Source organism: Microbacterium sp. 2FI, from assembly GCF_005502885.1.
Classification (GTDB): domain Bacteria; phylum Actinomycetota; class Actinomycetes; order Actinomycetales; family Microbacteriaceae; genus Microbacterium.
In genome coordinates, this window is sequence record NZ_SCMR01000020.1 from 1 (window position 1) to 84,563 (window position 84,563).

The window sequence follows — 84,563 nt, forward strand, 5'->3', positions numbered from 1 at the left end:
GGCGGAGGCGGCGCGGTGGTCGGCTCAGGATGGGCGCGGCCCTCGTCGGGCTGGCGCAGCTCGGGCTACGGCCCCCGCAGCCAGGTGTGCGGACAGAACGGCTGCTCGAGCTCCTTCCACTACGGCGTCGACCTCGCCGCAGGCTGCGGCGCGGGAATCTACGCCGCGCACGCGGGCACCGTGGTCTACGCCGGCTACAACGGCGGCTACGGCAACTACATCAAGATCGACCACGGCAACAACATCGGCACCGGCTACGCCCACATCCGCCCGGGCGGCATCTTCGTCCGCCACGGTCAGCGGGTGAGCGCCGGTCAGCTCATCGCCAGCGAAGGCAACACCGGAAACTCGTACGGCTGCCACCTGCACTTCGAGACCTACGTCAGCGGATACCCCGTGAACCCGATCTACTTCATGGGCGACCGCGGCGTCTCGGTCTGACCTCCGCCGCGGAGCCCTCGAACGACGAGGAGCGGATGCCGTCGGCATCCGCTCTTCGTGTGAAACGCGTCAGAGGATGCTGGGCGCGACGCCCTCACCCTGCGTCTTGGTCTGACCCTCGTGCTCGGCGAAGCGCGCGAAGGCCTCGTCGACCAGGCGCTCGGCCTCGGCCGCGCTCGCCCACTCGTCGACCTTGACCCACTTGTTGGGCTCGAGGTCCTTGTAGTGCTCGAAGAAGTGCTCGATCTCCTTGCGGGTGTACTCCGGGATGTCGTTGACGTCCTGGATGTGCGCCCAGCGCGGGTCCTTGGCGAGCACAGCGACGACCTTGTCGTCGCCGCCCGCCTCGTCGCTCATCTTCAGCACGCCGACCGGGCGCACGCTGGCCAGGACGCCCGGAGCGAGGTCGAAGTCGAGCAGTACCAGCACGTCGAGCGGGTCGCCGTCTTCGCCGAGGGTGTTCTCGAAGAAGCCGTAGTTGGTGGGGTATCCGAACGCGGTGTACAGGATGCGGTCGAGGAAGACGCGGCCGGTGCCGTGGTCGACCTCGTACTTGACGCGGCTGCCGCGGGGGATCTCGATGACGGCGTCGTACGCGCCCATGGTGTGCTCCTTGGAAAAAACGGGTGGGGTGCGGCGACAAGCCTAGTCGCGGCGGGGACGGGGATACCGTGGGTGCGTGGAACGCCGCCCCAGCTTGGACCCTGCCGTCGCCGAGGTGCGCCGCGCGGTGCGGGCCGCCCTCGCCGCCCTCCCTGCCTCGTCGGCGATCGTCGTCGGACTCTCGGGCGGCGCCGACTCGCTCGCGCTGGCCGCGGCGGCGGCCTTCGAGGCGCGAGGATCGGGGCACCGGATCGTCGCGGTGACGGTGGACCACGGCCTTCAAACGGGATCGGCGGATGCTGCAGCCTCAGCCGCAGCGAAGGCTCGCGCACTCGGTCTCGAGGCCGTCGTGGCGCGGGTCGAGGTCGGCGAGGGCGCCGGTCCCGAGGCTGCGGCACGCGACGCGCGATACCGGGCACTGCATGACGCCGCCCAGGACGCCGGCGCGGCCGCGGTGCTCGTCGGCCACACCCTCGACGATCAGGCCGAGACGGTGCTGCTCGGCCTCGCTCGCGGATCGGGGGGCGCGAGTCTGCAGGGGATGGCCGCGGCATCCGATCTCGACGGCATCCCGCTGCTGCGTCCGCTTCTGGGCGTCCGACGCATCACGACCCGGGCCGCGTGCGCGGCCGAGGGTCTCGAACCGTGGGACGACCCCCACAACCTCGACCCCCGCTTCGCGCGGGTGCGCGTGCGCGAGAGCGTGCTGCCCGTCCTCGAGGCCGAGCTCGGTCCGGGCATCGCCGAAGCCCTCGCGCGCACCGCGGCGCAGCTGCGCGAAGACGCCGAGGCCTTCGACGAGATGATCGACGAGACGATCGAAGACATCGTCGAGCACGCCGAGGCCGGCATCTCGGTGTCGGCTGCCGCGCTTGCGGCGAACCCGCCGGCGCTCCGCCACCGCATCATCCGCCACGTCGTGGACGCCGAGTTCGGTGCGAGCCTCACGCGAACGCAGACGCTCGAGGTCGCGCGCCTGGTCACGGATTGGTCGGGCCAGGGCCCGATCGACCTGCCCGGATGCCGCGCCCGCCGCGTCGGCGGCCGGATCGAGTTCCGGGCGGGAGCTGTGGAAAGCGACGAGACCGCGGGCGGAGCATCGGCTTAGGGTGGATCGGGTCAGGGGGTGCGGATGCCGGATCTGAAGATCACCGACGTCGAGATCGAGCAGACCGTCGCGCGCCTGCGTGAGGCGTCGGTCGCCGCGTCTGCCGGATTCGCCCTCGACCCGACGGTCACGGGGTCGGACGCCGTCGCGGCGGCTCTCGGCGACGCCGACGCCCTGATCGAGCAGCTGGCCGTCGGGCTCGCCGGCGTTGCGGAAGAGGCCTCCGCCGACGCGCGGCTGATCGGGGTCGCCCTCACCGACATCGACACACGGCTCGCGGGGTCGCGATGACCCTGCCCGGCATCGATGTCGATCCCGCGCGCGGAGACCGCTCCGCGGTACGGTCGGCCGCCGCTCAGTTCCGCAGCCGCTCGAGCGTCCTCACCGACCGTGCGGGATCGGCGCGGGGCGCGCTCGGAGCGATGACCGGACTCGTCGGCGAGGCGCCCGATGCGCTGCGCCCGAGAATTGCAGCCCTTGTCGAGCGGATCGACCGCACCGCGGCCGCTGCGGGCACGGTCGCCTGCATCCTGGACGACTACGCCACCTCGCTCGACGCGATCGCGCTGCGCTCGGTCTCGGCGCTGAGTCACGCCCACTTCGCCTACGACCAGATCTGGATCCGCCGCGGCGAGGCGCTCAACGCCGCCTCGGAGCTCATCACCGGGTGGGCCCTGGGATGGGACGACGTGATCCCGTCGTGGCTGTACCTCGACGACCACGCCCACCTCGCGCGCTGGAGCGCGGCCATCGACGACTTCCGCGACGCGCGGGCTGCTGTGCTCGCCCTCCAGCTCGAGCGCGACGAGCTCGACCGCTTCACCGCGGAGCAGTTGCGTGCGGTGCCGCTGCTCGCCGAGCTTGCGGCATCCGCCCCCGCATCTTTGACCGCGCGTCTCGCCGTCGCGTCGCTGTGGGCCGGCGACGTCGACGGCGTCTCAGCCACGGGACTGGCCTCTCTCGGCGACTCCGACGTCATCCGCCAGGTGTGGGGGGCGATGTCGAGCGACCAGCGCGACGCGATGATCGCGGCATCCCCTCTCGTCATCGGCAATCTCGACGGTGTGCCCATTCGCGATCGGGTGGCCGCGAACCGCCGCAGCATCGGCGACGAGATCGATCATCGTGAGGCGCAGATCGCCGCGCTCGAGGCGAAGCGCGACGCCGAGATCGCGAACCCGTCGTCGTACCCGGGGCAGACGCCGAGCGCGATCCGCGCAGCCTACGACGCCCGGATCGCCGATCACCGCGCAGTGATCGTCATCTATCAGGGCCTCTTGACGCAGCGCGTCACGTGGATCGACGAGAACCGCCACGCCCACGTCGACACGGGTGCCCGCGTCGTGGTCTTCGATCCGCGATCCCAGGCGATCGGCACCTATCACGGTCCCATCGATGCGGCCACGGGCGATATCCCTGCCTGGGTCAGGCACGTGGCGATATCGGTGCCGGGGACGGCAGCCACGATGACGTCGTTCTCGGACGACCTCGGAGCCGACCTCTATGCCCTGTCCGGTCGGGAGTCCGCGGTCTTCCAATGGGCCGGCGGCGAGTTCCCCGGAGACCTGCTCGAGGCCACGAGCGCCGACTACTCGGCGGCGCTCGCTCCCAAGCTCCGCGACTTCGCGGCCGGCGTCGCGATGCCCGATTCGGCCACGCTCACCGTGCTCGGCCACAGCTACGGCGGCGCGACCGTGGGCCTCGCCGAGCAGGCGGGCCTGCGAGCAGATCGGGTGCTCTACGTCGCGTCGGCCGGTATGGGGCACGGCGTCTCGGGTCTCGCGGACTTCCCGTACACCGCGGGCGTCCCCCACTACTCGCTCATGGTGCGCAACGACCTCGTCGTCGGCTTCGTGCAGGGCGGGGATGCCGGGGCCCTGCACGGCCAGTCGGCGCTCACCGCCGAGGGGGTCGTACGGCTCGAGACCGGCAGGCTCGTCGACGGCGACCCGACGAGCCCCGACCTCGAGGACTACAGCGAGCCCGGCAACGGCTTCATCCGCCAGGTCGACGTGCACACGACGCTCTTCACTCCGCACTCGACGGCGATGAACGGCATCGTCGCCGTGATCACGGGCGGCCGGGCCGAGGTCTTCGCGCCGAGCGAGTACGTCTTCGCAGCTGGTCGATCGGTGACCGTCGACGGCATCGACAGCGCGGACTACGAGCCGCACTACACCCGGATCGAGTGACGGATGCTCCGACTCCTGGCCGTCACGGCGGTCGCCCTGCTCGCCCTGCTCCTCGGAGGCTGCGCCATGACACCCGAAAGCCGCCTCGATGAATACCGCATCGAGTCCGAGCGCCTGACCGCCGAGGTGCTCGCCCTCGTGCCGGAGGCTCTGCTCACCGACGACCTCATCACCCAGTCCGAGCCGCGCTACGGCGAGGCCGTCACGGTGCAGGAGCGCCCGAGCGACCCCGCGTGGTGGCAGGTGCGCGCGTATCAGACTCTGGTCACACAGACGGATGCCTCGGCAGATGCCGCCGCGGCGATCGAAGCGGGGCTCACCGCCGATGGGTGGAGCCATCGGCGCGTGCGCGAGACCGACGGCGGCACCCGATTCGCCGAGGGGTACTCCCGCGACTCCGACGACGGCGAGACCTGGTACATCGAGGTCACGTGGGTGCTCACCGCGCCCGAGAAGGCGGAGCTGCTCGAGGTGCTCGTGGTGAGTCCCCCCACTGTCCGTGGCGACACGTCGTTCTAGACTCTCCCCATGCGCGCCGCCGACGTCTCCAGTGACATCACCCGGGTTCTCGTCACCGAGGAGGAGATCCGGACGAAGCTCGACGACATCGCAGCCCAGGTGGCCTCCGACTACGACGGCAAGGATCTGCTGCTCGTCGGCGTGCTCAAGGGCGCCGTCATGGTCATGGCCGACTTCTCGCGTGCGCTTCCGACCCTCGTTCCGATGGACTGGATGGCGGTGTCGTCGTACGGCGCGGGCACGAAGTCCAGCGGTGTCGTCCAGATCCGCAAGGACCTCGACACCGACCTGCACGGCAAGCACGTGCTGATCGTCGAGGACATCATCGACTCGGGCCTCACGCTGTCGTGGCTGCTCGAGAACTTCGCCTCGCGCGGTGCCGCGTCGGTCGAGGTCTTCGCGCTCCTGCGCAAGCCCGAGGCGGCCAAGGTCGTGGTGCACTGCAAGTACGTCGGCTTCGACATCCCCACCGAATTCGTCGTCGGATACGGGCTCGACTACGCCGAGAAGTACCGCAATCTGCGGGACGTCGCGATCCTTGCGCCGCACGTCTACGCCTGACCCGCGGGGTCGAAGCGCGCGATTACGCCCTCGGTGAATCCGCAGGAGACCCACAAGAACCCCGCGATACCCTGATTTCCACTGCTGCCGCGGCATCCTGTCCTCGTGTCGGCGGTTCGTCGAAGAAGGGACACGGGCGCACGCCCGCACCATGTTCAAGAAGATCACCCGCAATCCGCTCTTCTACGTGCTGCTCATCGGGGTGTTCCTGATCGTGGGCTTCTCGCTCATCTCGAGCCTCGGCGGTGCGAAGCAGATCTCGACGCAGGAGGGTCTCGAACTCCTCGCAGGCTCCACCGTCACCGAGGTCGTCACGACCGACGGCGACCAGCGTGTCGACATGAAGCTGTCGGAGGAGTACGACGGCGCGAGTGACGTGCAGTTCTACTACGTCTCGGCGCGTGCCGACGAGGTCGTCGAGGCGATCACCGCCGCCGACCCCGCCGACGGGTTCAATGACAGCGTGCCGCGCCCGTCGTTCTTCGACGGCTTCATCTCGCTCCTGCTGCCGATCCTGCTGCTGGGCCTCTTGTTCTGGTGGCTGCTCTCGTCGGCTCAGGGCGGCGGCAGCAAGGTCATGCAGTTCGGGAAGTCGCGCGCGAAGCTGGTCACGAAGGAGATGCCGCAGGTCACCTTCGCCGACGTCGCGGGGTCGGACGAGGCGATCGAAGAGCTCGAGGAGATCAAAGACTTCCTCAAGGATCCGACCCGCTTCCAGAACGTCGGCGCCCGCATCCCCAAGGGCGTGCTGCTGTACGGCCCTCCCGGAACCGGCAAGACCCTGCTCGCCCGCGCCGTCGCGGGTGAGGCCGGCGTGCCGTTCTATTCGATCTCGGGCTCGGACTTCGTCGAGATGTTCGTCGGCGTCGGCGCGAGCCGCGTGCGCGACCTGTTCAACCAGGCGAAGGAGACTTCGCCCGCGATCATCTTCATCGACGAGATCGACGCCGTCGGCCGCCACCGCGGCGCCGGCATGGGCGGCGGCCACGACGAGCGCGAGCAGACGCTCAACCAGATGCTCGTCGAGATGGACGGATTCGACCCGAAGGTCAACGTCATCGTCATCGCGGCGACCAACCGCCCCGATATCCTCGACCCGGCGCTGCTGCGCCCGGGCCGCTTCGACCGCCAGATCGGCGTCGACGCGCCCGACCTCAAGGGACGCCAGAAGATCCTCGAGGTGCACGGCCGCGGCAAGCCCCTCGCCGACGGCGTCGACCTCGAGGTCGTCGCCCGCAAGACCCCCGGCTTCACCGGCGCCGACCTCGCGAACGTCCTGAACGAGGCGGCCCTGCTGACCGCCCGCTCGAACGCGCAGCTGATCGACAACCGTGCACTCGACGAGGCGATCGACCGCGTGCTCGCCGGCCCGCAGCGCCGCACCCGCGTGATGAAGGACAAGGAGAAGCTCATCACGGCGTACCACGAGGGCGGTCACGCGCTCGCAGCAGCCGCGATGAACCACACCGACCCGGTCACGAAGGTCACGATCCTCCCGCGCGGCAAGGCTCTCGGCTACACGATGGTGCTGCCACTCGACGACAAGTACTCCGTCACCCGCAACGAGCTGCAGGACCAGCTCGCGTACGCGATGGGCGGCCGTGTCGCCGAGGAGATCGTCTTCCACGACCCCACCACCGGCGCGTCGAACGACATCGAGAAGGCGACGAACATCGCCCGCAAGATGGTCACCGAGTACGGAATGACCGGCGACATCGGGCCGGTCAAGCTCGGCCAGTCCTCGGGCGAGGTCTTCATGGGCCGCGACATGGGTCACGGTCGCGAGTTCTCCGAGCGCGTCGCCGAACGCGTCGACGCCCAGGTGCGCGCGCTCATCGAGCAGGCGCACAACGAGGCGTACGAGGTCATCAACGCCAACCGCGACATCCTCGACAAGCTCGCCCTCGAACTGCTCGAGAAGGAGACGCTCGACCACCTCGAGCTCGCCGAGCTGTTCACCGACATCAAGCGCCTGCCTCCGCGCCCGCAGTGGCTCTCGAGCGAGCAGCGTCCGGTTTCGCAGCTGCCCCCGGTCAACGTTCCGGCCCGGCCCGAGCCCGCCGCGGTCGCGGCGAGCGTCGAGGCCGAGCAGACGGCGGCCGAGCCCGTCGCGAAGCGCCGCCCCACCGGTCAGGCCCGACCCGCGACCGCGTAGGCTCGGCCTGTGTCCGTAGACCGACAGCGCATCGCCGCGCTCGTGCGCGAGCTGCTCGAGGCTATCGGCGAGGATGCCGATCGCCCGGGCCTGCGACAGACTCCCGAGCGCGTCGCCGACGCGTACGCCGAGTTCTTCGCGGGCGTGGGAGAGGATGCCGCGGCACCTCTCGCGCACACGATCTCGATCGCGCGCGGACCCGCCCCTGAGACTCTTCCCTCGGGTGCGGTGATGCTCCGCGACATCCGCTTCCGCTCGATGTGCGAGCACCACCTCCTGCCGTTCCGCGGACTCGCTCACATCGCCTACCTCCCCGGCGAACAGGTGGTGGGCCTCGGCGCGCTGCCGCGTGTCGTCGACATCCTCTCGGCGCGCCCGCAGGTGCAGGAGCGGCTCGGCGAGCAGATCGCCGACGTCATCGCGGCATCCCTCGACGCCCGCGGTGTGCTGGTCGTGCTCGATGCGACGCACGAGTGCGTGACGATGCGAGGCGGACGCCAACCCGACGCGTCGACCGTCACGATCGCGGCGCGCGGCGAGCTCGCCGACCCCGCGGCGCGGGCCGAGCTCGTCGCCCTCATCGGCGCCCACCGCCCATGACCGCGCTCATCATGGGGATCCTCAACGTCACCCCCGACTCGTTCAGCGACGGCGGTCGTCACGCCGATCCCGAAGCGGCCATCGCGCACGGACTGCGACTGCGCGCCGAGGGCGCCGACATCCTCGACGTCGGCGGCGAATCGACGCGACCCGGGGCCGAGCGCGTGCCGGCGGCGCTCGAGCAGGAGCGCGTCATCCCCGTCATCCGAGCGCTTGCCGCAGCCGGCGCCGTCGTGAGCATCGACACCATGAACGCGTCGACGGCGCGCGCGGCGATCGGGGCGGGTGCCCGCATCGTCAACGACGTGTCGGGCGGCCTCGCCGATCCCGAGCTTCTCGCCGCGGTCGCCGAGACCAACGCCGACATCGCCCTCGGCCACTGGCGGGGGCCGTCGGCAGACATGTACGCACGGGCGCAGTACGGCTCGGTGGTCGCCGACGTCCGTGCCGAGCTCGCCGAGCGCATGGCGGCCGCGGCAGCAGCCGGCATCCCTCCCGCTCGCGTCATCGTCGACCCCGGTTTCGGCTTCGGCAAGCAGGGCGCGCAGAACTGGGAGCTGCTCCACGGCCTGCCGCGCATCGTCGGAATGGGCCCGCGGGTGCTCGTCGGCACGAGCCGCAAGCGCTTCCTCGCCGACGCCCTCGAAGACCGCGACGCCGGCGAGGCGACCGAGGTGCGCCGCGATCTCGCAACCGCGGTGACGAGCGTGCTCGCCGACGAGGCCGGCGTCTGGGCGGTGCGCGTGCACGACGTCGCCGCGACGCGCGACGCGCTGCGGATCGCCGGACTCGGAAAGGGGACCGACCCATGGTCGCCGACCAGATCACGCTGACCGGGCTCCGGGTCTTCGGGCACCACGGCGTCTACGACGACGAGCGCCGCGTCGGCCAGTACTTCGTGGTCGACGTGACGCTCCACCTCGACACGCGCCCCGCCGCCACGAGCGACGACGTCGCCGATACCGTGCACTACGGCGAGCTGGCCGAACGCCTGGCCGCGATCGTCGCGGGCGAGCCGGTCGATCTGCTCGAGACGCTCGCGCAGCGCCTCGCCGACGCGGTGCTCGCCGACAGACGCGTCGAACGCACGCGTGTGACGGTCCACAAGCCCGACGCCCCCATCCCGCTGACCTTCGCCGACGTCGCCGTGAGCATCGAGCGCTCGATGGAGCGATCGTGAGCCGCCGCCTCGCCGAGGGATTCTCGGGCGACGGGGAGCGGCCGCCTCGCACGACGGTCGAGGCGGTCGTGGCCCTCGGCGCGAACCTCGGGGATCGCCGAGCGGCGCTCGCGGAAGCCGTCGAGGAGCTGCGCCTGCTGCCGCTCGTCGACGAGGTCCGCGCGTCGGCGGCCGTCGAGTCGGTCGCGATCAAGCCATCGGGAGCCGACCCCGACGCGCCCGCCTACCTCAACGCCGTGGCCCTCGTGACGACCCGCCTCGCCCCCACCGTGCTGCTGTCGTACCTGCACGCGATCGAGGCACGGCACGGCCGCGAGCGGCGCGAGCGCTGGGGTGATCGCACACTCGACCTGGATCTCATCGCGTACGGCGACGTGCGCACCGACACCGCCACGCTCACCCTCCCGCACCCGCGTGCCGCCGAGCGGGACTTCGTCCTCGCGCCGTGGCTGAGCATCGACGCCGACGCATTCCTCCCCGGCATCGGCCGCGTCGACGACGCCCTCGCGCGGCTGGGCGGCGATCGATGAAGCGCACCGGCGTCGGCATCCTCACGATCGCCGCGGTTCTCGGCATCGGTGCCGGGTTCCTCCTCGACCAGCTGCTGACGGTGTCCGGGCGATCGACCTTCACGCCGGCCGTCACGCTCCCGATCCTGCTCGCCCTCCTCGGCGCCGTGGTCATCGTGCTCGCGCTACCGGTCCGCCGAGCGACCCGGGGGACGGCGACGACGGCCCTCAACCCGTTCCGCGCCCTCCGCATCGCGATGCTCGCGAAGGCATCGAGCATCGTGGGCGCGGCCCTCGGCGGAGTCGGCGTGGGACTGCTGCTCTTCCTCGCGACCCGCCCCGTCACGCCGTCGCTAGGCTCGATGGGCACCATCATCGCGACGATCGTGTGCGGCGGGCTGCTCGTGGCGGCAGGGCTGATCGCCGAGCACCTGTGCACCATCCGGAAGGACGACGATGACGAACAGCCCGGCGGAGACCCCGGACTCACCCCGCGACTCCACGATCACTGACGCGCTCGTGGTCGCGGACGAGACCGCGGACGAGACCGCGGAAGAGACCGCGGATTCGGGCACGTTCGATCGCCTCGTCGAGCCGCGCTCCGAGAACCGGCTCGCGCTCGAGGAGGGGGTCTGGCACCAGATCTCGCCGAAGTACGTGTGGGTGCAGCTCATCTCGTCGGGCTCGTTCCTCGCGATCGTGATCGCGGCGACGCTCGTGCTGACCCTCGGGCTGAACCAGATGTGGGCGTGGATCCCGGGCGGCATCATGACCGTGCTCCTCGGCTGGACCCTCGCGATCATGCCGCGCCAGGCGCGAGCGATCGGGTATCAGCTGCGCGCGGATGATCTGGTGTTCCGTCGCGGCATCCTGTGGCAGCGCTTCGTCGCCGTGCCCTACGGGCGCATGCAGCTCGTCGACATCACCCACGGCCCCCTCGACCGCGGCTTCGGCATCGCGCAGCTGAAGTTCGTCACGGCCGCCGCGGCGACCGGTGTCGTAATCCCCGGACTCGAACAGGCGACCGCCGAGACCCTGCGCGATCACCTCATCGCCGTCGCCGAGAGCCGCCGCACCGGCCTATGAGCGACCTCGGCCCCACCCCCGACGCGACGCCGCCGAACGCGCCGCCGCCGCACGCGCCGCCGCGCGAACTCGTGCGCTCGCCGCTCAGCGACGGCGAGTGGCACCGCCTGCACCCGCTGACGCCGCTGCTGCGCGGCGGTCTGGTGCTCCTGATCGTGATCGGCCTCGTCGTCGCCAACCTCCGCGATCGGCTGATCGCGATCTTCGTCCCGACGTTCGGCGACGACTTCGAGGAATACGAGGAGTGGGAGAGCACGGGCGACCCGATCGACTTCGTCATCGCCAACAACCTGTACCTCGTCGCGATCCTCGCGGTGCTCGGCGTGCTGATCGTCGTCGTCGCGTTCTTCTATCTGTCGTGGCGGTTCCACACCTTCCGCATCACCGACGACGACGTCGAGGTGCGCAGCGGCATCCTCTTCCGCACGCAGCGCCGCGCGCCCCTCGACCGCGTGCAGGGCGTGAACCTGACACGGCCGATGATCGCCCGCCTGCTCGGCACGGCGAAGCTCGAGGTCGTCGGCGCCGGCACCGACTCGAACGTCAAGCTCGAATACCTGTCGACCTCCAACGCCGAGGCGGTGCGGGCCGACATCCTGCGCCTCGCCTCGGGTCGTCGGCTCGCGGAAGCGGCGGCGCGAACGGATGCCGCATCCGCAGCCGGTGCGACCTCGCGCACCGCAGCCCTCGGCCAGACGGTCAGCCGCGGGCTCACCGGCCTCATCGAAGGCGACGAGGCGCCGGTTCTGGTGCCCGACTCGGTCGTGCACATCCCGGTCGGCCGGCTCATCGCCTCGCACATCATCAGCTTCTCGACGCTCGGCCTGATCGTTGCCGCCGTGGCCGTGATCATCGGAGTCTCGCAGGGCGTCACATGGCTGATCTTCGGCATGGTGCCCGCGATCATCGGCTTCGCCGCGTACTGGGTGCGCTCGATCATGCGGTCGCTGCGCTACTCCATCGCGCCGACCCCCGACGGCGTGCGCATCACCTTCGGCCTGCTCACGACGATCACCGAGATCGTGCCGCCGGGCCGCGTGCACGCGGTCGAGGTGACGCAGCCGATCCTGTGGCGGCCGTTCGGGTGGTGGGTCGTTCGCATCAACCGGCTCACCGGCCGCAGCGCCGCCGACTCGTCGACCGACCAGTTCACCACCGTGCTGCCCGTCGGCACCGTCGCCGACGTCGAGCGGGTGCTCCGCCTCGCACTGCCGACCGTCGCCGAGGCGGAGTGGCCGCTGATCGTGCGCGAGGGGATGCTCGGACCCGATGCCGACGACACCCTCACGACCACACCGCGGCGCGCCTGGTTCGTGCGGCCGTTCTCGTGGAAGCGCAACGGCTTCCGCTTGACGTCCGACGTGCTGCTGCTGCGGCGCGGCATCGTGTGGCGCAAGCTCGCGATCCTGCCGCTGGCCCGCCTGCAGAGCTTCGCGCTGCACCAGGGTCCGGTGGATCGCATGGCACGTATCGCGGGGCTCCGCGCGCACGTCGTCAGCGGACCCGTGTACGCGAACCTCGCCGCGATCGACCGCGCCGTCGCGCTCGCACTGTTCGAGGATGTGTCGCGCGCGACGGTGCTCGCCGCCTCCGACGATCGCACGCATCGCTGGGCTTCGGATGCCGCGGTGAGCGCGACGGACGAAGCGGATGCAGCACCGGAGGCAGCCGAGATGCCTGCCGTGGCTGAGGCGCCTGCCGTGGCCGCGCCGGAGGGGTTCGCATGACCCGCGACGGCCGGCTCGGTGTCGGGATCATCGGCGCGGGCCGAGTAGGCCCCGTGATCGGCGCCGCCCTCGCGGGCGCCGGCCACGCGCTCGTCGGCATCACGCCCGGATCCGATCCCGAGCGCGTCGAGGCGATCCTCCCCGGCGTGCCGACGCTCGACGCGACCGAGGTCGCGCGACGCAGCGAGCTCGTCATCGTCGCGGTGCCGCACGACCAGCTCGAAGGGCTCGTCACCGGGCTCGCCGAGGTCGGCGCGTGGCAGCCGGGGCAGCTCGTGCTGCACACCGATCCCGCGTACGGCACCGGCATCCTCGCCCCTGTGCTCACGCGGGGCGCGATCCCGCTCGCCGTCCATCCGGCCATCGCCTTCACCGGCACCTCGATGGATCTGCGCCAGCTGCCCCACGCCTACGCGGCGGTGACGGCACCGGGCCCGGTGCTGCCGATCGCGCAGGCGCTGGCTGTCGAGCTCGGCTGCGAGCCGATCGTCGTCAGCGAGGAAGGACGGGCGGCGTATGCCGAGGCGATCTCGACGGCGACCGACTTCTCGCGCTCGATCGTGCGGCAGGCCGCGGCGCTCCTCGCCACCGCCGGCGTGCCGAACCCCGGACCTTTCCTGTCGGTGCTCGTCCACTCCACGATCGATCACGCGCTCGCCGAATCGGGCGCGGCCACCGATCCGCCCACCGCTACGATCGACGGATGAGCCTGCGCGTCACCCGGATCGGCGGCCCGACGGTGCTCATCGAATGGGCCGGATGGCGGATCCTCACCGACCCCACCTTCGACCCGCCCGGCCGTACTTACTCGTTCGCGTTCGGCACGAGTTCGCGCAAGACGACCGGGCCGGCCATCGGCCTCGATGAGATCGGACCCGTCGACGTCGCCCTCGTGAGCCACCACCACCACGCAGACAACCTCGATGACTCCGGTCGAGCCGGTCTCGGACAGGCGCGGACCCTCGTGACCACCGTCGCCGGAGCTCGGGCGATCGCCCACCCCGACGCGCGGGGGCTCGCTGCCGGCGCGACGACGGTGCTGACGGCTCCCGGCCGCGCGCCGCTGCGGATCACCGCGACGCCGTGCCGTCACGGTCCGCCGTTCACGCTGCCGCTCGTGGGCCCGGTCATCGGCTTCGCGCTGAGCCTCGGCGACGCCGAGCGCCCCGGCGTCTGGATCACCGGCGACACCGTGCTGCACCCCGCGCTCCGCGAAGCGGCGACCGGACTCCGTCCCGATGTCGCGATCGTGCACATCGGGCTGGTGAAGTTTCCGCTCACCGGTCCCATCACCTACACGATGGATGCCGCCGACGCCGTCGAGCTCATCGGCCTCGCCGACCCCGGCACCGTCGTGCCTGTGCACGTCGAGGGCTGGAGCCACTTCAGCCAGCAGGAGGACGACGCCGAGCGCGTGTTCTCGGCATCCGATCCCGACATCCGCGATCGCATCCGCTGGGCGCCGCTCGGCGAAGCCCTCGAGCTCGGCTGAGGTTCGCCGCACGAGGCGCGCGCCCTGCTCAGAAAGCACGGAGGCGCCCGCCGATAGACTGGGCGGCGACTTTGCAAGGAGCCTCCCGCGATGACCGATACGACTGCGCCAACGAGCGACGCCCCCGAGCCGACCGAAGAAGAGGTCTTCGAGCAGAAGGCGGTGCGCCTGGCCAAGCGCGAGCGACTCATCGCGGAGCGAGCGGATGCCGCCGGCGGCGCGTACCCGGTCGGAGTCCCCGTCACCGACACGATCCCCGCGCTGCGCGCGCGCTTCGGCGACCTCGAGGCCGGTGCCGAGACGGGCGAGACGGCCGCCGTCGCCGGACGCATCGTCTTCAGTCGCAACACCGGCAAGCTCTGCTTCGCCACCCTGCAGGCCGGCGACGGCAGCCGCATCCAGGCGATGGTGTCGCTCGCGTCCGTCGGCGACGAGTCGCTGCAGGCGTGGAAGGAGCTCGTCGACCTCGGCGACCACGTGTTCGTGACCGGCGAGGTGATCTCGAGCCGCCGCGGCGAGCTGTCGATCATGGTCGCCGACTGGCAGATCGCGGCGAAGGCGATCATGCCCCTGCCGAACATGTACACCGAGCTCAGCGAGGAGAGCCGTGTGCGCAGCCGCTTCCTCGATCTCATCGTGCGCGACCGCGCGCGCGAGACGGTCGTCGCGCGCGCCAAGGTCAATGCGAGCCTGCGTCAGACCTTCACCGCCCACGAGTTCATCGAGGTCGAGACCCCGATGCTGCAGGTGCAGCACGGCGGTGCGTCGGCGCGCCCCTTCATCACCAACTCCAACGCGTTCGACGCCGACCTGTACCTGCGCATCGCGCCCGAGCTCTTCCTCAAGCGGGCTGTCGTCGGCGGCATCGACCGGGTGTACGAGATCAACCGCAACTTCCGCAACGAAGGCGCCGACTCGACCCACAGTCCCGAGTTCGCGATGCTCGAGGCCTACCAGGCGTACAGCGACTACAACGGCATCGCCGATCTCACGCAGGAGCTCATCCAGAACGCCGCCGTCGCGGTGGCCGGTTCGACCACGGTGACGTGGGCCGACGGCACCGAGTACGACCTCGGCGGTCAGTGGGATCGCCTCTCGATGTACGCGTCGCTCTCCGAGGCATCCGGTCGCGAGGTCACCCCGCAGACCTCGCTCGACGAGCTCCTCGCCTTCGCCGCAGACGCCGGCGTCGATGTGCCCCCTCACGCGACCCACGGCAAGCTCGTCGAGGAGCTGTGGGAGCACTTCGTGAAGACAGGACTCACGCGGCCCACGTTCGTCATGGACTTCCCGCTCGACACCAGCCCGCTCGTGCGCGAGCATCGCTCGATCCCGGGCGTCGTCGAGAAGTGGGATCTGTACGTACGCGGCTTCGAACTCGCGACGGGGTACTCCGAACTCGTCGACCCGGTGATCCAGCGCGAGCGCTTCGTCGAGCAGGCCAAGCTCGCAGCCCGCGGCGACCTGGAGGCGATGCGCATCGACGAGGAGTTCCTGCGTGCCCTCGAGCACGGCATGCCGCCGACCGGCGGCATGGGCATGGGCATCGACCGCCTGCTCATGGCGATCACGGGGCTCGGGATCCGCGAAACGATCTTGTTCCCGCTCGTCAAGTAGCGGTTCCCGCTGGTCACGTAGCGGTTCCCCCGCGCTGGAACGCCCACTCGGGCAGATGCCCGACGTGCACGAACGAGCGCACGATCTCGGCCAGGCCGTGCTCGGGCTCGATCTCGCACGCCTGCCGGGCGTAGACGTCGGCGTGGGTCGAGCGGCCGAGCGCCCACGCCATCCATGCGCACGTCGCGAGCGGGCCCGGCCGCCCCTCGCGCGGGACTGCTGCGGCGACGTGGCGGACCAGCTCGAGCGCGGTGTGCAGCCGCGCCGGGTCGGGCTGCTCGCCCTCGCCCCACATGTGCATCGCGAGGTGGGCGGGATACTCTTCGCCGGCCTCCCAGCGCAGCTGCGCATCGAAGGCCTCGTCGCCGGCATCCATGCCCCCGACCCACTGAACCAGGGCGATGTCGCGCAGCGCGGGGCGGCTCAGGCACCAGCCGAGCGCGGCGGTCTGGTACGGCTCGAGTGCGTCGGGGCGCCACGCGAGCGCAGCCTCGAACAGGGTCGGCAGGTCGTCGAGCGTGCACATCGCCGCGAGCGCCAGCGGGTCGATGCGCGGCTCGTCGGCGTTCGGGTGGGCCGGCTCGTCGGCCTGCGACCCGCACACGAGGCCGACGGCTTCGCGCAGTGCCGCGATCGCGCGGCCGACGCGCTCCTTCTCGGCGAGATCGACCTCGGGCAGCTCCGCCCCCGACGCCTGATCGCCGGCGGGCTCGGTCTCAGGCGGGAGATTCTCGAGTGCGTCCCGCGCGTCGATCGCGTCGAGTTCGCTGAGCGGGTGCCCGAGCGCCGGCCCGTCCGCGTCGAGGTAGCGGCGCCAGGCGTCCGCGGCCACGCACAGCGCATCGGTCACGTGCAGGCCGCACGCGTCGGCACGGCGCTCGAGGGCAGACATCAGGTCGGCGTGCGGCACGCCTCCGCCCGCGTCGAATCGCGCATCGGTGTACACGACGAAGGCGACGGCATCGGCGTCCGCGATTCTGCATGCCATGCCGATGACGGTCGACGCGACGCGATCGAGGGCGTCGGGCTCGTCGTCGGGCAGGTCCACGCGCATCGCGCCGAGGCTGCGCGACCGCGCGAACGGGATGAGGACGAGGCTCTGCGTCGGGTGGAATCCGAGCATGCGGGGGACGAGGGTGAGGAACGCGGCCGCATTCGCGGCCTTCACGATGGTGGTCATGGCATGAGCGTGCGGCGTCGGCATCCGTGATCGGATGCCCGGGGCCCAGGTGTGGACAAGGCCGCGCGCCGCCCCGGCTGGGGAGGAGTCGGCGCCCCGCGTATCCTGGAACTCATGGAGAACTACTGGGTCGCTGTGCTGTGGTCGCTGCTGCCGACCGTCGTCGTGAGCGCCCTGTTCTTCTTCGTGCTGCGCAGCGTCATCCGCGCCGACCGCAACGAGCGCCGCGAGTACGCGCGCATCGAGGCGCAGGAGCGCGCGAAGCGGGGGCTCCCGCCGGCGAAGGCACCCGTTGCGGGCGAGGTCGCAGACGCCGCCGCGGCAGCATCCGCCGACCGCTGACCCCGGCCCCCACTACGCTTGCCTCACGCCGTCCGACGATTCCGTCCGGCGGACGCCTAGGGGGCACGGTGATCAGCATCACGTTCGACGCGACGTGGTGGCTCGTGCTGGTCTTCATCACCGACCTCGCCATCCGCATCGCCGCGATCATCATCGTGCCGCGAAACCGGCGCCCCACCGCCGCGATGGCGTGGCTGCTGGCGATCTACTTCATCCCGATCGTCGGCGTGTTCCTGTTCCTCCTGATCGGCAACCCGCGGCTGCCGCGCGTGCGCCGCCGCAAGCAGGAGCGGATCAACGAGTACATCCACGACACCAGCGAGTCGCTCGACTTCGGCACTCTCCGCCCCAACGCCCCGGCATGGTTCACGTCGCTCGTGACCCTCAACCGAAACCTCGGCGCCATGCCGCTCGCGGGCGACAACGCGGCCCACCTCATCTCGGACTACCAGCACAGCCTCGACACGATGGCAGACGCGATCCGCGTGGCCCAGAAGTACGTGCACATCGAGTTCTACATCCTGCAGTCCGACGCCGCGACCGACAACCTCTTCCGGGCTCTGGAAGAGGTGTGCGAACGCGGGATCACCGTTCGGGTGCTGCTGGATCATTGGGCGAACCGCGGCAAGCCCTTCTACAAGGCAACCCTCAAGCGGCTCGACGCGATGGGCGCGCAGTGGCACCTCATGCTTCCGGTGCAGCCGTTGAAGGGCAAATACCAGCGACCCGACCTGCGCAACCACCGCAAGCTGCTCGTCGTCGACGGCCGCGTGGCGTTCACCGGGTCGCAGAATGTGACCGACTCGACGTACAACCTGCCCAAGAACATCAAGCGGGGCCTCCACTGGGTCGACCTCATGGCGCGCATCGAGGGACCGGTCGTCGCCTCGGTCAACGCGGTGTTCCTCTCGGACTGGTACAGCGAGACCGACGAGGTGCTGAGCGACGAGATCGACCTCTTCGACGTGAAGTCCGGCCCCGGTGACCTCGACTGCCAGATCATCCCCTCGGGGCCGGGGTTCGAGTTCCAGAACAACCTCAAGCTGTTCGCGGGGCTGCTGTACGCCGCCCAGCGCAAGATCATCGTCGTCAGCCCCTACTTCGTGCCCGACGAGGCGCTGCTGCTCGCGATCACGACGGCGTGCCAGCGCGGCATCCACGTCGAGCTGTTCGTGTCGGAAGAGGGCGACCAGGCGCTCGTCTACCATGCCCAGCGCAGCTACTACGAGGCGCTGCTTCGTGCCGGCGTCAAGATCTGGATGTACCAGAAGCCGTACATCCTGCACTCGAAGTCGATGACGATCGACGACGAGGTCGCCATCATCGGCTCGAGCAACATGGACATGCGCTCGTTCGGTCTGAACATGGAGATCTCGATGCTCGTGCGCGGCGAGGAGTTCATCCGCGAGATGCGCGAGGTCGAAGACATGTACCGGTCGCTCTCGCGCGAGCTCACGCTCGAGGAGTGGGAGCAGCAGCCCCTCCGCTCGACGGTGCTCGACAACCTCGCGCGGCTCACATCCGCTTTGCAGTAGCGACTGATCGTGCGATCGTGACCGTCGCGTTATGCGAAGGCTGAGATTCTCGGCCTCGTTGCGACACCATGGGGGAGACGGATGCTGCGGCCGCAGCATCCGCCGTCCTCGACGAAAGGCCCTCGCGATGACTCGACGCCCTCTCACTCTGCTCGCCGCGCTCGGTCTGACTGCTCTGGTCGCCGGCGTCCTGGCGGGATGCGCCACCGGCGCCCCCGACTCCGGCTCCACCTCGCCCGGTGGGAACGGCGGCACCGGCGACACCGCGACCGAGATCGAGGTCGACGCCGCCTGGCTCAATTCGGGCAGCATGATCGGGCTCGTCACGCAGGGGTCGTCGACGTGCGTGCCGACCGCCGGCGACGTCGCACTCGAGGGCGCGGTGCTGAAGGTCGCGCTGGTCGAACCGCCGGCCGACACGGCGTGCACGCGAGACCTCGTGCCGCGCGCGACCCTCGTCGCGCTGCCCGAGGGCGTCGACCCGACGCAGGACCTCGAGATCGAGGTGACCGGCGCGGGGTACTACGGCGACACTGATCTCGACGGGGTGCCGGGGCTCGCTCCCGCGACCGGCGACGAGTTCTTGCCGAGCGCCGGGTGGACCGACGAGGACGGCCAGTTCGTGATCCTGACGTGGGGATCCTCGTCGTGCGTGCCGGTCGTCGAGAGCGCGACAGCCAGCGGTCCGGCCGAGGTCACGGTGACCTTCGCCACCCCGCCGGCCGACCAGGTCTGCACGATGGACATGGCCCCGCGCGGCTCGGTCGCCTGGGTCGACGGCCTCGACGACGACACCGACGTCTTCGCGGTGCTCACCGGCGCCGAGTTCGACAACGTGCGGATCCCGATCATCGGCAGCGACTGAGGCCTCAGGTGCCGCGGCCCGTAGGGCCGCGGCATCCTGCCCCTCTGGATGCTCGTCGGGCTGCGGCATCCGTTCTCCCCGGGTTTGGGGCGTCTCGCGTGCGCGACGCGCCGGGGGCGTCGGCGAGTCGTACGCGCAGGACGCCCCAAACCGGGAGGGGCGGATGCCGATGCCGGCGTGTCGCGCACGCAGCGCGCCCCGAACCCGGCGACCCAACCCCCGCCCGCCTCAACCCCAAACCCCGACCCGGCCGGGCCAGCCCGTCGTCAGTCGGCCCGCACCAGCAGGTCGCCGATCTCGCACTCGAGTGCGCGGCAGATCGCCGACAGCGTCGAGTAGCGGATCGCTCGGGCGCGGTCGTTCTTGAGCACCGACAGGTTCACGACCGACACGCCGACGAGCTCCGACAGGCGCGTCAACGTCATCCCCCGTTCTTCGAGCAGCTCGTCGAGGCGGCAGTGCACCCCGGAGGGGCCCTCGTCGTCGGCCGGAGTCATACGAGCAGGTCCGTCTCGCGCTGCAGGCGAACTCCGATCTGGAACGCCGCCGCGACGAGCGCCAGGCTCAGCGCCCACCCGATCGGCGAGGCATCCAGGTTGAGGGCGAGGTACGCGAACCCGCCCGGCGGGTTCACTCCGTCGTGGCCGGTCAACTGCTGGACGCCGAGGTACTCCACCACCGACGTCCGAGCGAACGCGCCGGCGAGCTGTGAACCCATGCCGCCGACCATGATCGAGATCGCGGCGATGCCGAGCAGGTTCGGCAGTGCGCGGGTGAACGGGCGCTCGCGCAGAAGTGCGAGCGCGAGCCACCACACCGCCGCGGAGATGGCGAAGGTTGCGAGTGACGGCAAGGCGAGTTCGATGTAGAACAGCCAGCGCGACGACATCGGGAGCCCGGCGACCTCGATCCAGGCCGAGCTGAAGCCGCTCGCGATGACGACATCGCTGCCATCGAGCACCGGCGGTGCGAGTTCGCCCGAGGTGTACGGCATGTCGGTGACGATCGACGGGTCGTAGGTGAAGGTGACGACCGCGTTGCTGACGAGCGACACAGCGCTCAGCAGCGCCGCGAGCATCGCGCCGGCGCCGACGAGCGAGGTCGCGAACGACTCGAACCGCGTCAGTCGGCCGGCCGGTGCACGTCGGCGAGAGGCCAGCGTCGCGACGATGACCGCCACGATCACGATCGGCAGTGCGACGAACAGCAGCAGATACTCCCAGCTCACAAGGCGACCCCATATCGATATTCGTTGTTATCGAAAAACGATAGGGCCATGGGATGCTGCGCCGCAACCCCGCGGATCACATCAGCCTCGGCATCCACCCCCGCTATGCCCCTGGCGAACACGGGCATGCCGCCCGCGGCCGCTCGTTACCCTCGTTGTAAGGCGCCGTGGGCTTCAACGACCCCAGCCGCCCCGAAGGAGTTGAACGATGTTCGAGAGATTCACCGACCGTGCCCGTCGTGTGGTCGTCCTCGCCCAAGAAGAGGCGAAGATGCTCAACCACAACTACATCGGCACCGAGCACATCCTCCTGGGTCTCATCCACGAGGGCGAGGGTGTCGCCGCGAAGGCACTGGAGTCGCTCGGCATCTCGCTCGACGCCGTGCGCGAGCAGGTGCAGGACATCATCGGCCAGGGTCAGCAGCAGCCGACCGGGCACATCCCCTTCACGCCGCGCGCGAAGAAGGTCCTCGAGCTTTCGCTGCGCGAAGCGCTGCAGCTCGGCCACAACTACATCGGCACCGAGCACATCCTGCTCGGGCTCATCCGCGAGGGCGAGGGCGTCGCAGCCCAGGTGCTCGTCAAGCTCGGCGCAGACCTCAACAAGGTGCGCCAGCAGGTCATCCAGCTGCTCTCCGGCTACCAGGGCAAGGAGCCCGCAGGCGTCGCGAGCGGCGCCGGCGAGCAGACCCAGGGCACCACGCAGGGCGGCTCGCAGGTGCTCGACCAGTTCGGCCGCAACCTCACGCAGGCCGCGCGCGACAACAAGCTCGACCCGGTGATCGGTCGCGAGAAGGAGATCGAGCGGGTCATGCAGATCCTCTCGCGGCGCTCCAAGAACAATCCCGTCCTCATCGGCGAGCCCGGTGTCGGCAAGACCGCCGTCGTCGAGGGCCTGGCCCAGGCGATCGTCAAGGGCGACGTGCCCGAGACGCTCAAGGACAAGCAGCTCTACTCGCTCGACCTCGGCTCGCTCATCGCCGGCTCGCGTTACCGCGGCGACTTCGAGGAGCGCCTGAAGAAGGTCACCAAGGAGATCCGCACGCGCGGCGACATCATCGTCTTCATCGACGAGATCCACACCCTCGTCGGTGCCGGTGCCGCCGAAGGCGCGATCGACGCGGCATCCATCCTCAAGCCCCTCCTCGCACGTGGCGAGCTCCAGACGATCGGTGCCACCACGCTCGACGAGTACCGCAAGCACTTCGAGAAGGATGCTGCGCTCGAGCGCCGCTTCCAGCCGATCCAGGTCGCCGAGCCGTCGCTGCCCCACGCGATCAACATCCTCAAGGGCCTCCGCGACCGCTACGAGGCGCACCACAAGGTTCAGATCACAGACGGCGCGATCGTTGCTGCGGCGAACCTCGCCGACCGCTACATCTCCGACCGCTTCCTGCCCGACAAGGCCATCGACCTGATCGACGAGGCCGGCGCCCGCCTGCGCCTGTCGATCCTGTCGTCGCCTCCCGAGCTGCGCGAGTTCGACGAGAAGATCGCGAAAGTGCGCGCCGACAAGGAGGTCGCGTCGGAAGACCAGGACTTCGAGAAGGCCGCGTCGCTGCGCGACGAGGAGAAGTCGCTGCTCGCCGAGCGCCTGCGCCTCGAGAAGCAGTGGCGCTCGGGTGACGTCGCCTCGCATGCGGTCGTCGACGAGGGTCTGATCGCCGAGGTGCTCGCACAGGCGACCGGCATCCCCGTGTTCAAGCTCACCGAAGAGGAGTCGAGCCGTCTCGTCTTCATGGAGAAGGCGCTGCACCAGCGCGTCATCGGCCAGGAAGAGGCGATCGCCGCCCTGTCGAAGACGATCCGCCGCCAGCGTGCGGGCCTCAAGGACCCGAAGCGCCCGTCGGGCTCGTTCATCTTCGCCGGCCCCACCGGTGTCGGAAAGACCGAGCTCGCCAAGGCTCTCGCCGAGTTCCTCTTCGACGACGAGGCAGCCCTCATCTCGCTCGACATGTCGGAGTTCGGTGAGAAGCACACCGTATCGCGCCTGTTCGGAGCCCCTCCCGGATTCGTCGGCTTCGAAGAGGGCGGCCAGCTCACCGAGAAGGTGCGCCGCAAGCCGTTCTCGGTCGTGCTCTTCGACGAGATCGAGAAGGCTCACCCCGACATCTTCAACTCGCTCCTGCAGATCCTGGAAGAGGGTCGCCTCACCGACGGTCAGGGGCGCGTCGTCGACTTCAAGAACACGGTCATCATCATGACCACCAACCTGGGCGCGCGCGACATCGCGGGCGGCCCGGTCGGGTTCCAGGTCGAGGGCGACACGGCGACGTCGTACGACCGCATGAAGGGCAAGGTGCAGGAAGAGCTCAAGCGGCACTTCAAGCCCGAGTTCCTCAACCGCGTCGACGACATCATCGTGTTCCCGCAGCTGTCCAAGCCCGAGCTGGTGCAGATCGTCGATCTGTTCACCAAGCGCCTCGGCGACCGCCTGCTCGACCGCGACATGACGCTCGAGCTGTCGCAGAGCGCGAAGGAGCGGCTCATCGAGATCGGGTTCGACCCGGCTCTCGGCGCACGCCCGCTGCGTCGTGCGATGCAGCGCGAGATCGAGGACCGCCTCAGCGAGAAGATCCTGCACGGCGAGCTGAACACGGGCGACCACGTGAAGGTCGACGCGCAGAACGGCGACTTCGTGTTCGAGCACGGGCCGCGCGGCGAGAAGGTCGCCGTCGGCGTGGTGCACGGCGGCGAGATCACCGCGACGCCCGACCTCGCCGTGACGTCGGACTGAGGCTTCGTCTCGCTGCGCTCGCTCAGCCCGAGCGCTTCGTCTCGCTTCGCTCGCTCAGCGACCGGTACCCTCGGGTCGCTGAGCGAGGGAGCGCAGCGACCGAGACGAAGCGGCGGCGCGCCGGGCTCTACGCTTGACCGATGAGCGAGTTCACGGTGCGCCCCGCCACGACGCGCGATGTGCGCGGCATCCAGGCGATCCTCGAGCCCTTCGTTCAGCGCCGCATCCTCCTCGGCAAAGACCTGGTCGTGCTCTACGAGGCCACGCAGCAGTTCGTCGTGGCGGAGGATGCCGACGGCAATCTCGTCGGCTGCGGAGCCCTCCACGTCATGTGGGAGGACCTCGGCGAGATCCGCACGCTCATCGTCGTCGACGAATGGCTGCACCACGGGGTCGGCCGCGCGATCGTCGAGAGCCTCGAGCACAACGCCCGCACCCTCGGGCTCTCGCGGCTGTTCTGCCTGACGTTCGAGGTCGACTTCTTCCAGCGCCGCGGATTCGCGCCGATCGGCGAGCAGGTGGTCGACCCCGACGTCTACTCGCAGCTCGTCCGCAGCCCCGACGAGGGCATCGCCGAGTTCCTGGATCTCGCTCACGTGAAGCCCAACACCCTCGGCAACACGCGGATGCTGAAGGACCTCTGACCCGCGCGCCGCGCCGGGAGCCCGGCGACACGCCGCCTACCCTGGAGGCATGAGCGGCACCACGCGCAGGCACTCTCCGGCGGTCTACCGCCGGCGCCGCCTGGTTCTGCTGATAGCGCTGCTCGCGATCATCGCCACCGTGTGGCTGCTCATCGCACAGCCGTGGCGCGGCGCGGCGTCCGAGAACTCGGCATCGACGGATGAGACGACGCAGGATGCTGCGACCGAGCTCCCGATCCCCTCATCGGGTGCGCCCGCATCGACGCCGGGCGCGACGCCCGAGGCGACACCGGGTGCGGAGGATGCCGAGTCATCGCCCACGCCGTCGGCAACGCTGACGCCTGCCGCCGATCCGTGCGTCGCGCGAGACATCACCGTCGAGGCCCGCACCGATCAGGACACCTATGGGTCGGGCCAGAACCCGAAGCTGTCGATCCGGCTCACCAACAACGGCGCGGACTGCACGCTCAACGTCGGCACGAGCGGCCAGTCGTTCGCGATCTCGAGCGGTTCCGACACGTGGTGGCGCTCGACGGACTGCCAGACCGAGCCGAGCGACATGATCGTGCTGCTGGCCGCAGGCCAGACGGTCGAGAGTGCGGCGCCGCTCGAGTGGGATCGCACCCGGTCGGCTGTCGGTACGTGCGACGCCACCGACCGTCCGCACGCCCCGGGCGGCGGTTCGTCGTACCACCTCGACGTCGAGATCGGCGGCATCGCCTCGACGTCGTCGAAGCAGTTCCTGCTGTACTGACTCGAGAGTTCCGGCATCCGTGTCCCCCGAACGGGGGACAGCACGCGCGCGCCGCGCGGCGTACTCTGGGCCTCAGCTCCCGCAATGCCGACGCTGTCCCCCAGCAGCGGTTCGTACCCCAGCGAACGATCGTGGCCCCTCGGTGAGCAGCAGGCCCTCTCGAACTGCCCCGGATCGGAAGGCGCGAGAGGGCCGGCTCAGTTCCGGCACAGGGGTCGGGCGAGAAAGAGTGCGGGGCCGGAGCGTCCCCCCGGACCACTCCGACCCCGCGTCCCCCAGGACGCGAATGGACTAGGGCTTGTCGCCGAACACTTCCTTCTCCATTGCGTCGTATCCCTCGGCCTGCGGGTCGCCGTGCGTGCCGCCCGACAGTGCATACTCCTCCTCCGGCGAGAGCACCAGTCGGTGGCGGAAGAACAGCGCGAAGCCGACGAGGATGATGACGTACACGATCGCGATCGCCACGATCGCGGGCTGGAACGCCTCGTTGAGCAGGAACCCGACGAAGATGAGCGCCGAGATCGCCGCGGCCACGATCGCCCCGGGGATTCCCCAGGGGCTGCGGTACGGACGCTCGACGTTCGGGAGCTTGCGGCGCAGGATCACGAACGACACCATCTGCAGGAAGTACGCGAGCACCGCGCCCCAGACCGCGATGTTGAGCACGATCGCACCAGCCACGGCGCCCGCTCCCTCATCGGCGGCGGCGATCGTGTCGAGCACGACGAGCGCGACGAAGCCGATCACGGCACCGACGAGCAGCGCGACCCACGGGGTCTTGCGCTTGCCGGTGAGCGAGAGGAAGCGCGGGTAGTACCCGGCCCGCGAGAGCGAGTACATGTTGCGGCCGTAGGCGAACATGATGCCCTGCAGCGACGCGAGGAGGCCGATCAGCGCCAGCAGGGCCAGCACGGCTGCGGCTTCGTCGCCGACGATCGCACGGAAGCCGTCGAGCAGCGGTTCGAGCGAGACGCCCGTCGCGTCGGCGCCGATGACACCCGTGTTGAGGAAGAGCACGAGGAGTCCGGTCACGATGAGCGTCGCGCGTGCCCAGAGGCCCGCCCGCGGGATGTCGCGCACGGGGTTGTGCGACTCTTCGGCCGCCAGCGGCAGTTCTTCGATGCCGAGGAAGAACCACATCGCGAAGGGAAGCGCGAAGAGGATCGGCACCACGCCGTGTGGCAGGAACTCGGTCTGCCCGGCATCCGGCGCGATGTTCCACAGGTTCGCCCACTCGAAGGCTCCCGTGAAGAGGGCCATGAGTGAGAAGACCAGGATGATGCCGATCGAGATGACCGAGACGACGATCGCGAACTTGAATGAGATGCTCGCGCCGGCCGCGTTGAGTGCGACGAAGGCGAGGTACAGCACGACGTACCAGGCCCACATCATGTTTGCGCCGTCGGCTGAAAGGTCGAAGCCGAGGAGTTCTGCCGTGATCGCGTTGGCGTAAGAAGCCGAGAAGAAGACGATCACCGCGGTCGTCGCGACGTACTCGATGGTCTCGGCGGCGCCGGTGATCAGGCCGCCCCACGGCCCCATCGCCGACCGCGCGAACGAGTAGGCGCCGCCGGTGTGCGGCATGGCGGCGGCCATTTCTCCGATCGAGAAGATGAGCCCGTAGTACATCACCACCAGGATGCCGAAGGCGATCAGCATCCCGCCGAAGCCGGCGAAGTCGATGCCGAAGTTCCAGCCGGAGAAGTCGCCCGAGATGACGGCGGCGACGGCGAGGCCCCACAGGCCCCAGACTCCGGCGCTGCGCTTCAGGCCGCGCTTCTCGAAATACTCGTTACCGGCTCGCGTATAGGTCGCTCCGGCAACCTTGGCAGAGCCCTCGCTCGACTGTGACATCGATCCTCCGTGCACTCGGGTAAGGCGCGGGGGGTGCGCCATGCGCATGATTGTGGCGCTTATTGGTGGGCTGTGTCTACCTTTGGATCGGAAAATCTCGTTACAGTGGACGCGGGCGCGGCCCGGGGCCACGCTCGGGTGAACGCCGTGACGGAAGGATGGACCCCATGCCGGGCAACCTCAGCGTCTCCGACCTGGACGCGGCGATCGCGTCGGGCGAGATCGACACCGTCGTCGTCGCGTTCGCCGACGCGCAGGGCCGGCTCGTCGGCAAGCGCGTCTCAGCACGGCTGTTCCAGGAGGAAGTGCTGCCGCACGGCGCCGAGGCCTGCAACTACCTGCTGTCGGTCGACGTCGACATGAACACCGTCGACGGCTACGCGATGTCGAGCTGGGAGACCGGCTACGGCGACATGATGCTGCGCTGCGATCCGGCGACGCTGCGGCGGATCCCGTGGCTGCCGGGCAGTGCGCTCGTGATGGCCGACCTCACGTGGACCGACGGCGCGCCCGTCGTGCAGTCACCGCGCGACATCCTGAACCGGCAGCGGGCGCGGTTGGCCGAGCGTGGTCTCGTCGGCTACTCGGGCACCGAGCTCGAATTCATCGTGTTCGACGACTCGTACCGCGCCGCGTGGGCCAAGGGCTACCGCGACCTGACCCCCTCGACCGACTACAACGTCGACTACGACCTGCTCGCGTCGGGGCGGCTCGAGCCCCTGCTGCGCGACATCCGCCTGAGCATGGATGCCGCGGGCATGTACTGCGAGGGCGTCAAGGGCGAGTGCAACCTGGGCCAGCAGGAGATCGCGTTCCGCTTCGCCGAGGTGCTCGAGACCGCCGACCAGCACACGATCTACAAGAACGGCGCGAAGGCCATCGCCGACAAGCACGGCAAGGCGCTCACCTTCATGGCGAAGTTCAACGAGCGCGAGGGCAACAGCTGCCACATCCACCTGTCGGTGCGGTCCGAGTCGGGCGAGGCGGTCATGGCCGGCGACGGCGCGCACGGCTTCAGCCCGCTCATGGAGCACTGGATCGCCGGCATCATCGCGACCCTCCGCGAGTTCACGCTGCTGTACGCGCCCACCATCAACTCCTACAAGCGGTACGCCAAGGGATCGTTCGCCCCGACCGGGGTCGCGTGGGGCGTCGACAATCGCACGTGCGCGCTGCGGGTCATCGGGCATGGACCGTCGCTGCGCGTCGAGAACCGCGTGCCCGGGGGCGACGTCAACCCGTACCTCGCGATCTCGGCGATCATCGCCGGCGGTTTCCACGGCATCGAGCACGAGCTGCCCCTGCCGGCCCCGCTCACCGGCAACGCCTATGCATCAGACGTCGATCACCTGCCGACGACGCTGCGCGAGGCGGCGCGGCTCTTCGACGAGTCGGCCATCGCGCGTGCCGCCTTCGGAGACGACATGGTCGAGCACTATCTGAACCAGGCGCGCATCGAGATCGAGGCCTACGACGCGGCCGTGACCGATTGGGAGAGGGTACGTGGATTCGAGCGCCTCTGACCGCGTTTCGTCTCGCTTCGCTCGCTCAACGACCGAGACTCCGGTCGTTGAGCGAGGGAGCGAAGCGACCGAGACGAAACGCCCCGTCATCGGCCTGACGACCTACCTCGAGCAGGCGAAGCAGGGGGTGTGGGACGTGCGTGCCGCGTTCCTGCCGCAGCAGTACTTCGACGCCGTCACCGCCTCGGGCGGCATCGCCGTGCTGCTGCCACCCCAGCCCGGGCCCGAGAGTGCGGCCCCCGCGGTTCTCGACGGACTCGACGGCCTCATCCTCACGGGAGGCCTGGACGTTCAGCCCGAGCTGTATGGCGCCGTGCGGCATCCGCTCACCGATCCCGCGCGCCCCGATCGTGACGCGTGGGAGCTCGCGCTCTTCGCGGGGGCCGAGGAGCGACGGATGCCGGTGCTCGCGATCTGCCGAGGACTCCAGCTCGTGAACGTTGCGCGCGGCGGCACGCTGCACCAGCACCTGCCCGAAGCCCTCGGCACCGAGCGCTACCGCATCGGCGGCGGCGTCTTCGCGACGAACGAGGTGCACGTGAGCGAAGGATCGCGCCTCGCCGAGCAGATCGGCGCCGGGGGTTTCGCCGTGCACAGCTACCACCACCAGGGCGTCGACCGGCTGGGCGAGGGCCTCGTCGTCACGGCGCAGACCGACGACGGACTCGTGCAGGCCTTCGAGTCGGCAGGCGACGGCTATCTCGTCGGCGTGCAGTGGCACCCGGAGGAGAACGCCGAAGACCGCCGGCTCTTCGCCGGGCTCGTCGCCGAGGCCGCTGCCTTCAGTGTTGCTGGGCGCGGGTCGGCGAGCGAGGAGCGCAGCGACGAGACGAAGCGGAGGGAGGTACACGCATGAGCGAGACGTTCACCCTGGTCAACCCGGCGACCGGGCGGGGGTTCCGCGAGGTTCGGCGCGCGAGCCTCGACGAGGTCGATGCGACCATCGCCCGGGCCGTCGTCGTGCAGCGCGCGTGGGCCGGCGTCGCGCCGGTCGCGCGCGCGGACGCGCTGCGTCGCTTCGCGCGGGTCGTCGAGGAGCACGTCGAGGAGCTCGCTCAGCTCGAGGTGCTGAACTCGGGCCACCCGATCGAGTCGGCGCGATGGGAGGCGTCGCACGTCGCCCAGGTGCTGAACTTCTACGCCGGCGCCCCCGAGCGGCTGAGCGGGCAGCAGATTCCCGTGTCGGGCGGCCTCGACGTGACCTTCCACGAGCCGTACGGCGTGGTCGGGATCATCGTGCCGTGGAACTTCCCCATGACGATCGCGTCGTGGGGCTTCGCGCCGGCGCTCGCCGCGGGCAACGCGGTCGTGCTGAAGCCCGCCGAGCTCACGCCGCTGACAGCGATCCGCCTCGGCGAACTCGCGGTCGAGGCGGGGCTGCCGGAGGGGCTGTTCGCGGTCGTGACCGGATCGGGATCGCTCGTCGGCCAGCGCTTCGTCTCGCACCCCAACGTGCGGAAGGTCGTCTTCACCGGATCGACCGAGGTCGGCATCGACGTCGCGGCCGGGTGTGCTCGCGGCCTCAAGCCGGTGACGCTCGAACTCGGCGGCAAGAGCGCCAACATCGTCTTCGACGACGCGAACCTCGAACTCGCCGCTGCCGCAGCCCCGGGCGCCGTGTTCGACAACGCCGGCCAGGACTGCTGCGCGCGCAGCCGCATCCTCGTGCAGCGAAGCGTGTACGACCGGTTCCTCGAGCTGCTCGAACCCGCCGTCGCCGCGTGGCGGGTGGGCGACCCCGCGCTGGAGTCCACACAGATGGGCCCGCTCATCTCGGCATCCCATCGCGACACCGTCGCCGGCTTCCTCGAGGGTGCCCACATCGCGTTCCGCGGGAGCGCGCCCGAAGGCGACGGGTTCTGGATGCCGCCGGCGGTGGTCCTCGCCGGGCGCGACGACCGGATCGCCCGGGACGAGGTCTTCGGCCCGGTCGTGGCCGTGCTGCCCTTCGACGACGAGGCCGACGGCATCCGCCTCGCGAACGACACGATCTACGGGCTCGCCGGCTCGATCTGGACCGAGAACCTCGGCCGTGCCGTGCGCGTCTCGCGTGCGGTGAAGAGCGGCGTGCTGTCGGTGAATTCGCACGCGTCGGTGCGGTACTGGACACCCTTCGGGGGCATGAAGGCCTCGGGACTCGGCCGTGAGCTCGGACCGGATGCCGCCGAGCACTTCACCGAGACCAAGAACGTCTTCTTCGCGACGGATCCGTCGTGAGCACAGCTCAGAACCAGAAGGGAACAGCATGGATCTGACCCAGCGACTGAAAGACCGCGTCGCCATCATCACCGGCGGCGCATCGGGCATCGGCCTCGCCACCGCACGGCGGTTCGCAGCCGAGGGGGCCTTCGTCGTGATCGCCGACCTCGACCCGGCCACGGGTGAAGCCGCGGCATCCGAGGTCGGAGGTGTCTTCCGCCGTCTCGACGTGGCCGACGAGGCGCTTGTGAACGAGGTGTTCGACGGCGTCGCGGCCGATTTCGGCCGCCTCGACATCGCCTTCAACAACGCCGGCATCTCTCCCGCCGACGACGACTCGATCGAGACCACCGAGCTGCCGGCGTGGGATCGGGTGCAGGACGTCAACCTCAAGAGCGTGTATCTGTGCTCGCGAGCGGCGCTGCGGCACATGGTGCCCGCGGGCCGCGGGTCGATCATCAACACCGCCTCGTTCGTGGCGCTGCTGGGCTCGGCGACGTCGCAGATCTCGTACACGGCGTCCAAGGGGGGCGTGCTCGCGATGACCCGCGAGCTGGGTGTGCAGTTCGCGCGGCAGGGGATCCGTGTGAACGCGCTGTGCCCCGGACCCGTGAACACCCCGCTCCTGCAGGAGCTGTTCGCGAAAGACCCCGAGCGCGCGCAGCGCCGGCTCGTGCACGTGCCGGTCGGCCGATTCGCCGAGCCCGAAGAGATGGCGGCAGCCGTCGCCTTCCTCGCCTCGGACGACGCGTCATTCATCACGGCGACCGCCTTCGTCGTCGACGGCGGCATCACCAACGCCTACGTGACGCCGCTCTGACCCGGCCGTCTCGGTGTCTCCACTGTTCATAACTCCGGATGAAAGGCGGGAACGGATGCCGACCACGGCGTGTCAGGCTACAGCTGTCACATCCGTCCGGAGTTGTGAACCGGGGGAGCGAGGAGAGACGTGACCGAAGCGCCGCTGCGGGAGGTGCGCCGGGCCGTGTACCGGCCGGTGCGCGAGGGGAACGCCCTCGAAGACACCGTCGCGCGCCTCGTGCAGACCATCCGGCTCGGGGTCGTCGCCCCGGGTGAGTCACTGCCGCCCGAGCGCGAGCTCGCCACCCGGTACGCGGTCAGCCGCGACACGGTGCGCGAGGCGATCCGCGAGCTCGCCGACACAGGCTTCCTCGTGCGCCGGCGCGGAAGGTACGGCGGCACCTTCGTCGCCGACCCGCTGCCGCAGCCGCCGCACCCGGGCGAGGTCGATGCGGCCGAGCTCGACGACGTGCTGGGACTTCGGCGCGTGATCGAGGCGGGAGCCGCCCGTGCGGCGGCCGGCAGATCGCTCGACCCGGCCACCCGCGACGAGCTGTGGGCGCGGCACGAGGCGGCGGCCGCGGCATCCGAATCCGACTACCGGCGTCTCGACACCCTGCTGCACCTGACGATCGCCGAGGTCGCCGGCATCCCGTCGCTCGTCGCGCTCGCCGCCGAGAACCGCGCCCGCGTGAACGCGTGGCTCGATACGTTCCCGCTGCTGCCGCGCAACATCGAGCACTCCAACGCCCAGCACGAGCGCATCATCACCGCGATCCTCGCCGGGCGAGCGGATGCCGCCGAGGCCGCGGTGCTCGACCACCTCGCGGGGTCGGAGGCGCTGCTGCGCGGCTTCCTCAGCTGAGCCGCGTCTACGCTGGTGAGGTGGCAGGCAAGAAGCGCAGAGGCAAGGGCAAGGAGCCGCTCGAGTTCCGCAACACACAGCTCGGCGACGCGCTGCAGACGCAGGACATGGCGGCGGTCGCGTTCGCGCTGCGCCATGGGCCGACCGTCGTGCCGCTCATGCGGCCCGGTCAGCGCGACGATCCACTCGACGTCGGAGAGGTCTGGACCTACCGCGATCCGAAGAGCGGCGACGTCGCGCTGCTGCTCTTCAGCGATGCGGCGAACAAGCCCGCGACGCTGCCGCCCGGCGTCGCCCTGCAGTCGCCGGCATGGCTGCGCGCGTTCCTCGGCACGCACGAGGCCGAGATCACGACGGTGTTCTTCGACATCGCCGGCCCCCATCCGCTGCAGGCGACGCCCGCCGACCTGATCGCGGCGCTCGACGCCTGAGCGGGCGCCGACGGCTTCGCCGACACTCCGACGCGGCCGTCGGTGAATGGCGCCGGCGCTGGCACGCTCGCGGGATGGAGTACCTCCTCGTGGGGCTCGTCTGCGCTGCCGGGCTCGTGATTCCGATCCTTCTCGCGATGGGGGATCGGCACGACAGGCGCCGGCCACGGGGGCGGTGAGCGGATGCTGCGTGATCGGCCACGGGGACGGCGTCGTCGCTGCCTGCACGCAAGCCTGGCGCTGGGCCTGCTCGCCGCAGGCCTGACGGCGTGCACGGTGGGCGCAGGGGTGCCCTCATCGGGCCCCCTCGCGGTGTACCCGCGCCCCGAAGCCGGCATGGACGCCCTGCTCGAGGGCACGCTGCGCACAGACGGCGGCTGCATCCGTGTGGAGTATCCGCCAGAGGGGGACGTCGTGCCGACGTTCCCTGCGGGCGATGCGACCTGGGACGAGGAGCAGGGTGTGCTCACGTGGCGTGATGGCGAGTATGCCGACGGTGACGCGATCGCCCTCGGCGGCGGCTTCAGCCCGACGACCGATGCCGGCGGCTATATGCCCGAGGCGTGCGGCGGACTCGACGTGTTCGTCGTGTCTCCGTTCTGAACGGATTTGGACGCCAGCCGGGCAGGGCAGCCCTGCGCCGAGCCGATACTTCCGTGCCGAACCGATAGGTTCCGTGCGCACGAAACATGTCGGCTCGGCGCAGACCTATCGGCTCGGCGCAACTCGGGTCCGAAGGCTCGGCGAGAACAGGCCGGCTCGGCGGGATGTGGGTGCCCGCGAACGAGCGGTCGGGTGAGCGGATGCTGCGCGGCACGCTCAGAAATCGGGAACGTCGTCGCCCGGACGAGACTTGATCCGCGTGCGCAGGTCGCCGAGCGCCCCGCTCAGGGTGCCGGAGCGGTTGTCGATCACGTCGGTGTAGCCGAGGCGTGCGGCTTCGGTGCGCCGCTGCGCGGCTTGGGTCACCGGCCGAACCTCACCGGCGAGGCTGAGCTCGCCGACCGCGGCGATCGTGCGCGGCACTGCCTGGTTGCGCACGGACCCTGCGACCGCGATCGCGATCGCGAGGTCGGCCGCGGGCTCGACGAAGCGCACCCCGCCGACGGTCGAGACGTACACGTCGAGATTCGAGGTGACGACGCCGGCCTTCTTCTCGAGCACCGCGAGAACCATCGCGACCCGCGCGCTGTCGACGCCGTTGACGATGCGCCGCGGGTTCGGCGCGCTGGTCTGAATCGTGAGCGCCTGCACCTCGACCGGCATCGCGCGACGCCCCTCGAGTGCGATCGCGACGCACGTGCCGGGCTCGGTCGGCCCGTGACCCAGGAAGAGGGCGCTCGGATCGGGAACCTCGGCGATGCCCGCGCCGGTCATGTCGAAGCATCCGACCTCGTCCGTCGGCCCGAAGCGGTTCTTGAGCGCGCGCACGAACCGCAGCGACGTCTGCCGGTCGCCCTCGAAGTGGCACACCACGTCGACGAGGTGCTCGAGGATGCGGGGGCCCGCGATCGATCCGTCTTTCGTGACATGCCCGACGATGATGACGGGCAGCCCACGATCCTTCGCGACGCGGATGAGGGTCGACGCCACCTCGCGCACCTGCGACGGGTGACCGGCCATGCCCTCCGACATCGAGGACGACACGGTCTGCACCGAGTCGACGATGAGCAGCTCGGGCTCGACCTGATCGACGTGGCCGAGGATCGTCGCGAGGTCGGTCTCTGCCGCGAGGTACAGCTCGTCGTGCAGCGCGCCGGTGCGCTCGGCCCGCAGGCGCACCTGCGCGGTCGACTCCTCGGCGCTCGCGTACAGCACGCGGCGGCCGGCCTTCGCCGACTGCGCTGCGACTTCGAGCAGCAGGGTGGACTTGCCGACGCCCGGCTCGCCCGACAGCAGGATGGCCGCACCTGGCACGAGCCCGCCGCCGAGCACGCGGTCGAACTCGCCGACGCCGGTCGTGCGCCGCGGCGCATCGCGCGTGTCGATGCGGGTGATGGGCTGCGCGGCGCGCCCCGCGCCCGGGGCGACCGGGGCCACCTGCCGCGTGAGCCCGGTGGGCTCGGCCGCCTCGACGACGGTGCCCCACTGCTGGCACTCGCCGCAGCGCCCCACCCACTTGAGGGTCGTCCAGCCGCACTCGGTGCAGCGGTACGGAGAGGGCGCGGTCGTGCGGCGGGTGGCCATTCCCTCAGCGTAGGCGGGGGTTCCGACGTCGCCCCGGTGGCGCGGCGGGGGTGATCCGAGAAGCGGATGCCGCGGCATCCGTCGCCTGTCAACGCAACGAGTCGGCGACCTCTTGCAGTGTCGCGGCGGAGCGGTGGAAGAGCTCGAGCTCGTTCGGAGCGAACTGCGTCTCGCGGATCGCGGTCGCACCCGCCGCGCTCACGATCGAGGGGACCGAGAGGGCTACGCCGTCGACGCCGTGGAAGTCGCGCAGCACTGGCGACACCGGCATGACCGCGTGCTCGTCGCCCAGGATCGCCTCGATGATGCGCGCGCTCGACAGGCCGATCGCGTAGTTCGTCGCGCCCTTGCCCTGAATGACTTTGTAGGCGGCATCCCGCACGTCGATCGCGATCTGGTCGAGTTCGGCCACCGTCATGCGGTCGCCCGCGGGCGTGACCCACTCGAGAATCGGAACGGTGCCGATCGTGGCCTTCGACCACAGCGGGAACTCGGTGTCGCCGTGCTCGCCGACGATGTAGGCGTGCACGCTCGACGTCGAAACGCCGGCGCGCTCGGCGAGCTTCCACCGCAGGCGCGACGTGTCGAGCACCGTGCCCGAAGCGAAGATGCGCTCGGGTGGGAGGCCGGTGTCTTCCTGCGCGAGCACCGTCAGCACGTCGCACGGGTTCGTGACGATGACGTAGACGGCGTTCGGGGCGACCTCGAGCAGCTGCGGCATCATGCGCTTCATGATTCCGGCGTTGACGCCCGCCAGCTCGATGCGGGTCTGCCCGGGGTTCTGCTTCGCGCCGGCGGTGATCACCACGACGTGCGAGCCCTCGACGACCGAGATATCGCTGCCACCCGTGATGTCGCTCGAGCCCGTGAACTGCGTGCCGTGGGCGAGGTCGAGGACCTCTGCCTCGACCTTCGCGGTCGCGATGTCGTACAGAGCGACGTGACGGGCGGACCCCCGGATGAGCGCGGCGTACGCGGTGCTCGAGCCGACGCTTCCGGCTCCGACGACGGTGACTTTCGAGTTCTCGATGACGGCCATGCGGTCAGTCTGGCAGGGGACGGATGCCGGGGGCCACCGCTCCGCGCGGGTTGCGGATGCCGATGAACGACACGATCCCGCCCGCCGCGAACAGCGCCGCGGTGACGATCGCGGCGCGGTGGAAGCCGTTGAGGTCGAGGGCCTCTCCGACGATGAGTCCGATCATCGCGATCGTCAGCAGCCCGGCCACGCGCGCGACGGCGTTGTTGACCGCGGACGCGATGCCCGAGCGCGCGCTGTCGATGGCGCCCAGGATCGCAGTGGTGAGGGGCGAGACGGTCAAGGCGAGCCCGAATCCCATCACGATCATGGCGGGAAGCATCTGCCACCAGTACGTGAAGTCCTCGGAGACCGTCAGCAGGAGGAGGGTGCCGCCGGCCATCACGAGCGGCCCGGCGGTCATGAACAGCCGGGGGCCCCAGCGGCCTGCGAGAGAACCGAATCGCGAGCTCAGCAGGATGAGCAGGATCGTGGTCGGCAGGCTCGCGAGCCCCGCGAGAGTGGCCGCGAATCCCGCGCTCTGCTGCAGGTAGACCACCACGACGAACCCGTTGAGGGCGAGGGCGCCGTAGATGAACAGCGTCGCCAGGTTGCCGGCTGAGAAGTTGCGCACGCGGAAGAGATCCAGCGGCAGGATCGGGTGCGCCACCGTGCGCTGACGCAGGAGGAACGCCGCGAACATCAGGGCGCCGCCGACGAGCGGGATCCAGATCGCGGGAGCGGACCAACCGAGCCGTGGCTGTTCGATGAGGGCGAAGACCATCGCTCCGAGCCCGACCGTGCACAGGGCGGCTCCGATCCAGTCGATCGACGCGTCCGGGCGACGTGTGTCGGCGATGTCGACGCGCGTGAGCAGCCAGAGCACCAGAGCGATCGGCACGACGTTGATGAGGAAGGCGAAGCGCCACGACGCGAGATCCACGAGGATGCCGCCGATCACCGGTCCCGCGATCATCGCCGTCGTCGTTCCTGCCGTCCAGACGCCGATCGCACGCCCCTGCGCCGCTCCCCGGAACGTCGAGGTGATGATGGCGAGCGAGCTCGGCACGAGGAACGCGCCCGCCGCGCCCTGGACCGCGCGCGCCACGATGAGGAACTCGGCCGTCGGAGCCGCCGCGACCGCGACCGATGCGATGCCGAATCCGATGAGCCCGACCCGAAGAACGAGGACGCGCCCGTACGCGTCGCTGACCGAGCCCGCGACGAGGATGAGGGCGCTCAGGGTCACGAGGTAGGCGTCGACGACCCACTGCTGTGTCGTCAGTCCGCCGCCGAGCTCGGCGCTGATCGAGGGGAGCGCGACGTGCACGATCGTGCCGTCGAGGAAAGCGACGAACGAGGCTGCAACCGCGATCGTCAGGATGAGCCGCTCGGGCGTCGTCATGCGCTCGGGCGTCGAGGCGGTGGTCACCTTGCTCACGCTAGACCCGCCCGGCGACACCGGGGCCGGTCAGTACGGCAGAACCGAGATGACGTCCATCGTGCCGACCCTGATCTCGACCGAGGTCGATGCTCCACCCGACATCTCGTAGACGTAGGTGCCCGTGGTGCTCGCCCCCTCGTCGAGTGTTCCCGTCGGCGGCCCCGGGTCGATCACGAGGTCGGGGTCGGGCTCGCCGCTCGTCGACATCGACCCGGCGAGGATCACCTCGACATCGGCGGCATCGGCCGGCCCGCCGGCCGTGCGCGCGATCGTGACGGTGACCGTCATGTAGACGTTCCCCTCGGCGGGACCAGCACCCGGATTGGCCGCCACGACGGCATCCGTCGCCTCGCGCTCAACACTGTCGACGACGACCGTGAAGCACTCGACGACGATCTCCTGGTCGACCGTGAACGGGTCGTCGACCGCGCCGGAGGGGGAGTCTGCCGCGGGCCCGGGGCAGTCGGACGCTTCTTCAGGGGCCGTGGTCTCGGTGACCTCGGCGACCGGGGTCTCGGGGCTGGGTGCGGGGGCGCTGCACGCGCTGGCGAGCAGGCTCATCGCGAGGAGGATGAGGATGCCGGATGCCGGCCCGAGACGCCGTGTCATGGGCGAATCCTGGCAGAGCGGCGCGCTGCGCGCGAGGGTGATTGTGGATGGATTCGCGGGACGGGCGAGCGTGTCGTAAGCTTTACGGCGGTGACGTGTCCGAGCGGCCGAAGGTGCAACTCTCGAAAAGTTGTGTAGGGTAACCCCCTACCGTGGGTTCAAATCCCACCGTCACCGCCACTTAAAACCCCCGCAGCTCCCTTGAAAACACTGGGATCGCGGGGGTTTTGCTTTGCCCGGAAACGGCCAGGTGTGAACAAAGTGTGAACAATCGCGTCCGGAACTGCAATGGAACCCCGAGAACTCCCACTGAGACCACGAACTGGCATGGCCGTGTCAGAACGATTTGGCCGTGATGTGCAGCCGTCGACTGACCCTCTAGCATTGGGCTCGCTGGCGCGGTTGTGCGCAAGCGCGACCGACCGGGGAGCCCATGGATCAGCCTTCGTCGCCACCAGGTTGGTATCCAGCGCCCCATGCGAACAATGAACTGCGCTACTGGGATGGTCAGAGTTGGGTGGTATCAAGTACGCCACCATCCGGCGTTTCTGGGCCGCCGACCCCTGAGAGGGGAGATGGTCAGAGACCCCAGGGGCGCGGCCATGGGGTGGGCTGGATTATCGGCACCGTCGCGGCGAGTTCGCTGGCGTTGATCATGTTGATCGTCGCGATTGCGGCGGCGTCCTCGGGTGGAGATTCAGCGCAATTGGAGGCAGATCTGTCTCGCGCTGAATCCGCGCTCATACCGCAGGAGGAGGTCGAGCGTCGAAACAGCGATCTTGATGCTCGCGAAGAGGCGCTCGCCCTGCGCGAAGCGGACGTGTCGGCCCGCGAGGCCGCGATCAGCGAAGTAGAAGCAATGGTCGCGCGAAATAGGTTTGGCGATGGGATCCAGATCGTTGGGAAGACGGTCGAAGCGGGGGTCTATCGAACCGACGACCCCGGCTTCTGTACCTGGTACCTCTACAGGTCAGGCTCCAACTACGAGGATGTGATCAACAGCGGCTTCAGCAATGAGCCTGAGGAGGTCACTGTGGTGCTCGAAGCTGGTCAGGATTTCGACTCGTCAGGGTGCGGGACGTGGACGAAGGTCGGCTGAGCGCCCCATAGTCGGGCGCGGCGTCATCTGATTCCACAACCTGGTCGGCTTAGTGCTGGCCCCGGGCGTCACCGACGACTTCTTGGCGAGCCTTGCCCAGCGCAGTCGCCACGAGGTTCAGGTCGTCATCGAACAGATCGGTATAGGTGTCAAGGGTCATCGATGCGGAAGCGTGGCCCAGCATCCGTTGCACTGCCTTCACGTTCGCGCCGGCGCTGATCGCGAGACTCGCGGCCGTGTGGCGAAGATCGTGCGGTGAGACCTTGGGGAACTCGGGTTCCAGCCTCTGGGCCCGTCGTACCGCGGCGGCGAACCAGCCGTCGCGGGAGTTCGGCAACAGCATGTAGCGCTCGCCGTCGCCGAACAGCAGTGAGTCTGGACTCTTGCCGATGAGTTGGCCGCGGATCAGGTCCTCGAGGAAGTCGGGATATGGGACAGCGCGACTCACGTGGGACTTCGGCGTGCCGACATGCAGCGTTCCGTTGACCAGTACGGCGTTCTCCTGCACGTTCACGCGACGTCGGGCGAGATCGACGTTCCGAACGCGCAAGGCCGTGACCTCGCCCCAGCGAAGTCCGGTGTAGGCGAGGAAGTACACCAGTGCCGGATGGGCAGATTGCTCTGCGAGCTCGTTTACCTGCGCGTGGCTCAGGTACATTCGCGCCTTCGGCTTCTTCTTCGGCAGCTTGACGCCGCGCGCCGGATTTTCGCGGAGGCGCCGGTCGCGGACGGCGATGTCGAGGAGCGACGCGAGGACGCCGTACGCGCGGATGACTGTCACGGCTCCGCGTTCGCGCGTCATCTCGGTGACCCATGCGCGCACTTCGCTGTGCCGCAATGTGCCGACCTCCCGCTGCCCCCACTTCGGCTGCACGTGGATCCGCCAGGCAGACTCGAGCGGATGCATGGCTGACGGCTTCAGCACCGCGGCCTGATCCTGCAGCCAGTCGACGGCGAGCTCGTTCACGGTGATGCGGGCATCGCTCGGATCCACGTAGTCGTTCTGGCTCTTCGAGATCTCGACGGAGGCGAGCCACAGCTCCGCAGCTCTTTTGGTCGTGAAGCCACGCTTGCCGGCTTGGGAGTTGTCGGGCTTCCGGTAGCGAGCGACGTACCGCTTTCCGTTGGGTGTCTGATACCCGTGGATGCTACCCATCCGCCTGTCGGCCGACGATGTAGCTCATACCCTCGAGGCGCCCGGCGGCACGGGCGCGCTTGACCCAGTCCGATGCGGTGCGGTGCGGTACGCCGAGCTCGAGCTGGATCGCCTTCACCGGGGGCTGCCCTGACAGTGCAGCGGCGCCGTAGAGGAGTTCGATCACGTCCATGCGCTCGTCGCTCGATCCTCGGCGGGTGACCTGCTCCGCCATCCACGGCGGAATGATCTTGCCCTCGGCGGTTGTGAGCTGCGAGAGCGGGATCCACGTCGAGCTCGGATCGTCCTCGTCATCAAGCGTCATCGTGATGCAGTGGGGCGTCGCGGCCTGCAGGATCTGCTGGACGGCGACCTGCCGCAACGCGATGTTGTTGATCTCGACGCCGGCTCGAGTTGCGCGGTTGTTCACCTCGCTGACGAGGTAGCGCCCCTCGTCAGCGATGTAGCTCGCGCGAAGCGTCGTCTCGATGCCGGACTCGTCGTCTATCGCCGATGCGACAAATTCGGGGGCAATGCGGAGCGCGGTACCCACGGGGCGCGTGGCAGCTGCCGCTGTCATCTTCTTGCCTGCGGGTGTGCGCACGTCGACCTTCACCTCCTCAGTTTGTCCTACCGCGCTATTGATTCGCATTACCTCTTGCTAACTGTACTTCTTAGTGCTCTACTTATGCAAATACAGGGTGTCGATATGCATACAGGAGGAGTCATGACACGAGCGGCAACACCCCAGCAGCGCGAACTCGAGCACACCTACCTGAGTCCCGAGCAGGTCTGCGAGAGGCTCCCCGGCATCACTCCGCACACGCTCGCGATGTGGCGCTATCGAGGACGCGGCCCGGCCTACCGAAAGCTGGGCCGCGTCGTCGTCTATCCACTCGACGAGCTGCAGGAGTGGCTGGATGCTGCGCCTGGCCACGCCGGGGCGTAGCTATGAATCTGTTTGGCCATCTGCCCTCGGTGACTGTGTACACGACCGGCATCCGCTGCCAGCGCTGTCGGCTCACGCGCATCCGTCTCGAAGAACTCGGCGTCCCGTATCGCGAGATCGACCTCACCGACGACGCGAACCGGGCCGCGCGCGAGTTCGTGACCGACGACCTCGGCTACAGCGAAGCACCCGTCGTCGTAGTGGATGCCGAGCCTGAGAACCACTGGTCGGGGTTCCAGCCCGACCGCATCGATCGGCTTGCGGGTGGCGCGGTCGCGACTTCCCGTCGCGTTGAAGCGGCGGCTCGGCCATGAGTGACGAGAAGCCGCGCCAATCCCGCGCTGAGCTGCCGGCATCCGGTGATCCACGCGCCTCGCATGAGCGCGTCGCGAGACCGCCTGCCAACCCTGAGCGCGAAACCGCGCGCGCGTGGCGGGAGCGCAATGCCGAGCACGTGCGCGAGTACAAGCGAGCGTGGCGCGAGCAGAACGCGAAACGCATCGCCGAGTATCGAAAGGCATACCGAGCAGAGCGCCTGGAGGAGATCCGCGAGAAGGGTCGAGAGAGCGAGCGCGCTCGCCATGCGCGACTCAAGGCCGAGGCCGAGCGTCGCGAGCAGAAGCGTGCACGGGCTCGGGAGTGGTACGCCGACAATCGAGAGCGCCATCTCGAGGCGCAGCGGCAGTATCGGGCGGCGCAGCGCGCCAAGGATCCCGATGCGTATCGCGAGAGCAAGCGTGAGCGGAACAAGCGCTGGCGCGAGCGTCACCGAGACGAGTACAACGCGAAGCATCGCGAGGAGCATCGCGAGAACCCGGATACGAAGCGTGTCGCCGCCGAGCGCTACTACGCGAACAACGCGGAGAAGGTGAAGGCGAAGCGGCGGGAGCGGTATGCCGCGAACAAGGACAAGGAGCTTGCGCGCCAGCGTGTCTGGCGTGAGCGAGAGAAGCGACGCATCGAGGCAGGCCTTCCCCCGCGTCGTGTGCACCGGGTGACCGCCGATGAACGGAGGACGAATCGCGACGCCGCCGACGCGTTCTTCGCTCACGCCTACACGCCAGAGCAGGTTGAGGCCATCAAGAGTGCGTACCGCACGGACCCCGGCCAGCTCGCACGCTTCACGCGGTCGAGTCTTCGTGCTCGCGCCCGTGCGCACCAGAAGGGAGACGTCACCATGCGCGACCGATTCGAGCGATCTGCGGATCGCCAGGCTGAGCTCGCACGCGCCGCTGCCCGATCGGCGAAGGAGCTCGAGAACGCGCGTCTGGATGCAATCGCGCGCGAGATCAACGACCGACTCCGCACCCAGCCTCGGCGGCGTATCGCGCAGATCGATCCGTCAGCTCCATATGTCGGGCCTGAACCGTCGCGAGGAGGCATGGGACTATGACACTCGACACGACCAAGGAGGCCGGCATGTTCGATCGATCGGATGCCGAGGCGGTGATCTTCCACGCCGCCATCGTCGCGTTCACTTACTACCCCGACAAGCACCTCGACGAGCCTGGCTACACGCTCGACGAGGACCTCGAGTGGTGCGCGGGGACGATGACGGACTTGCCGGCGGGAACGCGGCAAGAGTTGGTCGACGAGATTCGGATGCTTGCTGCCGAGCCCACGCGGGATCGGCAGGGATTCATCAAGAAGGTTCTGAGTCTCGTCCACGATTGACAGGGCGGCGCGGCGGTTACGAGGTTGCGTGGCGGGTGCGCCGGCGACCGGTGGCTAGGCGCGGTAGTGGTCCCGGCTTCGTGCCTGTGATCGAACCGGTGATACGGACGTCACGACGCCAGGATCCATGGGGTGCCCGCCATCGCGACGGCGGTCGTGCGGTGAGCCACCGCCATGCGGGCGGCTCAGCGAGCAAAGCCTGGAACAAAGGTGTGCGCGCACAGTCCATAAGACATCGCCCCGCAATCGCGGCAAGGAACGAGAACCTTCGTTCGGCTGCTGCTCGGTTGAGCCACCCGCGATGCCGTTGCAGGGCTTCCACCACCGGGGGCGGACCACTTGCGCAGGTGAAGCCCCAATAGGATCGCGTTGTGCACGCCTCCGCCCGTAGAATGCCGAGTCGGCCATTCGTGGTGCGTGGCGCCCGGACGACGAGCTGTGGAGAGTCGGATGAGCTCGATGTTCGACGCCCCTGATGAGATCTCGACCGTGAAAGCAGAACATCCATGGCGAGGCTGAACCTGAAAGCCGTCCAGGAGCGCGTCGCTCCTCTCGGGGGCCGCGAATCGTATGACCGTGGGTTCATCTTCGACTTGCTGCTCGCGTACGGGAAGCCACAGGCGAACGTCACGCGACTGCGGAAGGGCTCGCTTAGCGTCGCCGACCAAAAGGCGACCGAGGTTGCGCAGAAGAACGTCGTCTATTTCAAGGAAACGAAGGACGATCCACTCGGCGTGATCGACGAGCTCAAGAGCTCCCCCACAGTGGTCCGGTACAACACGCGGTTCGTGATCGTCACCGACTACGACCAGCTGCTCGCCGTCGACACCAAGACCGGCGAGAACCTGATGATCCCGATCCGGGACATCGACCAGCACTTCACATTCTTCCTGCCTTGGGCTGGCATGGAGAAGGCACAGTACGTTGCCGAAGCTCATGCTGACGTGAAAGCCGCCGAGCGCATGGGCAAGCTCTTCGACGAACTGCTCGCCGCCAACCCGGGTCTGTTGGAGCTTCCGAACGGCCGGCACGCGCTCAACATCTTCTTCACGCGGCTGCTGTTCTGCTTCTTTGCTGAGGACACCGGCATTTTCGAGGAGAGTCAGTTCACGAACGCCGTTGGATCGCACACCCAGTCCGACGGATCGGACGTCGCCGAGTTCCTCTTCGATCTATTCACAGCGCTGGACACAGAGAAGCCGGAGGATAAGCCGAAGCACCTCGCGGGGTTCCCGTATGTGAACGGCCGGCTCTTCACGATGGAGACCGACCACATTGTGCCGGCGTTCACGAAGAAGGCCCGCGACCTGCTGATCGAGTCGGGCACACTCATCTGGCGCGAGATCAACCCCGACATCTTCGGGTCGATGTTTCAGGCGATCGTCACGCCCGGCAAGCGGTCGGACCTCGGTCAGCACTACACCTCGGTACCGAACATCCTCAAGACGATCGAGCCGCTGTTCCTCGACAGACTCAAGGAGGAACTCGACGCTAGGTACGACTCGGCTAAGAGGCTCGAAGCGCTATTGACACGGATCAGCGAGATCAGGGTCTTCGACCCCGCCTGCGGCTCGGGCAACTTCCTCATCATTGCTTACAAAGAGCTTCGGCGCCTGGAGCACGCAATTCTCGAGCGGCTCGCCGAACTCGATCCCCGTTATCAGGTGCTGTACGCGGTGTCCAAGATCAACATCGAGAACTTCTACGGCATCGAGATCGACGACTTCGCCGTCGAGGTCGCGATCCTCTCGCTGTGGATAGCGAAGCACCAAATGAACGCTGAGTTCAAGGCGAAGTTCAACCTCTCAATCCCACTCATCCCACTCAAGGAGACCGGCCAGATCCAGGCGGGCAACGCTGCTCGCCTCGACTGGAACGCCGTTTGCCCGAACGATGGCAGCGAGATCTACTTGATCGGGAACCCACCGTACAAGGGCGCGAAGGCCCAGACACCGGAGATGAAGGCTGACTTCCCGTTCGTGTTCGGAAAGCGGCCCTTCAATCGAAACCTGGATTACATCGCCCTCTGGTTCGTCAAAGGTGCGGACTACATCGAGGGGACACGGGCCGAGCTAGCGTTCGTCACGACGAATTCGGTTTCACAGGGCGAGCACGTAGGACTGATGTTCCCGATGATCTTCGCCAAGGGGATCGAGATCGGGTACGCCTATACGTCCTTCAAGTGGGAGAACAACGCCAAGCGCAACGCGGGCGTTACTGTCGCCGTCATCAGCCTGCGCAATGCCTCCGCGTCGCCGAAGTACGTGTATTCCGATGACCTCCGGATCGCAGCCACGAATATCAACGGATACCTAACGGATGGCGCCGATGTCGTGATGCAGCGACGTGCGAAGCCTCTGGGTGCGCCGCGTCCAGAGATGGTCTTCGGGTCGATGCCGCGTGATGGCGGCGGGCTCATTCTGTCTCGCGACGAGCGCCGACAGATGATCGCATCTGACCCGAGCAGCGAGCAATTTGTTAAGCGCTACATCGGCTCCTCGGAGTTCATCAACGATGGGGAGCGATATTGCCTGTGGATTCCTGACGAACTGGCGGATGTGGCCAAGGCGATCCCAGCAATCAAAGCTCGCCTGGAAAAGGTTGCAGCGGAACGGGCCAAGAGCAAGGCAAGCAGTACGGCGGCTTTCGCGGCGCAGCCCCATCGGTTCGTCCAGATCAGCTACAAGCCGACTAACTCGATCATCGTCCCGAGCATCTCCTCGGAGCGGCGCGACTACATCCCGATGGGTTACCTCGGCCCCGATGTCGTCATCTCCAATAAAGGATTCGCCGTATACGACGCTGAGCCGTGGACATTCGCGCTCCTCACGTCGCGGATGCACATGGCCTGGGTGAACTCCGTGTCAGGTCGTATGGAGATGCGGTATCAGTACTCGAACACGATCGTCTACAACAACTTTCCCGTGCCACAGTTAAGCGACGAAGTGAAGGAGCAGCTCGCCGTCGCGGCGCTCCGGGTACTCGACGTGCGGGAGTACCACTGCGAGAGGACCCTCGCTCAGCTCTATGACCCGGACCTGATGCCGGATGACCTTCGCCGCGCACACGCGCACGTCGACGCCCTGGTCGACTCGATCTATTCAAAGCGCGGCTATGAGACTGACGAGCAGCGACTGTCCGACCTGTTCGCGATGCACGAGGCCATGACTGCTGCGGAGGCCGCCCGGATCCCGGCAAGGAAGACGCGGGGTGTGCGGAAGTGAACGCAATCCAGAAGCCAGTAAACATCGTCAACGTGACTTACGCCCGCACCGGCGAGTCCGTGAACACCGACTCGATGGGTATGCGCGAGATGCAGGAGCGCGTCTTCGCCAAGCGGGCCGCCCAGCACATGCTCGTGAAGGCACCGCCCGCATCGGGCAAGTCGCGTGCGCTGATGTTCGTGGCCCTCGACAAGCTCTACAACCAAGACCGCAAGAAGGTCATCGTTGCCGTCCCGGAACGCTCGATCGGCGCATCGTTCTCCTCGACAAAGCTCACCGATCATGGCTTCTTCGCCGACTGGGAGATCAAGCCGGAGCACAACCTATGCGACGCTGGATCTTCGCAGGGCAAGGTCGGCGCGTTTATCGAGTTCCTCGAGGGGCCGGACGCGATCCTCGTGTGCACGCACGCCACGCTTCGGTTCGCATTCGAGAAGCTCGCCCCCGACGCCTTCAACGGCACGGTGCTTGCGATCGACGAGTTCCACCATGTCTCCGCGGATGTTGAGGCTAACCGACTCGGAGCGCTCCTCAGGGACGTGATGAACGGCTCGGATGTGCACATCGTTGCGATGACGGGTTCGTACTTCCGCGGCGACTCGGTGCCCGTGCTGTCGGCTGAGGACGAGGCGCTGTTCACTCCTGTGACGTTCAACTACTACGACCAGCTCAACGGGTATGAGCACTTGCACTCGCTCGGCATCGGCCACCACTTCTACCAGGGCCGCTATACCGACGCGATCAGCGAGGTCTTCGATCTCGATAAGAAGACGATCCTCCACATCCCGAACGTCAACTCGGGGGAGTCCACCAAGGACAAGATCGAAGAAGTCGGTTTCATCATCGACTCGATCGGCCACGTCGAGTCCACGGACCCGGAAACCGGGATCATTGAGGTCCGTCGCGCAGACACCGGCGAGATTCTCCGTGTGGCCGACCTCGTCGACGACACGGACCTCAAGAAGCGGGCAGACACGCTGCACTACCTGAATTCAGTCGCGTCTAAGGACCGCGACGGCGTGGACGTGATCATCGCCCTTGGCATGGCGAAAGAGGGCTTCGACTGGCCATTCGCCGAACACGCCCTCACCGTCGGCTATCGTGCTTCGCTCACCGAGGTCATCCAGATCATCGGCCGCGTCACGCGAGACTCGCCCGGCAAGGAGCACGCGCAGTTCACAAACTTGATCGCTGAGCCTGACGCTTCGCAGAGCGAAGTGAAAGTCTCCGTCAACAACATGCTGAAGGCGATCACTGCGTCGTTACTGATGGAGCAAGTCTTGGCGCAGAACTTCGAATTCAGAACCAAGCGCACCGGTGACGACGAGCCCGTTCCCCCAGGCGTCATCAAGATCAAAGGCTTCAAGGAGCCCTCGACGGAGCGGGTCAAACAGATCGTCGAGACCGACCTCAACGATCTCAAGGCAACGATTCTTCAGGACGACACCTTCGCGAAGGCGGCGTTCGGCGGGGTAGACCCGGAGATGGCGAACAAGGTGCTGATCCCGAAGATCATCCGGGAGCGGTACCCCGATCTGGATGAGGAGCAGGTCGAGGAGTTGCGGCAGCAGGTCGTCGTCGACTCTGTAATCAAGAACGGCGAGGTGAAGACCGTCGGCGACAAGCGCTTCCTGAAGATGTCCGAGAAGTTCGTCAACATCGAGGACATCAATATCAACCTAATCGACTCGGTCAACCCGTTCCAGCGAGCGTTCGAGGTGATCTCGAAGTCCGTCACGACATCGGTGCTGCGGATAATCGCCGACGCGATCACCGCTACGAGGGTCGAAGTCACCGAAGACGAGGCGCGCACGCTTTGGCCGAAGATCCAGCAATGGGCGAAGGTGAACGGGCGCAAGCCGAACATCAGGTCCGAGGACGCCACCGAGAAGCGCTACGCCGAGGTGGTCCTGTTCCTTCAACGGAAGAAGCAGGAGCGCGAGGCGGCAGAGCGCGCGACTGAGATGGTGGACGAATCTTGAGCGACGCTGACGACAACGACCATCTCGAGGGCGAGATCCCTTCGAGCATCGACGAGATCCTCGACTCCGACGTCGATGGTCTGCTGGACGATCCCGAGGCACCGAAGAAGGTCACGTCAGCTGACCGGCTGCAGCGCGCCTTCCTGGAGATCGTGGAATTCCGGCGCACCCAAGGCCGGATCCCAAACTCGATGACACGAGAGATCGCCGAGCGCAAGCTGGGCGCCCGACTGGATGGGATCCTCGTGAGCGACGAGAAGATCGAGGCCCTCAAGCCGCTGGACGACTACGGTCTGTTGGAGATGCCCGAGGCTCCGGCATCGATCGATGAACTCCTCGGAGAGGACGAACTCGATCTGCTGGGCGATGAGTCCGGCTTGATGGACGTCTCCGACCTGCCGGTGCGCCGGCAGGTCTTCGAGAGCAAGGATGTCGCGCGTCGCGAGAAGGCCGAGGATTTCGAGCAGTTCGAGCCACTTTTCAAGCGGAAGCACGAGGAGTTGCGCGACGGCGTCAGCAGGATGCTCCCCTACCCCGGCATGTCGCACATCGTGCCGGGCGCGTTCTTCGTTCTGAACGGCGTCATTCTGTTCGTTGCCGAGGTTGGCGAGACGGAGTACAAGCAGACGACGGTGCGCGAGAACAAGCGCGAGCGACTCAGGGTGATCTTCGAGAACGGCACCGAGTCGTCGATGTACCGGCAGTCGCTGGGGATCCGCCTCAGCGACGAGGACGGCCACATCCTGGTGCGAGCCGAGCTTCCCGAGATCCTCGACGCCGACGAGGTCAGCGGATACATTTATGTGCTTCGATCTAAGAGCGATGATCCGCAAATTTCAGGACTCCAGCACCTCCACAAGATCGGATTCACCCGAGGCGCGGTCGAGAAGCGAACCAAGAACGCCGACAAGTCACCGACGTACTTGATGGCGCCGGTTGACATCGTTGCGAGCTACCGCACTTACAACCTGAAGGCGTCGGCACTAGAGAACCTGCTGCACCGGGTTTTCGCCGCAGTCCGCCTCGATCTCACACAGGCCGACAACAAGGGGCGTGCGTACGACCCGTCGGAATGGTTTGTCGTGCCGCTCGACGTAATAGACCAGGCGATCGAGCTGATCATCTCTGGCAGCATCGTCGATTACGTCTACGACGCGAAGGCCCAAAAACTCGTCGCGCGCAGCGATTGATCGAGGGCTGATACGAGCGCACCGCGAAATCGACATACCCCAAGAAGCTCGACGACGGAGTTGGGAGAAGATTTGTCAGGCGTTCCGAATCCTTGGCCTGGAGGTCCATGTTCGGGCACGTCCCGCTTGCGCGCATTGACCGGTTGAGGATCCCCGTTGCACGCGACGGCTCCGCCCGCGTGTACTGCCCGGATGCGGATCGTGATGACTACGCGGGGTTATGTGTTGCGGAGCTTCGAAGGCCACACTTTGTGCTCGGGGTCCCACCAGATGATGTGAAACTCATGACCGGTGCGCACGCCGTAGAGTCGCTTGAGCCCATCGATTTCGAGTCGCACCATGTGGTCGAGGCCTTGAAACTTGGACTCGAGTCGATCGGTAGCGTCACTGTTTGGACATGCGCTCATGTCTGTGTAGACCTTGGAGAGGCGTTGTCCGGGCTTGAAGAACTCGCCGGCGGTCATGGTCTCGACATGTGCCATCGTCTTGAGAAGCTGCGCATGATCGGCATTCGAGATGCTCGACAGCGTCCATTCACCATCGTCGTCAATGAGGTCGAATCTGAAGCGGACCTTTCGGTCGTTTTCCTTCGGTGCGAGTTCCTCGACAGCCCTGGGCACCCGAAGGCCCGACGACACCACCTCTGAAGATGCCGGCTGCTTCCCGCCACCCTTGTACGGGTTCGCCGAAACCCGAGGGGTCTTGCTACGCGACACCTAGACGAGCGACCCGTAGTACTCCGCCATCGCGGCCTCCGTGATCGGAGTCTCGCAACGGGCACCCACGGGGAGATCCCCCCGTGCATCCGCCCAGGGCCGCTCCGCATGCGTGAGGTTACTCAACTCCATCGCGGAGTACTGACCGTAGAAACCGAGCACACCATCAATGCTCGTCACCTCGTCGGCAGAGAGCAGCGGTTCCTCGGCCTTGATCTCGGTCGGGCTAACAGTGAACCGACCGCGGTGATACGCATAGAGCCGCGGCGCGACAGGACCGTTCGCCCACGCTTGGATCTCGTTCTCGAACAGCGGCTTCTCTTCCCAGACGAGGTGCCAAGCCTGGCTGTAGTACACAAGCTTCTGAAGCTTCATCGCCGTCATACTGCCCTGCTTCCGCAGGATGTACTCGGCCACGTCACGGATCTCAGCCATGGGAGCGCACCTCCTCAGAAACCCCAGGACGACAAGACTGTCGGTCGCTTGCCTTCACCCGCATGCTAGCGGGTCGAGACCCTCATGATCGACAGGCTTGCCAGCGTAGTACAGCCGTCTGACATCCCTCTGAGCCGCGACTGCTACGGCGACAGGTGCCGCTCTGACGGGGCTTGCACGAAGCGGCCCCCTAGCCGAGCACCGCGCGCAAAGGGATCCTCGACCCGATCCCGGCGACGAAGTAGAGCAAGCGCCACGTCGGCGTTCCGGGTTCCCCGCTCCGCGATACACACTCGGCGGCCTCGGACCGCCTCAGAGTGGGGCTAAACCTGCACCGCGCCGAAGAACTCGCGTGCCGTCGCCAACTGGGCGAGTGCCATCACGCCGGCCACGGAGAGGTAGATCAGCCCGATCGTGTCGATGCCGTAGGCGATCGTGACCGCGGTAGCCAGCACGACGAGCCAGATCGAAGCCCACGCCCAGCGCTGCCTAGCGCGGTAGGGAAAGAACAGCACCAGCAGGGCGAACGCGTTGACGACCGCGTAGGCGATGAACATCCGGCCCTCGTCCGGTGACGTGGCCACCAAGAAAATCGCGACCAGGTGATTGAGCAGCATCCCCGTGTTCAGCACGATCAGCACGATCCAGCCGGCCTTTGCCAGTCCAGTTCTCATGCTTGAGTGTAGGACCGGGTCCACGCCGGCAACAGACCCGCCGAGCGCCGCCGGGACGACGGCGCTCATCCCAGCGCCGCCCTACTGCAAGGTGGCATCCGGCCACCACGGATCCTCAATGAGCGCCCCATCTGCGGGACGATCGCCACTGATCTCGCCAACACTGTCCGGTCAGGGATCCTCTCAGTCCCCGTGCTCGTCGAGCCAGGTGCGCGGGTTGTCCTTTGACCCCGCCCCCAAACCCCTGTCGAGAGACGCTCGGGCGATTGCTCCAACGATCGCGCTCACGGCGAGGGCGAGAAAGCCGGTCGACACGCCGATCCCGAACGCCGCAACCCCCAGGTACAACCCCACTATGGCCGCGCCCAAACCTGCCGACTCCTGCGTGTTGCTGAGGAAGAACAGTGAAAGCGCGACGATCGCCGCGCCGAGAATCAACAGGACGACCGCGATCCTGTTCAGGGCGCGCAACGGCGCGCTGTCCCTTATCCAGTCGATTCGGTCCCCAACTGACATAGTCGACTTCCCCATGGCCGACACACTACTTGTGCTAGCGCAGCCTCCCACTCGGGTCGTGAGCAACTCTTACCGGCCCGCTGGACGGCATCCCACGTAACTACTGCCGGTCCGGCACCGCGCGCACAGGGATGTATAGAGTGCCGCCATGACTCTCATCACGTTCGTGCTCACTGATGAGTACGTTGTCCTGGCGAGTGACCGGCGGATTACGTTGGCACGTGGCACGAAGGTGATCTCTCAAGACGATAAGGCGGTGAAGTCAGTCCTTCTGAACGGGCAATTGTTGCTCGGCTTCACGGGTGTCGCGGAACTCGACGGCAAGCCGATGCTGCAGTGGTTGGGCGAGCACCTGATGGGGGTTCATCCAAACGACATCCCGGAAGTGCTCCGGGACTTGATGAGGGACTACTACGAGGCGAACCGGTCGGTGCGAGCGCTCCCGCACGCATTCATCGCGGCCGGGTATGCGTTCAACACGCTTCGCTCTCCGGCCGCGTGGCCGATGGGCTTCCGAGTGTCCAACACAGCCAACGTAGTTCGCGGGGCGCGCATGGAGTTCAGCCACCCGTCGACCGATTTCGCCTCGATGCGCTTCGCTCTCGGCAACCAAAGGCAAATGGTGGGGGCCGTAGGTTACCCGTACTCCAACACAGCCCTGCGGTCCCTTGAGGGATCCGTCCGGCTCGCGCTTCGACTCGACGCATCTGACCCCTCGAAGGTCTTCCGGCCGGTGATTGGCTTCATGAGGGGGGTCGCGCAGCGAAGCGCTGGATATGTCGGGGACACAATCGTGATTACCGCGATCGCACGTTCTAGCATTCCGATCACGGACATTCCTGGTTTCATGATCCCGCTGACCGAGGGCGCCGCGTTCGGTCCCACGCGCGCACCAACCTCCTTCATGGTCACGAACGGACGCTTCGACCCCGAAACGTATCTCCCCGGGACAATCAGTCCGCACATGGTGACGATGGGGGCGACGTTCGGCCCGCCACGCGTCGGAGTCGTGCCGGGCCCAGGGGCCCCCGTCATCACCTGATCCCCGTTGCACGAACTCCTGGATGTCGGCGAGAACAGAATCAGGGCACGCGGCGCAGCTAGGTACCATTTAGTTCTCGCCGCGCAACGAAGTTTCGTGGTGCCGCACGTCTCGACCCGAACGCGACACCCCCTCAACGGGCGCGGCCCGAATTGGGATGGCACCCGCACGTGTCGGCGGTGCGCAAGCCCCTACCGGTCAATGCTCGGAGTGGAGTGGCTACCTTAACCCATCGATATGGCTCGGCGCCGATCGGCACTCAGTGCGTCACTGCTTCCGCGGCTCTCTTGAGGTCGGCGGTGAACCGTTCGAAGTTGTCCTCCAACGGCGGGATCATTCGGGCGACGAACGGGTAGAACGGACCGCCGATGCGCTCAACGATCTCCACTCGCGTCCCGCCGGCTTCACCGCTCAGGGAGCACGTGCGACGGAGCATCGCACTCGCGAACGTCAAGCGCGCGTTCGGCTCGAACTCCTTGACCTTCAGCGAGAACGTGCGGCTCTGGTCGAGTGTCGAGACGAGCTTGATCGTCGAGCCGAGGGCAATCTGGCCACCCAGCGATACGACCGTCGAGTTCCACCGCGGGTACTCCGCGGCCGTGGTCAGTAGCCGCCACACCGTGGCCGCGTCGGCGTCGATTTGTTGGGCGATGCGGGTGGATTGACTGAACATGGTCCGGGTGGTCGACGCGACTCCATCGGACGAAGTGAGGGACATGCGATTCCCCGTTCTCTGCTGGGGCGATTCTAGATCTGGATGCCCGTCCACAACTCGGGACGACACAGAACTGCGCGCAGCCGCACGGCTTTCGCGCATCGCGCGGAAAGGGATCCGACTGCGGCTATCGACGCGTCAGAAAGGCAAGCTCGACGCCCCAGCGTGTCTTTCGTTTCTCGGTGCGGGGGTCTGTCAGATAGATTTCGCACCGGCTCGCGAACGCCTCACCGGTCGGCACGGCATGCGCGTCAAGAGCAAGATCCTGCTCACGAACCCAAGCGTGCAGCAGGCGATTCGCCGCCATGGACTGCGTTCGGTATGCCAGCAAGGCATAGTCCCCGGCGGGTAGCGATCCGGCGTGAACCCGTGCGTCCGAGGCGCTGTTGACTGCGACGACTCCGACTTCGATATCCACCAGATCGGCCATGTTGACCACATGGAGACGCAGAAAGAAGTGCCCGGCGGGTTCGATCTCATGCTCCGTCAACCACTCAACCAGCTCCGCGAGCAATCGATCCCGGTTCGAGAGCATGGTGCGGAACGGCACGGTCTCGCGGATGCCGAGGGTCGGAACCTCTGGACGGCTCTCCAACCGCGGGCCGTCCACAATATCGACTTCACCCGCACCCACGGCAGCAGTATGCCCGCTCCACCCGACGAGCCCCCTACCACCGGCCGCAGCGCGACCCTCCTCCCCGCGGAAGGATCCGTCGGTGTCCCCACGTGTCGGGCGGTCTCTGCCGGGGTTGACCGGATCGTACGATCGAGTGGTGCCCGTCCGGCGAAAGGTTTCTCGTGAGTGAGAGTTCCGCGTCGACGGTGCGTCCGGCTCGGGTGGCTCCGCTGTATGCCGCGGGTTTCGTCACGGCCTTCGGGGCGTTCAGCGTAGCGGCGGGGTTGGGTGCGACTGGTGAGGATATCGGGCTGAGTCTGCTGCGCATCGGGGTGCTTCTTGCGTTGTACGACGTCGCCGAGGTGCTGTTGAAGCCGGTGTTCGGTGCGCTGTCCGATCGCATCGGGGCAAAGCCGGTGATCGTCAGCGGGCTGATCGCGTTCGCCGGGCTGTCACTGTTCGGCCTCGGCGCCGACAACGCGATCCTGCTGGCCGTGGCGCGGCTCGGCCAGGGTGCGGCCGCCGCTGCGTTCTCGCCGGCGTCGTCGGCGTCGGTGGCGCGCTTGGCCGGCGTCGGTCGCACCGGGCGTTACTTCGGGCGGTATGGATCGTGGAAGGGCCTCGGCTACACGCTGGGACCGCTGCTCGCAGCCCTGCTGATCGGTGTCGGTGGCATGCCGCTGCTGTTCGGTGTCCTCGCGGTGGCTTCCGCGGTCACCGCGGTGTGGGTCGCGATCGTGCTTCCGTCGATTCCGCCGTTGCCGCGGCCTCGATACACGGTCCTCGATCTGGTCAAGCAGACCACCGATCGCCGCTTCGTCGTGCCCACGGTGGCGCTGGCGACCTCGACCGCGGTGCTCGGCGCCTCGATTGGTTTCCTCCCCGCACTCGCAACCGAGGGTGGGTCGGATCTGCTCGCCTCAATCGGGATCGCATCGGTGCTTGCGCTCGCCCTGACAGTGGTGCAGCCGGGAGTCGGCGTCGTGCGCGATCGTGCGATGGTCGCCGATCGCACGGGGATCGTGGTGGGACTGGGTGTCATGGCCGCGGGTGTCCTGTTCGCGGCGGCACCGTGGGGACCCGTCGGGCTGTACATCGCCGCCGTGCTCATCGGCGCCGGCATCGGCATCACGACCCCGTACGGCTTCGCAGCCCTCGCGGACTCCACGCCACCCGAACGCATGGGGCGCACCATGGGGTCCGCAGAACTCGGCCGAGAGCTCGGTGACAGTGCCGGACCTCTCCTGGTCGGCGCCGTCGCGACCGCGATCACGCTCCCCGTCGGACTCGCCGCCCTCGCCGCAGTGACGATAGCCGTCGCCGCCGGAGTAGCCGCCACGCCCAGTACTCAACGGACCTCACCCGACGCGGTTGACGAGCCAATCACCAACGGCGAGCGGCCGCAGAACTGAGACGCATCGTCCCCGCCGGATAAACCTGGGTGCTCGTACCCTGCGCGATCAGTTGGACCTCGTGGACGCGCTGTTCACGAGCACTACTCACGCCACCCCTCCGACGCAGAGACTGTAGCGGCCGACAACGGCTCCGTTCCCTCCGCTCGCTATTTGCAGACTCCGCTCTCCGCTTCGCTTTGAGCTGCGCTTATCAACCGCTCGCTGCGGGCACTGCGCCGTCGCCGCCCGCGGGATCGCTGATTGTCGGAGCGAAGGCGAAGACCGAGTTCAACCCACCTTCGATCGCGACGACGACGGACACGCCCATCAACAACTGGCGCCAGAGCTTCAGCTCGACTCCGACGACTCCAGCGCCCGCCGCACCGCGTTCGGGCTCACCCCGATCAACCGCGCAATGTGCGTGATGGGCCGACCTCCGTCGCGGAGCTCCCGGGCCATCGAGATGCGGGCGGGCGTCATGACGGATGGGCGCCCCGGTCGCCTGCCGCTGCGCGCGGCATCCTCAAGTCCTTCGCGGGTTCGCAACCCGATCAGCTCTCGCCGCAAGGCTTCCAGAGCGAGGACGACGTCGTCGGGACCTGTACCCACGACCCCACTACTGCTCAACACCGGTTCGGCAAGCGAACGGAATCGGATGCCGCGAGCTTGAAGGTCTGCGTGCACGGAGACGAATCGCGCAACGCTCGGGGTGAGGTGCGCGGCCCGGGTCACGAGCAGAGAGTCGCCAGTGCGTAGACCGGCGATGAGATCGCGAAGGGAGGTGTCCGCGCTACGGTTCGCGTGCGCGACTGCGATGACCACTTTGGTGGCGCCGGCCGCTCGGAGTGCAGCCTTCTCGTCACTGCCGTCGTCGGTTCGCAGCGGTCGGCGGTAGCCGACAATCCTGCTCACAGTGACGGTCCGGTCGACCGCGACGGCTCGACCGCGGGAGCACTCGACGGCTGAGGGGCCGGCTGTGTGACGCGACGCGGCGGGGTTGCGTTCTGGGTCAGGTCGACGATCTCCTCGACGAGCCGGCGCTCCTGTTCGGCGACGACCGACGAACCCTTCGGAAACGGCATCGCGGGCAGAACCTCGTTCAACCCGACCCGATGCAACTCCAGCAGCAGGTCGGCGGCGGGCGGTGCCATCTCGCGCGACGCGCGAGCGAAGTCCGTCGCGCGGCGAAGCTCGCTGAACCACTCGGCGGCAGCGCGTGGAGTCCACGGGGCATCGTCCACGGCCGCGACCGCCCGCGCGGCGCCGTCGAACGAAGCAGCACCCGCGCTCCGGTCGGCGTCAAACAGCACTGCGCCGTCCCGCCCCACGACGGTAGCGCGATCCACAGCGCTCGACTCCGCAAGCGCGGCTGCCAGCGCGCGGGTCGACTCCCACCCACGTCGATGGACCTCTCGGCTCGTGAATCGTGCCGGCAAGCGTGCCTGGCGCTCCCAGAGATAGGTGGATGCTGCCGCGAGCAGGCTCGCAGCGCGACGCGACGCGACGACCACCGTCCTGGTGGCGAAGCCCTCGTCGGCGAACATCTCGGCCACCGCGAACACGGTCTCCGGCGAACCGAACGTGCCCTCGAGCACGAGTGAACGACGCGATGCCTGCGCGTATGCGATCGACTTCTCGAGCACCTCCGCAGCTGGCCCGCTCACCGCCGACGGCGCCTCCAGCGGGCGCCACCTCAGCAGCTGCGCCGACTGCGGATCAGACATGACGGCGTCATCGGCACTGACAACCGCCGCGCCATCGAGCTCGCGCGCCACGAACGCAGCCACCGCTCCACGTCCCGATCCGGCCTCGCCGGCGACGACTGTGAAGGTCGGCTGCTCGACCCCGTCAGCACGGAAGAGGATGTCTCGAACGACCTCGAAGGATGGCGCGCGGTCCGCTCCCGCGGCGACCTCAGCCACGGCGATCGCCGTTCAGCTCCGCCCACCGGTTCGCGAGATCCGCGGTCACTGCGTCAATGGCGGTGCGGTCGCTTCCATCCACGAGCATCACTCGACTGTGGATGCTGCGTGCCTCGTCCGCGCTACCGTCGACGCGCTCCGAACGGCCCTGCAGGAGCATCCCGATCACCGCGCGCGCGAGATCGCGCATCGCGTCATACGCGACGACATCGCTGGTTCCCCAGCCGCTTCCGCTGACCACTGCTCAGGCGCCTCCTCCCCGAAGTCTATGCATCGAACGAAACACACAAGCACCCATTTCGACAACACCCCGAACTCACCCCGTCCAAGCCCCGATTCCCAACACGCGCAAGGCCGCCACCACAAACCCACCCACGAGCAAAGAATCATCTGACGCACGCAGGCACTTTCTGTGAATGCATACCGTAGATAGACATTGGAGCGTATCCTGGCGGCATGCGCGGAGGACTGCAGCGGTGGAAGCGGGGCGAGGACTCACAGGGAGTTCGCGCCGCGCTTTCGTATGCGCTCGAGGGGCGATGCGATGCGCACATCCGTGTCTCAGCCGGCGGCGTATCTCTCGCTGACTACTCCGACAGCACCGACCGATCGATCACCCGTTTCATCGTCGAGGCGGGCCACATCACCACGGATGAGCTTGACCGGGAGCAGCTTCTCCACTGGGTCGACGGCAACGACCCGCTCACGACGGAGCGTCGCGGCCGCGACCTTGCGTCGCCGAAGTCAGACCTCGTCCTCGACGGAACGATCAACGCGCCGAAGTCGTATAGCCTCGTCGCGACCATCCACCCCGCGCTCGCCGACGAGTTCGATCGGCTGCAGGACCGCCTGCGCGACCGGATCATCACAACCTGGCAGCGCGAGCTGAACGCTCGCCGCGGCGCGGGCGGCCGCATCCGTGAATCCGTCCACCGTCTCGAGGTCGTCGAACTCCACCACCGCCGCTCGCGCGCACTCGACCCGCACCTGCACCGTCACCTCTGGCTCAACGTGCGCGTGCAGGGCGAGGACGGCAACTGGTCGAACGTCGACTCCCGTGTCGCGATGAAGCTGCACACGGTCATCAACGCCGAGGGCGAGCTTGCCGCGCGCACCGACCCGGAGTGGATCGCCGCGCTCGCACGCTACGGCTACACCGTGCGCGCCGACGGCGAGATCGCCGAGGTGTCGCACGCGATCCGACCGCTGTCTCGACGATCGAACCAGATCGAAGCGAACCGTGCGGTGATCATCGCCCGGTGGCGCGACGCCCACCCGGGCCAGCACCCCAGTCGTGAGGTGCTCCAGCAGATCGATCGCTACGCCTGGGCGCAGGGCCGCCCCCGCAAGCCCGACAACCTCGACGAGGACGAGTGGGAGCAGTTGATCCGCCACGAGCTCCTCGAGATCGACCCGCAACTCCTCGATCGCCGTCCGCCCACGATCCCGACCACGGTTGAGCTCGCAGCGCTCGATCGCGAACTGCTCGCCGCAAAGGCGATCGTCGAAGCGGACGCGCGCTCGGCACCCAATGGTGGACGGTTCAGCCCCATGGACGTCCGCGCCGGCGCGATGCGTGCGCTCGCGGCCTCCGGAATCGTCGCCAACCGCGACGACCTGCAACCCTTGATCGACGACGTCGTTGGCATCGCCACCGGCCACACGGTCAACCTGCTCGAGAGCGACGGCGCGACTCCCGAACACATCAAGGGCCTCATGGCGGCCTCGACTGCCGCATTGAAGGTGGAGGTCGCCGACCGCTTCGACCGGCTCGCCGGCGACGGAGACCACGCGGACGATGAGCTCGTCGACGCGGCCGAGTCGGCGACGCTGCAACCCGGCACGGGACTCGATACGGGGCAGCGGGATGCCGCATCCGCCATCGCCGGCACGCACCGGCTCGTCGCGGTCATGGGCCCTGCCGGGACGGGCAAGACCACCATGCTGCGGGTCGCGCACCGGGCGCTCGCGATCCAGGGGCGACGGCTCGTTGTCGTCGCGCCGACGAAGAAGGCGGCTTCGGTCGCCGGTCGTGAGATTGGTGCGTCGGCATCCAGCCTTCACGCCCTCCTCGGCGACCACGGATGGCGATGGACTCGCGACGATGCCGGCGCCGAGGTCTGGACTCGGCTCGGCATCGGCGACGTCGACCCTGCGACCGGTCGCATCTACGTCGGTCCGCGCAAGCATCCGCTCGCACCCGGCGACCGGATCGTCGTCGACGAAGCCGGCATGGTCGACCTCTACACCGCACGCGCGCTCGCTCAGGTTGCCGACGAGACCGGAGCCGGCATCGCCATGGTCGGTGACCACCTGCAGGCGATGCCCGTCGGCCACTCGGGCGCGATGGCCTGCATGGCCCAGCGCAGCGGAGCCGTGGTCGAACTGACCTCCGTGCACCGCTTCCGCGACCCGAACTACGCCGCGCTCACGCTGCGGCTTCGGGAGCCGGCATCCATCGACGAAGCTCGGACCGTCGCGATGGAACTGGATGCCGGTGGCCACATCCATCGCGTCGGAGACCACCTGCATGCGCAAGAGGTGATGGTTGAGTCGTACTTCCGCTGGTCGGCCGAGCGCAAGCGCGTCGCGCTCGTGACGAGCACCAACGAAGAGGCGGATGCCATCAACGAGGCGATCCAGCAGCGACGTGTCGACTGCGCTCAGATCGACGTGATGCGGGTGGCGGTGGGTATGGGGGAGCAGCGGATCCTCGAAGGCGACGTCGTGCAGACGCGCCGCAACGACCACGTCACCGGCGTTCAGAATCGCGCGCTCTGGACAGTGCGCCGCATCGATGCGCGCTGGGTCGAGCTGGTCAGTGTCGACGACCGCGGCGACGTGAGACGAGTGGATGCTGACTACGTCGCCGATCATGTTCATCTCGCCTACGCGTCAACAGTGCACGGCATCCAGGGTGAGACGACCGACGCATCGGTCGTCGGGCCCGGTGTCGATGCCTCGGGACTCTATGTCGGGATGACGCGAGGGCGCGTGCACAACGAGGTCGTCGCCGTCGCGCGCGACGACTCGGATGCGCGGGAGCAGATCGCAGAGAGCATGATGCGAGGGGCGCCTGTGGTGACGATCGACGACTCCAGGCGAGCGGCGCGGGCGGAGTTGGGCCGCGCGGCAGTTCCGATGTCAGAGGCTTTGGACGGAGCCGGTGACCCACGGGCCGAGCTCGGCGAGTGGATCCGTGTCGCCCGTGGACTGCTCACTGACATGGAGGCTGCAGAGGCGCGACGCGCGTCGCGGACGCATGCCCGAGCGGACAATGCAGCTGTCGGCCACGAAGAGGACCGGTCTCGCGCCCAAGCCCTTGCCGATCTAGTCATCGAGCGCGAGCGTGAATGCGCGGCGCTGTGGGATCGCGGAACGCAGCCCGCTCGCGCGTCGAACCATCAGGCATCGGCCCCCGCCATCTCTGTACCTGAGACGGCCGCAATGATCTCCGGCTTGTGAACGAGCCGGACCCGATCGAGGCAGTTTGGGTTGGCATCCGCACGATGGCGGCTGCGTCGCCGACTCTGCGGAGGGCGCTGCAGACGAGTCGGTCTCCGACTAATCTACTGCTGTGACCGATGAGTACGACGGCGCACAACCCCGATGCCCCGAAGACAGCATTGTGATGCGCGACATACCCGGCGGCTGGAGATGCCCCGCCTGCGGCCACACCTGTACGCCAACGATGCAGCAATATCAGGACCAGCCCCAAGACTTCGACGGACCCTCTATCCACGGCGGATGATGAGCAGCGTCGTGCCCGGACGGATCCGTATCCGGACATTGCCCGTTGAACGGACCCGCTTCGTTCAAGGCGGGTCGGATGTCACCTGCTCAGTCAGCAGTCCCGTTCGCATCTACCTGCGCTCAGTGAAGGGCGGTAGGGTCGCAGTGGCCAGGGGAGGGGTGGTGGCGTGCCTCAAAGAGCTTGGGTTGCATCATTCGGGGGGCTGTGGACCGTGAAGTCCGATGCGCGCCAAGTCATCACGGCCTACGACACCGAAGCTGAGGCTATCGTGGCCGCTCGATCACTGCTGGCCGAGACCGGGGGTGGCGAACTCGTTCGGAAGGATCAGTTCGGCGGGGTCGTCGACCGCGAATCGATTCCCCGACGAAGCATCTGAGAACGTTTGATCGTGCCTCCCAGAGTTCTCTGGGAGGCGACTGTGGTGCGCTCGCGATCAATCAGACGCGATCGCTTCGGACGATGGCCGCGAGTTCGGCCACGGCCGCGTGAAGGCTCGTCAACGCTGACACGGATTCGGCGTTCGGATCACGCTCGCGCAACGTCGCGATCTGCTGTTCTGCGGCATCGAGATACGTCGTAACCGCCCTGATGCTGGCCATGTAACGCTCCGTCCCGAGTGTGTTTCCCAGCGGGACACTATCGGAAAGAAGTGAACGGGTATGCGGGGCGCCGTAGCTCTGTTCGGCGCCTCGTGGTTCAGGGTTTGCGCGCGCCTGCCTTCGACTTCACACGCCTTCTCCGCCGCGGTCGCTTGCGCGCCGATGGCCTGTCTCGTCGAGCCGATTCGGAGGACAATAGACGGGTGAGTTGCACGCACCCCGATAGCGAGTTCGAGGCGCTCGTCTACCTGGCGGAGCGTCTGCGTCAGCGATTCCCGGAACTGGCCGAGGGCGCAGCCTTCGAGCTGATCGCTGAGGAGTTGGAGACGTTCGACCGTGCGCGGCTGCGCGACTACGTGCCGGTGCTGGTCGAGCGCAACGTTCTCCGCCGTCTCCGCAGTCACTCGAGCCGTGCGGCCTAGGCGCGATCCTGGTGAGTTACTTCAGGCGGCGGTCTGCAGGCGCGTCTTGGCTTCGCGCTCGACAAGCACCGGGATGAAGTCCCGGACGTGCGCGTCAGCGAACGCGGCGTACGCTTCGCGGACGATTGTCGAGATCGCCTCAGCGTCAATCGCGGGGAACCGTGTGGCGAGCCGCTCTGCTACCTGGTCCATCGCCGCGTCCTCGTCTTCGATTTCGCGAGTCACTGGCTGGTCCAATCGTTGCGGGGGTTTGGCAACAAATGGTACCCATCGCCGGGGCCGAGCACCAGGACAGGTGCCTGAGTCGTGCGGCACTGCCAGGATCTCTTGATGTGAACCTTTTCGTGAACGTCGTGAATGTCTTCGTCGACGATGTCGGCGCGCACGGCAACCCCCTGGGAATCGTCTGGGCGTCGTCCGCGACGCGAAAACGCGAGCAGCAGATCGCCGCCGATCTTGGCTTCAGCGAGACGATCTTCATCGATGGCGTCGCAGATCGTGTTGCGACGGCGCGCATCTTCACACCCACACGGGAGTTGCCGTTCGCCGGTCACCCGACGGTCGGGCTTGCCGCGTGGCTTCGTCGCGGTGGCGACGAGGTCAAAGCCCTGAGCGTGCCTGCGGGAAGCGTGCGAGTGCGCGCAGACGGCGACATGGTGTTCGTGACCGCGTTGCCGGAGTGGGCGCCGGAGTTCGCGCTGGATCAACTCTCCTCGCCCACTGAAGTGAAGGCGGTCGATCCGGACGCGTACGGCGTCGGTTTGAACTACGTCTGGGCATGGCTCGACGAACCAGCAGGGAAGGTTCACGCGCGCATGTTCGCCGCCGACCTCGGGATCCGGGAAGACGAAGCAACCGGATCAGCTGCCGTGCGACTGTCATCCCACCTCGGACGCGATCTCGAGATCCAGCAAGGCGAGGGCTCCCTCCTGCGTACGCACGTGCGCTACCTCGGCCAGCAGATCGAGGTCGGCGGGCGAGTGTCTGAAGCGAGGATCACAGAGCTGCGCTGATCGGTCGAGGCCCTGTTCTCGGTCAGGCCCAGCGCTCGGGCCCCGCATAGACTTCGGTCTATGAGTGCGGGTGACGGTTCCGGCGAGTGGACGACACTCGGAGATCCCACGCGCGCTCGGATCGTGAGGATGATCCGCGATTCCCCGGAGGGTCGCACACTCGTCGGGCGCCTCGCAGACGGTCTCGGACTGCGGCAGCCGACCATCAGCCATCATATGAAGGAGCTCACAGCGCGCGGGATCGTCCTGCGGCAGCCCGAAGGACGTCGGGTCTGGTACTCCCTGGATCCGCGGAACGCGGAGCGCGTCGACGCCCTGCTGGGTGATGAGACGGCAGGATCGGGCGTCGAACTTGACGTGTCACGCATCGTCTTGGCCCTCGCTGAGCGCTATCGAGGCACGTTCGGCAGGGAGACGATCGAGCGCTACGTGACCGAGAGTCACGACCTCCTTGCAGCCAGCAATCCGACCACTCTGATCGGGTCCCGCACCGCGGCGTTCGCGACAGTGCGTCTGGACGCCCTGGCTCGGTCGGCTGCGCCGCGCGGGCCGGTTCCGGAGGTGCTCTTCGTGTGTGTCGAGAATGCCGGACGCTCTCAGCTCGCCGCCGGTATTCTGCGCCAGCTCGCCGGGGATCGGGTGCTGGTCCGCACGGCAGGCTCAGCACCCGCGGGCGCGGTCCGCACGACCATCGTCACCGCGCTCGACGAGATCGGAGTTTCCTTGGGCGGGGAGTTTCCGAAGCCGCTCACCGACGAAGCCGTTCGTGCCGCTGACGTCGTGGTGACCATGGGATGCGGGGACGCGTGCCCCGTCTACCCAGGGCGACGGTACCTCGACTGGGACCTCGAAGATCCGGTCGGCAAGCCACTTGAGACGGTTCGCCGTCTTCGCGACGACATCGAAGGACGTGTGCGGGAACTTCTCGCCGAGCTGACCGCAGCCTGATCGTTCATCTGCTCTTCTTGTAATTACATAGATCGGGATCTATGCTTTCGAGTGAGGAAAGCGAGACCTGATGAACGACAAGCCCACCGTCCTCTTCGTCTGCGTTCACAACGCGGGGCGATCCCAGATGGCAGCCGGATACCTGCGCGCGCTCAGTGGTGGTGACGTCGAGGTTCTCTCGGCCGGGTCTGCGCCGAAGGACCAGATCAACCCGGTCGCGATCGAGGTGATGGCCGAAGAGGGCATCGACATCGCGAACAACACCCCGAAGGTGCTGACCGTCGACGCCGTCAAGGAATCAGACGTCGTCATCACGATGGGCTGCGGCGACGTGTGCCCGATCTTCCCGGGCAAGCGCTACGAGGACTGGGAACTGGACGATCCGGCCGGGCAGGGCATCGACGCGGTGCGCCCGATCCGTGACGAGATCCGGGCACGAGTGGAGAGTCTGCTCGCAGACCTCGTCCCGCCCAGGGGTGCCAGGTGAGCACGCGGCGAACATTGCGGCGTGCGAAGCGCGCTGTCGCGGCGGCTTCGCTGTTCGCTGGAGGGCTGCTGTTCAGTGCGTGCGCGGGAGAGTCTGCCGGAGGTGACGGGTCGGATGGCGGGCTCACCGGCACGGTCGTGACGGATGGCTCGTCGACGGTCGCGCCGCTGACGGATGCCGCTGCCCACCTGTTCGCCGTCGCGGAGCCAGACGTCGACGTGGTCGTCGCCGTCACCGGCACATCGGCCGGGTTTCGGGCGTTCTGCGATGGCGAGACCGACATCTCGAATGCTTCGCGCGTGATCTCCGACGAGGAGATCGCCGCCTGCGAAGAGGCCGGCATCGAGTTCACAGAGATCGTCGTTGCGAACGACGGGCTGTCCGTCATCGTCAATCCGGAGAACGATTGGGCCACGGATCTCACCCTCGATCAGCTCGCGACCATCTGGGCTCCCGAATCCGAAGGTGAGATCACCAGCTGGAACCAGGTCGACCCCGCCTTCCCCGACGAGCCGATCGTCCTGTTCGGTGCAGGTGGGGATTCGGGAACGTTCGATTACTTCACCGCCGCGATCAACGGCGAAGAAGGCGCAATCCGCGCGGACTACAGCGGGTCAGAAGACGACAATGTCACGGTCGATGGCGTCAGGGAGAACCTCGGGGCCATCGGCTTCCTCGGGTTGAGCTATGTCGAGGAGAACGAGGGCGTCATCGTCGCGGCATCCGTCGATGGTGTCTACCCGAGCACCGAGACAGTCCAGGACGGCAGTTACACGCCGCTCAGTCGGCCGCTGTTCATCTACGTCAACAACGCCGCGTACGCCGAAAAGCCCCAGGTCAACGCCTTCGTCGACTTCTACGTGGAGAACTCGCTGGATGTCGCTGAGCGCGCGCTCGTCGTGCCCCTCACGGACGATCAGGTCACCGTCGCCCAGGACGAGCTCGCCTCGCTCGGATGAGCGGGCGGATCGAGGTCCTTGCGCTGGGCCTGCGTCAGCTTGGACAGGTGAGTATCCAACCGATCAGGGGATCGATCACCGTTCGTTCGACGTCAACGAACTGAGGGGGTCGAGCAGGCGTGAGGCTCGCGCAGGATCGTGGCGCGCGATCTCGTCCAGGAGGAGTTCGATGGAGACTCGCAGCGATACTTCGATCGCTTCATTGGTGACCTGTGCAGGTCGGGCCTGCGCAAGCGCGGCGAGCTCGTCCGCTGGCAGCCGATCGATCTCGCGACCGTGCCACGGGTTCAGATCGTATCGCGCACATGCAAGGGTGAGTATCTGATTCCGCAGGTCGTCGAGCATCGTCACGGCTTGCCAGAGCTTGCCTCTTGCGAGGGCGGACCGCGCGTGCAGGGCGTAGAGCCAGCCCATCCCAACCGTCTCGTTCATCTGAGGGGCGGGCGGCAAGGTGGGCGGATTGGCGGAGCCGAAGATGAGTTGGAACCCTTCGTCGGTGGTCGCGCGGAACTGATCGTGAGGCCAGAAGGAGATGTCGACTTGGAGTGATGAGCTCAGAAGAAAGACGCGGTAACGGACGCCCCCAGCGACAACGTCCAGAGTGTCTGCAGTGCCAGCCTCGGTATCCATCCATCGCGTGAAACGATCGACGACTGCTACCTCCTCGGCGTCGGGAGCGAGCTGAAGGACGAGGTCGATGTCAGACCAGTCATCCTCTGTCCCCCGAGCAGCCGAGCCGACCAGCGCGGCACCAACCACGTCGATGTCGACACGAGCGAGTGCGATCAGTGAATCTCGCAGATGCGAACGGCTGTCGGGTGTGAACACGTCACAACTCCACCGCCCGAGAGCCGCGGTGTCAATTGGGCATCAACGAGGCGAACGATTGACGGTCCATGAGCGAGCCGAGCTGTATCCGTTGCTGCGGGTGATGGGAGCCCGATCCGGACGCGCGTTTGACCCGTCCGCAGCGATGCACGGGAAGCGATCGCCTAACGAACAATGACGTGTGATGCGCGGGTGCAGCAAGATGCGGGCGGGAGTACGATGACTCCCGCCCGCACCTATTGCGATGGGTCAGCGAGCAAGCCCTGCGCCGGTCTCGACCACCGGTGCAGCTTCCGGCCCCGGAGCGTCTACACGCGCTGCGGGGCCGCTAGCTTTTGGGGCGCGCTCGACGCCCACGTCGACGAACTTCAGCGAGGCGCCGACGTTGTCCGCGACGATGTCGCGGGTCTCGCGGGTCTGACCACTCTCGCGGTCAGTGTAGGTGCCGAACCGCAGGTCGCCGGCCACGAGCACGTTGTCGCCCCTGCGGAGCGAGCGGGCCACGTGGGCGGCCTGCTTGTCGAACACGACGACCCGATGGAACACGGTGCCGGAGTCTTCCCAGCGCCCGGTGGTTTCGTTGAGCCTCCGGTCGTTGACGGCGACGGTGAAGCGGGCGTACTCGTTGCCCGACTCTCCCGCCCCGTGCTCCGGGTCACCGGTGAGGTTGCCCTCGATGATGACGGGGATCTTGGTTGTCATTGTCATCCTTCCCTTCGTTGCTCAGCCCGTGCGGGCTGTTCGGCGTGTGACCGGTTGGTCCACGCGTCCCACTCCTGCTCGTCGGTCACGTTCGACCACGAGCGGGCTCTGAATGGGTCGTGCTCCTCGCTGCATCCGCCGCCGTATGCGCGGGTGAGTCGGGGGAGAGCTGTGTTGAAGCGCTCATGCCAGTTGAGAGGCCCGAAGCCCGCATCGGTCTCGTCAAACGCGGCCCGGTGGGCAGCATGCAGGGCCGACAACTCTTCGACGAGCGCGTGATGCTGCCACCAACAGTCCGGCACCATGCTGACTGGCAGGTCGTAACGCACCGTGAGCCATTCGACCCAGGCGCGCAGGGCGATCCACTCGGTGCGGGCTTGGTTGTCGTCGAGCTCGCGCCAGTTGACCGAGAATCCACCGACTACCGTCGACGGTCCCTTTCGCGCGGCCGTGCCGGTCATGTCTTGCGCCATTAGTCGAGCTGCCCGCTCGCGCTGCTCATCGTTCATGCGTGGTCCTCCGATCGGGATGCGAGCTTGTGCTGCAGGCGGTTGATCGCGAAGAGCGATCCGTTGCGACGGCTGCGGTGGCGCGACAGCACGATGTCGCGATCGAGCAGCCGGTGGAGCAGCTCATGGCAGAAGGGATGCAGCGCCACGAGGTCTTCGTGAGGCTCGCGTGCCTGCCATCGCCCGTCGACCGATGCCACACCCGAGTAGTCGAGGTGGTGCAGCTCAAGCTGCCGATTCGTCGCGACCTGCAGACAGGCTTCGCACCGCAGTTGCCCATGGCGCTCGACCTCCTCGCGGAACCACCGGTCTCGGCGCGCGAACCAGGCGCGGCTGTGAAGGAAGCCAGTCCGGTAGGTGTTCCGCGCAGCGGGTTTGCGCATGTTGCTCATTCGTCGGTCACCGCCTCATCGCTGCTTTCCCCTGCCGGCGCGGCCGGGGCGGTGCGGATGGCCTTGGATGCCGCGAACACCTCGCGCTGTTCTTCCTCGACCTCGCGCTTGCCCTGCTGAATGACGCTGGCGTCGCGCCGCTTGTCCCACCCCGTCAGCTCGAGAAGAACGTTGCGCTGGTTGCGGTACGCGAGGAGGCCGACCGATGGGGGAATTCTCCGGATCTCGTCGACCGACATGAGTGGCCGGCGCTCATGCTGTTCGCTGGTGTTGTGGCCACCTTCGCGCGTGCTCCACGACCGTTGCGTCCGCTGCGTGTCCCGAGTACCGAGGAGCGCCTCGATGTCGCGGAGGTGTTCGACGTGGGATGCGCCACCGAGCAGCACCTTCGCCGTCGCGGCGGCCCAGATCGTGTCGGCCTCGGCACGCGACCAGGCGGTTTCAGCCTGCGAGAGCGCTTGGAGCACGACGAGCGGGCAGATGCCGCGGCCGCCGCCGTCCGACATGATGCGGGGGAGATTGCCCCAACGGAACATGTTGACGATCTCGTCGAGGATGAGGCCGAGCGGATGCACGAGGCGTGCGCCGGGAGAGGCGAGTGCCTCCTTACGCGCGACCTCGACGATGCCATCGAGCATCGCCCCGAGGAACCCGCCCATGGCTGCCGCGCCGGACGAGGAGCCGATCAAGTACATCGTGTTGGCGGCATCCAGGAACTCCTCCGCATCGAAGACCCGGTCGCCGGGTCGCGGCGTGAGAGCATCGCGGATCTGCGGCACCGCGAGCGGTGCGACGGCACTGCTCACTCCAAACCAGATGGACGACAGCAGCTTCTCGTCGCCCGAGAGAGTTCCCTCGAGGGCGTCTCCCCAGCCGCGTTCGCCGTCGGTGCGGAGGACCTTGACTGCCTTGCGCGCTTGCGACGGGTTTGTGCCCCAGCTGTATAGGTCGCGGATGGTCTTTCCGCCGACTGCGCCGGCATGCAACAGCCGGCCGAGGGCGACACTGGATGCCTGGGCCCATTCGGCATTCGTCGTAGAGGTGCCGAGTGCGGTTCCCGTGATGATGGCGGTCCCGCGCTGCATTGCGACGATCGGGTCTTCGCATCCGGCAAACGGGCTGATGCGAATGGGATGCCGGACGCCAGAGAGCCCCTGCGGATCGAACACGTGGACTTCACCCCGCTGCTGCCGCATCCGCAAGGTGGCGGTGAGATTGTCGTTCGTCGTCGAGGTGGTGACGAGTGGACCCGACCAGTCGATGATCGCCGAGATCAGCACCCGGTAGCCCTTGCCGGACCGAGGCGGCCCGATGAGGGCGACCGAGTCTTCGATCGAAACGTAGACGTCCTTGCCGTGTGCCCGTCCGACCCGCCAGCCGACATCGGACGGCTTCGGCTTCGCGATGTCGCGGCGAAGCTGGTCGGCGCGCTGGAGCACTGCCTGACCCGAGAGTGATTCATTCACCTCGGATGCTGTCGCGAAGCCAGGCCGGGTGTGCAGGTCGGCGATGAACGCGCGGTCGGACTGCAGGTAGCGACGGCGAGCGATGAACGCGGCGATCACGCCGCCGACTGCCAGCAGCACGACGAGCACATCGGCGACACGGATCGGCACCAGGGGCAGGGCGCACCCCGCCGGTGCCAGATAGGCGGCGGGATCACCGGTGATGGCGAACCAGAGACCTGAGATGAAGTTGCTGGGTTCCGCCGGCGCACCGCAGACGAGCTGCGTCACCCCGTGCGCGATGGCCCCGAACGTGAGGCTCAGCACCACAGCGATCGCGATCAGGACAGCGATCCCCTTGCCCAGCATCCCTTGATTCATGACCTGCCTCCTTGATTAGAGCGCAGCGACGGTGGATGCCGCGGCCTTGATCCATGCACGCTGGGTTGCGGGTCGAAGTGCGTCGAACCGCAGAGGCCCCGACTTCAGGGCCGGGTCGAATGGGATGGTCTCGACGGCACGGACGAGCCCCTCGAACCCGTCCGCGGTCCGCGCGACCTGCGGTCGGTTCGCGGGCTCGGCCTGCGTGACGATCACCACCGCGTTCGCGGCGAGTGCTGCAGACCTCTCGTCGCGCTCGCGGAGCGCCTCGAGCAGCAGCACCGCCGACTCGGCTGACTCCGGCGCCGCGAGGGTAGGGAGCACGAGCTGGTACGAGGAGTCGACCATCCGCAGCCACCGATCCGCCGACTCGTCATTGCCGGAGTCGAAGACGACGAGACGGTAGTAACGCGCGGCGACCTGCATGAGCCGGTCGAAGTCGGCCTGTGCGAGGCGCTGGTGCGCGGCGAGCAGCTCGGGGTTCGAGCGCAACACGTCGTACCGATCGGCGGGCTGGTGGTGAACGAACCGAGCGATGTCGGAGATGGATGCCGTCGGCGCGAGGAGTCGCTCGGCCGCGGGGAGTAGATCGCGGATCGTGGTGTCGTAGAGGCCCTGCTCGGTGCGCCAGCCGAGGGTGCCGCGCGTGTCGTTGTTGTCCCACGCGAGCACGTTGCCGCCCCCGAATCGGGCGTATACCGCGGCGAGCATGGCCGTCGTCATCGTCTTGCCTACGCCACCCTTGCCGTTGGCGACGGCGATGGTGCGGCATCCCGCCCATTGCCGAGCCACGATGCGCTCGCGCTCCATCCGTTCGGCTTCGGACTTCGACGGCCCGTTGACGAGGCCTGCCCGGTAGAGAATCCGCCGCAGTCCCGCTGGGGCGTATGCACCGGCGCCCTCGTCGGCTTCGATGAAGGAGACGCGCTTGGCCCGTGCCGGCGCTTCGGCGTCGGCAGCGTGGCGACGATTGGTGGGAGCGTGTTCGGCGAGGCGCCGGGTTGTTGAGGCGGGCGGCTCGACGGTCCCCTCGCTGAAGGCTTTGGCCGCCTCGGCGGCCGCGATGGGCGTTTCCAATGGGAGCAGCGTTCCGTCCGCGTGAACGATGAGCTGGTGATCGCCCCGGTCGCCGGTGGCGATCAGCTCGAGGGGTGCGGCCGCGCGGCGGGCTTCCTCCGTGGCACGCCGCAGCACGGTTGTACGAATGTCTTCGTGGCCGTCCGCGATGACCAGCTCGATCTTGCCGTCGGAGGCGACGAATCGTGCAGTGTCGCCGGTGACCGTCGCGTACATGCGGAGGGTTGTCGCGCCGTTCATGGTTGCTCCTTCGAGGAGGCGGAGAGCCAGCCGTCGAGGCCGGCGTCGGTCGGTTCGGGCCACAGCGAGTCAAGGTCGTCGGGCTGAAGGAGGTGGAGCGTCGCGTCGTCGTGGTCGGCGGCCTGTACGGCGTCGTCGGTCTTGAACAGCTCGTACTCCCACGGTGTGGAGGTGGCGAAGCTGTCGACGAGGTAGGAGTACTGCCCGACGTAGGCGAGGAACTCGCCCTTGCGCAGCTGCCTGGCCATCTCGACGTGTGGAGCGGGGACGTTGAGTCGCTCGCGGAGGCTGACGGTCTCTTGGTGGTTCACGCGGAAGATGAACTTGTTCTCGATGTCGCCGATCATCGAGTAGGCGAGGTTGCGCTCTTGCGAGTCGGCGTCGCCGACGGCGTCGAGGTCACCCATCTTGTGCAGGATGACGATGTTGCTGATGCCGTAGTGACGCGAGAGTTTGAGCCACTCCTGCTGGCGCTGGAGCGAGGGTAGGCCGCGCATGTCGCGCCACCCCTCTTCGCGGATGACGTACCGGTTGCGGTGAGCCTCGCGATTGAGGATCACCGCTTGCGTCCACGACGTCGTGCAGGTCTGCGAGAGCTGAGCGACGAGGTCGCCGCGCGCGAAGAGCTCGGAGGTGTCGACGACGACGATCGGTGCCTCGTCGTCGAAAGCGACGGTCGACTCGTCCTCGAAGAGGCCTGACAGGTCTCCCTCGACGAAGCGGCGCAGGACGAATCGAGGCTGCACCGCGCCCTCGGCCAGGCGCGGGTCGCTGCCGTCGCGAGAGAGCGCGTCGAGCTGGTGGTAGACGCCGCGCAGGGTCGGGTGGTCAGCGGTCTCGGCGATGCACTGCTCGAGAGCGTGGTGAATGGCGGCGTGCTCGACCGCGGTGAGGTGCGTGCCGGTGAGCGTCGTCTCGACGAGAGAGATGAGGGTGGTGGTGCGTCGCTGCCGCACCATCTGCTCGTGCTGCTCGTCGGTCGTGCCACTGCGTCGCGGACCGCGGTCGAGCGGGTTCAAGCGAGTGGCATGACCACCGCCGAGCCGGATGACATTGCCGCCGGGAATGGCTTCGGCCACAGCGACCCACTCGCCCTTCGGATCGGAGGGAACGACGGCCTGGTGGCCGAAGGCGATGGAGCGGGTGACGAGCATCTTGATCGATGCGCTCTTGCCGGCACGGTACGCACCGAGCACGAGGATGTTCGTCGAGAACGAGCCGCGGTCGGTGGTGTCGGTGTAGGTCTCGAACGGCGAGAAGTGCCATAGCGCATCGGCGTTGAGGTCGACGCCGACGATGGGTCCGCGGTGGCCGAGTCCGGCATCCGCCACGAACGGGTAGATGCCGGCGATGTGCTGTGACGTCGCCTGGTGCGCGGGGATGTCGGGGTGGGCGAGGTTCCAGTACCCGCCCTCGGTGAGTCCCGGACCGAACGGGCCCGGCACCGCGGCCTCGGGGAGTGCGCGGTCGCGGCGCCGCGTCGGTGGGGTCTGTGCGGCGAGAGACTCTCGCGCTGCCGCACGTCGCAGTTCGCGGCGCTCGTTTGGGGTCAGGTCGCCGGGTTCGAAGATGAGCGATGAGCGTGCCATCACTTCATCCCCCGCCCGAGCGGCAGCGCGTTGACCATGAGGGCTTCCGCTTGCTGGCAGTAGAGGACCTGCGCCTCCATCCCGGCGCGGGCGAGCGCGTTGCGCATCCCCGCGACGGCGTGGTCGAGATGCTCCTCGTCCTCGGCGCTGATCGTCAGGTAGCCGCCGTACCGGAACTCACCGTGGCCGGCGACGATCTCCTGCTCTTGCTTCTCGAGGGCGTCCCAGTCCGCAGCATCCGCCGCGCTTCCGTCAGCCCCGCGCTTGGCCCGCAGGTTCTCGTTGCCTCGCCACACCTTCTTCTCGTCGCGGATGCGCTTGAGCGCCTTCGACACGGGCACCGGTGTGAGGACGAGCGAGAGGATGTGGGTGACGGCTTCGTTGGTACTCGGATGCCGAGCAAAGACCAGCGGCGCCACGAAGCCGATCGGGGCGTCGGAGCGTGGCCATTCGTGGATCCACATGGTCGTGTGGACACCTGAGTCGGTGTAGACGACACCGTTGCGACCCTTCGGCTCTTCGAAGTGCATCGGCCCGATCGCAGACGTGGCGACGCCGGCGTGGTCGTCGGCGCGGTTCTGCACGTCGGTCGCGAAAGTCGGATCGAAGGTGATCCGCGCGAGCGCAGCGACGTCGCGAGACGACAGCCACTGGCGCACCCGCACCTTCGCCGACTGCAGCGCATCGGCCAGGTTGCCGGCCTCGATGCGGGCGAGAGCCATGACGGCGTCGCGTCCGCCGCCCAGAGACTTCAGCTGCGCACCGAGAGCGACGAGGTCGAGCGTGAAGGTGAGGTAGTTGCGGTGCGCGACGGCGTACTTCTCGGACTGATCCATCACCTCGCGGTAGTTCGCCGCGACCGGCGAGAGCGCGTCGAGCCCGCGCCGGCGGACGACGTCGTTGTAGTGGTCGCGGGCGGCACGGATCGTCGTCGGCGTGGTGCGCTCCTGCAAGGTGACGCGCTTGATCCCCGGCCGCTGGGTGAACGACGCCAGCACGCGAGACCACTGCTGGGCGAGGTCGTAGCGCTCGGCAGTGTCGTGCATCAGGAACCCCTGCACCTCGAGCTCGGCCGTCACCGACGCGGTGCGGGCCTGCGGGTCGTACGCGCACGACACCCCGTCGACATCCCAGAGCTGGACCGACGCCCGAGTTCCAGGAAGGTTCAGCGTCCCCTCGAGTTGAGCACTCTCGGGCCGGTACCGCTGAGTCGTCGCGCCCATCGCGTGGCGGACCTGCTTCATGGCCCAGAGCCCGGCCATGCGCGGGGCCGAGATCCCGTGGATGCTCGTGAGCGCCGCGCCGCCGAACAGCAGGTAGACCGGCGCTGCATAGAGCAGCCCGAGGGGGCCGAAGCGGTTGACGCCGATGAGGAGAGCGACGGCGGCGAACGCGATGAACGTGAGCTGCCACCCGTCCATCCCCATCACCACTCCCTGCCGAGAGCGCCGCGGCAGTCGGACAGGACGCGCATAGTCGTGCGTGGTCATGGGGTGCTCCTGTCAGATCGTGGGCTCGGGGTGGGTGATGACGCCTGGGGTGCTGCCGTCGATGTCGGTGCGGCGGAACGCTGTGGCCCGGGGGTGGGCGGTGGTGAGGTTCGGCTCGCCGGGGTACCCGGCCCGCGGAGGCCAGTGGTCGTCGACGCGCGGGCGGTGCTGGCGACACCCGCGGAGTTGGATGCCGAGCCGCGCCCCGCGCCGGAGGGGACACCCGCCGGCATCGCGCCAAGCCGAGTCGGGATGCGCATGGCGGATCGCCCGGCGTTGCCGGCCATGTGGGCGGCACCGCTGCCGAGTCGCGACCCGACGCCGTCGGCGGCGACGGCGCCGACAAAGCTGAAGAGGCCGAAGATCGCGAACGGCGCGAACGCCACGAGCACGAGACCCACCAAGAGCGGCCACGATTGCGGGTCCCAAATCGTGTTGACGGCGGCGAGGCCGTTGATGATGAGGGTGACGAACCCGATCGTGAGCGGACCGGTGAGCAGCAGCACGACGACGGCGCTGGCGTAGCGGACGACCCACTGGGGTCCGATGCCGCGAACGGGGAAGATCATCCACGCGATCGGACCGACCGCGATGAGGGCGGCGAGCACGATGTTGCGGAACGCGAACACCACCATCAGCAGCAGCATCGAGAACAACAGCAAGCCGTGGATGAGGAAGGCGAAGAAGTAGTTCGCCTGACCGCCCGCCCACATCACGCTCTGCAGTGTGGAGAACAGGCTCGCGGGGCCTTCGCGGCTCATCACGTACCAGGTGAGGTCGTCGATCGCATTGAGGAGGTGGCCGGTGAGCCACAGTGTCAGCGGCACTGCAGCGACGGCGATGAACGAGCGGACGATGGCGCCCACGAGCTCGCCGCGGTCGCCGGAGATCGCGGCCGCGGCAATCGCCCAGACCATCGCGCCGAACAGAATCATGAGCACGGCCCATTGCCAGAACGACCACTCCTCGGTCGCGGCCGACCACAGCAGCGAGCTGGTGTCGAACCGCATGTTCGAAGCGACCGCGTACATGGCCCCCGTCGCCGTGATCGCCATTCCGCGCCCGGCGTTCTCGAACGTGAGGCACACGACGTCGCCGAGGCTGCAGCCGTACTCGACGACGAGCGCCTTACCGCCGACCGCCTTGATCGCATCCACGTGCTCCTCATAGGTGGTGCAGATCGTCGATCGCTCGCCCTGGACCAGGACGCCGAGGAAACACTGCTGCGGCTTCACGAGCGTCGCGTCGTCGGGCGTGCACGTGACCTGACCCGACGATGCGCGACAGTTCACCGGGTACGCGGGCTCGGACCAGGGTTCACCGATCACGGGCATCACATCGGATCGCATATCGACCACGGGTGCACTGCCCGCGGCGCTCGCCGAGGCTGGCGGAAGCGCGCCGACGGTGGCAATGAACCCGATGAGGGCTCCTGCCAGCGCGGCCCGCAGCATCCTCATGGTCGTCAGAATCCGAAGTCGAAGTTCACGAACCAGGCGAAGAGTCCGGATGCGGCCCCGAGGACGGCCGCGGCGATGAAGATCCACAGGATGTTCTCGCCCGCCCACGTACGGACGCGGTCGGATGCAAGGCCACGGAACGCGAGGGCCGCACCGGCGATGATCAGCATGATCAGCACCACGAGCATTGCGCCTGCCAGGATGTACGACGCGATGACTTGGAAGCCCTGGAAGAACGGGGCGGAGAAGTCCGGCTGGATGTCTGGGATGTCAACATCCAGGGGGATGCGGGTGGTGAGAGTCATTCCGTGCTCCTCTGTGCGATGGGGGATGAGTCAGGTCAGGGGAAGGCCGAGCGCGGCCATGAACGGTTGCGGGTCGATGGAGACGCCGTTCCGCAGCACCTCGTAGTGGAGATGGCAGCCGAAGGATCGACCAGTGTTGCCCTCGGAGCCGATAGGGGTGCCAGCGGTGACGGTCTGGCCGTTCGTGACGCGGATCGAGCCCCACTCCATGTGCCCGTAGAGCGTGACGAGGCCTTCGCCATGGTCTATGCGGACGGTGTTGCCCCAGCCCGAGAGTGCGCCGGCGGTGATGACGCGGCCGGGTCCCGCGGCATAGATGGGGCTGCCGCATCCTTGGGCCATGTCGTAGCCTTTGTGGTTCGTCGAGCAGAATCCGCAACCGACAACAGGGTTGTAGCCGAACCCGCGTCCTTTCGAGTACCCGCCGGCGAGGGGATAGCCCCAGTCACCGTTCGCCTGCGGAGCGGGGAACGGCGCCGCGTCGGGGGCGGTTGCGGTCTGGCCGGCTACGGCGAGGGGGATCGCGACAAGTGGGGTCACGGCGACGCTGACCGCGAGCATCAAGAGAACCAGAACCCCGATCAGCACCTTCCGGCCAGTCCTCGTCGTTGCGAGGGCTGCGGCGGCGGTGACCGGGGCTCCCATGTCAGGGCTCCAACGGCTCCGAGAAGAAGCGGATCACCTTGCAGTCCCCGGCCTGCTGGGAGCTGTTGGGCGTCGGGACGCTGTCAGGCCCACACAGCACCTGCACGGTGAGCCGGGTCGTCTCGTCGTAGGTGACCTCGCCGTCGCCGCCGTCAGAACGGTTGAAGGTGATGGCGATGTCGGCGGTGCCGAAGGTCATGTCGCCCGAGGGGTCGTCTGGCACGGGCGCGAGTGTCACATCGCCAGAGACAACCGAGGCCATACGTCCGTCCTCGTTCGCGAGGGAGTCCCACTCCGACTCGGGGAGCACCACGCTCTGCCTGAGCTCGAGCTTGGCGGCGGCCAACTCTGCCTCGCGGTCTGCCTCGCTGGTGTACCGGGTGTCTGGGGTGAACCAGGTGCCGAGGTACGCGATCCACTCCTCGTAGGTGCTCAGCTGGGTGTCGAAGGTTCCGGCGGCGGCGAGGGCAGCGCGCACGTAGGTTTCGGCATCCGTCGTGATCGGCTCGGGCACCCAGCCTCGTTGTTCGACCGTGGCGTCGACGACGTCGCCGTCGGGCGGGGTTGCAGTGGGTTCCGTGGTCGGCGTTGAGGAGCTCGAGGCGCCTGGAGCGGGTGTGGTCTCCGGCTCGCGAGGGGTGGAGCCGATCGCGGCGATGATGATCGCGACGATGCCAGCGAGCAGGATGAGCGCTCCGAGGATCGCCCAGATCAGTCCACGACGGTTGCGTTGCGCCATCATCGCCGGCCCTCCTGACAAGTCAGGGCGGCGCCAGCGCGTGAGCGGAGTTGCATGACTGACGGCCGCCGTGAGGGCATCCTATGCACGATCGCACGAGAACGAAAACGATGCATGGTCCAGTTATGGAACGTGCGCACGCCGCTACCGCGAGTGGCCGGGGGTGCCCATCTCGCGTCTGAGGTCGACGCTAGCCGAGCCGTGTGGGCGATGTCTGTAGGCCGTTTGGGGGACAAGGGCAGCGGAAACGGTGCGAACACCGTCTTCGCTGCCTCGAATCCCATTGACATATCTGCATGATACATAGATACACTTCAGATGTGTACAACTAATTCATGCGGTCCTGTGGACGAGACCATCCCCGCCACGGGACAATGGACGGGTGCCCAAGTACACCCGCCCCGCGAACAGTGCCAACGCGGAGGATCCCATTCAGGCTTTCGGCAACATGGTGCGGGCAAGCATCATCGGGCACCTGCGCGAGCATCCGAACGAGACTCGCGCAGAGATCGCACGCGCGCTCGACATCCCCAAGCCGACAGCGTTCAACGCAATCGACAAGCTCGTAGACCAGGGGATGCTGATCGCAGACCCTCCGCGTGACCAGGCCACCCGAGGTCAGTGGATTCGGTACAGCGTCGACGACAACGTTGTCAGCCGGATGTACTTCCAGCTCGGCCAGGTGATTCGCGAGCTCTAGGCGGTTGGGCTGAGGCACTGTTGCTGTCGGTCTGTGGTGTGCGGCGGGTGACGGCGTTGCGCCAGACGACGGTGTTGACCGTTCCCGTCGGTCCGTCCCACTCGACGATGACGATGCGATCGTTCCAGCCGGTCGCGAACGCTGCGATGCGTTCGGCGGGTTGGTGTCGCCATTGCACCCACGCCCACACTGGGGGCCGCTCGCCGGGCGCTGGCCACTCGATCGGCTGCGGACCGTAGGCCGAAGAGGGGAGCGTGCAGGGCGGAGGGCCACTCGCCGCGATGCGGGCATCGTTGAGGCGGTCGTAGTGCGCCTCGTACCTCTTGTTCTTCGTCATCCGACCGGGGGTCGCCTTTCTCCGGCCGAGGAGGTTCAGAGTATGTGAGGCGTCGGACAGTCGGGGGTGCCGCTGTGGTGCGCTCGCGGCCGTGTCGGAGGCCGTCGCTAGCGTCGCAAGTGAGGACGGCAGTCGATGAGCGCGATCAGTGAAGTCACACTTCCGCAGCTCCTCGCGGCCAACCGGGGGCTGATAACAGTGGTCGTTCTCGCGTTGGCGTGGGTGTCTCTCGCCGCGTGGCGGGCACGGCGCCGGCGCGTGAGGAAACTGCCTGCGACCCTCGGAGGAGTGCGCATCGAGCTCGCTGGCGTGCACGTCGACGAGGACCTCATCGTCGAGCAGAACTGGCGGATTACGCTGCTGGTGACGAATCGCGGTAGGAAACCGGCAATGGTCCCGGCGTTGAGCTCGAGGGCGACTGTTCGGGCAGGGAAGCGCGAGTTCGCCGGCAGGGTCTACCTTGAGCGCGAAGCTACGGAGCTCAACCCTGACGAGGTGCTTGTTGCTTGGGTTTCATTGCAGGTACCCGGCGGGCGCGTGCCGTGCCGAGTGGCGCTTGAGGTTGGTGGAGGGTACGCGCGGCCTCTTCAACTGCGCGCCGACCTGCAACCAAGCAATTCGGTGCGATGGTTGAGGCCAAGCCGCGCATCGGCCGACGAGCACTGATTTGCCGCCGCTGCTTGACGATCGCGGCGCCCCAACCGGGACGCGATCATCCGCCTCGTCGACGCGGTCCTCGCCGAGCAGACGGACGAAAGGGCCGAAGGGTGCCGCTACCTCGGCCTCGACCTCCTTGCCAAGTCCCGCCTCAGCTTCGTCCCGACCCCGGACCGAGGTGAACACCGACACCGTCCTAGAGCTCTGCGCCTTCTTCCACCCAACAGATCGAAGGAACCTGAGCTGCACCACTTCCCGGGGCTTGACCGGGTCGCACGGGAACACGCCATGTCGCGCCCGACGACTTGAGTGTGAAGTGCCCGTGCCATAAGTTCTGACCAAGCACGCGGCGTCGGGCGGAGTGCGGCTACTTTCTGTTCAAAGTCAGGATCTCCCATGGCATGCCCATCGTGCGGCGGCGTTGAGCGAACCCCCATGGCGGTTGGCTACTGGCATTGTGATTCTCGGGTTACTCGAACACAGCGGTCATGGGTACCACTTCACCCCGGTCACCCCGGAGCGGGTATGCGCCCTCTAGACGAGACGCACCATGAGCCCTGCGGTTTCGATTATCAAGAAGTGGTAGGCGACTCATCTAGCATTCCAACTTGCGCCTGCGGAATGTTCGCGATCGGTGCATGCTCGAGCTGCGGCAAACCGGCGTGCGGAGTACACGGCAAGTTGCTTTCTGACACCTTTCTGTGCCAAGAGCATGCGCTCGAAAGGGTAGCCGCGCTTCGTGAGCTCGAAGCGACAAGGGAGGCTACTCGCCTTCAGGAGGCTCGGGCTTCGACTGCGCCCCCCAGCTCACTGGCCGCGGCGATGCAACGTATCGCAGAGGCTGAGGCGACCGCCATAGGGGCGGCCGCTGCTGCTGCCGCGTCGAACGTTCAGCAACTTCGCCGTGTCGCTGAGGAGCTCCTCCCTGAAGTTCAGCGCCTGGTCCACGAAGTGCTCGCCGCCGCCAGTGCCCGAAGTGTTGAGTACACGGTTTCGGGCGCCCCGCGTAAGAAGGAGCGCGGCGGAAAAACCGTGGAGGATGTGGCAGGCATCGGTCACCACGTAGCCGACCGGACCGTTGGCGGTCGGACGACAGGCTGGCGGACTCAATCCATTTACTCCGGGATTTGGCCGGTGGTTGCTTGGCAGGCCGACTGGACGCCGCCGTCGCCGGACACCGGCCAAAGGGGTCCCGTCGTCGGCGCACTGTGGTTCAATCGCTACGGCATGATGGTGGCCGGACATAGGCCATTAGGCGCGTCCGCGATCGTCGCCATGTCCCCTTTCGTTCCAGTGGGGTTCAGTCGAGGGACCGGGATGATGCTCAGCGGCGTCGCGGAACCGTACGCGAATCTGATGCAACCCGTGCATACTGACGACCTGCCGGTCGACCGCCTCGTGGAACTCCTGCAGGGCACCATCAGCGCGCCCATCCTGTTACAGGCTTCGCTCGCAGACATCGTCCTCGGCGCGGCGCCGAAGATCATGGTGGAACACCGGGACGGGTGGCCCGGTTGGCAAGGATGAGCCGGACGGGCGGCCTCGAGGCCGCTACTACGTACCACGTCGTCGTGCCGGTCCGCGTCCCAATTCTCGTCGTGGGCATCTGACCCGAGGCGAGGTGTGAACAGACGCGTGAACAAACGAGGAGATCGAGTGCAGGCGAACGCAGAATCTGAGAACTTGCGAACCGCGTGATCGCAGGAGAACGCCGGGTACGAGATCGAGTGCAGCTCTGGTGACGTCGTCACATCAGAGTTCAAATCCCACCGTCACCGCCATAAAGCCCTGATCAGAGGCTATTTTTATCGTCTCATTGAATGGGAATTCTGAGGATGCCGCGCCGGCGTGCGCGGCATTTTCTTTCTCTCATCAGGTCTTTTCTCGGGCGTTTCCGGCTTCTCTCGTGGGAAAGAAATGAGAAAGCCTCGCTTGCCCATCTCTTCTCGCTGCGCAGTGTCGCGTTTCGAAGGTCGAAGAAGCGTTCTGCGTATCGGGCACGACACCGCCCGGTGCGCCCGACCTCGTCGACCGGCACTTCTCCCGGTCCCGCACGTGCCAGCTCTGGGTCGCGGACTTCACCTATGTGTGTGGACGTGGTCGGGGTGGGTGTACGTCGCGTTCGTGTTCGACGCGCACTCGCGCCGCATTATCGGCTGGCGTGCGGCGACGTCGATGACCCCGCTCGTGCTGGACTGCCTCGAGATGGCGCTGTGGACCCGCCGCAGAGAGGGCGTCACCGGGCTTGCCGGGCTCACACGCCACACCGACGCGGGAAGCGTCTACACGTCGATCGCGTTTACCGACCGGCTCGTTGACGAAGGCTTCGACCCGTCGGTCGTGTCCGTCGGCGACGCGTACGACAACGCCCTCGCAGAGTCACAGATCGGGCTCTACAAGTCCAAACTCATCCACCTCGAGGGTCCCTGGCGCGACGCCGACCAAGTCGAGGCCTCGACCGCGAGCTGGGTGCTTTGGTTCAACACCGAGCGCCCACACGGCTCGATTGGCGACCTCACACCCGTCGAGGTCGAACAGCTCGACTACGCTCGCATCGAACCGGTCGAGAGAGCGGGCTGACACCAGCAAAACACTCTCCGGATATGCCGGGCGAGTCATTGCGTGGAGGTTAGGGTGGACCCCCGTCCGCGGCGGTTGTGAGGATTGGAGCGTTCGCGGACATTATGAAGTGTGAGCCAATCTGACGCCGAGTTGTGGGCCAACGTCCTCGATGGCGATGAGCGCGCGTTCGGCGCACTGTGGGATAGACACCGCGATCGCACGCTGCGGCATCTCTTCGCGCAGGGTTTTCCCCTAGCGGACGCCGAAGATCTCGTCGCCATCGTGTACCTCGAGCTCTGGCGGCGCCGCCACTCGGTGCGACTAGTGGACGGTTCCATACTGCCGTGGCTGCTGGTGACCGCCCGCAACGTCGGTAGCAACGCGGCGCGGGCACGCCGGCGGTACCACCGGTTCCTGTCGGAGCTTCCGGGCCCCGTCCCCGCGCCGGATCATGCTGAGCTGCACGCGGAGCGCAACGACGAGCGCGTCACAGAGCTACGGGCAGTCCTGGCGGCCGCGTCCCCGCGCGATGCCTCCCTCTTGGCGCTGACAGTTATCGAGGGATTCACCGTGAGTCAGGCGGCCGAGGCTGTGAACATCTCCGAGCCGGCGGCCCGCATGAGGCTCTCAAGACTCCGCACACGTCTACGGCACGCCGTCACTGCCGCCATCGAAAGGACACCGTCATGACTGTGCAATTCACCCCCGAGCGTTCGGATGCGATACGCGAAGCGCTCGTCGCTCACGTTGCTGCTGAGAGCCGATCGCGAAGCCTAGGCAGGCAGGGCGCTCAGCGAGCTGCCGATCCGGCACTTCGCAGCTCGATGAAGCGACGCACCACGCCGAGGGGCCAGCTGGTGGCCGCGTCCGTCGCTCTGGTCCTGGTTGGCGGCGTGGTCGGTGGAACTGTCACGATGCTTCAGGCCGCTTCGCCCATCGCGGACGGATCGTCGACTACGGATGCCACCGCGGGATCGACTCCGTCTGCGGGGACCACGTACGTAGGCTCGGGCGTGGTCATCGAGAAAGGCGGCGAGGTCGCGCTCTGCCTCGGAGGTCACTACCAGTCCATGCCGCCGACTTGCCTCCACACGGCGATCCGTCTTGAGAACTGGGACTGGGCTGACGCCGAATACAGCACCGCGTCCCATGTTCGCTACACCGAGGGCGCTGTGGGAGTGCGCGGCACCGTCAACTGGGCCAGTGACTCGGTGCCGGTGCTCGTCGTGAACGAGGTTCTCGAGCCGAGAGCCCACCAACCCCTTCCCGAAGACGCCGCGACCACTTCTCCGAGCGGCATGTCGAACGCCGAACTCCAGCAAATCGTCGATAGCGAGCTGGCTTCCGTCATCGGGCCCAACGTCGCATCCGTCGTGGGCGGAGTCATTTTCGCGTCGGTCGCATTTGACGATGACACTCTGCAGCGGGCGGCCGATGCTGAGTTCGGCGTCGGTGTCGTCGTCGTTCAATCAGTGCTGCAGAAGGAATGAAAAGGGTGGGACTCGAGGTCGAGTCCCACCCCCTCAAGGCGAGCCGCTCAGTACAAGTACAGGGACGCCTCCAACGCCGCACTGATGGGCGTCACCGGCATGTAGAAGCACCGAAGCGATCCATCAGCGTATTCGCGTACACCGCCGTGCTGACCGTGAGCGATGACGTCCCCCGAGCCGGACATAGTCGTCAGCCACGGGCCGCCGGAGTCGCCGCCCTGGCATGCGCTGACCGTCGTTTCCCTCCACGGGCCCTTCCCGCCCGAGGTGAACGCGATGTTGCGGATCGTTCCTGCGTGGAGGCCGCTCTTGCCGCCGCTCAAGGCGATCGCAGAGCTGACGGGCTCAGACGCCATCCCACCGACTACCCAAACGCACGTCGTTGGTGTTGGCAGCACCGACGAACACGTTCGGGTTGAACTGGCTCTGGGGCGCGCTCCTCATCAGGAACGTGTCGCGCGCAGTGTTGTAGTAGTAGCGCGAGCCGACGGTCACTCCGTAGTTCTTCCACGTGGTTACGCCTGAACTCTCGTAGCAGTGCTCGGCCGTCGATCCCATAATCTCGCCGGTCGTCCACTTCCTCCAGTTGAACCCCGCCGTGCAGTGCGGCGCGGTCGAGAGAGATGAGTCCGTACGCAGCACAGCGCCGCCAGACCAAGGCGCGGCATCATCCTGTCGGTTCTGGAGCACGGTCTTCACGCCAGTCTCGACTTCGGCATTGACTCCGTCGACGCTGATAGTCGCAGCGACGGCGTCGTTCGAATAGACCGTCAGTTCACCCGTACGCGTGTCAATCGAGACGCTGTCCACCGACGACAGGCCGGTTGCGCGCAGAGTCGTCGGGTCGTTCGCAGACAACTCGCGCGCGGACTCGAAGACTTGCTGAGGATCCCAGTCGACCGGGACGAGGGAAATGGGGAGAGACGTCGACTTCGCGGTCTGGGTCGCCGCCGTCACCAGACCCTTGGCTAGCGCGTGCCCGCTCCAGTAGCGGATCTCGAGCCCGCCATCAGGGCGAACCTCCACCTGAGCGACGAGTTCACCGAAGCGGGAATTGGCCCCAACGATCGAGGCCTTCTCAAGGCTCCTCATTTGTCTCAACCAGAGCGTCGTTCTCCGTCGACGCGAGGATTGAGTCGTGGTTAGATTCCGGCGCGCCGCTTGCGGGTTCTTGACCGAAGGCGGCCGAGCCGGAGATCACCACTCCTGCGCTCAGGATCATCGCGGCAAGTCCGACTACCGCTTTCCTAGATGCTGTGGACACATGCTTCCTTTCTGGGGGGTTTATGTCGAAGCTACCGAGTGCTGGAATGGGTTTTCCGAGCGGTACGCGAGGGTGTGGATAACCGGGGTTCGGAGTTGGCGAGAGCGAGTGGGTTCGAACCGGGCGCGGGTTCGCGAGGCGAGCTGGGTGCTGTGGTTCAAGACCGAGGTGTCAGCGACGCTTGAGAACTGGTCAGTTTCGATCTTCGAAAAGTGAACAGTTGCGGGCAGTCTAGCCAGGGGTTTCGTCGGTGGTGGTTCTGATGCTGGGGAGGCTGTCG

At 67.4% G+C, this 84,563-nt stretch carries 86 protein-coding genes, 1 tRNA gene and 1 pseudogene; 54 read left to right on the top strand and 34 right to left on the bottom strand.

Features of this window, described 5'->3' with window-relative positions; genetic code table 11:
• Positions 1–441 (top strand): M23 family metallopeptidase (locus FFS15_RS14470; RefSeq protein WP_137845752.1); only part of this gene is annotated, 441 nt, incomplete at its 5' end.
• 69 nt (positions 442–510) lie between these two features.
• Here FFS15_RS14470 and ppa read toward each other — a convergent pair.
• The gene (gene ppa / locus FFS15_RS14475) at positions 511–1,044 is read right to left on the bottom strand and encodes an inorganic diphosphatase (protein WP_137845753.1); all 534 of its coding nucleotides are present in this window, start codon (positions 1,042–1,044) and stop codon (positions 511–513) included.
• A 76-nt stretch (positions 1,045–1,120) separates the two neighbouring features.
• Here ppa and tilS point away from each other — a divergent pair, with 76 nt between their 5' ends.
• The 16 genes from tilS (at position 1,121) to lysS (ending at position 15,790) form a co-directional block, all read left to right on the top strand.
• Positions 1,121–2,152: a tRNA lysidine(34) synthetase TilS gene (gene tilS, locus FFS15_RS14480; RefSeq protein WP_137845754.1), complete on the top strand. Its 1,032-nt coding sequence runs from the start codon at positions 1,121–1,123 to the stop codon at positions 2,150–2,152.
• Between the two features lie 24 nt (positions 2,153–2,176).
• A complete protein-coding gene (locus FFS15_RS14485) occupies positions 2,177–2,443 on the top strand; it encodes a hypothetical protein (protein ID WP_137845755.1) in 267 nt (88 codons plus the stop codon).
• Positions 2,440–4,344 (top strand): alpha/beta hydrolase, encoded by a 1,905-nt coding sequence (locus tag FFS15_RS14490; RefSeq protein WP_137845756.1) that lies wholly within the window; start codon positions 2,440–2,442, stop codon positions 4,342–4,344. The genes FFS15_RS14485 and FFS15_RS14490 overlap by 4 nt, the downstream gene beginning before the upstream one ends.
• 3 nt (positions 4,345–4,347) lie before the next feature.
• Complete coding sequence (locus tag FFS15_RS14495; protein ID WP_137845757.1) at positions 4,348–4,863, top strand: hypothetical protein; 516 nt, start codon at positions 4,348–4,350, stop codon at positions 4,861–4,863.
• Between the two features lie 9 nt (positions 4,864–4,872).
• The gene (gene hpt / locus FFS15_RS14500) at positions 4,873–5,424 is read left to right on the top strand and encodes a hypoxanthine phosphoribosyltransferase (protein ID WP_137845758.1); all 552 of its coding nucleotides are present in this window, start codon (positions 4,873–4,875) and stop codon (positions 5,422–5,424) included.
• Positions 5,425–5,575: 151 nt separating this feature from the next.
• The gene (ftsH, locus tag FFS15_RS14505) at positions 5,576–7,579 is read left to right on the top strand and encodes an ATP-dependent zinc metalloprotease FtsH (RefSeq protein ID WP_137845759.1); all 2,004 of its coding nucleotides are present in this window, start codon (positions 5,576–5,578) and stop codon (positions 7,577–7,579) included.
• Positions 7,580–7,588: 9 nt separating this feature from the next.
• Positions 7,589–8,179 (top strand): GTP cyclohydrolase I, encoded by a 591-nt coding sequence (folE, locus tag FFS15_RS14510; protein ID WP_137845760.1) that lies wholly within the window; start codon positions 7,589–7,591, stop codon positions 8,177–8,179.
• On the top strand, positions 8,176–9,012 hold the full coding sequence (folP, locus tag FFS15_RS14515; RefSeq protein WP_137845761.1) for a dihydropteroate synthase: 837 nt from the start codon (positions 8,176–8,178) through the stop codon (positions 9,010–9,012). The genes folE and folP overlap by 4 nt, the downstream gene beginning before the upstream one ends.
• Positions 8,988–9,359: a dihydroneopterin aldolase gene (gene folB / locus FFS15_RS14520; RefSeq protein WP_137845762.1), complete on the top strand. Its 372-nt coding sequence runs from the start codon at positions 8,988–8,990 to the stop codon at positions 9,357–9,359. Before folP ends, folB begins: the two co-directional genes overlap by 25 nt.
• Positions 9,356–9,889: a 2-amino-4-hydroxy-6-hydroxymethyldihydropteridine diphosphokinase gene (gene folK, locus FFS15_RS14525; protein WP_137845763.1), complete on the top strand. Its 534-nt coding sequence runs from the start codon at positions 9,356–9,358 to the stop codon at positions 9,887–9,889. Before folB ends, folK begins: the two co-directional genes overlap by 4 nt.
• Positions 9,886–10,380 carry a DUF3180 domain-containing protein gene (locus FFS15_RS14530; RefSeq protein WP_137845764.1) on the top strand — a complete coding sequence of 165 codons (495 nt, stop codon included), beginning with the start codon at positions 9,886–9,888 and terminating at the stop codon, positions 10,378–10,380. Before folK ends, FFS15_RS14530 begins: the two co-directional genes overlap by 4 nt.
• Complete coding sequence (locus FFS15_RS14535) at positions 10,325–10,954, top strand: PH domain-containing protein (protein ID WP_137845765.1); 630 nt, start codon at positions 10,325–10,327, stop codon at positions 10,952–10,954. The genes FFS15_RS14530 and FFS15_RS14535 overlap by 56 nt, the downstream gene beginning before the upstream one ends.
• Positions 10,951–12,681, top strand: coding sequence for a PH domain-containing protein (locus FFS15_RS14540; RefSeq protein ID WP_137845766.1), 1,731 nt, complete (start codon positions 10,951–10,953; stop codon positions 12,679–12,681). The genes FFS15_RS14535 and FFS15_RS14540 overlap by 4 nt, the downstream gene beginning before the upstream one ends.
• Positions 12,678–13,388 (top strand): DUF2520 domain-containing protein, encoded by a 711-nt coding sequence (locus tag FFS15_RS14545; protein ID WP_137845767.1) that lies wholly within the window; start codon positions 12,678–12,680, stop codon positions 13,386–13,388. Before FFS15_RS14540 ends, FFS15_RS14545 begins: the two co-directional genes overlap by 4 nt.
• A complete protein-coding gene (locus tag FFS15_RS14550; protein ID WP_137845768.1) occupies positions 13,385–14,173 on the top strand; it encodes an MBL fold metallo-hydrolase in 789 nt (262 codons plus the stop codon). Before FFS15_RS14545 ends, FFS15_RS14550 begins: the two co-directional genes overlap by 4 nt.
• 90 nt (positions 14,174–14,263) lie before the next feature.
• A complete protein-coding gene (gene lysS / locus FFS15_RS14555; protein ID WP_137845769.1) occupies positions 14,264–15,790 on the top strand; it encodes a lysine--tRNA ligase in 1,527 nt (508 codons plus the stop codon).
• Positions 15,791–15,803: 13 nt separating this feature from the next.
• On the opposite strand, the gene FFS15_RS14560 is transcribed toward lysS, so the two are convergent.
• Positions 15,804–16,970 (bottom strand): DUF4192 family protein, encoded by a 1,167-nt coding sequence (locus FFS15_RS14560; RefSeq protein ID WP_137845770.1) that lies wholly within the window; start codon positions 16,968–16,970, stop codon positions 15,804–15,806.
• A gap of 114 nt (positions 16,971–17,084) precedes the next feature.
• On the opposite strand from FFS15_RS14560, the gene FFS15_RS14565 reads away from it, so the two are divergent.
• The 3 genes from FFS15_RS14565 (at position 17,085) to FFS15_RS14575 (ending at position 19,712) form a co-directional block, all read left to right on the top strand.
• Positions 17,085–17,312, top strand: coding sequence for a hypothetical protein (locus FFS15_RS14565; RefSeq protein ID WP_137845771.1), 228 nt, complete (start codon positions 17,085–17,087; stop codon positions 17,310–17,312).
• A 68-nt stretch (positions 17,313–17,380) separates the two neighbouring features.
• A complete protein-coding gene (gene cls / locus FFS15_RS14570; protein ID WP_137845772.1) occupies positions 17,381–18,847 on the top strand; it encodes a cardiolipin synthase in 1,467 nt (488 codons plus the stop codon).
• Positions 18,848–18,974: 127 nt separating this feature from the next.
• Positions 18,975–19,712, top strand: coding sequence for a hypothetical protein (locus FFS15_RS14575; protein WP_137845773.1), 738 nt, complete (start codon positions 18,975–18,977; stop codon positions 19,710–19,712).
• Positions 19,713–19,978: 266 nt separating this feature from the next.
• Here FFS15_RS14575 and FFS15_RS14580 read toward each other — a convergent pair whose 3' ends face one another.
• Together FFS15_RS14580 and FFS15_RS14585 are read right to left on the bottom strand one after the other, a co-directional pair.
• Positions 19,979–20,209: a helix-turn-helix domain-containing protein gene (locus tag FFS15_RS14580; protein ID WP_137845774.1), complete on the bottom strand. Its 231-nt coding sequence runs from the start codon at positions 20,207–20,209 to the stop codon at positions 19,979–19,981.
• Complete coding sequence (locus tag FFS15_RS14585) at positions 20,206–20,940, bottom strand: hypothetical protein (protein WP_137845775.1); 735 nt, start codon at positions 20,938–20,940, stop codon at positions 20,206–20,208. Before FFS15_RS14585 ends, FFS15_RS14580 begins: the two co-directional genes overlap by 4 nt.
• A gap of 208 nt (positions 20,941–21,148) precedes the next feature.
• On the opposite strand from FFS15_RS14585, the gene FFS15_RS14590 reads away from it, so the two are divergent.
• From FFS15_RS14590 to FFS15_RS14600, 3 genes are all read left to right on the top strand, one after another.
• A complete protein-coding gene (locus FFS15_RS14590) occupies positions 21,149–23,677 on the top strand; it encodes an ATP-dependent Clp protease ATP-binding subunit (RefSeq protein WP_137845776.1) in 2,529 nt (842 codons plus the stop codon).
• A gap of 140 nt (positions 23,678–23,817) precedes the next feature.
• The gene (locus FFS15_RS14595; protein ID WP_137845777.1) at positions 23,818–24,321 is read left to right on the top strand and encodes an amino-acid N-acetyltransferase; all 504 of its coding nucleotides are present in this window, start codon (positions 23,818–23,820) and stop codon (positions 24,319–24,321) included.
• A gap of 49 nt (positions 24,322–24,370) precedes the next feature.
• The gene (locus FFS15_RS14600) at positions 24,371–25,075 is read left to right on the top strand and encodes a hypothetical protein (RefSeq protein WP_171013213.1); all 705 of its coding nucleotides are present in this window, start codon (positions 24,371–24,373) and stop codon (positions 25,073–25,075) included.
• A 291-nt stretch (positions 25,076–25,366) separates the two neighbouring features.
• On the opposite strand, the gene FFS15_RS14605 is transcribed toward FFS15_RS14600, so the two are convergent.
• On the bottom strand, positions 25,367–26,929 hold the full coding sequence (locus FFS15_RS14605; RefSeq protein WP_137845778.1) for an amino acid permease: 1,563 nt from the start codon (positions 26,927–26,929) through the stop codon (positions 25,367–25,369).
• Between the two features lie 167 nt (positions 26,930–27,096).
• Here FFS15_RS14605 and FFS15_RS14610 point away from each other — a divergent pair, with 167 nt between their 5' ends.
• The 7 genes from FFS15_RS14610 to FFS15_RS14645 all read left to right on the top strand — a co-directional run bounded on the left by FFS15_RS14610 (position 27,097) and on the right by FFS15_RS14645 (position 33,351).
• Positions 27,097–28,452 (top strand): glutamine synthetase family protein, encoded by a 1,356-nt coding sequence (locus tag FFS15_RS14610; protein WP_137845779.1) that lies wholly within the window; start codon positions 27,097–27,099, stop codon positions 28,450–28,452.
• 88 nt (positions 28,453–28,540) lie between these two features.
• A complete protein-coding gene (locus FFS15_RS14615) occupies positions 28,541–29,308 on the top strand; it encodes a gamma-glutamyl-gamma-aminobutyrate hydrolase family protein (protein ID WP_137845834.1) in 768 nt (255 codons plus the stop codon).
• Positions 29,305–30,669 carry an aldehyde dehydrogenase family protein gene (locus FFS15_RS14620; RefSeq protein ID WP_137845780.1) on the top strand — a complete coding sequence of 455 codons (1,365 nt, stop codon included), beginning with the start codon at positions 29,305–29,307 and terminating at the stop codon, positions 30,667–30,669. Before FFS15_RS14615 ends, FFS15_RS14620 begins: the two co-directional genes overlap by 4 nt.
• Positions 30,670–30,697: 28 nt before the next feature.
• Positions 30,698–31,471 (top strand): 3-oxoacyl-ACP reductase, encoded by a 774-nt coding sequence (locus tag FFS15_RS14625; protein ID WP_137845781.1) that lies wholly within the window; start codon positions 30,698–30,700, stop codon positions 31,469–31,471.
• A 129-nt stretch (positions 31,472–31,600) separates the two neighbouring features.
• Positions 31,601–32,317, top strand: a complete 717-nt coding sequence (locus FFS15_RS14630; protein ID WP_137845782.1) for a GntR family transcriptional regulator — start codon at positions 31,601–31,603, stop codon at positions 32,315–32,317.
• A 20-nt stretch (positions 32,318–32,337) separates the two neighbouring features.
• Entirely contained in the window at positions 32,338–32,748 is a 411-nt protein-coding gene (locus FFS15_RS14635; protein ID WP_137845783.1) for a dehydrogenase, read from the top strand.
• A 288-nt stretch (positions 32,749–33,036) separates the two neighbouring features.
• Positions 33,037–33,351, top strand: a complete 315-nt coding sequence (locus FFS15_RS14645) for a hypothetical protein (protein ID WP_137845785.1) — start codon at positions 33,037–33,039, stop codon at positions 33,349–33,351.
• Between the two features lie 216 nt (positions 33,352–33,567).
• Here the strand turns inward: FFS15_RS14645 and radA are convergent, their stop codons facing one another.
• From radA to FFS15_RS14665, 4 genes are all read right to left on the bottom strand, one after another.
• On the bottom strand, positions 33,568–34,935 hold the full coding sequence (radA, locus tag FFS15_RS14650; RefSeq protein WP_137845786.1) for a DNA repair protein RadA: 1,368 nt from the start codon (positions 34,933–34,935) through the stop codon (positions 33,568–33,570).
• A gap of 88 nt (positions 34,936–35,023) precedes the next feature.
• On the bottom strand, positions 35,024–35,974 hold the full coding sequence (locus tag FFS15_RS14655; RefSeq protein WP_137845787.1) for an L-lactate dehydrogenase: 951 nt from the start codon (positions 35,972–35,974) through the stop codon (positions 35,024–35,026).
• A gap of 4 nt (positions 35,975–35,978) precedes the next feature.
• Positions 35,979–37,358, bottom strand: coding sequence for an MFS transporter (locus tag FFS15_RS14660; protein WP_137845835.1), 1,380 nt, complete (start codon positions 37,356–37,358; stop codon positions 35,979–35,981).
• A 66-nt stretch (positions 37,359–37,424) separates the two neighbouring features.
• A complete protein-coding gene (locus FFS15_RS14665) occupies positions 37,425–38,006 on the bottom strand; it encodes a hypothetical protein (protein ID WP_137845788.1) in 582 nt (193 codons plus the stop codon).
• A gap of 89 nt (positions 38,007–38,095) precedes the next feature.
• Here FFS15_RS14665 and FFS15_RS14670 point away from each other — a divergent pair.
• Both FFS15_RS14670 and FFS15_RS14675 read left to right on the top strand, forming a co-directional pair.
• Positions 38,096–38,186, top strand: a tRNA-Ser gene (locus FFS15_RS14670).
• Between the two features lie 427 nt (positions 38,187–38,613).
• A complete protein-coding gene (locus tag FFS15_RS14675) occupies positions 38,614–39,105 on the top strand; it encodes a hypothetical protein (RefSeq protein WP_249354084.1) in 492 nt (163 codons plus the stop codon).
• A 49-nt stretch (positions 39,106–39,154) separates the two neighbouring features.
• On the opposite strand, the gene FFS15_RS14680 is transcribed toward FFS15_RS14675, so the two are convergent.
• Both FFS15_RS14680 and FFS15_RS14685 read right to left on the bottom strand, forming a co-directional pair.
• The gene (locus tag FFS15_RS14680) at positions 39,155–40,261 is read right to left on the bottom strand and encodes a site-specific integrase (RefSeq protein ID WP_137845790.1); all 1,107 of its coding nucleotides are present in this window, start codon (positions 40,259–40,261) and stop codon (positions 39,155–39,157) included.
• A complete protein-coding gene (locus FFS15_RS14685; RefSeq protein ID WP_249354086.1) occupies positions 40,254–40,856 on the bottom strand; it encodes a hypothetical protein in 603 nt (200 codons plus the stop codon). Before FFS15_RS14685 ends, FFS15_RS14680 begins: the two co-directional genes overlap by 8 nt.
• A 111-nt stretch (positions 40,857–40,967) precedes the next feature.
• On the opposite strand from FFS15_RS14685, the gene FFS15_RS14690 reads away from it, so the two are divergent.
• The 7 genes from FFS15_RS14690 to FFS15_RS14720 all read left to right on the top strand — a co-directional run bounded on the left by FFS15_RS14690 (position 40,968) and on the right by FFS15_RS14720 (position 49,259).
• A complete protein-coding gene (locus FFS15_RS14690) occupies positions 40,968–41,189 on the top strand; it encodes a helix-turn-helix domain-containing protein (RefSeq protein WP_137845791.1) in 222 nt (73 codons plus the stop codon).
• Between the two features lie 29 nt (positions 41,190–41,218).
• Entirely contained in the window at positions 41,219–41,503 is a 285-nt protein-coding gene (locus FFS15_RS14695; RefSeq protein WP_249354088.1) for a glutaredoxin family protein, read from the top strand.
• Complete coding sequence (locus FFS15_RS14700) at positions 41,500–42,582, top strand: hypothetical protein (protein WP_137845792.1); 1,083 nt, start codon at positions 41,500–41,502, stop codon at positions 42,580–42,582. Before FFS15_RS14695 ends, FFS15_RS14700 begins: the two co-directional genes overlap by 4 nt.
• Positions 42,579–42,863: a hypothetical protein gene (locus FFS15_RS14705; RefSeq protein WP_137845793.1), complete on the top strand. Its 285-nt coding sequence runs from the start codon at positions 42,579–42,581 to the stop codon at positions 42,861–42,863. Before FFS15_RS14700 ends, FFS15_RS14705 begins: the two co-directional genes overlap by 4 nt.
• 506 nt (positions 42,864–43,369) lie before the next feature.
• On the top strand, positions 43,370–46,087 hold the full coding sequence (locus FFS15_RS14710; RefSeq protein WP_137845794.1) for a DNA methyltransferase: 2,718 nt from the start codon (positions 43,370–43,372) through the stop codon (positions 46,085–46,087).
• 32 nt (positions 46,088–46,119) lie between these two features.
• Positions 46,120–48,069 (top strand): DEAD/DEAH box helicase, encoded by a 1,950-nt coding sequence (locus FFS15_RS14715; protein ID WP_249354090.1) that lies wholly within the window; start codon positions 46,120–46,122, stop codon positions 48,067–48,069.
• 152 nt (positions 48,070–48,221) lie between these two features.
• On the top strand, positions 48,222–49,259 hold the full coding sequence (locus FFS15_RS14720; protein WP_249354092.1) for a GIY-YIG nuclease family protein: 1,038 nt from the start codon (positions 48,222–48,224) through the stop codon (positions 49,257–49,259).
• 218 nt (positions 49,260–49,477) lie between these two features.
• Here FFS15_RS14720 and FFS15_RS14725 read toward each other — a convergent pair whose 3' ends face one another.
• The 4 genes from FFS15_RS14725 to FFS15_RS14740 form a co-directional block, all read right to left on the bottom strand.
• Positions 49,478–49,975, bottom strand: coding sequence for a hypothetical protein (locus FFS15_RS14725; RefSeq protein ID WP_137845797.1), 498 nt, complete (start codon positions 49,973–49,975; stop codon positions 49,478–49,480).
• Positions 49,976–50,410, bottom strand: a complete 435-nt coding sequence (locus FFS15_RS14730; protein WP_137845798.1) for a type II toxin-antitoxin system antitoxin SocA domain-containing protein — start codon at positions 50,408–50,410, stop codon at positions 49,976–49,978.
• Between the two features lie 323 nt (positions 50,411–50,733).
• Positions 50,734–51,084: a hypothetical protein gene (locus tag FFS15_RS14735; protein WP_137845799.1), complete on the bottom strand. Its 351-nt coding sequence runs from the start codon at positions 51,082–51,084 to the stop codon at positions 50,734–50,736.
• 183 nt (positions 51,085–51,267) lie between these two features.
• The gene (locus FFS15_RS14740; RefSeq protein ID WP_137845800.1) at positions 51,268–51,615 is read right to left on the bottom strand and encodes a hypothetical protein; all 348 of its coding nucleotides are present in this window, start codon (positions 51,613–51,615) and stop codon (positions 51,268–51,270) included.
• Positions 51,616–51,748: 133 nt separating this feature from the next.
• On the opposite strand from FFS15_RS14740, the gene FFS15_RS14745 reads away from it, so the two are divergent.
• Positions 51,749–52,642 carry a hypothetical protein gene (locus FFS15_RS14745; protein ID WP_137845801.1) on the top strand — a complete coding sequence of 298 codons (894 nt, stop codon included), beginning with the start codon at positions 51,749–51,751 and terminating at the stop codon, positions 52,640–52,642.
• A gap of 259 nt (positions 52,643–52,901) precedes the next feature.
• Here the strand turns inward: FFS15_RS14745 and FFS15_RS14750 are convergent, their stop codons facing one another.
• On the bottom strand, positions 52,902–53,360 hold the full coding sequence (locus tag FFS15_RS14750; RefSeq protein WP_137845802.1) for an SRPBCC domain-containing protein: 459 nt from the start codon (positions 53,358–53,360) through the stop codon (positions 52,902–52,904).
• Positions 53,361–53,484: 124 nt separating this feature from the next.
• A complete protein-coding gene (locus tag FFS15_RS14755; protein WP_137845803.1) occupies positions 53,485–53,991 on the bottom strand; it encodes a GyrI-like domain-containing protein in 507 nt (168 codons plus the stop codon).
• A 164-nt stretch (positions 53,992–54,155) separates the two neighbouring features.
• Between FFS15_RS14755 and FFS15_RS14760 the strand changes: the two genes are divergently transcribed.
• Positions 54,156–55,385, top strand: coding sequence for an MFS transporter (locus FFS15_RS14760; RefSeq protein WP_137845804.1), 1,230 nt, complete (start codon positions 54,156–54,158; stop codon positions 55,383–55,385).
• Positions 55,386–56,275: 890 nt separating this feature from the next.
• Here FFS15_RS14760 and FFS15_RS14770 read toward each other — a convergent pair.
• Together FFS15_RS14770 and FFS15_RS14775 are read right to left on the bottom strand one after the other, a co-directional pair.
• Entirely contained in the window at positions 56,276–57,289 is a 1,014-nt protein-coding gene (locus FFS15_RS14770) for a zeta toxin family protein (protein WP_171013217.1), read from the bottom strand.
• On the bottom strand, positions 57,282–57,530 hold the full coding sequence (locus FFS15_RS14775; RefSeq protein ID WP_137845807.1) for a hypothetical protein: 249 nt from the start codon (positions 57,528–57,530) through the stop codon (positions 57,282–57,284). Before FFS15_RS14775 ends, FFS15_RS14770 begins: the two co-directional genes overlap by 8 nt.
• A 215-nt stretch (positions 57,531–57,745) precedes the next feature.
• On the opposite strand from FFS15_RS14775, the gene FFS15_RS14780 reads away from it, so the two are divergent.
• Both FFS15_RS14780 and FFS15_RS14785 read left to right on the top strand, forming a co-directional pair.
• Complete coding sequence (locus FFS15_RS14780; protein ID WP_137845808.1) at positions 57,746–60,754, top strand: AAA family ATPase; 3,009 nt, start codon at positions 57,746–57,748, stop codon at positions 60,752–60,754.
• Between the two features lie 455 nt (positions 60,755–61,209).
• Positions 61,210–61,419, top strand: a complete 210-nt coding sequence (locus tag FFS15_RS14785; RefSeq protein ID WP_137845809.1) for a DUF2188 domain-containing protein — start codon at positions 61,210–61,212, stop codon at positions 61,417–61,419.
• A gap of 61 nt (positions 61,420–61,480) precedes the next feature.
• Here FFS15_RS14785 and FFS15_RS18675 read toward each other — a convergent pair whose 3' ends face one another.
• Positions 61,481–61,642 carry a hypothetical protein gene (locus FFS15_RS18675; RefSeq protein WP_171013219.1) on the bottom strand — a complete coding sequence of 54 codons (162 nt, stop codon included), beginning with the start codon at positions 61,640–61,642 and terminating at the stop codon, positions 61,481–61,483.
• Positions 61,643–61,845: 203 nt separating this feature from the next.
• On the opposite strand from FFS15_RS18675, the gene FFS15_RS14790 reads away from it, so the two are divergent.
• Positions 61,846–62,064 carry a hypothetical protein gene (locus tag FFS15_RS14790; protein ID WP_137845810.1) on the top strand — a complete coding sequence of 73 codons (219 nt, stop codon included), beginning with the start codon at positions 61,846–61,848 and terminating at the stop codon, positions 62,062–62,064.
• Positions 62,065–62,085: 21 nt separating this feature from the next.
• Here FFS15_RS14790 and FFS15_RS18680 read toward each other — a convergent pair whose 3' ends face one another.
• Entirely contained in the window at positions 62,086–62,256 is a 171-nt protein-coding gene (locus tag FFS15_RS18680; RefSeq protein WP_171013220.1) for a hypothetical protein, read from the bottom strand.
• A 140-nt stretch (positions 62,257–62,396) separates the two neighbouring features.
• On the opposite strand from FFS15_RS18680, the gene FFS15_RS14795 reads away from it, so the two are divergent.
• From FFS15_RS14795 to FFS15_RS14810, 4 genes are all read left to right on the top strand, one after another.
• Entirely contained in the window at positions 62,397–63,077 is a 681-nt protein-coding gene (locus FFS15_RS14795; protein WP_137845811.1) for a PhzF family phenazine biosynthesis protein, read from the top strand.
• Between the two features lie 60 nt (positions 63,078–63,137).
• Positions 63,138–64,025, top strand: a complete 888-nt coding sequence (locus FFS15_RS14800) for a metalloregulator ArsR/SmtB family transcription factor (protein WP_137845812.1) — start codon at positions 63,138–63,140, stop codon at positions 64,023–64,025.
• Between the two features lie 70 nt (positions 64,026–64,095).
• Entirely contained in the window at positions 64,096–64,512 is a 417-nt protein-coding gene (locus FFS15_RS14805; RefSeq protein ID WP_137845813.1) for an arsenate reductase ArsC, read from the top strand.
• The gene (locus tag FFS15_RS14810) at positions 64,509–65,471 is read left to right on the top strand and encodes a PstS family phosphate ABC transporter substrate-binding protein (RefSeq protein WP_137845814.1); all 963 of its coding nucleotides are present in this window, start codon (positions 64,509–64,511) and stop codon (positions 65,469–65,471) included. The genes FFS15_RS14805 and FFS15_RS14810 overlap by 4 nt, the downstream gene beginning before the upstream one ends.
• Positions 65,472–65,546: 75 nt before the next feature.
• On the opposite strand, the gene FFS15_RS14815 is transcribed toward FFS15_RS14810, so the two are convergent.
• The 12 genes from FFS15_RS14815 to FFS15_RS14870 form a co-directional block, all read right to left on the bottom strand.
• Positions 65,547–66,299 (bottom strand): nucleotidyltransferase domain-containing protein, encoded by a 753-nt coding sequence (locus FFS15_RS14815; protein ID WP_212743171.1) that lies wholly within the window; start codon positions 66,297–66,299, stop codon positions 65,547–65,549.
• A 249-nt stretch (positions 66,300–66,548) separates the two neighbouring features.
• A complete protein-coding gene (locus FFS15_RS14820) occupies positions 66,549–67,001 on the bottom strand; it encodes a single-stranded DNA-binding protein (RefSeq protein ID WP_171013221.1) in 453 nt (150 codons plus the stop codon).
• A gap of 2 nt (positions 67,002–67,003) precedes the next feature.
• The gene (locus FFS15_RS14825; protein WP_137845816.1) at positions 67,004–67,510 is read right to left on the bottom strand and encodes a hypothetical protein; all 507 of its coding nucleotides are present in this window, start codon (positions 67,508–67,510) and stop codon (positions 67,004–67,006) included.
• Positions 67,507–67,893, bottom strand: coding sequence for a hypothetical protein (locus FFS15_RS14830; RefSeq protein ID WP_137845817.1), 387 nt, complete (start codon positions 67,891–67,893; stop codon positions 67,507–67,509). The genes FFS15_RS14825 and FFS15_RS14830 overlap by 4 nt, the downstream gene beginning before the upstream one ends.
• Before the next feature lie 5 nt (positions 67,894–67,898).
• Positions 67,899–69,728: a TraM recognition domain-containing protein gene (locus tag FFS15_RS14835; RefSeq protein ID WP_137845818.1), complete on the bottom strand. Its 1,830-nt coding sequence runs from the start codon at positions 69,726–69,728 to the stop codon at positions 67,899–67,901.
• Between the two features lie 15 nt (positions 69,729–69,743).
• Positions 69,744–71,045, bottom strand: coding sequence for a ParA family protein (locus tag FFS15_RS14840; RefSeq protein ID WP_137845819.1), 1,302 nt, complete (start codon positions 71,043–71,045; stop codon positions 69,744–69,746).
• Positions 71,042–72,634 carry a hypothetical protein gene (locus FFS15_RS14845; RefSeq protein ID WP_137845820.1) on the bottom strand — a complete coding sequence of 531 codons (1,593 nt, stop codon included), beginning with the start codon at positions 72,632–72,634 and terminating at the stop codon, positions 71,042–71,044. Before FFS15_RS14845 ends, FFS15_RS14840 begins: the two co-directional genes overlap by 4 nt.
• Complete coding sequence (locus tag FFS15_RS14850; protein ID WP_137845821.1) at positions 72,634–74,124, bottom strand: SCO6880 family protein; 1,491 nt, start codon at positions 74,122–74,124, stop codon at positions 72,634–72,636. Before FFS15_RS14850 ends, FFS15_RS14845 begins: the two co-directional genes overlap by 1 nt.
• On the bottom strand, positions 74,121–75,584 hold the full coding sequence (locus tag FFS15_RS14855; protein ID WP_137845822.1) for a hypothetical protein: 1,464 nt from the start codon (positions 75,582–75,584) through the stop codon (positions 74,121–74,123). The genes FFS15_RS14850 and FFS15_RS14855 overlap by 4 nt, the downstream gene beginning before the upstream one ends.
• Before the next feature lie 5 nt (positions 75,585–75,589).
• Complete coding sequence (locus tag FFS15_RS14860; protein WP_137845823.1) at positions 75,590–75,889, bottom strand: hypothetical protein; 300 nt, start codon at positions 75,887–75,889, stop codon at positions 75,590–75,592.
• Positions 75,890–75,919: 30 nt separating this feature from the next.
• Positions 75,920–76,534, bottom strand: a complete 615-nt coding sequence (locus FFS15_RS14865) for a M23 family metallopeptidase (RefSeq protein WP_137845824.1) — start codon at positions 76,532–76,534, stop codon at positions 75,920–75,922.
• A 1-nt stretch (position 76,535) separates the two neighbouring features.
• A complete protein-coding gene (locus FFS15_RS14870; RefSeq protein ID WP_137845825.1) occupies positions 76,536–77,276 on the bottom strand; it encodes a hypothetical protein in 741 nt (246 codons plus the stop codon).
• 379 nt (positions 77,277–77,655) lie between these two features.
• On the opposite strand from FFS15_RS14870, the gene FFS15_RS14875 reads away from it, so the two are divergent.
• The 6 genes and pseudogenes from FFS15_RS14875 to FFS15_RS14910 all read left to right on the top strand — a co-directional run bounded on the left by FFS15_RS14875 (position 77,656) and on the right by FFS15_RS14910 (position 83,019).
• Positions 77,656–77,973 (top strand): winged helix-turn-helix domain-containing protein, encoded by a 318-nt coding sequence (locus tag FFS15_RS14875; protein WP_137845826.1) that lies wholly within the window; start codon positions 77,656–77,658, stop codon positions 77,971–77,973.
• A gap of 472 nt (positions 77,974–78,445) precedes the next feature.
• The gene (locus tag FFS15_RS14885) at positions 78,446–78,976 is read left to right on the top strand and encodes a hypothetical protein (protein WP_137845827.1); all 531 of its coding nucleotides are present in this window, start codon (positions 78,446–78,448) and stop codon (positions 78,974–78,976) included.
• 813 nt (positions 78,977–79,789) lie between these two features.
• Positions 79,790–80,494: a hypothetical protein gene (locus FFS15_RS14895; RefSeq protein ID WP_137845828.1), complete on the top strand. Its 705-nt coding sequence runs from the start codon at positions 79,790–79,792 to the stop codon at positions 80,492–80,494.
• 487 nt (positions 80,495–80,981) lie between these two features.
• Positions 80,982–81,547: pseudogene (locus FFS15_RS14900) on the top strand (IS3 family transposase); the annotation flags it as partial.
• A gap of 111 nt (positions 81,548–81,658) precedes the next feature.
• Positions 81,659–82,219 carry an RNA polymerase sigma factor gene (locus FFS15_RS14905; RefSeq protein WP_137845830.1) on the top strand — a complete coding sequence of 187 codons (561 nt, stop codon included), beginning with the start codon at positions 81,659–81,661 and terminating at the stop codon, positions 82,217–82,219.
• Positions 82,220–82,221: 2 nt separating this feature from the next.
• Positions 82,222–83,019 (top strand): hypothetical protein, encoded by a 798-nt coding sequence (locus FFS15_RS14910; RefSeq protein WP_137845831.1) that lies wholly within the window; start codon positions 82,222–82,224, stop codon positions 83,017–83,019.
• Positions 83,020–83,364: 345 nt separating this feature from the next.
• Here the strand turns inward: FFS15_RS14910 and FFS15_RS14915 are convergent, their stop codons facing one another.
• The gene (locus FFS15_RS14915; protein ID WP_137845832.1) at positions 83,365–84,111 is read right to left on the bottom strand and encodes a hypothetical protein; all 747 of its coding nucleotides are present in this window, start codon (positions 84,109–84,111) and stop codon (positions 83,365–83,367) included.
• Positions 84,112–84,563 lie beyond the last annotated feature (452 nt).

Bases quoted from the DNA above. Each gene is read 5' to 3' on its own strand.
- ppa (WP_137845753.1), bottom strand. From the start codon at position 1,044: ATGGGCGCGTACGACGCCGTCATCGAGATCCCCCGCGGCAGCCGCGTC.
- FFS15_RS14485 (WP_137845755.1), top strand. From the start codon at position 2,177: ATGCCGGATCTGAAGATCACCGACGTCGAGATCGAGCAGACCGTCGCG.
- FFS15_RS14490 (WP_137845756.1), top strand. From the start codon at position 2,440: ATGACCCTGCCCGGCATCGATGTCGATCCCGCGCGCGGAGACCGCTCC.
- FFS15_RS14495 (WP_137845757.1), top strand. From the start codon at position 4,348: ATGCTCCGACTCCTGGCCGTCACGGCGGTCGCCCTGCTCGCCCTGCTC.
- hpt (WP_137845758.1), top strand. From the start codon at position 4,873: ATGCGCGCCGCCGACGTCTCCAGTGACATCACCCGGGTTCTCGTCACC.
- ftsH (WP_137845759.1), top strand. From the start codon at position 5,576: ATGTTCAAGAAGATCACCCGCAATCCGCTCTTCTACGTGCTGCTCATC.
- folP (WP_137845761.1), top strand. From the start codon at position 8,176: ATGACCGCGCTCATCATGGGGATCCTCAACGTCACCCCCGACTCGTTC.
- folB (WP_137845762.1), top strand. From the start codon at position 8,988: ATGGTCGCCGACCAGATCACGCTGACCGGGCTCCGGGTCTTCGGGCAC.
- FFS15_RS14530 (WP_137845764.1), top strand. From the start codon at position 9,886: ATGAAGCGCACCGGCGTCGGCATCCTCACGATCGCCGCGGTTCTCGGC.
- FFS15_RS14535 (WP_137845765.1), top strand. From the start codon at position 10,325: ATGACGAACAGCCCGGCGGAGACCCCGGACTCACCCCGCGACTCCACG.
- FFS15_RS14540 (WP_137845766.1), top strand. From the start codon at position 10,951: ATGAGCGACCTCGGCCCCACCCCCGACGCGACGCCGCCGAACGCGCCG.
- FFS15_RS14545 (WP_137845767.1), top strand. From the start codon at position 12,678: ATGACCCGCGACGGCCGGCTCGGTGTCGGGATCATCGGCGCGGGCCGA.
- FFS15_RS14550 (WP_137845768.1), top strand. From the start codon at position 13,385: ATGAGCCTGCGCGTCACCCGGATCGGCGGCCCGACGGTGCTCATCGAA.
- lysS (WP_137845769.1), top strand. From the start codon at position 14,264: ATGACCGATACGACTGCGCCAACGAGCGACGCCCCCGAGCCGACCGAA.
- FFS15_RS14560 (WP_137845770.1), bottom strand. From the start codon at position 16,970: ATGACCACCATCGTGAAGGCCGCGAATGCGGCCGCGTTCCTCACCCTC.
- FFS15_RS14565 (WP_137845771.1), top strand. From the start codon at position 17,085: ATGGAGAACTACTGGGTCGCTGTGCTGTGGTCGCTGCTGCCGACCGTC.
- FFS15_RS14575 (WP_137845773.1), top strand. From the start codon at position 18,975: ATGACTCGACGCCCTCTCACTCTGCTCGCCGCGCTCGGTCTGACTGCT.
- FFS15_RS14580 (WP_137845774.1), bottom strand. From the start codon at position 20,209: ATGACTCCGGCCGACGACGAGGGCCCCTCCGGGGTGCACTGCCGCCTC.
- FFS15_RS14590 (WP_137845776.1), top strand. From the start codon at position 21,149: ATGTTCGAGAGATTCACCGACCGTGCCCGTCGTGTGGTCGTCCTCGCC.
- FFS15_RS14595 (WP_137845777.1), top strand. From the start codon at position 23,818: ATGAGCGAGTTCACGGTGCGCCCCGCCACGACGCGCGATGTGCGCGGC.
- FFS15_RS14600 (WP_171013213.1), top strand. From the start codon at position 24,371: ATGAGCGGCACCACGCGCAGGCACTCTCCGGCGGTCTACCGCCGGCGC.
- FFS15_RS14605 (WP_137845778.1), bottom strand. From the start codon at position 26,929: ATGTCACAGTCGAGCGAGGGCTCTGCCAAGGTTGCCGGAGCGACCTAT.
- FFS15_RS14610 (WP_137845779.1), top strand. From the start codon at position 27,097: ATGCCGGGCAACCTCAGCGTCTCCGACCTGGACGCGGCGATCGCGTCG.
- FFS15_RS14620 (WP_137845780.1), top strand. From the start codon at position 29,305: ATGAGCGAGACGTTCACCCTGGTCAACCCGGCGACCGGGCGGGGGTTC.
- FFS15_RS14625 (WP_137845781.1), top strand. From the start codon at position 30,698: ATGGATCTGACCCAGCGACTGAAAGACCGCGTCGCCATCATCACCGGC.
- radA (WP_137845786.1), bottom strand. From the start codon at position 34,935: ATGGCCACCCGCCGCACGACCGCGCCCTCTCCGTACCGCTGCACCGAG.
- FFS15_RS14655 (WP_137845787.1), bottom strand. From the start codon at position 35,974: ATGGCCGTCATCGAGAACTCGAAAGTCACCGTCGTCGGAGCCGGAAGC.
- FFS15_RS14660 (WP_137845835.1), bottom strand. From the start codon at position 37,358: ATGACGACGCCCGAGCGGCTCATCCTGACGATCGCGGTTGCAGCCTCG.
- FFS15_RS14665 (WP_137845788.1), bottom strand. From the start codon at position 38,006: ATGACACGGCGTCTCGGGCCGGCATCCGGCATCCTCATCCTCCTCGCG.
- FFS15_RS14680 (WP_137845790.1), bottom strand. From the start codon at position 40,261: ATGGGTAGCATCCACGGGTATCAGACACCCAACGGAAAGCGGTACGTC.
- FFS15_RS14690 (WP_137845791.1), top strand. From the start codon at position 40,968: ATGACACGAGCGGCAACACCCCAGCAGCGCGAACTCGAGCACACCTAC.
- FFS15_RS14700 (WP_137845792.1), top strand. From the start codon at position 41,500: ATGAGTGACGAGAAGCCGCGCCAATCCCGCGCTGAGCTGCCGGCATCC.
- FFS15_RS14705 (WP_137845793.1), top strand. From the start codon at position 42,579: ATGACACTCGACACGACCAAGGAGGCCGGCATGTTCGATCGATCGGAT.
- FFS15_RS14710 (WP_137845794.1), top strand. From the start codon at position 43,370: ATGGCGAGGCTGAACCTGAAAGCCGTCCAGGAGCGCGTCGCTCCTCTC.
- FFS15_RS14730 (WP_137845798.1), bottom strand. From the start codon at position 50,410: ATGGCTGAGATCCGTGACGTGGCCGAGTACATCCTGCGGAAGCAGGGC.
- FFS15_RS14735 (WP_137845799.1), bottom strand. From the start codon at position 51,084: ATGAGAACTGGACTGGCAAAGGCCGGCTGGATCGTGCTGATCGTGCTG.
- FFS15_RS14740 (WP_137845800.1), bottom strand. From the start codon at position 51,615: ATGGGGAAGTCGACTATGTCAGTTGGGGACCGAATCGACTGGATAAGG.
- FFS15_RS14745 (WP_137845801.1), top strand. From the start codon at position 51,749: ATGACTCTCATCACGTTCGTGCTCACTGATGAGTACGTTGTCCTGGCG.
- FFS15_RS14750 (WP_137845802.1), bottom strand. From the start codon at position 53,360: ATGTCCCTCACTTCGTCCGATGGAGTCGCGTCGACCACCCGGACCATG.
- FFS15_RS14780 (WP_137845808.1), top strand. From the start codon at position 57,746: ATGCGCGGAGGACTGCAGCGGTGGAAGCGGGGCGAGGACTCACAGGGA.
- FFS15_RS18675 (WP_171013219.1), bottom strand. From the start codon at position 61,642: ATGGCCAGCATCAGGGCGGTTACGACGTATCTCGATGCCGCAGAACAG.
- FFS15_RS18680 (WP_171013220.1), bottom strand. From the start codon at position 62,256: ATGGACCAGGTAGCAGAGCGGCTCGCCACACGGTTCCCCGCGATTGAC.
- FFS15_RS14800 (WP_137845812.1), top strand. From the start codon at position 63,138: ATGAGTGCGGGTGACGGTTCCGGCGAGTGGACGACACTCGGAGATCCC.
- FFS15_RS14805 (WP_137845813.1), top strand. From the start codon at position 64,096: ATGAACGACAAGCCCACCGTCCTCTTCGTCTGCGTTCACAACGCGGGG.
- FFS15_RS14820 (WP_171013221.1), bottom strand. From the start codon at position 67,001: ATGACAACCAAGATCCCCGTCATCATCGAGGGCAACCTCACCGGTGAC.
- FFS15_RS14825 (WP_137845816.1), bottom strand. From the start codon at position 67,510: ATGAACGATGAGCAGCGCGAGCGGGCAGCTCGACTAATGGCGCAAGAC.
- FFS15_RS14830 (WP_137845817.1), bottom strand. From the start codon at position 67,893: ATGCGCAAACCCGCTGCGCGGAACACCTACCGGACTGGCTTCCTTCAC.
- FFS15_RS14835 (WP_137845818.1), bottom strand. From the start codon at position 69,728: ATGAATCAAGGGATGCTGGGCAAGGGGATCGCTGTCCTGATCGCGATC.
- FFS15_RS14840 (WP_137845819.1), bottom strand. From the start codon at position 71,045: ATGAACGGCGCGACAACCCTCCGCATGTACGCGACGGTCACCGGCGAC.
- FFS15_RS14845 (WP_137845820.1), bottom strand. From the start codon at position 72,634: ATGGCACGCTCATCGCTCATCTTCGAACCCGGCGACCTGACCCCAAAC.
- FFS15_RS14850 (WP_137845821.1), bottom strand. From the start codon at position 74,124: ATGACCACGCACGACTATGCGCGTCCTGTCCGACTGCCGCGGCGCTCT.
- FFS15_RS14855 (WP_137845822.1), bottom strand. From the start codon at position 75,584: ATGAGGATGCTGCGGGCCGCGCTGGCAGGAGCCCTCATCGGGTTCATT.
- FFS15_RS14860 (WP_137845823.1), bottom strand. From the start codon at position 75,889: ATGACTCTCACCACCCGCATCCCCCTGGATGTTGACATCCCAGACATC.
- FFS15_RS14865 (WP_137845824.1), bottom strand. From the start codon at position 76,534: ATGGGAGCCCCGGTCACCGCCGCCGCAGCCCTCGCAACGACGAGGACT.
- FFS15_RS14870 (WP_137845825.1), bottom strand. From the start codon at position 77,276: ATGATGGCGCAACGCAACCGTCGTGGACTGATCTGGGCGATCCTCGGA.
- FFS15_RS14885 (WP_137845827.1), top strand. From the start codon at position 78,446: ATGAGCGCGATCAGTGAAGTCACACTTCCGCAGCTCCTCGCGGCCAAC.
- FFS15_RS14895 (WP_137845828.1), top strand. From the start codon at position 79,790: ATGCAACGTATCGCAGAGGCTGAGGCGACCGCCATAGGGGCGGCCGCT.
- FFS15_RS14915 (WP_137845832.1), bottom strand. From the start codon at position 84,111: ATGAGGAGCCTTGAGAAGGCCTCGATCGTTGGGGCCAATTCCCGCTTC.